Raw genomic sequence first — 115,343 nt, 5'->3', positions numbered from 1 at the left:
GCTGGGAGCGGAAGACGCCCTTCGCCTCGCGCTGATGGGCCCCGCCGGTCACCATCTGGACGGGGCCGGACTGCGCGAGAGGCTCTCCGGCGGCATGTTGCCCGAGACGGTCACCGCCGCGTTCCGCGTCCAGGTTTTCCGCCGCCGCTGACCCGGCCGGCCAACATACGCCTCCGGGGTGACGAACCCCGGCGGCGCCATCGGGCAAGATGGTAGGTACCGAGGGCCACCCGGGCCCTCCACAGTGAAACCCGGTGGACCAATGTTCGAGTGGATCGTCACCAACGGCTGGGTCTTCTGGCTGGCGCTCTTCCTGATCCTCGCCATCATCGAAATGATGTCGCTGGACCTGTACTTCATCATGCTCAGCGGAGGCGCGCTCGGCGCCGTGTTCGTGGCGCTGGCCGGGGGTCCCTTTTGGCTGCAGGCGCTGGTTTTCTGCGTCCTTGCGCTGGCCATGGTCTTCTTCCTGCGTCCCATTGCGCTCAAGCACCTGCGCAAGGGACCGCCCAGCCACCGGACAAACGTCGACCGCCTCCTCGGACAGGACGCGCTCGTGCTCGAACCCACGTCCCGCATGGCCGGCCGCGCCAAGATCGGCGGCGAGACCTGGAGCGCGCGCACGGACGACGACGCGCCGATGGACCCGGGCGTGTATGGAACCGTCGTGCGCATTTCGGGTGCGACCGCATACATCACCGCCCGGGCTCCCGAGCCCGCCGGCGAGTAGGGAACCAAGGGCCGGACGCTCCGGCCACCGCGCCCACGTGGCGCGCAACGAAGGGGGAACACATGTTTGACTCGCCGGGATCCGGCGTCGGAATCGTCCTGATAGTTCTGGCTGTTTTCGTCGTGATCGTCCTTTTGCGCTCGGTGCGCATCGTCCCGCAGGCGCGGGCCGGAATTGTGGAGCGTCTGGGGAAGTACCAGCGCACGCTGGGGCCCGGGCTGACCATCCTCATTCCCTTCGTGGATCGCCTCCTGCCGCTTCTGGACCTTCGGGAAAACGTGGTGAGCTTTCCGCCGCAGCCAGTGATCACGGAGGACAACCTCGTGGTCTCGATCGACACCGTGGTCTACTTCCAGATCACCGAGCCGCGCGCCGCCACGTACGAAATCGCCAACTACATCCAGGCGGTCGAACAGCTGACGACGACCACCCTTCGTAACGTCGTCGGTGGCCTGAATCTCGAGGAGGCGCTGACCTCGCGCGACCAGATCAATGGTCAACTGCGCGGCGTCCTCGACGAGGCGACCGGCAAGTGGGGCATCCGCGTGTCCCGCGTCGAGCTGAAGGCGATCGATCCGCCGCTGTCCATCCAGGACTCGATGGAGAAGCAGATGCGCGCCGAGCGCGACCGCCGCGCGGCCATCCTGACGGCCGAAGGCACGAAGCAGTCGCAGATCCTCACCGCCGAGGGACAGCGCCAGGCGGCGATCCTCGCCGCAGAAGGCGACGCGAAGGCCGCCATCCTCCGGGCCGACGGTGAGGCGCAGGCCATCGCCAAGGTCTTCGGTGCCATCCACGAGGGGAACCCGGACCAAAAACTGCTCGCCTACCAATACCTTCAGACGCTACCCAAGCTCGCCGAGGGTTCCTCGAACAAGCTGTGGATCATCCCCAGCGAGGTGGGCGAGGCCCTCAAAGGCATCGGCGGGGCTCTCGGCAACCTGCGTCCGGAATCGGACGACGACGCCGGTTCGCACCGCACGCCGTAGGCAAACCAATGGCGGCGGGCTCCGGTGCCCGCCGTCTTGGCGCGTATACTTGACTCTTCGAGACTTCCGTACCGCCGGGAATCATTGCACCGGCGGTGACGTTGAACATCAAAGCCGTTACCGTCAGCCGTTGTAACGCAGTAGGGAGAAATGATGAGCGATCGTAGTCTGCGCGGAATGCGCCTTGGGGCACAAAGCATGGAGACGGAGGCGGGCGTCGAGCCGGCGCCCCGCCAGCGTGTCGAGTACCGGTGCGAGGACGGCGAGCAGGTCTTCGTGACGTTCTCCTCCGAGGCCGAGATCCCGGCGACCTGGGTGTCCAAAACCGGCAAGGAAGCCCTGCTCGTCGACGGTGAGAAGCCGGTCGACTCCAACGAGAAGCCCGTTCGCACCCACTGGGACATGCTGCTGGAGCGACGTTCGGTCGACGAATTGGAGCAGATCCTGAAGGACCGGTTGGACAAGCTGCGCGTGGCGCGTGGCGAAAAGGTCTCCTAGCCGCCGGACCCGTGAGGCTTCACCCCCAGCCGGAGGACGCACTCCACGCAGAAGACCCGCACCGTTTTGGTGCGGGTCTTCTGCGTGGGAGGGGTGCGGGGCTGGCGGATTGTCAGCCGCCCAAGCCTCCCGTGAGCTTCTTCCAGCGTGAGCCCACGCCCCAGCGGGTCACGTTCCACATGGCCTCAACGACGATGTTCCCGCTCATCTTGGATACGCCCAACTCGCGCTCCACGAACGTGATCGGGACCTCGACGATGTTCTTGCCCAGTTGCGCGACCCGGAAGGTCATGTCCACCTGGAACCCGTAGCCGACGGACTCGACCGCGTCGAGATCCAACGCCTCGAGGGTCTCCCGGCGGAAGGCGCGGAAGCCGGCCGTGACGTCCTTGAGCCTCAGCCCCAGCATGGTGCGCGCGTAGAAGCTGCCGACGCGCGAGATCAGCTTTCGGTGCAGGGGCCAGTTCACGACGCCACCGCCTTTGACCCAACGAGAACCGATGACCAGGTCGGCACCCTTCGGAATCTCGGCCAGGAGGAGGGGCAATTGCTCGGGCTTGTGCGAGCCGTCGGCGTCCAGCTCGACGACGACGTCGTACCCGCGGTCCAGCGCCCACCGGAATCCGGCAAGATACGCGGCTCCGAGGCCGGCCTTGCCGGTCCGGTGCAAGACATGGATTCGCGGGTCGTCCGCGGCCATGCGGTCCACAAGATCCCCGGTTCCGTCCGGGCTGTTGTCGTCCACAACCAGGACGTCGGAGTCCGGAACGGCCGTCCGCAGGCGTCCCATGGTGATGGGAAGGGACTCGAGTTCGTTGTAGGTCGGAATGATGGTGACTACCCGCACGCGGTATTACCCCTCTTACACGATGATGCGAAGCCCGCGGCGCGGGTCCGTTTCTCGGCCGGGGCGACTCGCCCCTGCCCCACAGCGGACGAACCGCACGCGGGGAAGCCAGTGAACCAGTATACGGCCCGGCCGTCGGACGGCCGTTTCCCACTCCGGGAGGGCACGGAAAGACCCCGGGAACTTCGGACCAACATCGTCTCGCGCGGACGCGTGGGAAGTTGTTTTCTACTGCTCCCGGGGCCTAGTCCTGTGATGGTTGCCGTGATGCCGGCAGGGCGACCAAAGACCATCGAAGTCGCCGCTGAGAGACCAGCCTAGCCGTTGGTTACCCTGTGTCAACCATCTTCTGACAAGGTGGCTTGCGCGGAAACACTAGTCAGGTGTGCGAGTCGGCGGAGGGTCCTCTTGCGGCCCGCCGCACCGAATCATGCGTGTAGCTAGGCGCGTTCGAAAATGACCCGTCCCGCCCGAACGGTCCGCAGGCACGTCGGCAGTTCGGCCTCCAGGACGGGCAGCATCGGAGTACCCGCACGGGCATCCGTGCTCCAGGAGGATACCCGCGCGTCCGGCGTCTGTATCGCCAACTCCGATGCCGCCCACACCGCGAACGTCGCCTCCGACCCCGGCGCCAATTGTCCGGCAAGAGGGTTGGCCGCACCGACCGCACGATGTCCGGCACGTGTGTGAGCCAGGAATGCGGCACGCGCGGAAACCCTCGCCGCGGGAGTGTTGTGCTCCAGGCACGCCCGTACGGCGGCCCACGGGCTGGCCGCCGTCACGGGGGTGTCGGAACCGAGGCAGACGGGAACGCCCGCGGCAAGGAACCGCCCGACTTCGTTCATCCGCGCGCTGCGCTCCGGTCCGAGGCGCTGCTCGTACTGACCCGCGGGACCACCCCAGTAGGCATCGAACGCGGGCTGAAGGGAAACGGTGATGCCGAATTCCAGAAACGCGTCAACTGCCGGCTGGTCGACGATCTCGACGTGTTCCAGGCGGTGCCGTCCCGCCTGCACGGTGGAAAGCCCGACCCTGTCGGCCGCCAGCCGGAAACCCGCGACGGCGGTGTCGACGCCGGCGTCGCCGATCACATGGAACGCGGCCTGGATCCCGGCCTCCGAACAGGCCGCCACGTGGGCGGCGACGCCCTCCTCGTCCAGGAACAGCGTGCCGCGGTTACCGGCGTCGTCGGCATAGGGCTCGCGAAGGTACGCCGTGCGGGAGCCCAGCGACCCGTCGATGTTGAGGTCCCCGCCCAGGCCGCTCAACCGGCCCTGTCCGAATCCGTCGGCTAGCCGGCGCGCCTCGTCGGCCGTGGAGGCGGTTTCGGCCCAGTAGATGTGAACGGCGGGATGGTCCTGGCCCTCGTCGTCCAACAGGCCGGTCAGCACCTCGACGTCTCGCCGGGTTCCGATGTGGGGCGCGGCCATCTCCGCCACGCCGGCGTGCCCGGTCGAGGCCAGGTGCCGCAGCGCGCGCAGTTGGTGCTCCCGGCGCGCTGCGTCGCTGAAGTCCAACACGGCTTCGCGCACGCGCGCATGGGCCTCGCGCACGACAGTGCCGACGCCGTCCCAGCCGTCCACGCCGTCCAGCTCCAGCCGCCGGGCCAACGAGGCATTGACGAGCCCCGAATGGACGTCGATGCGTGTGAGGTAGACATCGCGTCCGCCCCCCGCGGCCTCGAGTTCGTCCGCGGACGGAACGCGTCCGTCGGGCCAGGCGCTCTGGTCCCACCCGGCCCCGGTGACGGCCCCCGTGGACTCGGCAGCCCGTCCCGACACCGCGTCCAGGACTTCGGCCACGGAACCGGCTCCCGTGAGATCCATTGAGGCCAAGGCCGCGCCGGTCTCCGTGAGGTGGACGTGCGAGTCGAAAAACGCGGGCGCCACCAGGGCCCCTTCGAGGTCGACCACTTCCATGGAGTCGTCCAAGAGGCCGGATGCGGCCGCTTCCTGCCCCACCCACGCCACGGTGTCGCCGTCGACCAACATGGCCGTGGCGAAGGGATCTGCGGGACTGTACACGGCCCCGTTGCGGTACATGACCAGCGAAGACATCAAAGTGGTTCCTTCCATGGTTCGTCCGGCCTGGGCCGGGGCGGCGTCAGTCGGCGACGCTAGAGTAGGCGACGACGCCGCGCCGGACCGCCGACACGGCGTCCCGGCAGGTGCGCGCCAAAGGCGTCGGCAGGTCCGGCACCTTGGCAAGCTGGTCAAGGGTGTCGATGACTTGTTTGGCCCATCGGACGAAGTCTCCGGCTGCCAGGTCCGTGCCCCGCAAGCAGTCCTTGAGATCCTTGCCGCGGGCCCAACCGTACATGGGCCAGACGAGTCCGGATTCCGGTTCCGCGGTTTCGGGAAGCCTGTTGGCCACCTCGAGGTCCGTCAGGTCGGACCACGCTCGGACTGACGTATCCCAGGCCCGTTCCATCGCCGGGCTGGGGAGCTTCGGATGCACTCCCCCGTCCTCGCGCTTTGCCTGGTAAACAAGGGTGGTGACGAATCCCGCCAGCTCGGCCGCGCCGAGACCGTCGAGCACGCCGGATTCCAGGACCAACGAGGTCAGCAGGTCCCGCTCCCCGTAGATGCGCCGCAGCCGGTTGCCCGAGGCGGTGGTGACCGGGACGTCCGATTCCCTTCCACCGGCGGCATCCCGTGGGACCGCCAGGTATCCGTACGCCTCAAGTACAGTGCAGACCCGGTCGAACGTCTTGGCGATCGTGTTGGTGCGTCCGCTGATTTGCCCGGACAGCCGATCAGTCTCCTGGCGCAGCTTCCACCACCGTTCGGCCCAGCGGGCGTGGTCCTCGCGCTCGCCGCATCCGTGGCAGGGATGCCGCTTGAGCGCACCGCGCAGCCTCGAGATTTTGGCGTCCTGATCGGCGGTCCCGGAGAAGTCGAAACCGGCCGCCTCGCGGCGTGGGGGCCGCCGCTCGTGCAGGGCGTTGCGCAGGGAGGCCGCCAGGTCCTTGCGCTCCTTCGGCGTCCGGCCAGTGAAACCCTTGGGGACGCGAATCCGGGAGACGACGTCGACCGGTCCATCAAGGTCCTGGACCCCGATGCGGCGGATCTGCCTATCCTCGGTCAGAACCGTGGGGCGCATGTCCCGGTGCGAATCGGAGAGCCCGATGACGACGCACCGGCCCAGGCGGCGCGGACCGCGGACGTCGACCACGTCTCCCGGCGTCAGCTGTCCCAGCGATTGCTCCGCCGCGGACCGGCGCGCCCTAGTGGCGGTCCGGGAGACGTCGCGTTCGGCGTCCCTGAGCTCCTGGCGCAGGCGCGCGTACTCGGAGAAGTCGCCGAGGTGGCAGGTCATGGCCTGCGCGTATCCGTCCAGCGACTCCTCGCGGCTTCGAACCTGGCGCGCGAGCCCCACGACGGAGCGGTCCGCCTGGAATTGCGCGAAGGACGACTCGAGGATGCGCCGCGCCTGGCCCCTGCCGAACTGCGAGGAGAGGTTCAGGCTCATGTTGTACGTGGGCCGGAAGCTGGAGTTCAGCGGGTAGGTCCGTCGCGAGGCCAGGCCAGCGACTGCCGCCGGGTCCGTTCCCGGTTGCCAGAGCACCACGGCATGGCCCTCGACATCGATCCCCCGGCGGCCCGCCCGGCCCGTCAGCTGGGTGTACTCGCCCGCAGTGACGGAGACGTGCTGCTCGCCATTGAACTTCTCGAGCTTCTCCAGAACCACGGACCGGGCGGGCATGTTCACGCCCAGCGCCAATGTCTCGGTCGCGAACACGGCCTTGACCAGATTCTGTGCAAAGAGCTTCTCCACGACTTCCTTGAAGATCGGCAGCAGCCCGGCATGGTGGGCCGCGAAACCACGAAGCAAACCCTCGCGCCAGGCCCAAAAGCCCAGGACCTCCAAGTCGTCGGGCGGAAGGTCGTAGGCCGCGAGGTCGACTGCGTGTTCGATGCGCAGGGCCTCTTCCTGGGTGGTCAGCCGCAATCCGGAACGCACGCATTGCGAGACCGCGGCGTCGCAGCCCTTCCGCGAGAAAATGAAGACGATTGCCGGCAACAACGCGGCGCGGTCCAGCGTGGCGATCATCTCCGGCCGCGACACCTGGTGTCTGACCACCGGCTCCGGCCGGCGTGGAGCGCCGTGGTCCCGACCCCGACCGCGACCGCGCCCCGAACCGGGGCGGAACGAGCGACGCTCGTCCCGCTGGGCAAGCTTCGTGAGTTCGGGGTTCACCGCAATCGACGTTTCGCCACCCGAAGCGCCCTCGGTGGCCGCCTGGTCGAACGAAAGCTCGCCGGCGAACAGGTCCAACAGCCGCCCGCCCGCCAGAACGTGTTGGTAGAGCGGTATCGGCCGGTGCTCCGAGACCACGATCTCCGTGTCCCCGCGTACAGTGTCCAGCCAGCCTCCGAACTCCTCCGCATTGGACACGGTTGCGCTCAGGGAGACCACTTGCACGTCAGAGGGCAGGTGGATGATCACCTCTTCCCAGACGGCGCCACGGAACTTGTCGGCGAGGTAGTGGACCTCGTCCATCACCACATAGGCCAGACCGGAGAGCGTCGAGGAGTCCGCGTACAGCATGTTGCGCAGCACCTCGGTGGTCATGACGACGACGTCGGCCTCGCCGTTGACGGTCGTGTCCCCCGTCAACAGCCCCACGCGGTCCGCGCCGTAGCGCGCCGCCAACTCCGCGAACTTCTGGTTGCTCAGTGCCTTGATCGGAGTGGTGTAGAACGCCTTGAGGCCTCGGCTCAGGGCCAGATGGACCGCAAACTCCCCGACCACGGTCTTGCCCGCCCCGGTTGGCGCGGCGACAAGGACTCCCTTGCCCGCCTCCACGGCGCGGCAGGCCTCGATCTGGAAGGGATCGAGTTCGAAGTTCATCGTCTGCCGGAATCCGTGGAGCTCGGTCTTCGACTCCTTGCCCCTTTCGCGTGCGGCTGCATACTGTTCAGCCGGAGACCCCATGGTGTCCGCCCTTCGGAATCGCTGTGTCGACAATGGACCTTGACTACAGCGTATCGATGTCCGGGGACGTTCCGATATCCGTGCCCTTGCCGTCCGCCGCGGCGGCGTTCTCCGCCTCCAGCGTCGCCAGGCGCTTGGCCTTGCGCTTGTCGTGGACCAGACAGAAGCCCGTGGCCGCGGCGAAGACCACCAGCAACGGACCCGCCAGCGCGAACATCGTTAGTGCGTCCCCGCCCGGTGCCGCCATGGCGGCGACCAGACAGATGATGAACACCGTGATGCGCCAGTTCTTCACGATCACGCGTCCCGGCAGGATCCCGATGAGGTTCAGGCCCACCATCAGCACCGGAATGATCAGTGCCACGCCGAACGCGAGCAGGAGCCGGATCACGAAGTTGAGGTAGACGTCCACCTCCACGATGTTCGTGGCCTGGTCCGGTGTGAGCCCCAGGAAGAACTTCAGGGCCGTCGGCAGGATCCAGTACGCCAGGCCGAGGCCGAGCAGGAACAGGGGAACCGCCGCCCCGATGAAGGCCAGCGCGGTGTGCTTTTCGGTCTTCTTCAAACCGGGAACGATGAAGGCCCACAGCTCGTAGAGCCAGACGGGGCTGGACATGATCAGTCCCAGGAAAACAGAGATCTTGATCATGTTGTCGAAGGGCGACACCACGGAAGCGAAGTTCACCTCGCCGCCCACGGCCTTGACCGGTTCAACGAGGAGCATCAACACCGGGTAGTACAGGAAAAACCCGCCGACCGTGGCGAGGAACAGCGCAATGAGCGCTATGAAGAGACGATTGCGCAACTCAACGAGGTGCTCCTTGAGGGCCATCCTCCCGTCCGGGTTGGATGAGCGCCCTACCTTTGCCGCCATCGAACTCTAGACGTTGCGGTCGCGGTGGTCCGGATCGACGATCTTGCCCTCGACGGGGCCGTCCGAGGCGTCCGGGTTTCTGGGGTCGTCGTCCTTCATCTGACGAACCTCGGATTTGAAGATGCGCAGCGACTGACCGATCGAGCGCGCCAGCCCCGGGAGTTTCGGTGCGCCGAAAAGCAGCAGCGCCAGCACAATGATGATGACCAGATGCCATCCCTGCAATCCACCCATGGCGTGTTCCTTTCGTCAGCCTCAAGTCTACGTCACGGTTGTAGGACGTCGCGTATTCGCTGGGGCTGGGATCGGACCCGTTTCCCCTCCACGCGCCGCACGCGGCGCCTTGCGCGACGGACGGATTTACCGGCGTCGTACTCCCGCATGGCCTCGGCCGGCGCGCGGAAGACCGCGGCCACCCCCACGCCGGGGCGTTCCGGATCGGACGAATCGGGCGCATGGCCGAAGTCGCCGAGCTGGAGCCGCTCCGTGGCGTCGCCGACCTCGTCCAGCAAGCGCATGGCACCGTGGTAAAGGCGAAGGGCACAGACAACGAAGAACAATGCGGTCGCCGCGACGAGGAACAGCCACAGCAACACCCAAACCCACCAGTCGATCACGTCGTTTCCTCTCCATAGCCCGCCATTGCTTCCCGCAACCACCCACGTGCCGCCTCCGCCAGTTCCGGCGGATCGACGACGGCCATGTCCCCGCCATGGCGCGCCACCAGGCCCGGCAACCTCAGGGGAGAAGCTATACGCACCTCGGCCAGCGTTCGTCCGTTTTCGCCGCGTGCCGTGCGGCTCGGCGCGAAATCCTCGAGCAGGTCCCCCTGACGCGACGCGAAGGACAAGACGACGACGGCGTCGTCGGCACCCGGTGTGAAGAGCCGCTCCTGCATGGCCGCGTGTCGTTCCGTGGAGGGTTCGAAGGTCTCGTCCGCCACTGCAATCGACTGGATCCTGTCGATCCGGAAGTTGCGGGGACCGGCGACCTTGCGGCACCACGCCTGCAGATACGCGCGCCCGCCGTCCTCGATGAGACGCACCGGCTCGACGTCGCGGTCCGCGATCTCGTCGCGGTCCGCGGTGTAATAGCCAAGCGTGACGACGCGGTGATCCCCGATCGCGTCCGCGAGGGCCGCCATGCGGTCGGTGTCCTCCGCCGACGCCAACCGTGCCGACACCAGTTCGCCGATGTCCCCGAATTCCCCGGCGGCCCCCTCCAACTTGGTCAAGGCCGAACGGGCGGCCTCGGGCCGGCGCAGTGTTGGCAGGTCCAGCATGGTGCGTAGACCGACAATCAGCGAGAACGCCTCGGTGAGGTTCAGCCGGATCGGTTCCGCCAGTCCCTCGGCGTTGCTGATGCTGACGGTGTCGCCCTCGTAGTCGACGTCGATGAGCTCGTCGTGGTAGCCGTTCGGGACGCCGCACATCTGGATCATGGCCAGGTCCCCGATCAAACGCTGCCGGGTCAGGCCGAACCGGGCGGCCGTCTCGTCGATCCGGGGCGCACCCTCACGAACCACGTACGCGATGATGTCCAGGGCCCGGGCGACGACGTCCGTGGCCGGTGGCCGTCCCGGGGCACGGCCGGAAGCGAGTGTGTAGGGGGCCACCTCCCGGGCTTGTTCAGCGGCGGCATCCCGCAGTCGCCGCAGGACCGCCTCGCGCAGTTGCGGGGGTGAGACGACCCGAGCGGCATGACCCAGTTCGGCGATCTCGGCCGACGTCGCCTCGGCGTCGTGAAACGCGATCCGCACGACGTCGTAGCCGTCAACGGTGGCGCCGCCGCTCTTCGTGGCAGCGGCCCGGAAGGCGAGCCCCCGTCCCGGTCGCAACTGCAACTCGGCCTCGACCGTCGACGTGACGGGGTCAAGCCCATCGAGCACCTCGGCGACACGGAAGTCGGACGGCCGCCGAACCACGCCGGACACGCGGGCAATTCCCGAAACGATCCGTGAGAGCCGGAAGATGCGCCGGTCGTTTCGGTCGTGGTCCCAGGCCACCAGATACCAGTTTCCGAACCTGCTCCCGATTCCCCACGGATCCACCCGCCGCAAGGATTCCCCGCCACCGACGCTCCTGTACGTAAACCTCACCGGCGATCGGTCCCACACCGCGCGCAGCAGATCGGGGAATACGGCGTCGCCGGCGTGCAGCCTGGGCTCGAACGTCTCGAAGTCGGCTTCCGCGTCTCTCCGCTCCCCCGCCGACAGCCGGCTGATGGCGCGCGCGGCAGCCGTCTCCACGGTGGGATTCTTCCAAATCCGCGCGGCCAGGCCGAGGGCGAGCCCCTCCTCCGCGTCGAAGGAGACCTCGGGAAGCCGGTACCGCTCGGGAAGGATGCGGTAGCGGCTGTCCTGGCGGTTGTTCTCGCTCAGCGGATCGCCGCCGAGTGTTTCGAGAGGCACGCCCAGCGCGCGGAGGTCCTCCTTGTCACGCTCGAACTTACGCTCGAACGCCTCGTCGCTCAATGCCTTGTAATCGTCCACACGCCGGCGCAGTTCGTCCTTGGTGTAGCCGCGCTTGTGGAACATCAGGGCATAGGTGAGGCTGACGAGCTTTTCCGTTCGCGAAGGAAGCACGCCATGGCGTTTGGTTGACACGGTTTCTACGTTACTACGCACCAAGGCGGCGCAGACCGCGGTAGTGCGGTCCGCGCCGCCCCGGCGGCAGTGCGTCTATCGGTCCGGTTAGCGGACGCCGACGAGGTCGACGACGAAGATCAGCGTCTCGTTGGGGCCGATGGCGGCGCCGGCACCCCGGTCGCCGTAGGCCATGTGCGGGGGGATCTCCAACCGGCGGCGTCCGCCGACCTTCATGCCCAGGAGTCCCTGGTCCCATCCCTGGATGACCTGGCCGACTCCCACCTTGAAGTCCAGCGGCTGGCCGCGGTTCCACGAGGAGTCGAACTCCTCGCCGGAAGACCAGGCGACGCCCACGTAGTGTGCGGAAACGGTGCTGCCGGCCGTGGCCTCCGTGCCGTCGCCGACGATGATGTCCTCGATCACAAGCTCCGTGGGGACGGCGTCGCCCGGGAACTCGATTTCGGGCTTGGTGCGGTCGTACTCGCGCTGTCCAAACGACATGGCGGTCCTTTCGTTGGGGGTGTGGATGTGCGGGTTCTAGGCTACTTGGCCGACTTGATGTCGACCACGAAGACGAGCGGACCCGCGGGCGTCCCCTCCGGTGCCTCCTTGCCGTAGGCCATCTCGGCTGGAATGCTCAGAAGCACCTTGGAGCCGACCTTCTGGCCCGTGAGACCTTCGGTCCAGCCCTGAATCACTTGGGTCAACCCGAACTCGGCGGGCTCGCCGCGTTCGTAACTCGAGTCGAAGACCTTGCCGTCTTCCCACCGGACGCCGGCATAGTCGGCGGTGATGGTGGATTCCGCGGTGAGCGTCTCGCCGTCGCCCTCCTCCAGCACGTGGACCGCGAGTCCATCTGGTGCTTCCTTGCCCTCGGGCAGGGAAATGGTGGGCTTGCCGTCCGCGTCGAACTCGACGGTGGGGAAGGACTTCGAGTCCACCAGTTCCTTGACCTCGGACTGCTCGAGCGTGCGCGGCGGCTCCGGGCGGTCCTCGGCGCCGACAATCTTCAGGATCAGGACCTCGCTCGCCGAGGCCGGCTCGTCCGGTGCAGTGCTCTCGCCCTCCGGGGCGGCCGCAGGCTCGGACGGACGGACGTACGCAACCCAGGAACCCACCCTGGATCCGAGCAGGATCTCGTAGATCTCCGCGTCGGCCGCCTTCATCTCCTCCGTCAGAGACAGGATCTGCGCGTCCTGCCCGAAGAGGTTGCCCAGTTCGCTCCCGTCCTCGGTGCTGTAGCCCGCGAGCTTGTAGGAGACGTCTTGGTTCTCCTTGATTTCCGGACCGTCACCCTCCTCGACAACCCGGGCTCCAGCGGCCGTGGCATCCAAGGGCGTGTCGAACTCGACCGACGGGGCGGTATTGTCATCCGCGCCGGGAGTGATTTCGATGGAAGAGAGAGGCTCTGCGTCCCCCACGGTCTTCGGGGAACCTGCCCCGCAACCGGCCAAGGCCAAGAGGGCCAGGGCCAGCACTACTGCGAAAAGCTTGCGCACGAATTCAACTTTCGTTGGGATCTTTGACCTACCGGCGCCCAGCGCGCCGGGCGGAACGAATCCCACCCAGTTTAGGTGCTTTTCCTGTGAGGTTTCCAAGCCCACGGCCCACGCGTCCCTGCCGCCCCAGCTGCTCGGATGGTCTACAGGAGGCCGAGAAGCTCCTCGACGCGCGGGTCAGAGTTCGCGAAGGGGTCCTTGCACAGCACGGTTTGCCCGGCATGGTCATTCAGTTTCAGGTGTACCCAATCGACCGTGAAGTCGCGCCCCGCGTCTTTCGCCGCACGCACGAAATCGCCCCGCAACTTTGCCCGCGTTGTCTGCGGCGGATGAGAACGCGCATCGTCCACGGCGTCCTGGTCCACCACGTTCGCGACGAGGCCCTTGGCTCGCAGCAGCTGGAACAATCCGCGAGTGGGGGAGATGTCGTGGTACGTCAAGTCGAGTTGGGCGATGCGGGGCGCCGAGAGGTCAAGCCCGTGCTTGTTTTGGTAGCCGCGGACGAGCTTGTGCTTGATGGCCCAGTCAATTTCCCTGTCGATACCGGAGGGGTCCTCGTTGGCGACTGCGTCGATCGAACGTCGCCAGAGGTCCATGATTCGAGGAACGTGCGGAGTATGGCCGCCCTCGCGGTCCAGGAACTCCGAGACCTTCGCGTGGAAGGCCTCCTGCAATTGCAACGCCGACATCTCACGGCCGTTGGCCAACCTGACGGGCGTGCGGCCAGTGAGGTCGTGGGAAATCTCCCGGATGCTCCGGATCGGGTTCTCCAGACGGAAATCCCCCATGATGGTGCCGGCTTCGATCATGCGCAGCATCAGGTCGGTGGCGCCGACCTTCACCAGCTGCGTCGTCTCGGACATGTTGGAGTCCCCGACAATCACGTGGAGCCTTCGGTAGTGTTCCGCATCCGCGTGGGGCTCGTCCCGCGTGTTGATGATGGGGCGGGAACGCGTCGTGGCCGACGACACGCCCTCCCACACGTGGTCCGCCCGCTGCGAAAAGGCAAAGCGGTGCTCTCCGTCGACCGGCAGGATCTTCCCCGCCCCGGCGAAGATCTGCCGCGTGACCAGGAAGGGGATCAGGATCTCGGCCAGCCTGGAGAACTCCAGGCGGCGGGGAATGAGGTAGTTCTCGTGGCACCCGTAGGAGTTGCCGGCGGAATCCGTGTTGTTCTTGAAGAGGTAGACGGAACCGGGGAAGCCGTCCTCCCGCATCCTCTCCTCCGCGGTTTGCACCAGGTCCTGGAGAATCGCTTCGCCGGCCCTGTCGTGGGCAATGAGTTGCGCGATGTCGTCGCACTCGGCCGTGGCGTACTCGGGATGCGATCCCACGTCCAAGTAGAGCCGGGAGCCGTTGGTGAGGAAGACGTTGGAGCTGCGTCCCCAAGCCACCACCTTGCGGAAAAGGTAGCGCGCGACCTCCTCGGGCGTCAACGGCCGCCCGCCGGGCGCCGAATACGCGATGCCGTATTCGGTTTCGATGCCGAAAATCCTGCGGTCCATGTCCTAGTCCTTCCCTCCTGCGCCCAATACGGAGGCCACCTCGGAGGCATCGAGCCGCCGGAAGGCGCGGCGTGTCCCATGGCGGGATACGGGGTCCCGATCGAGCACGGCAACTTCCAAGAGCCCCGCGCCGGCGGGACCCTCCGCGACACCGGGCAGCGCCGTCGCGGCGGCACGGATGGCTCCGGCCGTCCCGCCGTCGGTTCCGCCGTACCCGCCCCACGCGCCCTCCATGGCGGCCGCGACCGTTTCCGCATCCCCGCCCATGATGACGAGTCCAGGTTCATCGGAGATGGATCCGTCGAAGTTGACGCGGAAAAGACGGTCCTCCGCCGGCGCCCGCCCGACCTCCACGACCGCCAATTCAACCTCGAACGGCTTGCTTTCCGCCGTGAACACACCCCCGAGGCTCTGGGCGTAGACACTGGCCAGTCCGCGGCCCGTGACATCGTCGCGGTCGTAGGAATAGCCCCGGGTGTCCGCGTACCGGACACCGATCTGGCGCAGCGATTCGAACTCGTTGTATTTGCCGACGGCCGCGAAGGCGATCCTGTCGTAGATCTCGCCGACCTTCCGAAGCGAGGCGGACGGGTTTTCCGCCACCAGCGCGATGCCGTCGACGCAACTGGCCACGACCACCGACCTCCCCCGGGCGATGCCCTTGCGCGCGAAATCCGCGCGGTCCTTCATCAGTTGTTCCGGCGAGACGTAGAACTGGGCGGACATCTAGGCCTCCCTGCCTGCGATGGAACGGCGACGGACGATGTCCGTGGCAACGGCGGCCAACTCGTCGCCGGGGATGCGTCTGGTGCCGTCCCGGTCGACGGCGAAAACCACCGGCCACAGTTGGCGGACGAGGTCAGGGCCCCCGGTGGCCGAATCGTCGTCGGCGGCGTCGTACAGCGCCTCGACCGCCACCTCCACCGCCACCCCGGCGTCCATTCCCGGGCGCCATAGCTTCTTCAGGGCGCCGCGCGCGAAGACCGAGCCGGATCCGATGCTGTGGTGTTCCTGCTCCTCGTAGCGGCCCCCGGTGATATCGAACGAGAAGATCCGGCCCAGTTCGCGGCCGGGGTCGAATCCCGCGAACAGCGGGACCACCGACATGCCCTGCAGCGCCATGCCCAGGTTCGTACGAATCATGGCCGCAAGCCGGTTGGCCTTGCCGTCCAGGCTCAGCAGCGTTCCCTCGATTTTCTCGTAGTGCTCCAACTCGACCTGGAACAACCTCGCGATGTCCATGGCGACTCCTGCTGAACCCGCGATCCCCACGACCGAATACCGATCGGTCGCGAAGACCTTTTCCATGTGCCTGCTGGCGATGACGTTGCCGATCGTGGCCCTCCGGTCGCCGGCCATAACCACGCCGCCGTCGTAGGAAACCGCCACGATCGTCGTCGCGTGCCGCAGTGCCTCGACGGGCGCCGCGTCACGCGTCGGCAGCAGGTCGGGGCGCTCGCGCGCCAGGAACTCGAGGAACGACGGCCCCGCGGGGACATCCACCGCTACTGGCCGCCCTTCTGCACGAATCCGCGAACGAACTCCTCGGCGTTGCTCTCCAGCACGCCATCGATCTCATCCAGCAGGTCATCGACCCCCTGGGTCTGTGCCTGTTTTCCCGCGGAAGCGCCGGCTCCGGTCGGGGCTGGAGCCTCCTCGAGATCCTGCGTCTGCTGGGCAGGCTTCGCCTTGAACTGTTCCTGGGCCATGGCGTCCTCCTTGATTCACGTTGGGGCTGCTCCGCCGCCAACTCCCATCTTGCCACTGGATGCTCCGGGGTGGTGACGATGCGGGGAAGCACTTTGAGGCACCCCACTAGCGCCGATGCGATCCCCTAGCGCCGCCCCGACCTGAGCCTGTCCACGAATTCACCGATCTCGAGGCCCGCCTCGAAGAGGGGCCCGACCAGGTCGCGCGTCCCGCGCAGGGGTTCCAGCATCGATACGCGCTCCAGGCCTGCGCGACCCGGGACGCTGAAAATGACGGAATCCCAACTGGCCCCCACGACGTCGTCCGGGTAGTCGGCCAGCGACCGGCCGCGGAAGTAGGCACGCGTGTCCTCCGGCGGGGAACCCACCGCCGCCGCGATCCGCTCCTCCGTAAACAGGGTCTCCACGACGCCTCGGGCGGCCAAACGGTGGTAGAGGCCCTTCTCCGGACGGATGTCGGCCCACTGGAGGTCCATCAGCGTGATCCGCGGGTCGTCCCAGCCCAACGAATGCCGTTCCCGGTACTGCTCCATCAACCGGTACTTGGCGATCCAATCCACCTGCGCTGCCGCGGCCAGGACGTCGCTCCGCAGCGTGTCGATGGTCCACTGCCAGCGAGAGAGCACGTCGAGGGTCTGTCGGTCGTCCGCGCCAGTCTCCCCGCAGTGGAGCCGCGCGGCGTCGAGGTACCGCTCCTGCAGGTCCAATGCGGTCACCTTGGTGCCGTCCGCGAGTTCGACGACGGTCCGCAGTGTGGGGTCGTGGCTTATGCGTTGGACGGCGCCGACCGCGTCGCGCAATTCGATGGCGGGCGCACGGCCCGCTTCGATCAGCGCGAGCACCAACGACGTCGTGCCCACCCTGAGGTAGGTCGACACCTGCCCGAGATTGGCGTCTCCAAGGATAACGTGCAGCCGGCGGTACTTCTCCGAGGCGGCGTGGGGTTCGTCGCGGGTATTGACCAGGGGGCGGCGGATCGTCGTTTCCAAGCCGACCTCCGCCTCGAAGAAGTCGGCACGCTGGCTGACCTGGTATCCGACATCCTTGCCGGTGACACCCCTGCCCACGCGTCCGGAGCCGCACAGGACCTGTCTGGATGCGAAGAACGGGATGAGGCCCGCGGAGATCTCGCCGAACGGCGTCGCGCGCGGCATGAGATAGTTCTCGTGCGCGCCGTAGCTCACGCCCTTGTTGTCGGTGTTGTTCTTGTAGAGCAGCACCTCGGCGAACCCCGGAGTCTGTGCGATGTGCCGCGCGGCGGCCAGCGCCACGCGGTCGCCCGCCTGATCCCACAGGACGGCGTCGAGCGGGTTGGTCGTCTCCGGCGACGAGTACTCGGGGTGGGCGTGGTCCACGTAGAGGCGCGCGCCGTTGCCCAACACCATGTTCATCAGGACGTGGCCCGCGGCGTCCGGGGTGCCGTCCTCCGCGTAGAGGGTTTCCCCGATCCGCGTCTCTCCGCCGGCCAGAGCGATCTCCTCGGCGGTCAGTTCCCTGGGCTCGTCAGTCAGCTGGGACCGGTCCGCGTCGGCGCGTGGAACGGAGAATCCCCGCGCGTCGCTCAGCGGCGTCTCGTCCGCGTAGTCCCAACGCGTTCCGGCCAGGTGGCCGTATCCGTGCCGCACCGTGGCGGCGTACGCATTGACCACCTGGGCGGACAGGATGGTGGAGTTCGCCCCAGGTTGCGACGGCGCCAGGACGCCGTACTCGGTCTCCAGCCCGACGACGCGGCGGACCGTCACAGGTATTGTCCGGTATTGGAGTAGGTGCTGGCGCCTTCGTCCGCCAGGCTCCGTCCCACCTCCGAACCTCCCTTGTCCTGGATGATGGTGCGGATGTAGGTGATGCGCTCGCCCTTCTTCCCGGAGATCCTCGCCCAGTCGTCCGGGTTGGTGGTGTTCGGCATGTCCTCGTGTTCGTGGAACTCGTCGACGACGCCGCGCAGCAGGTGCTCGATGCGAAGGCCACGCACCCCGGTGGTGAGCAGCTCCTTGATCGCCGATTTCTTGGCGCGGTCCACCACATTGCGGATGACGGCGCCGGAGTTAAAGTCCTTGAAGTACAGGACCTCGGTCTCGCCATTGGCGTAGGTGACCTCCAGGAACTCGTTCTCCTTGTCCGTGGCGTACATCGCCTCGACGGTCTGCCGAATCATCTCCAGCACGGTGGCTTTCCGGTCGCCGCCGTGTACGGCGAGGTCGTCCGGGTGCAGCGGAAGATCCCGCGTGAGGTACTTGGCGAAGATTTCCGCCGCTCCCTCGGAATCGGGCCGCTTGACCTTGATCTTCACATCCAGGCGGCCGGGGCGGAGGATCGCCGGGTCGATCATGTCCTCCCGGTTGGACGCGCCGATGATGATGACGTTGTCCAGCTTCTCCACTCCGTCGATCTCGCTGAGCAGCTGTGGGACGATCGTCGTTTCGACGTCGGAGGACACTCCCGTGCCCCGGGTCCGGAACAGGGAATCCATCTCGTCGAAGAAGACCACCACCGGGTTGCCACCGGTCGCCTTTTCGCGGGCGCGTGCGAAGATCAGGCGGATGTGGCGTTCGGTCTCGCCCACGTACTTGTCCAGCAGCTCGGGGCCCTTGATGTTCAGGAAGTAGCTGCGTGCGGCCTCGCCGCTGCGCAACTCCGCGGTACGTTCCGCCAGCGAATGGGCCACCGCCTTGGCGATCAGCGTCTTTCCGCAACCGGGCGGGCCGTACAGCAGGATGCCCTTCGGGGCCTGCAGGCCGTGCTCGCGGTACAGGTCCGCGTGCAGGAACGGGAGCTCCACCGCATCCCGGATCTGCTCGATCTGCGGGCCGAGGCCGCCGATGTCCGCGTAGGAAATGTCGGGAACCTCTTCCAGCACCAGGGACTGCATGTCGGAGAGGTGCACCCGCTCGATCGCCAGTCCCGTGCGCGGATCGATCGCGAGGCTGTCGCCGACCCTGACCCGTTCCCGCAACAACGGGCCCCCGAGTCGCACGACCTTTTGGTCGTCGGCCCGGCCGACCGCCAGGACGCGGCCGTCGTCGAGCACCTCCTTGACGGCAACCAGTTCGCCCGAGGCCTCGAAGCCGAGTCCGGCGACCACCGTCAACGAGTCGTTCAGGAGCACCTCCTGCCCGACCTCCAGCGCCTCGAAATTGAGAAGCGGACTGACGGAGACGCGCAGTTTCCGCCCGCTCTGGACGATGTCGACGCTCTCGACCGCCGCGGAAGAGATCGATTTGCCGGCCTCGGCGTGGCGCTTCGGATTGATCTGGACGATGGTTCCGTGGCTGAACGGCGTGTCGCCGTCCTTCTCGAGGGCCGCCTTGAGCGTGACGATCTCGGAGCGCGTTCGTTCCAGCATCGCGACCATCCGCGAGTTGTTCTGCGTCGCGGTGCCGAGCTGGCGGTCGAGTTGGCGTGCTTTGTCGCGCAGCACGTTCAGCTGCCGTTCGGCCAGCGCCAGCTGGTTTTGGAGCCGGGCCTCGCGCTGTTCGGCCTCGGGCCCGGATCCGGGCTGCGGTTCCGTCGGCATGTGGCATCTCCTTCGCTGTCCGCCGCCCGGACGGGGCGGCTACTCCCCATGGTAGCCAGCCCGACAGGGCCGCCCTACAGTTCGTTGCGTTCGTTGCGTTCGTTGCGTTCGGCCTCGTCGGAACCGGAATCCGAAACGACGCCGGGCTCGTCTCCGTCGCGGAACGCACCGCGCTGGACCGAGGACGCCGCGTCCTTCGCGGCACGGCGCAACCGCTTGTCGGACACACCCCGCTCCCCCAGAGCCGGCGCTTCCCAAGCCTCCGGGTCGTGGCCGCGGGTCCAGGCGTTGACGTCCTCGGCGGCGAACTCCATGTTCTTCATGCGCTTCTGGCCCGGTATCCCCGCCGTTCCGTCGGCCAACCGGCGGACCGTCATCAGGAATCCCGTGTGCGCCACCATCCGGTGGTCGGGACGGACAGCCAATCCGTCGAGGTGCCAGCCGCGAACCATGGATTCCCACGCCTCGGGTTCGGTGAAGCGGCCATCCGCGCGGATGGCCTCCGCCGTCCGCGAGAGCTGGGTGACGGTGGCGACGTAGTTGACCCAGACCCCGCCGGGCGCCAGCACGGTGGCCACCGCGTCGACACACTCCCAGGGGGCGAGCATGTCCAGCACCACGCGGTCCACCGAACCCGGCTGCTCGGTTTCGAGCACCTTCTCCTGGAAGTCCCCGATCGTGATGTCCCACGCGGGGTGCGTTCCACCGAAAATCGTCTCCACGTTTCCGCGGGCGATGTCCGCGAACTCGGCGCGCCGCTCGAAGCTGTGCAGGTAACCCGCGTCGCCGACGGCGCGCAGCAGGGAGATCGAGAGCGCGCCGGATCCGACACCGGCCTCGACAACACGCGCGCCCGGAAAGATGTCGCCCATGGTCACGATCTGTGCGGCGTCCTTGGGGTAGACGACGGCGGCCCCGCGCGGCATGGAGAGGACGAAATCCTTCAGCAGCGGGCGGAGGGCCTGGTAGCGGTGCCCCGTGGTGTTCTCCACGACGACGCCTTCGGGCTGACCGATCAGCGCGTTGTGCGGAAGGACGCCCCTGTGGGTGTGGAAAGCCCCGTCCGGTGTGAGGGTAATCGTGTTCATGCGGCGTTTTTCGTCAGTCAGTTGCACCCGGTCGCCCGCGCGCAGCGGGCCGCGCCGCGCCGTCGCGCCGTGCGGACCGCCGTCGAGGTCGTCGTGGGGGGGCTGCTGGTCGTTGGACATGGTGTGGCTCGTTTCGGTGGGAATCTGTGATGTGCGTGGGCTAGCGGCCGCGGCCGGTGATGGCACCGACCACCGCGGATTGGACCAAGAGGCCAGTGACCTCGCCGTCGGAGTCGATCACGGCGTATTCGCTGCCGCTGAGGCTGGCCAGGAAGGCGATGAGCTCGCGGCCTGAACCGTCCTCGGCCACCACGGCCCCGTCCGCCAATGCCCTGGCCACCGTCCCGGCCCGGGTCGTGGCCCGGAGCTCGGGGGGCACCGAGGCCAGGGATGCCGAATCCACGACGGCTTCCGGCGTGCCGTCGTCCGCCATCAGGACCACGTGCCCGGGATGCCGGCGCAGCAAGGCATCGATGTCCGCCACGGTTGCGTCCGCGGCCAGCCCCTTGGCCGGTTCCATCAGTCCGCGCACGCTGACGTCCGGAAGACGCTGGCGCATCCGGGCGTCGCGGATGGCCTGCCCGGCACCGGTCCAGAGGAATCCGGCAACCAGCACGGCCACGAGGGTGAACTGAAGGTCGAGGGCTCGGCCCTGTGCCAGCGGCCACCCGACGAAATACGCGATCAGCGCGACGACGATCACACGGCCGGCCCAGCCGGCGGCCACCGTGCCGTGCTCCTGAGAACCCGTCGCGCGCCAGACCAGGGATTCGACGAGTCGTCCCCCATCGAGCGGCAGGCCAGGCAACACGTTGAAGAGCGCAACGAGGAAATTGGCCCACACAAGTGTCGTGGTGAGGAGACCGACGACGCCCGAGGGCTCGGCCGCGACGGAGAACGCATGGCCCAGACCGGCGAGCAGGAAGTTGGCGACCGGCCCGGCCAGCGCCACCAGGAGCGATTTGCCCGGTGTGGCATGGAAACTGCCGAACTGCGTGTGGCCGCCCCACAGTGTGAGGACAATCCGTGCCCCGGGCCAGCCGAAGGCCTTCGCGCTCACGGCATGCGCGAGTTCGTGGATCAGCACCGACAGCATCAGCAGCACGGCATAGGCGAACGCCACCACATAGGCGGCGACGCCGATCCCCGGGATTGCGCGCGCGACCTGCGGCCCGAACACCACCACCATGAACGCGGCGATGAGGAACCAGGACCATGCCAACGAGACCGGAACGCCGAGAACCCTGCCCAGCCGAATGCCTTCGGTGCGGCCTGGCTCCGCAGGCGTCACGGCGCCCCGCCGGCGCCTTGGCCGGCCGGCACGTCCCGCGGGGCGCGAACGAAGTCGTCCAACTCCCGGGCCGAGACACCGGCAAGGGATGGGAAGACGGTCCAGTCGCCCGAATCGGGCAGCGCGGTGATATGGGGAACCGCGATGGTCCGCGCGCCGCTCGCCGCGGCGGAGGCGACCCCGGGAACGGAGTCCTCCAGGGCCACGGTGCGCAGCGTATCCAGTCCCGGAACGATCCCGGCCATCGTCCGCAGCGCGTGGAGGTACGGCTCCGGATCCGGTTTTCCCTTGGAGACCATGTCGCCGGTGACGAGGAAACGGAAGGTGCCCTCCGGCAGCGCGTCCGCAACGAGCCCCGCCAAGGGCCCCTCGGACATCGTGACCAGGGCGCAGGGCACGCCGTGCCTCGCCAAATCCTCGAGGAGCTCCCGGGCGCCCGGACGCCACGGCACGTTCTTCGTCACTTCGTCGACCACCGAGCCCGTGAGGGTGTCGATGATGTCCCGGATGGGAAGGTCGACGCCCGCTTCCTGAAGCATCCGGGCGCTGTTCGGCAGGGCCTGGCCCACCAGCCGCAGCGCGTCCTCCTCCGTCCACGTTCCACCGTGGGCGTGCACGAGTTTGGTTTCGGCGGCGATCCAATACGGCTCGGTGTCGACGATGGTCCCGTCCATGTCCCACAACACCGCCTGGAGGCCGCTGCCGGCGTCGAAAGGGTTCGGGGGCACGGAAGCTGGCGGCGTGGTGGCGGGCATGTATCGATTCTAACGGCGGCGCACGCCGCCGCAGGTCGCTATGGCGTTAGGGTGAGACGGTGGCAGAGGATTTCCAGGAACGCAGCTCACTGACCGAGGTCGTGGCCGCCGGCGCCGAGCCCACCGACGGAAAGCGGCCCACCATCATGGTGGTCGCCTTCGAGGGCTGGAACGACGCCGGCGAGGCCGCGAGCGATTCCGTCCGCCTCCTTGCGCGGCTTTGGAAGGCCAAGAAGGTGGGACAAATTGGCGACGACGACTACTACGACTACCAGTTCTCGCGTCCCACGGTCCGGCGGAACGCCGCCGGCAAGCGAATCATCCACTGGCCGGCCACACGGCTGTACCGGGCCAGCATCCCGAACAGCGGCGTCGACGTGCTTCTGGTGCGCGGCGTGGAGCCGACCTACCGGTGGAAGGCTTTCACGGGGGAGCTGCTGACGCTCGCCGAGATGGAGAACGTCAAGGCCGTGGTGCTGGTGGGAGCCCTTCTTGCCGACGTCCCGCACACGCGGCCGATTCCCGCGACCATGACCAGTGAGGACGCCCACCTGCGGGAGGTGCTCTCGGCGGAACCGGCCACCTACGAGGGTCCCACCGGAATCCTTGGTGTCCTTGCGGAGACGGCGGATTCCGCTGGACTGCCCACGGTGTCCATTTGGGCGGCGGTGCCGCACTACGTCGGACAGTCCCCTTCACCCAAGGCCGCCCTCGCCTTGCTCCGGCAGTTGGAGGAGCTCCTACGGGTGAGTCTGGACGTGCATTCCGTCGCGGAGGACGCGGAGGCCTGGGAACGCGGGGTCAACGAATTGGCGGGAGAGGATCCGGAAATCGCGGCCTACGTCCACCAGTTGGAGGAGGCGCAGGACGCCACGGAGCTGCCAGAGGCGTCCGGGGAATCCATTGCCCGCGAATTCGAGCGCTACCTCAAACGCCGGGCCCGGGGCGGCCGCGATGGGCGCGACCGCGACGGCCGCGAAGGGTATGGCGGCAACTCCGGAGACGAATCGGACTAGCGCCCGGCGTTCGGCGCGGCGAGGCGCAGGCCCAAAAGGGCGTCGGCGGCTGCCGCCGCCAGCTCGGTTCCGGTTCCCGCGGCCGCTGGGTCACCGGTGGCGGCAGACCACGCGTCCAAGGCATCCAACGCGCCCGGCGCATCGAGGTCGTCCGCCAAGCGGGCGCGTATTGCACCCAGCAGGTCGATCGCCTCGGCCTCGGTGGCGGTCGGAAGCCGACGGCGCCAGGCGGCGACGCGGGCGTGCGCCTCCTCCAGCAGGGCATCCGTCCAGAACCAGTCGGTGCGGTAGTGCCGGCCAAGCAGCACGGCGCGCACGGCCACCGGGTCGACTCCGGCAGCGCGCAACTTCGAGACCAGCACCAGGTTGCCCCGGGATTTGCTCATCTTTTCGCCGTCAAGGCCGACCATCCCGGTGTGTACGTAGTGGCTCGCCAACGGCTTGCCGTCCGAGGCCGACGCATGGCCCGCCGAGAACTCGTGGTGCGGGAAGACCAGATCCGATCCTCCGCCCTGGACCGTGAAGGGTGCGGGCAGGAACCGCCGCGCGATGACGGAGCACTCGATGTGCCAGCCGGGCCGTCCGGAGCCGAGCGACGCGCCGTCCCATTCGGGTTCGCCATCGCGGCGCACGCGCCAGAGGAGCGGGTCGAGGCTGTCCCGTTTGCCGGGACGGTCCGGGTCTCCGCCCCGTTCGGCGAAGAATCCAAGCATGGTCTCACGGTCGTATCCACTGACGTCACCCAGGGTCCAGGCGGACGTGGCCGCGCCCCGGGCGTCGAAGTACACGTCGCCGTCGGGCTCGCCGCCGGTTCCGGGGACCCGGTAGGCGATGTCCCGGGCAAGAAGTTCCTCCACCACGGGCACGATCCAGTCGACGGACTCCACCGCCCCGATGTAGTGCCGCGGCGGAAGGACGTTCAGTGCTTCCATGTCGCCGCGGAACAGGTCGGTCTGCTCGCGTGCCAACTCGCGCCAGTCGACACCGGTGGCCGTGGCCCGCTCCAGCAGGGGATCGTCGACATCCGTGACGTTCTGGACGTACGTCACGTCCAAGCCGGCGTCGAGCCACGCGCGGTGAAGCAGGTCGAAGGCCACGTATGTGGCGGCGTGTCCCATATGGGTCGCGTCATACGGCGTGATGCCGCAGACGTAGAGCCCCGCGCCGTCGGCCGTGGTCGGGCTTTCGAGGCGCCCGCTGGAGGAGTCGTGGATGCGCGGCGACGGCGCGGTGTCGGGCAGTGCGGGGACGTGGGGCGCGGACCAGGCGTGCACGGACGGTCCTTTCGGGGGTGCCGGGAAAGATGGACGAAGGCTACGCGCTGATGACGTTGAGACCCAGCAGGAGGTAGATGGCGAGGCCAAGAAGCACGCGGTACCAGACGAAGAGCCGGTAGGTGTGGGTGGAGATGTACTTCAGGAGCCAGCCCACGATGACGAAACCGACCACGAAGGCAATAACCGTGGCCAGCAGGGTTTCGGCCATGCCGTACGGTCCGGTCATTCCCTCGGAGCCCAGGGCCTTGGCCAGTTTGTAGAAGCCGGAGGCGAAAACGGCGGGGATGGCCAGGAGGAACGAGTACCGCGTGGCCGCTTCGCGTGTGTAGCCCATGAGCATGCCGCCGGTGATGGTGCCTCCGGAGCGCGAAACTCCCGGGATGAGCGCCATGGCCTGCGCGAGGCCGTAAAGGATTCCGTGCTTGTAGGTGAGTTGGTTGATCGTGCGCTCCTGCTTGCCGATCGTGTCGGCCACCGCGAGGATCAGCCCGAAGACGATCAGCGTGGTCGCCACCAGCCAGAGGCTCCGGAACGTGGAGTCGATCTGTTCCTCGAACAGGAGACCGAGGACGCCGATCGGTACGCTGCCGAGGATGATCAGCCAACCCATGCGCGCGTCCGGATCCTTCCGGTCGACGCGTCCCGTGAGGGACCCGGCCCAGGCCTTGACGATCCGCACGATGTCGCGCCAGAAGAACAGCACGACGGCGGTCTCGGTACCCAGTTGGGTGATGGCGGTAAACGCGGCGCCGGGATCGCTGGCGTTGGGCAGGAATTCCCCGACGATGCGCAAGTGTGCGCTGGAGGAAATCGGAAGGAACTCGGTGAGCCCTTGTACAAGGCCCAAGAAGGCGGCTTCGAACCAATTCACAGGTGAGAGACTACTTGACGGTCTGCGCGTGACCCGATTCGGCACGCGTGAGACGCATCATGCGTCGATGGATGTTTCCCGGTCCTTCGATCCGTCACCGGCGCCGCCGGCGTCTTCCGTCTCGTCGTCCTCGTCGTCGTAGAGCTCCAGCGGCGTCACTTCGCCGTAGGACTCGTAGAGCGCGTCCTCGTACTCCTCGAAGGCATCCGAGATCCCGTAGAACGCGGTTTCCACGGCCGGGTCCGAATTGCCGCGTCGGGAGGAGACGGCGGACAGGTGCTCCTCGAATGCGGATACCAGGGCCTGCAACGCAATGCGTGGATCAGTGCTCATGGACTAGACGCTACCCGCTGAATGGGCACAATGGACAGGACATGATGGAAAAAACCACTGCGAACCCGGAACTGCATCGAGACCCCTCAGGGGGCTTCGAGTACCTCGTCATGACATTCCTTCCGGGGCAGAGCCTCTCCGAGGCCCGCCGCACCCTGACCGAGCACGCGGAATACGGCAAGTGGGAGTTGCGTCGGAGCCTCGTCTACGTCGGAGGCAGGCGACGCGTCTGGCTGCGACGCCGACTCATGCGGGTCGAGCGCACGCTTCCACCACTGCTGTAGCCTCCGGGCCAGTCGGGCGGCGCCATCCCGTTCCCTCGGTCCACGTCGGGCGTGCCCCTCCGCCTGCGCGCCTCCTAATACGTCGTGAGCAGACGGTGCAGAACGCGTGTGCCGAACTGCAGCGAATCGGTCGGGACCCGCTCGTCGACGCCATGGAACATTCCGGTGAAATCGAGATCGGCGGGGAGCCGCAGGGGGGCGAATCCGTACCCGGTGATGCCGAGCCTGGACAGGGACTTGTTGTCCGTCCCGCCGGAGAGCATGTAGGGCAGGACGACGGCGTCGGGATCCTCCGCCTTCAGCGAATCCACCATGTTGTCCACCAGGTTTCCGGCGAAAGGGACTTCGAGCGCCGTGTCCGTGTGGATCTTGGTGATGTCGATCCCCGAGCCCGCCAACTCGCGGAGGGTCTCCATGACCAGTTCATCGCGGCCGGGCAGCGTTCGGCAGTCGATCAGCGCCTCGGCACCGCCGGGGATCACGTTGTGCTTGTATCCGGCCTTCAGCATCGTGGGGTTGGAGGTGTTCCGCAAGGTGGCCCCCACGAATCGCGCGACGGTGCCCAATTCATCAAGCAATGCTTCGGGATCGTCCTCGGTGAATTCGACGCCGGTCAGCTCCGAGACACCCTCGAGGAACGCACGGGTCGTCTTCGTGTACTCGATCGGCCACTCGTGGCGGCCGATGCGGCCCACGGCCTCGGCCAGACGCGTCACGGCATTGTCGTCGTTCATCTGCGACCCGTGGCCGGCGCGCCCCGAGGCGGCCAGCTTGAGCCACGCGATCCCCTTCTCCGCCGTCTGGAGGAAGTACGCGCGCTGTCCACCGACCGTCGACGAGAAGCCCCCCACCTCGCTGATCGCTTCGGAGGCCCCCTCGAAGAGTTCGGGATGCTTGTCGACCAGCCACGAGGCCCCATAGTCCCCGCCGGCTTCTTCGTCGGCGAAGAACGCGAAGACCATATCGCGGCGCGGACGAGTCCCTTCCCGGTGCATCTGGCGTTGGACCGCCAGGATCATGGCGTCCATGTCCTTCATGTCAACCGCCCCGCGGCCCCAAATCATGCCGTCCTTGACCTCCGCGGCGAAGGGATCCACGCTCCAGTCCTCCTTGAGCGCGGGAACCACGTCGAGGTGGCCGTGGACCACCAACGCCGGAAGCGACGGATCCGTCCCGGCCATGCGGGCGACCACACTGGCACGGCCGGGCGAGGATTCGAAGATGCGCGGCTCCAATCCGCTCTCCCCCATGAGACCCGCGACATACTCGGCGGCATCGCGCTCGCCGCGGCTGTCGTTGCCGCCGAAGTTGGAGGTGTCGAAGCGGATGAGGTCGCGGCAAATGTCCACGACCTCATCGGACGCCCGTGCCCCTTGCGTGCCGTTCATCTGTTCTTCCGTCATGGCTGCACCTTCCGCTAGTACTAGTGCAACCAGACTATCGGGGCCGAGGGAAGGGCGGAATTGGGATTGGCACCCCGCCCGTGTTAGAGTCTTACTCGCCGCTTTCGCCGGTTGTGAAGCTCCCCGGAGCATCTGATCCAGGCGAAAGCTATCACCTGCGCGGGTGGCGGAATAGGCAGACGCGCTAGCTTGAGGTGCTAGTCCACGGATAGTGGGTGGGGGTTCAAGTCCCCCCTCGCGCACGATGAAGAGGCCCTGATCGGAGCAATCCGATCGGGGCCTTTTTGGCGTTCGCGCGCCCGATGCGGCCCCGACCCACAAATCCCAAGGTTAGTACATGGTTACACAACACCTTGGACTTGTGGGTGAATAGGGCCTTGACCGCGGACAAAGTGTCCTCGCGCAGACCCTAGACCGACTCCCCGGCCGCCTGTACCGTAAGGGCAACGCAGCTGTCATTCCGGCGGAAATGAATTTTGGGGACCGCCGGAAACTTAGGGGAACAAAATGACAAAGCAGGGGAGCCTGCGGCGAACTGGGGTTAGCCGCGGCAATGTTTTATTGACCTGGCGTTGGCTTGCCACAGCCACCGCCGCGGCACTGATCGTGGGGTCGACTCCGGCCGCCGGCGGATTGCCGGCAGTTCGTGGCCAAGCGATGGTCGCCGGCCAGGGGACCTCCTTGGCCGCCGCAGTGTCGGCCGTCGTCGTGGGCACATCCGCCATGCCCGGATACCTGCCGCCGGCGGGTGTCGTCGCACGGCAGTCAAGCGTCTGGGAACGGCCCAGCGGCCTGGAGGTCAACCGCGACGGCAGCGCGGCCGACGGCGAAAGCGTCGTACGGGCAGTGGATCGGCTGGCACTGGTTGGAGCCAACGCGGGGCTGCCCGGAAAACTCCAATTGGCCCACCCGGTGTCCAGCCGGAACATCACCAGTCCGTTCGGCTGGCGCAAAAACCCCACTGGCCCCGGCCACCAGATCCACATTGGGCAGGACTATGCCATCCCCTGCGGGATGCCCGTTCGTGCGGCGGAAGCCGGAACCGTGCTGCAGTCGGCATGGGCCGGCCACTCCGGATACAGAATCACCATCGACCACGGTTCAGGTGTCCAGACCGCCTACAGCCATAACTCGCTTTTGGTGGCCAGGGTGGGCGGCAAGGTCTCCCAAGGCTCACTCATCGCGCTCTCGGGCACCACCGGAAACTCCACCGGCTGCCACGTTCACTTCGAGGTGTACCTGAACGGCAAATGGACTGATCCCGCCCTCTATCTCCCGGTGGTACCGGGTCAGCCGCGACCGCTTTCCCCCGTCGAGCTGGGGGATATCCAGGCGGCCCAAAGACAACCCGACGCCATTGCGGCCGGTTCTACCCATCGTGCGTCGACGGATAAATCCACTCTGGCCCCGGCCAGCGATCGCCGACCCGTTGCTTCGGCGTCCCCGGCGACCGCCGGCCCCGCGCCTTCGGCAACCCAGTCGCCCGCCGGCACGTCCTCCCACGCGGATCCGAGCACACCGCGCGATCCCTCGCCCCGGACGTCCACGCCGCCGGCCACGCCCCAGGCAACGCCGAAGCCCACGCCGTCACCGAAGCCCACCCCCTCGCCGAGCAGCGAGCCCCCGACTCCCTCCTCGCCGGGCCCATCCTCCCCCGCGCCGGACAGCCCATCCTCGCCGCCTTCGACGGCCACCCCGGCCCAGTCCTCGCCGCCGGCGAATGCAACACCGGCGCCGACCCCAGCCTCACCACCGTCCACTCCGGCGCCCGACCCGTCTCCGTCGCCCCCCGTCCCCGACCCGTCTCCGATATCGAGCACGCCGCCGCCAACCAGTCCGACGCCGCTGCCCGTGACCGAATCGACAGCGCCCGCGGCATCGCCGATCCCAGTGGTGTCAGCGACCCCCTCGGTTTCCCTCCCGGCATCTCCCGAACCACCCTGCGAGCCCCCCGCGACTGAAGCCGACGCGGTAATCACGGCCGACCCCGTGGACTGCGGCCCCGTGGCAACGACGGAGTCCACGGGCGCAGCCGAACCGACCGGCGCCGCCGCTGCCGCCGTCCTCCCCTAGATCGCGCCAGGGTGAGGACGGTCAGAGGCGGGTTGCCACACGCGGAAGGGCCGCCACCACTGCCGGGTCTCCGGGACCACGTCTAGGTGCGCGTCCATGGCCTGACTGGCGGCTCCTGACGCGCGGGGCTAATCTTCTAGGGTCATGACCCGGCTACCGCCGGCCCGCCTCGAGGAAGCCCGTGTCCCATTGAGCACCCAGCGCCCGCACGACGCATCGGCCCGGGGTAAGCGCTCCGCACCGGGGAACGGCGCCGACGCCGCATTGCGCGTGGCTATGCTCTCGCTGCACACGTCCCCGTTGTCCCAGCCGGGCACGGGCGACGCCGGCGGAATGAACGTCTACGTCCGCCAGCTCTCGGCCGAGCTCTCCACCTATGGGGTACACGTGGATATCTTCACCCGCGCCGTGGACGGCACCGGCACGGTCCACCTAAGCGACGGCGTCACGGTCCACCACATCGCCGCCGGCCCCCGGGGCCCGCTGTCCAAGGAAAAACTTCCCCGCCATCTGCCGGAGATCGTCGCGGCCATCAACGATTGCTGTTCGGGTCGCTTCGATCTGTTGCACAGCCATTACTGGATGTCGGGATTGGCCGGGCTCGAACTGGCGCACGATTGGGGCGTCCCGCTGGTCCACACCATGCACACCATGGGAAAGGTCAAGCGCGAACACCACGCCGACGCGGACGAACCGGACCGGCGCGTCCAGGCGGAATCCCGCTTGGTGCTCGAGTCCAGGCGGTTGACCGCCAACACGCCCGCGGAAATGGGAGAACTCGTGTCACACTACGGCGCCGAAAGCGCCCGCATCGACATGGTGCCCCCGGGCGTCGACCTCGCCGTCTTCCGCCCGGACGGACCGTCCCGCTGGACCGGATTCGCCACGCCGGCCACCGGTGCGGGAACACCCCCGCTACGGCTGCTGTTTGCCGGCCGGATCCAGAAGCTCAAGGGCCCGCACATCCTGATCCGCGCCCTAGGGCTGTTGGCCCGCAGCCGACCCGACCTCTCCTTCGAACTCACTGTCCTGGGATCCCTTAGCGGCGTTACCGAACTTGATCTCCACCGTCTGGTCGCCGAGGAAGGCGTGCAGGGCAGCGTGCTCCTCCTGCCGCCCGTCCCCGCCGATGAGCTAGCCGCCTGGTTTCGCGGCGCCGACGTCGTCGCCGTCCCCTCGTATAGCGAGTCCTTCGGCCTGGTCGCCATGGAGGCACAAGCCTGCGGAACGCCCGTCCTGGCGCACGACGTCGGCGGCCTGCCGCACACGGTCCGCGACGGCGAAACGGGGCTCCTCGTCCGCGGCCTCGAGCCGCGACGGTGGGCCGATGCCCTGGAGCAGCTGGCGGAGCAGCCCAACCGTCTCGTGTGGTGGGGCGCCGCCGCCGCGCGGCACGCCGCGGGCTTCAGCTGGTCCCGGACCACCGAGGCCGCGCTCGCTTCCTACGCACGGGCGCTCGGAACCGCCTAGCCCCGCCCGCCTTACCCGCTTTCGCCGGCCCCTGCTCCGTGGTAGGGCCTGACCGAGCCCGAGAAGTGCCTGCGCGTGGAATCCGCCGTCCAACCCGCGAAACGCTTTTCGGCTCCTCTCGTTTCCACCCGAAGCCGGACGGTCCCAGGAAGGGACACGGGGGATTCGAACGCGACCGACCAGGCGTGCCCGCCGTCGTGCGGCGCCGTGGCGGCCAGCGCCCGCCCCGCCAGGTACATCCCGTGCGCGATGTGGCGCCGCATGCCCAGGGCCCGTGCCGGCGCCAAGCCCAGATGTATGGGGTTGTAGTCCCCCAGGACGCCAGCAAACCGACGTCCGGTGTCCGCGCCGAGCCGCCACACCCCCGTGGCCGGTCCCTCCGCGGCGGGGTCCTCCCGGGCCGGCCGCATCGGACGGGCTCCGTTCCAGATGCCCTTCGCCAAATACGTGGAAACCCCGCGCCACACAAGATCCTCGGAAACGGAAGCTTCGGACACCAGATCGACCATGGTCCCCGCATGGTGCGGACGAAGGTTCTCGGCCCAGGCACGGACGGCCAGCGTCTCGTCGGCACCGATGGCCCGCAGGTGCTCGGTCTCGTTGGCGAGATGGATCATGCCCAGCAGGGGTAGCGGAAAGGCACGGTCGGCGAGGACCGTCATCGCCACGGGAAACACCATGCCGTGCACAAAAACACTCGGCAACGCGTCCCGCAACGTGTCCCCCATCATCCTTTGGTAGGCGTGCAGACGCCGCGGATCCGCGCGGACGCCCTGGACCCCGTACTCCAGGTCCGGCAACCGCATCGGACCCTGCGCCCGTCCCGGCCGGACAACCGACCCGAGGTGGCTGGCCGCGGCGGAGGCATAGAGCCCGCCCAACCCGGGAACCGAATCCAGCGCTACCGTCCGGCGGCTCAAGCCCCCACCAGGCTTTGCCCGCAGACGCGAAGGGTCTGGCCGTTGATGCCGGCCGCGGAGTCGGAGGACAGGAACGCTACGGCTTCGGCGACGTCCACCGGGAGTCCGCCCTGCATCAGGGACGGCATCAGCAGACGTGCGACCGCCCGGGTTGCGACGGGTATCTTCGCCGTCATCTCGGTCTCGATGAATCCGGGTGCGACTGCGTTGATGCCTGCCGTCCCACCGGTCAGCAACGGAGCCGTGGCGGCCACCATCCCGATGACGCCGGCCTTGGACGCCGCGTAGTTCGTCTGGCCGCGGTTCCCCGCAATCCCGCTGGTGGAGGCCAACGACACGATCCGCAGTCCCGTCAAGCGAGCATCGAGGAAGCCCCGGTTCATGCGCAACTGGGACTCGATGTTCACGGCCAGGACGGATTCCCACTTTCCGCGGTCCATGTTGGCCAGCAGCTTGTCCCGCGTGATGCCCGCGTTGTGCACCACGATGTCCAGGCGCCCGTGTCGTCCGACGGCGTGGGACACGATGACCTCCGCCGCGTCGGACCGGGTGACATCGACCTGCAGTGCGGTGCCCCCCACTTCGTTGGCGACTCCGGCGAGTGCGTCTCCCGCCGCGGGGACATCGACCACGACCACTGTCGCTCCGTCGCGGCGCAGGGTGCGCGCGATAGCGGCGCCGATCCCTCGGGCCGCGCCCGTGACCACGGCGACCTTCCCCGCCAAGGGAACGTCCCACGATGCCGGCAGGGTTCCACGCGTGGAGTCGATGCGAAGGGATTGTCCATCGACGTAGGCGCTGCGCCCCGACAGGAGAAAGCGCAGGGCCGCCACGGCGGACGGAGCATCGGCGCCGAGGCCCTCCGCAAGCTGGATCCCGTTGGCGGTGGCCCCGCCGCGCAACTCGCGTCCGAGCGAACGCAGCAGGCCGGTCACGCCCTGCCGGGCCGCAGCCAGTTCCGGGGCATCGCCCACCGCCGGCGGGCGGGAGACGATGACCACCCGCCCGCCGGGCAGCAGGTGGCGCAATGCTCCCCCGGTCTCCAGCGCGGCCTCCGCCAAATCCGCGGGTTCCTCGACGGCGTCCAATGCGAGGACGATGGCTCCGATCCCATCGGACCCCGTGTCGTGGCGGCGGACGTCCAGTCCCCAACCGAGCATGGTTTCCGCGAGATGGAACGCTGCCTTGCCTGCACCGAGGAGCACCACGGGTCCCGGCACCAAGGGGGCGTCCGGCGTGTTGCGGCGAAGTGTGGCGGGACGGGGCAGGCCAAGCGCTTTGGCAAGCTCCTTGCTGAGTCCCGTGTTGACCAATTTCAAGTAGCTGTCCGCCATGGTCAGCGCGCCTCCAGGATTGCGACAACACCTTGGCCGCCGGCTGCGCACACGGAGATCAAACCCCGTCCGCTGCCTTTCTCGTGCAGGAGTTTCGCCAGTGTCGCGACGATCCTGCCGCCGGTCGCGGCGAACGGGTGGCCGGCGGCCAGCGAGGAGCCGTTGACGTTCAGCCGCGAGCGGTCGATGGCCCCCAGCGGCGCGTCGAGACCGAGCTTGTTGCGGCAGAAGTCCGGGTCCTCCCATGCGGCCAACGTGGAAAGCACGGTACCGGCGAACGCCTCGTGGATCTCATAGAAGTCGAAGTCCTGGAGCGTCAGTCCGTTGCGCTGAAGGAGCCGCGGTACGGCGTAGGCGGGGGCCATCAGCAACCCTTCCCCGCCGTGCACGAAGTCGACCGCCGCGGATTCGAAGTCCACGAAGTTGGCCAGCATGGGCAGGTCGTTCTCCCGCGCGAACTCCTCTGAACCGAGCAAGACGGTGGACGCGCCGTCGGTCAGGGGGGTGGAATTGCCCGCGGTCATGGTGGCGGCCTCCCCCAGGCCCCTGCCGAATGCAGGCTTGAGTGAGGCCAACTTTTCCGGCGTGGTGTCCGCGCGGAGGTTGTTGTCGCGGGCGACTCCCCTGAACGGCGTCACGAGGTCGTCGAAGAAGTGCCTGTCGTAGGCCGCGGCCAGGTTCCGGTGGCTAGCCAGCGCCAACGCGTCCTGTGCCTCGCGGGTGATTCCCCATGCCGCGGTCGTGCGCGACTGGTGATCGCCCATGGACAGGCCCGTCCGCGGCTCGCCTGTGCCCGGCGCGTTGGGCGCAAGGTCCCTCGGGCGTAGTTTCGCGACCGCGGCGAGGCGCCCCTGCAGGGTCTTGGCCCGCGACAGCTCCAGCAAGACCGAGCGCAGTCCCTCGCTGACGGCGATGGGCGCGTCCGAGGTCGTGTCCACCCCGCCGCCGATCGCGGATTCAAGCTGGCCAAGCCGGATCTTATTCGCCAGTGAGCCGATGGCCTCCATGCCGGTGGCGCAGGCCATCTGAACGTCGTAGGCCGGGGTGTGCGGAGACAGTGCGGTACCCATAACCGCTTCGCGCACCAGATTGAAGTCCTTCGAATGCTTGAGGACGGCGCCTGCCGCCACGGCGCCGACGCGTTGCCCCTGTAGTCCGAACCGGGCCACGAGTCCGTCGAGGGCCGCGGTGAGCATGTCCTGGTTTGATGCCAGCGCGTACTTTCCGTTCGATCGGGCAAACGGGATGCGGTTCCCGCCGATCACTACGGCGGGACGGACGGTTCCGGCATTGGCGCCGGGACTGGGGTTCGTTGCCATGGACTACTCCTGGATGTCGTGTGACGTGGGTTACCGATACCAAGCGTACCTGATACGCTCAGTATCGTGAACAATTCGACGCGTCCAATCGCAGACCCCGCGACGGCCCCCGGCGACGGCCGTTCCGCGCGGTGGGACGCCCACCGCGAGTCCCGGCGCCTCGAGTTGGTCAGCGTCGCCCGCCGGGCCATCCATCGGCTCGGAGCGGACGCCTCCATGGAGGACGTGGCCGCAGCCGCCGGAACCAGCAAGTCCGTTTTCTACCGGTACTTCGGGGACAAGAACGGCTTGCGCCGCGCCGTCGGCGAGGTGGTCATCAGCCAAATGCAATCGAAGATGATCGACGCCGCCCGCCGCGCCACCAACGAGGAAGAAAGCCTGCGGGCCATGGTCGGCGCCTATCTGCACATGGCGCAGACCTCTCCCAATGTCTACTTCTTTGTGACCTCCTCCACCGATTCACTGGGGGCACCGGAGTCCACCGGAACCGAACCCGGGCCGCTCCACCATTTCTTCGAGGACATCACCACCATGATGGGCGAACGGCTGCACGCCTACGCCGAAGACCGCGGATCCCCTGCCGAAGACAACGCGGCCCTGGATCTATGGCCACGCGCAGCCCTCGGAATGGTGCGGGCCGCAGGCGAGTCGTGGCTCACGTTGCCCGACGGCCCGTTGAAACCATCGCAGGAGGAAATCTCCGAAACCATCACCGGCTGGCTCGTCCGCGGCATCGCACGCCGCACCGAGGACGCGCCGGCTAGCACACCTTCAGTCCACAGCCACGAAAGGCCACCGCAGTGACTCAGGAAACACCAACCTCCACCACCGCCAATCCGGGGGTCGATGTCGCCGCGCTCGGCGAACAGCTCTTGGGCAAGTGGGCCGACATCCGCAGGCAGGCACGCGATCTGGCGGCCCGTCCGGAGTTCCAACGCGTCGAGGGACTCGGCATGGACCAGCACCGGGAACGGGTTTTGGGCCAGCTGCACCTCCTCGTCGAAGCCAATGCGGTCTCGCGGTCCCTGCCCAAGCGTCTCGGCGGCGAGGACAACCACGGCGGCAACGTCGCCAACTTCGAGGAGATGGTGGTCGCCGATCCCTCGCTGCAGATCAAAGCGGGCGTGCAGTGGGGCCTCTTCGGTTCCGCCGTTGTGCATCTGGGCACCGAGGAGCACCAGGACAGGTGGTTGCCGGGCATCATGTCCATGGATATCCCGGGTGCCTTCGCCATGACCGAGATCGGCCACGGTTCGGACGTCGCCAGCATCGCCACCACGGCCACGTACGACGAGACCGCCGGCGAGTTCGTCATCCACACCCCCTTCCGGGCCGCGTGGAAGGACTACCTCGGCAACGCGGCCCTCCACGGCCGCGCCGCAGTCGTGTTCGCGCAGCTGATCAGCTGCGGCGTCAACCGCGGAGTCCACGCCTTCTACGTTCCCATCCGGGACGACGACGGATTCCTGCCGGGCATCGGCGGGGAAGACGACGGGCTCAAGGGCGGCCTGAATGGCATCGACAACGGCCGGCTGCACTTCACGCACGTCCGCATTCCCCGCACGAACCTGCTCAACCGGTACGGTGACGTGGCGGAGGACGGGACCTACTCCTCCCCCATCGGCAGCCCCGGCCGCCGGTTCTTCACCATGCTGGGAACGCTCGTGCAGGGCCGCGTCTCCCTGGACGGCGCAGCCGTCGCGGCCAGCAAGGTGGCCCTGCAGATCGCCGTCGGGTACGGCAACGAACGCCGCCAGTTCAACGCCTCCTCCACGACCACGGAGGAGGTGCTGATGGACTACCAGCGCCACCAGCGGCGCCTGATCACCCGGATCGCCACGACGTACGCGATGTCGTTCGCACACGAGGAACTCCTGGAGAAATTCGACGACGTGTTCTCCGGCGCGAGCGACACGGACGCGGACCGCCAGGACCTGGAGACGCTGGCGGCGGCCCTCAAGCCGACGTCGACGTGGCACGCCCTGGACATCCTGCAGGAGTGCCGGGAGGCCTGCGGTGGGGCCGGGTTCCTGACGAAGAACCGCTTTACGTCGCTACGCGCCGACCTGGATGTGTATGCCACCTTCGAGGGCGACAACAACGTGCTCCTGCAGTTGGTCGCCAAACGCCTGCTGGCGGACTACGCCCAGGAATTCCGCCACCTCGACGCGGGCGTGCTGGCGCGCTATGTGGTGCGCCGGGCGGAGCACGTGGCACTCAACCGTTCCGGCCTGCGCCAGCTCGCGCAGACCTGGGCGGACACGGGATCCGAGAAGCGCTCGGCCAACTTCCTCAAGGATGCGGACACGCAGCGTGACCTGTTGACCGACCGCGTCCGCACCATGGTCGGGGAAGTCGCGGACCAGATGCGTGGCGCCGCCAAGCTGCCTCCGGAGGCCGCGGCCGCGGTTTTCAACGAACATCAGCACGAGGTGATCGAGGCCGCGAGGTCACACGCGGAGTTGCTGCTCTGGGAGGCCTTCACGCGCGGCGTGGAAAAGGTCGAGGATCCCGGCACGAAGTCCGTGCTGGTGTGGGTTCGGGACCTGTTCGGGCTTGGCCTGATCGAATCCAACCTGTCGTGGTACCTAATGCATGGACGCCTCTCCAACCAACGCGCCCGGACCCTCGGCCCCTACATCAACCGCCTCCTGGCCCGGCTGCGCCCACACGCCCAGGACCTGGTGGACGCGTTCGGATACCGGCCGGAGCACCTCCGGGCCGAGATCGCCACCGGTATCGAGGGCGAGCGCCAGGCCGAGGCCATGGAGCACAAACGCCGCGAACGCGCCTCCTCCGACGCGCCGATGGACGAGAAGGTCCTGGTGGCTCGGCAAAAGGCGGAGGGGAAGGCCGCCCGGGCGGCTGCGGGGAACATCGCCGTCGGATAGCCCCGTGCCGGATCGCGCCACCCGCCGGTTCGGTGGCGCGATCCGCCCGTCAGCGGCCCGCTACGGCAGCCCGGTAAACCTCGAGGGTCTTCTCCGCGATGGCCTCCCAGCTGAAATGCTCCGCCGCGCGCTCGCGGCCGGCCAGCCCCATGGCGCGCGCCCGCGCGGGATCCTCCAATGCGCGGTTCAACGCGTCCGCGAACGAACGCACGAACCCCTCGGGGTCCAGCGGCGTACCCGTGCCATCGGTGACCTGCTCCAGCGGCACCAGGTAGCCGGTTTCACCGTCGACGACGACCTCCGGAATCCCTCCGGTTGCGCTTGCCACCACGGCGGTACCGCAGGCCATGGCCTCCAGGTTGACGATGCCGAGCGGTTCGTAGACCGACGGGCACGCGAACACGGTCGCGTGCGCCAGGACCTGGGTCAGTTCGGCGCGGGGCAGCATGCGTTCGATGACCACGACGCCGGTGCGGGTCGCCCTCAGCCCCTCGATCAGCTCGGCGACCTCCGCCGCGAGCTCGGGCGTGTCCGCCGCGCCCGCGCAGAGGACCAGTTGGACTTCCTCCGGCAGGTGCGCAGCCGCGCGCAACAGATAGGGGACGCCCTTTTGCCGCGTGATGCGCCCGACGAACGTCACCGACCGTCGATCGGGATCTATTCCCAGGCCGGCCAGCGCATCGGTTCCGGGGTCCGTGTTCCAGGTCTCGACATCGATCCCGTTGTGCACCACGTGCACACGTGCTGGATCCACCTCCGGGTAGGAACGGAGAATATCCTGGCGCATCCCGTCGGACACCGCGATGATCGCGGCGGCGGAGTGGTAGGCGGTGGATTCGGCCCAGGAGCTCAGCGCGTAGCCGCCACCGAGCTGCTCGGCCTTCCACGGCCGCAGGGGCTCCAGGGAATGCGCGCTGACGACATGCGGCACACCGTGCAACAACGAACCCAGATGGCCGGCCATGTTCGCGTACCAGGTGTGCGAATGCACCACATCGGCGCCGGCGAGGTTCTCGACGATGCCCAGGTCCGTGCCCAGCGTCTGGACGGCAGGGTTGGCATCGGCCAATTCCGCCGGGGCGGCGTAGCTGGAGACCGTGGCGCCGTGGTAGTCCGCGGGCCGCGGCTCCCCGAACGCGTGGATGCGCAGATCAACCATGGGAGCCAGGACACGGCCGAGTTCGGCTACGTGGACTCCGGCGCCCCCGTAGATGGTCGGGGGGAATTCTTTGGTAATAATGTCGATTCTCACTCTGCCAACGTAGTCCCTGCGGCGGCCGTCACATAGTGTGACACTGTAGTGATATCGCGGCCGGGCGGTATGGCCCGGCAACAAACCCGAGGGAGCCTGCATGCCGACGAAGAAGGTCCTAGCCGTTGTTCTGGCCGGTGGGGAAGGCAAGCGACTGATGCCCCTCACCGCGGATCGAGCCAAGCCCGCCGTTCCGTTCGCCGGAAGCTACCGGCTCATCGATTTCGCCCTGTCGAATGTCGTGAACTCCGGGTACCGCAAGGTCGTGGTGCTGACGCAGTACAAATCGCACAGCCTCGACCGGCACATCTCGGAAACCTGGCGCATGTCCGTGCTGCTCGACAACTACGTTGCTTCCGTCCCCGCCCAGCAGCGGCTCGGCAAGGACTGGTTCCTGGGGTCGGCCAATGCCATCTACCAGTCCCTCAACCTGATCCACGACGCAAAGCCGGACTACGTCGTGGTCGTGGGCGCCGACCACGTCTACCGCATGGACTTCTCCGACATGCTGGAGGCACACATCAAGGCCGGCGTTTCAGCATCCGTGGCCGCTGTCCGCCAGCCCCTGGAGCTCGCCAACCAGTTCGGCGTCATCGAGGTCGACCCCACGCGTCCGGACCGTATCGGCGCCTTCGTCGAGAAGCCCGCCACCACACCCGGCCTGCCGGACGACCCGGGCAACTTCCTGGCGTCCATGGGCAACTACATCTTCAACACCGACGCGCTCATCGCGGCTCTCGAGGAAGACCACTCGCGCCAGGACACCAAGCACGACATGGGCGGGGACATCGTTCCGCATTTCGTGGAGCGGGGCGACTGCGGCGTCTACGACTTTTCGGCCAATCCCGTTCCCGGCGAGGACCACGGGGCGGGACGCTACTGGCGCGACGTGGGGACCCTGGACTCCTACTACGACGCGCACATGGATCTCATCGCGCCGATACCTCAGTTCAACCTGTACAACAAGGACTGGCCGCTGTTCACCCGGCAGACCACCTCGCCGCCGGCGAAGCTGGTGCGGGCCGCGGACGGGAGCCACGGCGAAGCCCACGATTCCATCCTCGCCGCGGGTGTCCTGATTTCCGGCGCCCGGGTCGAAAACTCCGTGCTGTCCACGGATGTCCGGCTGGGCAACGGCGCCCACGTCAGCGGCTCCGTGCTCCTGGACAACGTGGTGGTCGGCGAGGGTGCGCGCATCGACCGGGCGATCATCGACAAGAACGTGGTGGTACCGGACGGGGCGGAGATCGGCGTCGATCCGGCCCGCGACCGGGAACGGGGATTCACCGTGACCGAGTCCGGCATCACGGTCCTGAGCAAGGGCCAAGTCGTCATGCCATAGTCCGGCGCGCCTGGCGGTAGAGTTCTCGGGTCATGACTGATGCCCAGAACACCTTCTCCACGGAGGACCTGCAGGCCTGCCTGCGCGTCCTCGCCGCCGTCCATGTCCTGCCGGACGACGACGAGCGTTTCGTCGCCGTCCGGCACGCCACGGGCAAGATGTTCAAGGCGGTGAAGAAGCACCGCCGGACCACGGCACGGCTCGAGGAACTGGAGGCCGACCGTCTGACGATGGAGCGGACCGCCACGGGCGCCGCGGACCGGTTGGACGACGAAACCGAAGGGCTGCCCTTGGCCTCTTCGGCCGAGGGGGCAACGGCCGGCGAATACCGCCAACCGCGCAAGTGCTACGTCTGCAAGCAGGCTTTCACCCGGGTGGACGCGTTCCACCATCTGCTTTGTCCCGACTGCGCCGCGGATGGCCGGCACTGGCGCGAGGCGCGGGCCGATCTGACGGGCCGGACAGCGCTGCTGACCGGGGGCAGGGCAAAGATCGGCATGCACATCGCGCTTCGGCTCCTGCGCGACGGGGCACACACCACCATCACCACCAGGTTCCCCCGGGACGCCGCCCGCAGGTTCGCGGCGCTGCCCGATAGCGGCGACTGGCTGCACCGCCTGCGGATCGTCGGGATCGATCTCCGGGACCCGTCGCAGGTGGTCTCTCTGGCCGAGCGGATGGTCGCGGAGGGGCCGCTCGACATCCTGATCAACAACGCCGCCCAGACCGTCCGGCGCTCGGGCAACGCATACCGGCACCTGATCGAGGCCGAGTCGGTTCCGTTGTCCGAGTCGCTGAACCCCTCGCGTGGCGGACCCCAGGTCTGGGGCGCCGGCCATGCCCCCGAGGCGCATCCCCAGGCGTTGGCCGCCGCCTTCGACCTGGCGTCCGGAACCATGGACACGTCGCGGTCCGTGGATCCGGCGAGGCTCGCCGAACTTGCGATGACGGCCGGCTCGGCCTCGCTGGAGCGTATCGCCGCCGGCACCGCCATCGATGCCGGCGGACTCGTTCCGGACCTCGTGAGTGAAAACAGCTGGACCCAGACACTCGGAGAGGTGGAGGCGCTCGAGCTCCTGGAGGTCCAGCTGTGCAACGTCACGGCCCCCTTCCTGCTCGCCAGTCGGCTGAGGCCCGCCCTGGCCGCCGCGCGGTCGCGCCGCAAGTACGTGGTCAACGTGTCCGCCATGGAGGGCCAGTTCTCCCGCCGGTACAAGGGCGCCGGACACCCGCACACCAACATGGCGAAGGCATCCCTGAACATGCTCACGCGGACTTCGGCCGAGGAGCTCTTCCAGACTGACGGCATCCTCATGACGGCCGTGGACACCGGTTGGATCACCGACGAGCGCCCGCACGACTCCAAGATCCGGCACGCCGCGGAGGGCTGGCACGCGCCCTTGGATCTCGTCGACGGCGCGGCGCGCGTCTACCAGCCCATCGTCGAGGGCGAGCGCGGGGTGGACCTCTACGGCTGCTTCATCAAGGACTACCGGCCCTCCGAATGGTAGCTAGGCGACCCGCGTGACCAGCACGCTCACGGTCAGGGTGGCGTCGCCCCCGCCAGCCTGGATGCCCTGCAGCGGGCTGACGTCGCGATAGTCCCTGCCGCGCGCCACGGAAACGTGGAGGTCCCCGGCGGGCTTGTGGTTCGTGGGATCCCACGAGCGCCATTCCCCGTCCCACCATTCGATCCACGCGTGCGACTGTCCGGCAATCGTCTCCCCGATCGCGGCATCGGGCCGGGGATGGATGTATCCGGACACGTAGCGGGCCGGGATCCCCAGTGCGCGCAACGCGCCGAGGGCCAGATGCGCCAGGTCCTGGCAAACTCCGCGCCGCTCGCGCCACGCGTCCTCCGCGTTGAAGTGCACGCCGGTGACTCCCGGCACGTATTCCATGGTGCCGCGGATCCAGGCCAACACGGCCTGCGCGGCCTCGTGCGGCGTCCTCAGGTCGCGGAAGCCGGCCACGGCGTCCCGAACCTCGCTGCCGGGCTCGCTGAGCCTGGACTGCGGAAGCCAGTCTGCGTAGTCGTCCATGGCGTCCTGATCGTCGACGACGTCCCACGAGACGATCGCGTCGGGTCCGGACGGGCGCTCGGTGCGGTGCACCTCGACCGTTGCCTCGGCGTCGACCTGGAGATAGTCGTGGGTGCTGGCCATGTCGAAGGACGTGACGCGCGTTCCCCAGTAGTCCCGGTGGTTCGCGGGAACGGCCACCGACGGCAGGACCGAGACGGTACTCTCCAGCACCACCTGCTGCGCGTCCGTCAGCGGAGACATGCGCGCCTCGTTGTAGGACAGCGCGACCCGACCGGAGTAGTCGTAGCGGGTGCGGTGGTGGATCTTGAGTCGTGTCATGACATCTCTCCTACCCATGCGGTGTCTACGGCCCGCGAAAAGTACTTGCGGCTGATGGCGTCCGAGGTCTGGGCGCAGGCCTTCTGCACGCGTTCCATGTGCTCCGGCAATTCCAGCAGCAGGTCCTCGGACTGGTGGAACTCGAGGAACGACCGTGCCTGGCCGACAATCCGGCGCGCATCGCTGTGGAACCCCATGCGCTGGCTGGAGGGATCCAGCCGTTTCAGGCACTCCTCGGCCTCGGTCAGGGAGTAGACGATGGAGCGCGGAAACAGGCGGTCCAGAAGGAGGAACTCGGCGGCGGACTTTTCGCCGAAGGCCGCGCGCTCGGTCCGCAGGAACGACTCATAGGCACCCGCGCACCGGAGCATGTTCACCCACGACAGCCCGGAAGCCTGGGCGTCTGCGGTGGAGAGCATCCGCGCGGTCATGTCGGCCTTCTCCAGCGAGCGGCCCAGCATCAGGAAGTTCCACGACTCGTCCTTGCTCATGGTCGTGTCGGCCGAGCCGCGCACCATGGCCGTGCGCTCGAGCACCCAGTGGCAGAACCGGAAGGTCCCGACGACGTCCTTGCGGTGCTGGCCCAGTCCGTACCAGGTGGCGTTCAACGTCTCCCAGAGTGCCGACGAGACGGTCTCTCGCGCGCGGCGCGCGTTTTCCCGCGCCGCGCCAAGGGCGCCGGCGATCGACGCCGCGTTGGCCCGGTCGTAGGCCATGTGGTGGAGCAGGTCGGCCAGGTCGAAGTCCTCGCCGTCGGAGCGCACGCCCATGACCGCAAGCAGTTCCTGCGAGGCGGTGCGCTGCTCGGCGAGCGGCATCTGGTTCAGCCGCTCCAGGTGGACGTCGAGGATGCGCGCGGTTCCGTCTGCGCGCTCTATGTAGCGACCGATCCAGAAGAGTGATTCCGCGATGCGGCTCAGCATGCTGGTCTCCCGTTCATGACGCGGTGGATGGATGTTCCGTACGTGGCGGTCACTGCTGCTCCTGCTGCTCTCCCGGGGCGGCGTCGCGCTTGCCCACCTCGATCGGCCAGACGTTCCTGCGGCGCCGCGAGGCCGCCGCCTCCGGCGACGCCGCCGGTCGCTTTGCGGGCGAGGACTCGTCAACGACCCAAGTATCCTTCGATCCTCCGCCCTGGGACGAGTTGACGATCAGGGAACCCTCCTTGAGCGCCACCCGGGTCAGGCCGCCGGGCAGGACCCAGACGTCCTCGCCGTCGTTCACCGCGAAGGGGCGCAGGTCCACGTGCCGGGGGCTGAAGCGGTCGCCCGCCATGGTCGGCACCGTGGACAGCTGCAGCACGGGCTGCGCGATCCAACCCCGCGGATCATTGAGCACCCGCACACGCAGCGCGTCGAGTTCCTCGCGGCTCGCGTCCGGACCGATGACCAGACCCTTGCCGCCGGAGCCGTCCACGGGCTTGACCACCAGTTCCTCCAAGCGGTCCAGAACCTCCTCGCGGGCCTCCTTTTCCTCTAGCCGGAAGGTGTCCACGTTCGGGATGATCGGGTCCTCGTGCAAGTAGTAGCGGATCAGGTCCGGAACGTAGCTGTAGACCAGCTTGTCGTCGGCGACGCCGTTGCCCACCGCGTTCGCGATGGTCACGTTCCCGGCGCGCGCGGCGTTGACGATGCCGGGACAACCGAGCACCGAGTCGGCGCGGAACTGCTGCGGATCCAGGAACTCGTCGTCGATCCGCTTGTAGATGACGTCGACGCGCTGCTCGCCCTCGGTCGTGCGCATGTACACGCGGTTCCCGCGGCACACGAGGTCGCGTCCCTCGACGAGTTCCACTCCCATGAAGCCCGCCAGCAGAGTGTGCTCGAAGTACGCGCTGTTGAAGACACCAGGGGTGAGGACCACCACGTTCGGATCGTCGACGCCGCCGGGCGCGGTCTTGTGCAGCGCGGAGAGGAGGCGCCGCGGATACTCGTCGACGCCGCGGATGTTCTGCTGGCCGAAGGCCTCGGGAAGGCCCTTGGCCATGGCCCGCCGGTTCTCCATGACGTAGGAGACGCCGGAGGGGACGCGGACGTTGTCCTCGAGGACGCGGAAGGTCCCTTCCTGGTCCCGGACGACGTCGATGCCGGAGACGTGGACGCGGACTCCGCCGTCCGGCCGGAAGCCGTGGACCTGGCGGTGGAAGTGGGCGCTGGAGGTGACAAGCCGCCGCGGGATGACCCCGTCGGCCACCACGTTCATCTTGTCGTAGACGTCGTCGAGGAACGCCTCCAGCGCCAGGACGCGTTGCTTCACCCCGCGCTCGAGGATGTCCCAGTCCGCGCCGGAGATCACCCGCGGGACGATGTCCAGCGGAAACGGCCGCTCCTCCCCCGCGAAGTCGAACGTGACACCGCGGTCCAGGAAGGTGCTGGCCATGGAGTCGGCGCGCGCCGCGACGTCGGACGGCGTGAGGCGGCCCAGCGCGGCCGACACCTGCCCGTATACCTCGCGCACACCGTGGTCGCGGCGGAACATCTCGTCGAACGCCGCGGAGCGGCCCTGCGCCGCCGCGTAGTCCTCAAATAGATCTGACATAGGCTCAACCTTGTCATGCCACGGGCACCCGGCGCATCCAAAGACGGTCAATTCGGATGAGGCATTGTGCCTGCCGCCCGCACCACCCACCTCGGAAAGTCCAGAATGCCGTCCACTCCCCGCCCGTCCCGGCCCGGCCGGCGGCCCCTCGCGGCCGTCGCACCCGGCATCTTGGCCGCGGGTGTCGCCGTAACCCTGGCTTTCCTCGCACACGGCGTTTTCCCGTGGATGCCGGCGCTCACGGTGTGCGTTGCGCTGGGGGTGCTGGCCTCGAACGTTCCCCTGCCGGCCGGGGGCCGAGTCCTGCGGCGCGGGCTCGCTCCCGGAATGGGATTCGCCGCGCAGCGGCTGATGCGCGCCGGGATCGTGCTGCTGGGCCTGCAACTGGTGGTGTCTGACGTTGCGGCCCTCGGGTGGGGCGGGGTGGCCGCGGTACTGGGGGTCGTCGTCGCCGCCTTCGCCGGCACCTGGGCGATGGCCCGCCTCTTCCGCCTGCCGGGCGACCAGCCCGTCCTCCTCGCCGCCGGCTTCTCGATCTGCGGCGCCAGCGCGATCGGCGCCATGGCCCACGCGCGAGGGACGCAGCGCGATGCCGCTGTCCCGCTGGCCCTGGTCACCCTCTGCGGCACCCTGGCCATCCCGCTGCTTCCCGCCCTGAACTCGCTCTTGTTGCTCGGCCCGGTGGAGTTCGGCCACTGGGTCGGCGCATCGGTGCACGACGTCGGTCAGGTGGTCGCCACGGCACAGACGGCCGGGTCGGCGGCCCTGGGCGCCGCCGTCGTCGTCAAGCTGGTCCGGGTCCTGGCCCTGGCGCCCGTGACGCTCTGCGGCGGCCTGGCGGCGCGTCGGTCCGGGGAGGTGCCCGGAGGCGAGCGCGTACCGCTGGTGCCGCTGTTCGTGGTGGGCTTCGCGGCCATGGTCGCCCTCCGTTCGACGGGCTGGGCGCCCGAGGGCCTGCTGGATGCGGCGCGCGCGGCGCAGGAGGCCCTGCTCGGCGCCGCCCTCGTCGGGCTCGGCTACGCGATCAACCTCCGGGTCTTGTTCCGCAACGCCGGGCGCGCGACGGCAGCCGCCCTCTCCGCCTGGTTCATCGTCGGGGCCGCAGGCCTGGCGGCCGCTCTACTTCTCGCCGATTGAGGCGGCCCCCGTACCGGATTCCCCCAACTGTGATCTAAAACACTCATTTCATGCTTTAATGGGCGGGTGGAAGACGAACTTGGGGGACATGTTCAAACCAGCAACCAAAACCTCGGACGCGAGGAGGCCGCCACGCGCGCGCGCATCGTCTCCGTGCTGGCCTACGACGTCGAACTGAACCTCGCCGACGCCCGCGACCCCTCCGTCTCCGGCTACCGTTCCCAGACGACGGTGCGTTTCACTGCGGAGCCCGGCGCCTCCACATTCCTTGACTTCATCCACGACGGCGTCGAAAGCGTGGTCCTGAACGGACGCGAGCTGGCCCCGACCGACGCCGTCGTCGGTTCCCGCGTGCTCCTCGACTCGCTGGCGGCCGAGAACACCGCCGTCGTCCTCGGCACGGCGCTCTACAGCACCAGCGGCGAGGGCATGCACCGCTACGTCGACCCGGCCGACGGGGAGACATACCTCTACACGCAGTACGAGCCGGCGGACGCGCGCCGGGTCTTCGCGAACTTCGAACAGCCCGACCTCAAGGCGGAGTTCACGTTCTCGGTGACCGCGCCGGCCGCATGGCACGTGGCGTCCAACTCGCGGGTGGCGCGGAGGGACGACCACGGCGACGGCACGGCGACGTGGCGATTCGTTCCGACGGCACGCATGTCCACCTACATCACGGCGCTTATGGCCGGCCCCTACCATTACGTCTCCGACCACTGGACCGGGCGCACCTCCGACGGAACGGTGGTGGAGGTCCCCCTCGGGTTGGCCTGCCGGGCCTCCCTCGCGCCGCACTTCGATGCCGACGCCCTCTTCGGCACCACCAAACGCGGGTTGGACTTCTTCCACGAGATGTTCGACTACCCGTATCCCTGGGGCAAATACGACCAGGCCTTTGTGCCGGAGTACAACCTGGGCGCCATGGAAAACCCCGGACTGGTCACGTTCACCGAGTCCTACGTCTTCACCTCCCGCGCCACGGAAGCCCAGTTCGAGGCGCGCGCCAACACGCTGATGCACGAGATGGCCCACATGTGGTTCGGCGACCTCGTCACCATGCGCTGGTGGGACGACCTGTGGCTGAAGGAATCCTTCGCGGACTACATGGGCACCCTCGCCGTGGACGAGGCAACGGCCCACGAGACCGCATGGGTGACCTTCGCGAACCGTCGGAAGGCCTGGGCGTACGTGCAGGACCAGCTTCCCACCACGCACCCGATCGTCGCGGACATCCCCGACCTCGAGGCCGCGAGGCAGAACTTCGACGGCATCACGTACGCCAAGGGCGCCTCCGTGCTCAAGCAACTGGTGGCCTACGTGGGCCGCGCGGATTTCACCGCGGCGGTGCGCTCCTACTTCCGCCGGCACGCCTTCGGGAACACGACCCTGGCCGACTTCCTCGACGAGTTGGAAGCCGCGTCCGGCCATGACATGCGGGCCTGGTCCGCGGCCTGGCTGGAGAGCGCGGGAGTGCCCGAACTCGCCGTCGAGCTGGTTCAGGACGACGCCGGGACGGTCACGTCCGCATTTCTGACCCAGGCGTCCGAGGACCCGGCCACCGGACGTCAGACGATGCGGCCCCACGTGATGCGGCTCGGGGTTTTCGACCTGCGAGGGGGCGCGCTCCTCCGGACGGAGTCCTTCAACGTGGAGGTCGCCGGCGCCCGCACGGAGCTGCAGCAGCTGGTGGGCGGCCGCCGCCCGGCGCTGGTCCTTCCCAACGACGCGGACCTCACCTACGCCAAGGTTCGCTTCGACGACGTCTCACTCGCCACCCTCCTCGGCCACCTGGACACCCTCGACGAGCCGCTCGCGCGCGCGACGGCATGGGCTTCCCTGTGGAACATGGTCCGCGACGGCGTCCTGCCCGCACCCCGGTTCCTGGACGCCGTCCGGAGAATGGCTCATTCGGTGCGTGAGGCGGGTGTCCTGCAACTGCTGCTGGACCAAATGCGCGCGGCGGTGCTCGACTACTGCGCCCCCAGCCTGCGCGGCCGGGAACACGCGCTCACGGTCGCGCGCATCCAGGAGCTGGTCGTGGCGGCGGAACCGGGCTCGGACGCGCAGGTCGCCTTCGCGCGGTGCCTGGCCGCGCTGGCCCGCGACGGAGGCGCGGATTCCCTGGTGGCCGGCCTGCTTGACGGGTCGCGCACGGTTCACGGACTGGCAGTCGACGAGGAACTGCGCTGGGCCCTGCTGCAGGCCGGCGCGGCCCGCGGGTTCGTGGACGCGGCCACCCTCGACGGCGAATTGACGCAGGCGCCCACGGCCGTCGCGTCCGTCGGCCATGCCCTGGCCCGCGCGGCCCGGCCCGTTGCCTCCGTGAAGCGAGAGGCCTGGAACACCGCGCTGAGCGGAGTGGGTGCCGACGGGTTCGCCCTGTCCAACGACGCGCTGACCGCTACCGTCCAAGGGTTCCGCATCGGCGGGCACGAACTGCTCGACGGATACTACGCCGGGTATTGGCCGGCCCTGGACGGCATCTGGTCCTCCATGAGCATCGGCCAGGCAACGCGCGTGGTCCAGGGCCTCTTCCCGTCCCATCAGGACCACCTCGGCGGAGACCCGGCGATGCACCCCGTGGTGCTGGAGGCGGACGAGTGGCTGGGAGACCATCCCGGAGCCCCGCGGGCCCTGCGCCGCATCGTGGTGGAACAGCGCGACCACCTGGCGCGCTCCCTGCGCGCCCAGGCGGTGTCGGTGACGGCTACCGCGGACTAGTCCGGCGGCCGCCACCGACCGTCGGCGCGCGTCCAAGCGGGCGGCACGGGGGAATCCCTCCCCTGGGGCCAACATCCGCCCCAACAACAAAGGGACCCCCGAAGGGGTCCCTTTGTGGCATGTGCCTGAAGACTACTTCTTGCCGCCGAAGTTCTTGAAGCGTGCGTTGAAGCGCTCGACGCGGCCGGCGGAGTCCATGATGCGCTGCTTGCCCGTGTAGAACGGGTGCGAGGCGGCGGAGATCTCGACGTCGATGACCGGGTAGGTGTTGCCGTCCTCCCACTCGATCGTCTTCTGGGACGTCGCCGTGGAACGGGTCAGGTACTTCTCGCCGGAAGCCAGATCGTGGAACACGATCGGCGCGTACTTCGGGTGTGTATCAGCCTTCATGCGTAAACCTTTGTTCGAGCCACTGGATTTTGCCAGCCGCCATTCGGAATAAGACGCTCCGTTCGACACGGAAGCGACTTTCCACTATAGCCCACGGAACTGCCGCGTCCCAAGTCGCCGCAGCGGCCACCGCCCTACCGGGCGCGCAATTCCCAGAACGCGACGGCGGAGGCCGCGGCCACGTTCAGGGAGTCGACTCCGGGGCGCATGGGAATCATGACGGTGCGCGCCGCCGAACCCAGAACGGCCCCGGAGACGCCGGCCCCCTCGGTGCCCAGAACGAGGGCCAGCCTGTCGATATCCTCATCGGCGACGGCGTCGATGGTCGAGGCGTCTTCCGCGAGTTCCAGCGCCGCGATCGTGAACCCTGCGTCCGCGAGAAGTTCGAGGCCGCCGGGCCACGACTCGAGCCTGGCCCACGGAACCTGGAAGACGGCTCCCATGCTCACGCGGATGGACCGCCGGTAGAGCGGATCAGCGCACAGCGGGGTGATGAGCACCGCATCGATCCCCAGGGCGGCCGCCGACCTGAAGATGGCCCCCAGGTTCGTGTGGTCAACGATGTCCTCCAACACGGCCACCCGGCGGGCACCGCGCAGGAGGTCCGCGACGCCTAGCGGGGCGGGACGGTTCATGGCCGCCAACGCGCCGCGGTGCAGGTGGAAGCCGGTGATCTCCTCGAGGACGCCGGGGGCGCCAACGAAGGCGGGCACCTCCGGATGCGCGTCGAGGATGTCGGAGAGGCCCTCGACCCATTTCGGCGCCAGGAAAAAGGACCGGGGGACGTGACCGGCGGCCAGCGCCCGCCTGAGTACCTTGGAGCTCTCCGCAATGTACAGCCCGCGCTGCGGGTCCGTCCGCTGGCGCAGCGCCGCGTCGCTCAGTCGCACGTAGTCGGCCACCCGGGGATCCTCGGAGGACTCCAGCTCGACGATCGGCATCAGCCGTTGACCAGCTTCCCGATCATGGTGGCCAGCGCGACGAGGCCGAGGACCACGATCACGCCGCGCAGCCAGACCGGCGACAGCCGGCGTCCGATCCGTGCCCCAAGCAGGCCGCCGACCATGGAACCGACGGCGATCAGCAGAACCACCAGCCAGTCGATCCGGCCGAACGCGAAGAGCAGGTAGGAGCACGCGGCAATCAGGTTAACGGCCAGGGACAAGACGACCTTGATGGCATTGGACTGCTGCAGGGAGCCGTGGAAGAAGACGCCGAGCACACCCATCAGCAGGACTCCCTGGGCCGCCGTGAAATAGCCCCCGTAGATGCCAATCAAGAACACCAGCACGAACAGCACCGGTGGCAGTCGCTGCGCGTCGGCGTCGTGCGGGTCCACGTGCTCCAGCGCCTGCCGGCGCTTGGCCCACAGCGACAGCTTGGGCTGGAACACCACCAGCAACACCGCCACCAGAATGAGGGCCGGCGCCACGTAGCCGAAGACCTCTTCCGGCAGATGGAGCAGGAGGAACGCGCCCGCCAGGCCGCCCACCAGCGAGACCGGCAGGAGCTTGAGCAGCGTGCGCGGAACGCTTGCCGCCTCGCGGCGGTAGCCCCAGGCCCCGGAGAACCCTCCGGCCACGAGACCCATGGCGTTGGAAATGATCGCATTCACCGGCGCGTAGCCCAGCGCCACGAGCACCGGGAAGGTCACCAGGGATCCGGATCCCACAATGGTGTTGATTGTTCCGGCCCACAGGCCGGCCATGAGAATGAGCGCCTCGCGCCAGAACTCCACGGCTGCTACGCGTCAGCCGCGGGGGCGCGCGACGGCGCTGTAGCGTCCACCCTCGGAGGCCACCTTCAGCGGCACGTCGAAGGCGGCGCCGAGGTTTTCCTCGGTGAGGGTCTCGTCGATCGGGCCTGCCGCGACCACGGCTCCCTCGCGCAGCAGCAGCGCGTGCGTGAACCCCGGGGGCACCTCCTCCAAGTGGTGCGTCACCAGGACGATGGCGGGCGCGTCGCCATCCGCCGCGAGTTCACCGAGGCGCGCGACGAGGTCCTCGCGCCCGGCGAGGTCGAGACCGGCTCCGGGCTCGTCCAAAATCAGGAGTTCCGGATCCGTCATCAGGGCGCGGGCGATCTGGACACGCTTGCGCTCGCCTTCGCTTAGGGACGCGAACGGCCGGTTGATCATGGTGGACATCCCCCAGTCGTGGAGGAGGGAGAAAGCGCGGCGCTCGTCGACCTGCTCGTATTCCTCGCGCCATCGGCCGGTGGTGCCATAGGAGGCGGTGACGACGACGTTGAGCACCGTTTCGTGCTCGGGGATGTGGTTGGCCAGGGCCGCGGAGGACAGCCCGATCCGCGGGCGGAGTTCGAAGACATCCACCGCCCCGAGGACCTCCCCCAGGATCCCGGCCAGCCCGGACGTCGGGTGCATCCGCGTCGCCGCGATTTGCATCAGCGTGGTCTTGCCGGCGCCGTTTGGACCGAGGACCACCCAGCGTTCGCCGTCCCTGACCTGCCAGTCGACGTCCTTCAACAGCCTCTTGCGCCCACGGACCACGTTGACGCCGGCGAAACCCAGCACTTCACTCATGGGGAAAACACTAAGCCAGTGGCCGCCGAAACAACCAAACGCCGGGCCGGAGGGGCGCTGGTTTCGGCCGTCACGATTCGCGTAGCCGTCCCGGCAGGCGGGAGAATCTCCACATGCACAGATCAGCGTTCGTCGTCCACTACGCCCCCCGGGAAACCCAGGCGGCCCACTCCGGCCCCGACGGCGTGGAACCCGCCGGCCTCGCGGAGGCCATCGCACGCGCCGGATTCACGATCTCCAGCCACGAACCGTTCTCTGACGCCGGCTCCAGTGGCGCCCGCCTCGGCGTCGACGGGGCCGACGTCACGGCCCTGCGGGCCTCCGTCTCCGCCGCGGCCCCGACCTTCCCTATTGGCGCGGGTGTGGCCGTGGTTCCCGCCGCCCTGTCCGGCGCGCCCAAACTCCTGCTGGTCATGGATGTGGACTCGACCCTCATCCAGCAGGAGGTCATCGAACTGCTCGCGGCGCACGCCGGGCGGGAGGCCGAGGTTGCGGCCGTGACGGAGGCGGCCATGCGCGGGGAACTCGACTTCGCGCAGAGCCTGCACGCCCGCGTCGCAACCCTCAAGGGGCTCGACGCCGGTGTGATCGACGCCGTCCGCGCCGCCGTCGTGCTCTCCCCCGGCGCGCGCGAACTCGTGGATGCGTTCCACGCGGCCGGCCACGCCGTGGGGGTCGTATCCGGCGGCTTCATTCAGGTCCTGGCTCCGATCGCCGAGGACCTGGGCCTCGATTTCGCCACCGCGAACGACCTCGGGGTCCAAGACGGGCGCCTGACGGGCACGGTCCGCGGGGAAGTCGTGGATCGCGCGGCGAAGGAGGCCCGGCTCCGCGAGTGGTCCGCCGCACTGGGGATTCCCCTGGAGCACACCATCGCCGTGGGCGACGGCGCCAACGACCTGGACATGGTCCTGGCGGCCGGGCTTGGCGTCGCCTACAACGCCAAACCCGCATTGCGGGACAGCGCCGGCGCCGCCATCGACTTCCCCCGCCTGGACGTCGTCCGGCACCTCGTCGGGATCTGATTCGCAACGATCCCGCAACGGCCGCGCCGGCACGGGGTTCGCCGCCGCTTTCCGGCGCGCCGGGCGGGCTATTCTTGATGCCGTGGCTTGTGCCTGGCAGGGCACTGGCGTGGACGGAACGGAATGACACAGTGGTGAAGGCGCGGGGAACGAAGCGCGGCGGTCGCGGCACGGGATGGATCGTGGGCGGCTCCGCCGTCGTGCTTCTCGCCGCCGCGTACGCCGGCGGCGCGTGGTTTTTGGGTGGCCAGGTTCCCGCGGGCACCAGCGTCCACGGCGTGGACATCGGCGGTCTGGACGCCGATCGCGCCGCCCAAGCGCTGCGGGAGGAACTCGTCCCGATCGCGGAGCGGGACATCGCCGTCACGGCCGGTGGGCGTTCGGCCACGATCGACCCGCAGTCGGCAGGCTTGGTCCTCGACATCCCCGCGACCCTCGCGGAACAGACCGGTTTCAGCTTGGATCCCGAGGTGCTATGGCACCGCGTCACCGGCGGCGGACCGCTGGCCCCGGTCCTGACCGTCGACGAATCCGCGCTGCGAACCGCGGTCCAGTCGGCCGCGACGAGACTCGACAGCGACCCGATCGAGGGAGAGATCGCCTTCAAGGGCGCCAAGCCAGAGGTCACGGAGCCCGAACCCGGGTCGACCGTCGATACCGATGGTGCCGCGGATGCGGTGTCCGCCGCCTGGTTCGATGCCAGCAACCCCATCGCCCTAACGGCCGAAACCACGGAGCCGGCGATCCCTGCGGAGGCATACGCGGCGGTCCTGAAGGACCAGGCACGGCCGCTCGTTGCCGGCCCCGTCACCATCAGGGCCGGCAACCTACGTGCGGCGTTGGCGCCGGCGGACCTGGCGGCCGCCGCGTCCTTCACGGCCGCCGATGGCACTGTCACCATGAAACTGGACAACGCCGAGCTCGGCGACGCCCTGCTCAAGGCGAATCCGGACATGAGATCCACGGCGAAGGACGCGCGCATCGTCTTGTCCGGGGGACGGCCTGCGGTGGTGCCTGCGGTTCCGGGGCGGGGGGTCGACACGTCCGACCTCGCCGCCAAGATCCTGACGGCCGCCTCGACCGCCAGCCGCACCGCGAGCTTGGAACTCAGCGTCACCCAACCTGAACTCACCACCGCCGAGGCAAAGGCACTGGGCGTCAAGGACAGCCTTGTCCACTTCACGTCGCCGTATCCGAAGTACGACTCCGTGCGCACGAAGAACCTGCGTGTGGGGTCCGCACGGGTCAACGGGGTGCTGGTCCTGCCCGGAGAGACGTTCTCGCTCTCCGAGACGCTGGGTCCCATCACCACGGCCAACGGCTACTTCAACTCCGGCGTGGTCGTGGACGGGTTCTCCTCGGAGGCGGTCGGCGGCGGCCTTTCCCAGATCTCCACCCAGACTTTCAACGCCGGCTTCCTCGCCGGGATGGACGACGTCGAACACCAGCCGCACAGCCGTTGGTTCGACCGCTACCCGGCGGGCCGGGAGGCGACCATCTGGGAGGGCGTCATCGACATGAAATGGCGCAATAACACGGACCACGCCGTGATGATCCAAGCCTGGGTCGACGACCGTGTCCACACCCGCCTCTGGGGCACCAAGAAGTGGGACGTCAAGACCACGACGTCGGAGCACTACGACCTGAAGAACCCGACGACGGTTTACAACGAAGCCGAGGACTGCGCCGAGGAATCCGGTGGACAGAAGGGCTTCACCGTCACCGTCACGCGCGAACGCACCTCGGCGGCGGCGAGTCTCCCGAAGGAGACCCTGAAGTGGACCTACCGGCCGTGGAACAAGGTGGTCTGCGGCGCTAAGCCGTAGGCACGGCAAAAGCGGCCCCCACGCTATGGGGATCCTTCTGGATCTCCGTAGCGTGGGGGCCGCTGGAGCAAACGCCTACTTCTTGAGGAAGTCGCCGGCGCCGCCGACGTATTCGGTGTGTCCCGTCTCGACATCGGCCGTGGCCATGCGCGCGACCTCGGCGCCGAACTCCTCGACGCTGTACAGCTTGCCGGCCGCCTCCCGTCGCGCCTCGATGGCACCGGGCTCCGCGCGGTCCAACAGGGTCGCGGTGATCGTCCCCTCGATCATGTCCCCGGAGACAATCACCAGGGAGATGCCCTTTTCGGAAAGGGCCGGGATGTGATCACGCAGCGCAACCTCGCCGGCGCGCTTGGAGCGGGCCACCGGCTCGTAGGCGTCCATGGTGGCCACATCGTCGATGAAGTGGGCCTGGTGGCTGGTCACGAAGACCACGCGCGAACCCGCTGGCATCTTCGCGGCGGCCGCCTCGAGCATGTTGACTTGCGCGTCCCGGTTCAGGCGCAGGGCGTAGTCCTCCCCCATGCCGGATTCCATGCCCCCGGAGGCGTTGAGAACCAGGATGTCCAGGCCGCCGAAGTTCTCCGTGGCCGCTTCCACCAGGGCGCCGGCGCCCTCCGCGGTGGTCAAGTCGGCGCCGACGGCCACGGCCCGGCCGCCCGCCTCCACGATGCCCTGTACCACCTTGTTTGCGCGCGGGGCCTTCTGGCGGTAGTTGATGACGACTCCCGCGCCTTGCGCGGCCAGCGTCTTGGCGACCTCCGCGCCGATACCGCGGGAGGAACCGGTTACGACGGCCGATTTGCCGGCGAGCTCTGTCATCAAACACTCCTAAGTGTTGTGCGGCGGGGTACGCCGTTGTGGGGATGCTTCAATTGCGCCCACACGGAACGGACGCCTAGGACCATCTTGCCAGCCCCCGAGTCGGTCGCGGTTGTAGGAATCCTCTAAGGAATTCCGGGTACCCGGAGGGGCTAGTGCCCCATGCCGAGCCCGCCGTCGACCGGAATCACCGCGCCGGAGATGTATGCGGCCTCGTCCGAGGAGATCCAGCGCACGACGTTGGCAACCTCCTCCGGTTCCGCGAATCGACCGGCAGGGATGCCCGCAAGGTAGTTTTTCTGCGTCTCGTCCGGCAGCGCCGCGGTCATGTCCGTGTTGATGAAGCCGGGAGCGACGACATTGGCGGTGATTCCCCGCGATCCCAGCTCGCGCGTCAGCGACCGGGCGATGCCCACCAAGCCTGCCTTGGACGCGGCGTAGTTGATCTGCCCCGGTGACCCGTAGAGGCCGACCACCGAGGAAATCAGCACCACGCGGCCCTTGCGCAACCGGATCATGCCCTTCGACGCGCGCTTGATCACGCGGAAGGCACCGGTCAGGTTGGTGTCGATGACGGACGTGAAGTCATCCTCGTTCATGCGCAGCAAAAGCATGTCCCGCGTGACGCCGGCATTGGCGACGACGACCTCCACGGGGCCGTGCTCCTGCTCGACGGCCGTGAACGCGGCATCGATCGATGCCGTATCCGTGACGTCCGCCTTCACTCCGAACAGGCCCTCGGGCACCTCGCCGCTGCGGTAGGTGATGGCCACCTTGTCGCCGTTGGCCAGGAACGCACGGGCGATGGCCAGGCCGATTCCGCGGTTCCCTCCCGTGATCAAGACGCTGCGCGGGGCGGAAGGGGTCTGCGGCATGGGTTTCCTCCGAAAGGGGTATGGCTGGATTCTGAGCCATCCTACCGCCGGGCGCCCTCGGCCGGTTCGTCCCCCGCCGGGCCCGGGTGAGACAATTGGGGCACAGCCGACGGAAGAGCCATGACCAACCCACCGCACATGCAGCACCGACGCCACGATCCGGACGAACCCGTGTTCAGCATCACGGACGCCACCGAGTCGCATTCCTCCGAGATGCGCACCCGCATGGTGAAATACACCATTTCCATGAGCATCCGGCTGGTCTGCTTCATCGCGGCGTTCTTCACGTCTGGGCCCCTGCAGTGGGTTTTCCTCGCCGGAGCCATCTTCCTGCCCTGGTTCGCCGTGGTCGTGGCCAACGGCGGCGCCGACCGGACACGGCAAACCAAGAGCACCTCGCTTCTGGACGCGGCTCCGGCCGCGGCTTTGGACGGCCGGGCCGCCGGGTCCCCGCACCACGCCGACGGGTCGAACGACGGCGGCGCCGACCCAACCGGGTACGCCGAGGACACGCCGGACGACGACACCACTGTGACCCTCGAGGGCGAGTTTGTCGAAGACGATCCGCGCCACCGATCCGAAGGAGACGCCGCATGAGCCTGTTCGACCAGTTGGCGGGAGCGACCGGTCCGGAGACGCCGACCTGCTCGCGGAAGGCCTGCGGGCTGCCGGCCACTCGGCAACTCCTGTGGAACAACCCGCGGATCCACACGCCAGAACGGCGGAAAATCTGGCTGGCCTGCGACGGTCACGCCGAATGGTTGCGCAGCTACCTTTCGGAGCGGGGGCTCTATAGGGAGTCGTTGCCGCTCGATCCGCCCGCCCCAGCCCAGGAGTCCTAGCCCGTGTACCGTTTCCTCGCCAGCACCCGGTGGCTCGGTTGGTTCCTCATGGTCTGCGTTTTCGCGGCGGCCTGCGCGGGACTGGGCAACTGGCAGTTGAACCGCCTGGACGAGGCCCGTGCGGACAACGGGCTGGTCGAAGCCAACTACGACGCCGTACCCATTCCGTTCTCCGACACGGCCGGATCCTTTGAAACGCTCGACGAGGCGGACACGTGGCTTCCCGTCGCGCTGCGCGGCGAATACCTGACCGCGGACACCACGATCGTGCGCAATCGTCCCCTGTCCGGCGCGCCCGGCTACGAGGTGTTGGTCCCCTTCCGCACCGAATCCGGCGCGATCGTGGCCATCAACCGCGGCTGGCTGCCCATCGGAAACGAAACGGCCGGAAGGCCGGACACCGTCCCCGCTCCCCCGCGGGGCACGGTGGACGTCGTCGCGCGCCTTAAGGCCGGGGAGCCGGACGTCCAGCGGACGGCCCCCGAGGGCCAATTGGCTTCGATCGAACTGCCCGAGCTCGAGCGGGTCCTGGGCTACGACATCGCCAAGGGCGCGTTCGGCGTGCTCGCCGCGGAGGAACCGGCACCGGCCGATGCCCCGACGGCCCTTCCCCGGCCCGAGGTGGACGAGGGAAACCACCTGTCCTACTCCCTGCAGTGGTTCGCGTTCGCCGTCCTGGGCTTCATCGGCCTCGGGTACGCGGCGAAGCAGCAGGCACGGATCAACCGCGAGGACCGCGAGACGGAAGCCGAGGCGGCCGCCGCCGGCCTCGAGGTCCTGCATTCGGCCTACCGGGCACCCCGCCGCCGGCAGACCAGGCGCCGCGACGGCCAGCCCACGGACGAGGAGCTCGAGGACGCCTACGTGGACGCCCTCGAGAGCGGACGCGAGCGGTAGCCTCCCGCACTCGGGCAGGAGGCTGCTCCAGTCGCGTTGCTAGGCCAGGGTAACGAGGTCGAGGTAGCTATCGTTCCAGAGGTCCTCGTCGCCGTCGGGAAGCAGCACGACGCGTTCGGGGTTCAGCGCCGCCACCGCGCCCTCGTCGTGGCTAACCATGACGACGGCGCCCGGGTAGTTGCTAAGCGCATTGAGGATCTCCGCACGGCTCGCCGGGTCGAGGTTGTTGGTGGGCTCGTCCAACAGCAGGATATTCGCGCTGGATGCCACGATGGTGGCCAGTGCGAGGCGCGTCTTCTCGCCGCCGGACAGCACGCCGGCGGGCTTGTTGACGTCGTCGCCGCTGAACATGAACGAACCGAGGATGCCACGCACCTCCGCGTCGCCCAACGACGGCGGGGCAGCCGAACGCATGTTCTCCAACACGCTCCGCTCCGTATCCAGCGTCTCGTGCTCCTGCGCGTAGTAGCCGACCTTGAGGCCGTGACCTGGGATGATCCGTCCCGTGTCCGGTTCGGCCACCCCGGCGAGCATGCGCAACAAGGTGGTCTTGCCGGCGCCGTTGAGGCCCAGGATGACCACCTTGGAGCCGCGGTCGATGGCCAGGTCGACGTTGGTGAAGATCTCCAGGGATCCGTAGGACTTGCTCAACCCCTCGGCCATCATGGGGGTCTTGCCGCACGGTGCCGGATCCGGGAAGCGCAGCGCTGCCACGCGGTCCTGCGCACGGACCTCTTCGAGCCCCCCCATCAGGCGGTCCACTCGCTTGAGCATGCTCTGCGCCGCGGAGGCGCCCGAGGCGCGCGCCTTCATCTTATTGGCCTGGGCCAGGAGCGTGCCGGCTTTCTTTTCGGTGTTGGCGCGCTCGCGCTTGCGGGCCCGCTCGTCGGTTTCACGCTGTTCGAGGTAGCGCTTCCACCCGAGGTTGTAGATGTCGATCGTCGCGCGGTTGGCGTCCAGGTGCAGGACCTTGTTCACCGTCGCCTCCAGCAAGTCGGTGTCGTGCGAAATCACGATCAGGCCGCCCTGGTGCGCCCTCAGGAACTCGCGCAGCCACGCGATGGAGTCCGCGTCGAGGTGGTTGGTCGGTTCGTCGAGTAGGAGCGTCTCCGCGTCCGCGTACAGGATGCGCGCGAGCTCGACGCGCCGGCGCTGTCCACCGGACAGCGTGCGCAGCGGCTGGTTCAACAGTCGCTCCGGAAGCGACAGGTTGTTGGAGATCGCCGCGGCCTCGGACTCCGCCGCGTAGCCGCCGTTCGCCATGAACTCGGCCTCGATCCGGTCGTACCGGTTCATGGCCTTGTCGCGGATCTGCGGATCGTCGCTGCCCATCTCGTCCTGGCACTTCTTGAGCTTGCCGACGACGACGTCCAGCCCGCGCGCGGAGAGGATGCGGTCGCGCGCCAGCTGTTCCATGTCGGGGGTGCGGGGATCCTGCGGGAGGTAGCCGACGCTCCCGGTCGAGGTGACCGTGCCGCCGGCGGGAAGGCTTTCCCCCGCCAACACGCGCGTCATCGTGGTCTTGCCGGCCCCGTTGCGGCCCACCAGCCCGATCTTGTCGCCCTTGTCGATCCGGAAGGACACGCCGTCCATCAGGAGGCGGGCTCCGGCGCGGAGCTCCAGGTCGGCAACGGAAATCACGGGGGAACCTTTCGGGTGGGGGTGCAGCGCGTACAACGCAACTACCCATTGTACGCGCGCGGACCGCCTACCCGGTCCAGTGACCCCAATCACGGTCCCGGGAGTAGTCTCTTGCCATGAGTTTCAACGACGACGCGCGTCTGGATTCCTCCCGTGTCCGCGACTCCCGCGGCAGGGGCGGCCGGGGCGGGAAGATCGCCGTGGGCGGTGGCGGGATCCTGGTTCTGCTCATCGCCAGCCTCCTGGGGATCAATCCCGCCGTTCTCGAGGAACTCGGCCTCGGCGGCGGGCAGACGCAGGAACAACCCACCGGGCCGGCCGCCATCGACGAGTGCGAGACGGGTGCCGACGCGAATGCGCGCATCGACTGCCGCATCCTGGCGACCACCGCCAGCCTGGACGCGTTTTGGGTGCCCTACCTCCAGCAATACGACGAAGAGGTGGAACAGCCCGGCGTGGAACTGTTCTCCGAAAGCGTCTCGACGGGATGCGGCACGGCGACGAGCGCCGTCGGGCCGTTCTATTGCCCGGCCGACCGCTCGGCCTACTTCGACACCGGGTTCTTCGACGATCTCGAAACGCGGTTCGGTGCCGACGGTGGATTCCTGGCCGAGGAGTACGTCGTGGCGCACGAGTACGGGCACCACATCCAGAACCACATCGGCACGCTGGCCGCCTCGCAGCAGGGCGGCACGGGACCGACGTCCGGAGCCGTCCGCGTGGAGTTGCAGGCGGACTGCTTCGCCGGGCTCTGGGCGGCCCACGCGGCGGAAACGACAGATGCAGCAGGCCAGCCGCTGATGGACCCCTTCACGCAGGAGGACCTGCGATCCGCGCTGTCGGCGGCGGAGGCCGTGGGCGACGACCGCATCCAGGAGTCCGCCACGGGCCAGGTCAACCCCGAGAGCTGGACCCACGGCTCCAGCGCCCAGCGTCAGACGTGGTTCATGCACGGCTACCGCACGGGGGACATCAACGAATGCAACACCCTCGAGTCCAACGACCTGGACCATCCCTAGCGAGGGCCCCGGGAGCCGACGCAAGCAGCCGGCCCACGGGGTGGACCGGCTGCTTGAGTCGTTTGGATTTTCCGCAGGTGGCGTTAGATGTTGAAGCCGAGCGCCCGCATCTGGTCGCGGCCGTCGTCGGTGATCCGTTCCGGACCCCACGGCGGCATCCATACCCAGTTCAGGCGGTATTCGTCCACGACACCGCTGACCGACTGGCTGACCTGCTCCTCGATGACGTCCGTCAGGGGGCACGCCGCCGTCGTTAGCGTCATATCGATGAGCAGCGCACCGTCCTCGGCGTACTTGAGACCGTAGAGCAGGCCAAGGTCGACCACGTTGACCCCGAGCTCGGGGTCGATGACGTCCTTGAGCGCCTCTTCGACATCCTCGAGCGGCGCCTGGGCGGCGCCCTGTGCAACGTTGTTCTCCGCGGTCATGGCTAGGCCTTCACAGCCATGAAGCGGTCGTAGCCCTCGTCCTCGAGACGGTCGGCAAGCTCCGGGCCGCCCTGCTCGGCGATGGCGCCGTCGACGAAAACGTGCACGAAGTCCGGCTTGATGTAGCGCAGGATGCGGGTGTAGTGCGTGATGAGCAGCGTGCCCATCTCGTTGTTCTCCGCGGCGCGGTTGACGCCCTCGGAAACGACCTTCAGTGCGTCGACGTCGAGACCGGAATCCGTCTCGTCGAGGATGGCGAACCGCGGCTTGAAGAGTTCCAGCTGGAGGATCTCCACGCGCTTCTTCTCGCCGCCGGAGAAGCCCTCGTTGACGTTGCGGCTGGCGAAGTCCGCGTCGATCTTCAGGTCGGCCATGGCAGCCTTGACGTCCTTGGTCCAGTGGCGCAGGCTCGGTGCGGTGCCGTCGATCGCCGTCTTCGCGGTGCGCAGGAAGTTCGTCATGGTCACGCCCGGCACCTCGACCGGGTACTGCATGGCCAAGAACAACCCCGCGCGGGCACGCTCGTCGACGCTCATCGAGAGCACGTCCTCGCCGTCGAGCAGGATCTCGCCGGAGGTGACCTTGTATCGCGGGTGGCCCGCGATGGTGGAGGCCAGCGTGGACTTGCCGGACCCGTTGGGGCCCATGATGGCGTGCGTTTCGCCGGTCTTGATCGTCAAGGTGACGCCCTTGAGGATCTCCTTGGTGCCCTGCTCCGTGTCGATCGAGACGTGCAGGTCCTTGATTTCCAGAGTAGACATTGGTGTCCGTTCTCTCCTGTGCCGGCCGCGCCGGCGTGGTGGGATGGGGGGTGCGGCGCGGGGCCTAGTGTTCGGTGGCGGCGAGCTCGCGCTCGACCGTTTCGTTGATGCGTTCCTCGAGCTCGGGGACGCCGATCTGCTGGATGATCTCGTTCAGGAAGCCCCGAACCACCAGGCGGCGTGCCGTCTTCTCGTCGATGCCGCGGGACATCAGGTAGAAGAGGTGGGCGTCGTCGAAGCGGCCGGTGGTGCTGGCGTGGCCGGCACCCTTGATGAGTCCGGTCTCGATCTCCAGGTTCGGCACCGAGTCGGCCCGGGCGCCGTCCGTCAGGACCAGGTTGCGGTTGGCCTCGTACGAGTCCGTTTCCTCGGCCGCCTTGCGGATGAGAACGTCGCCCACCCAAACGGTGTGCGCGTCCTTGCCCTGCAGCGCTCCCTTGTACAGCACGTTCGACGTGCAGCGCGGGACCGCGTGGTCCACGAAGAGCCGGTGCTCAAGGTGCTGGCCGGCGTCGGCGAAGTACAGTCCGAACATCTCCGCCGTGGCGCCGGGAGCGGCAAACCGAACGGACGGCGTCACCCGAACGACGTTTCCGCCGAAGGAGACGACAACGTGCTTGAGCGACGCGCCCTTGCCGATCTTGGCCTGCTGCGAGCTGGCGTGAACCGAATCATCGTCCCAGGCCTGCAGGGAGACGACTGTCAGCCGGGCACCCTCGCGGACATCGATTTCGATGTTCTCCGCGACGACCGCGCTCCCGACGTGGTCCAGGACCACGACGGCGCTGGAGTTGGGCTCAGCGACCAGCACGATGTGCTGGGCGGAGGCAGCGGCACCGTTGCCGGTGAGCGTCAACGTCGCCCGGGCTTCTTCGGTGTTCGCGGGGACCGTCAGCACCGTTGCCTCGGAGACGGCGTTCCAGGCGTTGGCCGAGACCCGGTCGTCCGGGATGCCGACCGAACCGACGCGAGAATCGTCGGCGGAGACGGTCTCTACGCGGATCGCTTCGCCGGCCTCGACCGAGATGGACGGCGCGACCCCGTCGAGCGTGTTCTTGTGCAGGCCACCGAGGCGCTTCAACGGCGTGAAGCGCCAATCCTCCTCGCGGCCGGTCAGGGCGGCGAAGTCCTCGAGGTTGTAGCTCGTCAGCCGTCCGGCGCGGGAGGAGTCGGGCACGCCGGCGCCCTGCCCGTGGCTGTGGGCCTTGCTGCTGTCGCCGCCGAGCGGGGAGATGGCCTCGTTGACGGGAGACAGGTTCTCACCCTCCTCGGTGAAGCCGGAAATCGACGGGGCGCCGATGCGCGCCTTTTCGTCCGTGAGTGCGGTTGCGGTATCAGTCATGACTAACCGACGGATCCTTCCATCTGAAGTTCAATGAGGCGGTTCAGCTCGAGCGCGTACTCCATGGGAAGTTCGCGCGCGATGGGCTCGATGAAGCCGCGCACAATCATCGCCATGGCCTCGTCCTCTGCCAGGCCGCGGGACATCAGGTAGAACAGCTGTTCCTCGCTGACGCGCGACACGGTCGCCTCGTGGCCCATGGTCACGTCGTCCTCGCGGACGTCGATGTACGGGTACGTGTCCGAGCGGGAGATGGTATCCACCAGCAGGGCGTCGCAGACCACGGAGTTGCGCGATCCCTTGGCACCCTCGCGGACCTGCACGAGGCCGCGGTAGGCCGAGCGGCCACCGTTGCGGGCCACCGACTTAGCCACGATGGAGCTGGACGTGTTCGGAGCGATGTGGACCATCTTGGACCCGGTGTCCTGGTGCTGTCCCTCGCCGGCGAAGGCGATGGAAAGCGTCTCTCCCTTGGCGTGCTCGCCAACCAGGTAGACGGCGGGGTACTTCATGGTGACCTTGGAGCCGATGTTTCCGTCGACCCACTCCATGGTGGCGCCCTCTTCGCAGACCGCGCGCTTGGTGACCAGGTTGTAGACGTTGTTCGACCAGTTCTGGATGGTCGTGTAGCGGACGCGGGCGCCCTTCTTCACGATGATTTCCACGACGGCCGAGTGCAGCGAGTCCGACTGGTAGATCGGGGCCGTGCAGCCCTCGATGTAGTGGACGTAGGAGTCCTCGTCGGCAATGATCAGGGTCCGCTCGAACTGCCCCATATTCTCGGTGTTGATGCGGAAGTACGCCTGCAGCGGGATGTCGACGTGCACGCCCTTGGGGACGTAGACGAAGGAACCGCCGGACCACACCGAGGTGTTCAACGAGGCGAACTTGTTGTCTCCCACGGGGATGACGGAGCCGAAGTACTCCTTGAAGATGTCCTCGTGTTCCTTCAGCCCGGTGTCGGTGTCCAGGAAGATGACGCCCTGGGCCTCCAGATCCTCGCGGAGCTGGTGGTAGACGACCTCGGACTCGTACTGCGCGGCCACGCCGGAGACGAGGCGCTGCTTCTCGGCCTCCGGGATGCCCAGCTTGTCGTACGTGTTCTTGATGTCTTCGGGCAGGTCCTCCCAACTGGTGGCCTGCTTCTCCGTGGAGCGCACGAAGTACTTGATGTTGTCGAAGTCGATCCCGCTGAGGTCGGCGCCCCAGGTCGGCATCGGCTTGCGGTCGAAGTACTTCAACCCCTTCAGGCGCAGGTCGAGCATCCACTCGGGCTCGTCCTTCTTGGCCGAAATGTCCCGGACGACATCGTCGTTGATCCCGCGGCGCGCGTTGGCGCCGGCGTCGTTCTTGTCCGACCAGCCGTATTCGTAGGTGCCGATTCCTTGGAGCTCGGGATTTCTCTCCAGGATGTCGGAAATCACGCCTGGGTCAGCGGTCTCCTGTGCAATCTGATCCGTCATCGCGGCCTCTCCTGCCTTGTGATCTTGACTCGAGTTCTCTTCTCAGTGTGCTGAGGAGTTTGTTGGCGACCCACCGGTATGTGGGTCGTGCAGACATGGCCGCCTCCGGCCAACGTCGATAGGCGCCGCACGTCGACGCCCAGCAAGCGGGAAAACGCCTTGGTTTCCTCGTCGCAGAAGACGGGAAACTCGCGCGCCAGGTCTTGGATAGGGCAGTGCCCTTGGCAAAGCTGGACGCTCACCATGGTAGCCGTGGGCTGGTTCAGTCCGACATCGCGGGTCGAACCGACGAAACCGTCGGCAGTGAGCGCCTCGGACAGCGCCGCAGCGCGGCCGGACAGCGAGTCCCCGGCGGCCTCGACGGCGGGCCGGTAGCGGTCCTCGAGGGCGGCGAAACGCTTGGCGGCGAAGGCGTTGACGGCCTCTGGCCCGGCCGCGCGCCCCAACTCGGCCAGGGCGTCCCCGGCGATGTCCAGGTAGTCGTTGCCGAGTTTCCGCTGTCCGCGGTGGCTGAGCACGTAGCGGCGGGCGGGCCGTCCCGCACCGGCAGCCTGGTTGGCCACCAGCTTGACCTCGACAAGCCCCTGCTTGCTGAGGGAGTCCAGATGCCGCCGGACGGCCGCGGGCGTGAATCCCAGCTGCTCGCCGAGTTCGGCGGCGCTGACCGGCCCCTGTTGGAGCACCGCGTGGAGCACGCGGTCCCGAGTGCGCTCCTCGGTTTCCGGCGCGCCGGTGGCGGAACGCGTCGCGGGGACCGTTTCCTGCTCAATGGACTGGGAAGAATACACAACACAATCATGACCTAATGAGTCGACTCCCGCCAGCAAGGCAGTCCTTAGTTAACTCCGCGGACCAGCGGGGACCGGACTCTACGTGGCGTAGAATGATCCGGTGCCAGAACCCGAACCCCGCCTCGTCGTCGACAGCCTACGCAAGGACTTCGGTCCCGTTGCCGCCCTTGACGGCCGCATGGTCCGGGTCCTGAACGGCATCAGCCTCACCGCCCGCGCGGGTTCGGTCACCACTTTGCTCGGTTCCAACGGTGCTGGCAAGTCCACCACCCTGGCCTGCGCGCAGGGACTGCTCAAGCCCGACGGCGGCACCGTGCGGCTCCTCGGCGAGGACCCGTCGAACGCGTCCGCCTCATTGCGTTCGCGCGTGGGCGTCATGCTGCAGGATGGAGGTCTACCGCCCGCGTCGCGGCCCCTCCAGCTACTGAACCATGTGGCGTCGATGTACGCCCAACCGGCCGACGTTCCTGCGCTGGCCGATCGGTTGGGGCTGAACGAGTTCTCCCACACCACCATCCGCCGGTTGTCCGGCGGCCAGAAACAGCGCGTCGCCCTGGCGGCCGCTCTCGTCGGGGATCCCGAGGTCGTTTTCCTGGACGAACCCAGCGCGGGTCTGGATCCGCAATCGAGGCGAGCGGTTTTCGACCTCATCAAGGAGCTTCGCGAGCGCGGATTGTGCATCGTGCTCACCACGCACCTCATGGAGGACGCGCAGCGGCTGTCCGACTACGTGTACATCATCGACGGCGGAGCGAACGTCGCTGAAGGCACCGTCCCCGAACTCACGGCGCGGGCAACGGCGGACGCCGACTCGCGGTCGCTGGACTTCTCCGCGCGGCCGGGACTGGTGGCCGGCGGTACCGCACCGCGGCTGGAATGCGGAGAACCGATTCTGGAGATAGAACCCGGCCGGTACCGGGTCCGCGCCCTCCGCTCCCCCACCGACCTGGCCGCCGTCGCGGCCTGGTGGTCGGCCGAAGGAGTCTTCCCCACCGCCATCAGCATGGAACCGCGCAGCCTCGAAGACGTGTTCCTCGAAATCGCCCAGGGAGGCCCCCGTGGCTAACACCGCGCGCGTCGCGCCAGGCAACGCGGCTCCCCAGCTCACCCGCATTCTGCGCCAGGGCCGCTACGAGGCCGCAACGATGCTGCGCAACGGCGAGCAATTGGTGCTGGCTGTCGTGCTGCCGCTGCTGGCCCTCTTCGGACTGACGTTCACCGCGATTCTGGACGGCGTGGCCGTCAACCGTATCGACGCCGCTGCCCCCGGCGTCCTGGCCCTGTGCGTCATGTCGACGGCGTTCACCGGACAGGGCATCGCGACGGGTTTCGACCGGCGCTACGGCGTGCTGCGGTTCCTGTCCACCACTCCGCTCGGACGCGCCGGTTTGGTTTTCGGGAAGTCGATGGCGGTGTTGGCCGTCTTGGCCATCCAGATCGTGTTGATCGGTGGAGCCGCGCTTCTCCTGGGGTGGCGTCCGGCACCGTGGGGGCTGGCCCTCGCCGCCGTGCTGCTGGCCCTCGGCGCGGCCGCGTTCACGTCCCTGGGACTTCTCGTCGCCGGGACCGTCCGCCCCGAGGCCACCCTGGCGATCACGAACCTCGTGTGGATCCTCTTCGCCGCCGTGGGCGGCATCATGATCCCGGTGGAGAACCTGCCCGGGATACTGCAGCCCCTGCTGGAGGCGCTCCCGTCCGCGGCTCTCGGCGACGCCCTGCGGGCGGCCTTCATGCATGGCGCGTTCGACGGCGGAGCCTTCCTCGTCCTGCTGGTGTGGACCGTGCTCGCCGGCTTCGCCGCGACGCGCTGGTTCAAGTGGAACTAGCGCCCCGCCTCTCCCGACCGTTCCGATTGGAGCCGCCCGCATGACAACCCCGGTTACCAAGGCGAAGTGGACCGACCGCCTTCCCACCTCTGTGGGACGCGGCGTCCACGCGCTGGCCATCGCTTCCCTCGCCTCTCAGATCGGCATCATCGTCACGGGCGGCGCCGTCCGGTTGACCCAGTCCGGCCTGGGATGCTCCGAATGGCCCAACTGCGTCCCGGGTTCGATGACCCCCACGCCGGAAATGGGCATCCATGGGCTGATCGAGTTCGGCAATCGGACACTGACCTTCATCCTGACGATCGTCGCAGTCGCCATGATCGTCGCCGTTTGGCGTATGCGCGCGACCCACCGGACCGTTTTCCGGCTCGCGGTGGCGCTCCTGTGCGTCATTCCGGTCCAGGCGCTCATCGGCGGCATCACCGTGTGGACCAACCTGAACCCGTGGGTGGTGAGCCTGCACTTCCTGGCCTCGGCGGCCCTGGTGGCGACGGCAATGCTGCTGGTCAACCGGACGGGAATGCTCCTGCGGCGCGAGTGGACGGTCGCCGTGCCGCCGTTGAGCGGAACCATGCGCGCCCTTGGCTGGACGATCGCCGGGACGTCGACGGCCGCCGTCGTGCTGGGAACGATCGTCACGGGGACCGGTCCCCACGCGGGCGACGCCGGTTCACCGCGCCATGCCTTCAACGCGGACCTCGTCACGCGCATCCATGTGGCACCCGTGTATCTCCTCGTCGCGGCGACCGCTCTGGCCCTTTTCGTGGCCTACCGTTGGCGGGCGGCGCCCGGTTTGCGCAGGGCGCTCGTTCTCCTGGGCGTGGTACTGGTTGCCCAAGCCGCCATCGGGTACACGCAGCATTTCACGGGCCTACCGGTTGGCCTGGTCCTACTGCACATGCTGGGCTCGTCGCTGCTGACCGCGGCGGCGACCAACGTGTGGGACCGCAGCACGGCAGCGTTCCCCCTCTAAGGGAAGCAGGCGGCGACACCGGCCGCATCGCCGGCCGGACAATAAATCAACGTCCCTCCGTCTAGACAACGAAACGTTGACAACGAAACGCCCCGTCCTCGGAGAGGACGGGGCGTTTCGTCGCGGGACATCTTCCGGCGCTAGCCGAACAGGGGATTACCGACGAACGGATCGATGGCCAGTGCCACGAAAACCAGGGTCAGGTACGTGATGGAGATGTGGAAGACCTTCATGGCCTTGCGGTTCATGTCCTGGGGTTCGTGGTTCCGACGGGCCTCGCGGTACAGCACGTGGCACTCGTAGACGAACCAGCCGCCGGTCACCGCGGCGATCACCGTATAGACGATTCCCGCGTATCCCATGGGCACCAGCAACAGCGAGCACACGACGGTCGCCCATGCGTAGAGGACCACCTGCACCGAAACGCGCTGGGCGCTGGCGATGGCCCCCAGCATGGGAACACTGGCCGCGTTGTAGTCGTCCGCGTATTTCATGGACAGCGGCCAGTAGTGCGGGGGCGTCCACAGGAAAATGATCAGGAACAGGATGACCGCCGGCCACGCCAGGGTGTTGGTCACGGCGGCCCAGGCGATCAGGACCGGCATGCATCCGGCGATACCGCCCCACACGATGTTCTGCGCTGTGCGCCGCTTCAGGATGAGGGTGTAGAGCACCACATAGAACAGGATGGCCGCGAGCCCCAGGGCGGCCGTCAGCGGATTGGTTCCGAACCACAGGACGAGAAGGGAGGCCACCGCGAGCGTCCAGGAGAAGACCAGGGCCTCCCGGGGCGTCACGTCGCCGGTGACCAGCGGCCGGTCCTTGGTCCGGTTCATGACCTTGTCCATGTCGCGGTCGATGTAGCAGTTGAAGGCACCGGACGCTCCGGCGGCCATGGCGCCGCCGAACAGCGTCGCCAGAACCAGGCCCACCTGGGGGAATCCGCCGTGCGCGAAGATCATGGTCGGCAGCGTGGTGACCAGCAACAACTCGACGACGCGCGGCTTCGTCAGGGCGAGGTACGACCGCGCTTTGCGGCCCGCGAAAGCGCCCGGGGACTCCGCTGGCTGGCGGGAGGCACGCGGGGTCGGCGCAGAGTCGGTCGGGACAAACTTCACGGACATGCCACTCAGTTCTGCAGGGGATTCGGACAGACCAAGCCATCATACCCTTTTACGGCTCGTAGAAGTCATTCCGCCGGGCGGCGGACAATTGCCCCGTCGGCGAAAGCCGCGTCAATCTTTGGCCATAAACGGGCACAGCCGCCCGCCCCCGGGATAGGGTTGGGGCGAAGTGCCAGCGGCGGCATAACCGGTTCGGCTACGGGTGCGTGGGCTTCGCTCCGCCCTCTCGGTCCGGCCTTCCCGCCCTCACGACCCGCCCGACCACAGAGAGGGACCACACCGTGGCGCCACAGACAGAAGTTAGCGAACTCACTTGGACGAAGCTCGACGAGCGAGCCGTGGACACCGTCCGCGTGCTGGCCGCCGATGCCGTGGAGAAGGTCGGCAACGGCCACCCGGGAACCGCCATGAGCCTCGCCCCCGCTGCCTACCTCATCTTCCAGCGGCACCTGCGCCACGACCCCTCGGACCCGTCCTGGGTCGGCCGCGACCGGTTCGTGCTCTCCCCCGGTCACACCTCGCTGACGCTGTACCTGCAGCTTTTCCTCTCCGGATACGGCCTGGAGCTGAACGACCTCCAGGAGCTGCGCACCTGGGGCTCCAAGACCCCCGGCCACCCAGAGGTCGGACACACGCCCGGCGTGGAGATCACCACCGGTCCGTTGGGCCAGGGCCTCGCCTCCGCCGTCGGATTCGCCTACGGCCAGCGCCGGATGCGCGGGCTGCTGGACGCGGAGGCGCCCGAGGGCGAGAGCCCGTTCGACCACACCGTCTGGGTCATCGCCTCGGACGGCGACCTGCAGGAGGGTGTCACCAGCGAGGCCAGCTCGCTCGCCGGGCACCAGGAACTCGGCAACCTCGTGGTGGTCTACGACGAGAACCACATCTCGATCGAGGACGACACCGACGTCTCCTTCACCGAGGACGTCCTTGCCCGCTACGCCGCGTACGGCTGGCACACGCAGCGCGTCGACTGGACCGAGACCGGCGAGTACGTCGAGGACGTCGCCGCACTGGACGCCGCCCTGTCCGCCGCCAGGGCGGAGACCGGCCGACCCTCGATCATTTCGCTGCGGACCGTCATCGGCTGGCCGTCCCCCGGTAAGAAGGACACGGGCGCCATCCACGGTTCCGCCCTGGGCAAGGACGAGGTGTCCGGGCTGAAGGAACTCCTGGGCTTCGACTCCTCCGCGTCCTTCCAGATCGACGACGACGTTCTCGCCCACGCCCGCGGCGTCGTTGACCGCGGCGCCGCGGCGCGCGCGGACTGGGACGAGGCGTTCAACGCCTGGAGGCAGCGCTCCCCCGAGGCAGCCAGCCTGCTCGAGCGCATCGAGGCCGGCAAACTGCCCGAAGGCTGGGAATCGCACCTGCCCACGTTCCACGCCGGCAAGGACGTCTCCACGCGCGCGGCGTCCGGCAAGGTCATCAACGCCATCGCCGCCGAGCTCCCCGAGCTCTGGGGCGGCTCCGCGGACCTCGCCGGCTCCAACAACACCACGATCGAAGGCTCCCCGTCGTTCATCCCGGAGTCGCGCCAGACGGACTCGTGGAAGGGCAACCCGTACGGTCGCGTGCTGCACTTCGGCATCCGCGAGCACGCGGCGGCCTCCATCGTCAACGGGATCGTGCTCTCCAGCAAGACCCGCGCCTACTCCGGCACCTTCCTGATCTTCTCCGACTACCAGCGTCCCGCGATCCGCCTGTCCGCCCTCATGGGCGTCCCGTCGATCTACGTGTGGACGCACGATTCGATCGGCCTCGGCGAGGACGGCCCGACGCACCAGCCCGTGGAACAGCTGGCCAGCCTGCGCGCCATCCCGAACCTCGACGTCGTCCGTCCCGCGGACGCCAACGAGACCGCCTGGGCTTGGAAGACCATCCTGGAGAACAACTCCAACCCGGCGGGCATCGTCCTGACGCGCCAGAACGTCCCTGTCTACGACCGCTCGCCCGAGGGCGGATTCGCCGACGTCTCCGGCGTCGCACGCGGCGGCTACGTGCTGGCCGAGGCGTCCGACGCCGGCCAACCGGCCGAGGCGCAGGTGCTGCTGCTGGCCACCGGCTCGGAGGTCCAGCTTGCGGTGGAGGCTCGCGAGACTCTACAGGCGGAGGGGATTCCCACGCGTGTGGTGTCCCTGCCGTGCATCGAGTGGTTCAACCAGCAGGACGCCGCCTACCGCGAGTCCGTGCTGCCGGCCGCGGTGCGCGCACGCGTGTCCGTCGAGGCCGGTGTGGCCATGGGCTGGCGCGAGTTTGTCGGCGACGCCGGCCGGATCGTCTCGCTGGACCACTTCGGCGCATCGGCCGACTACAAGACCCTGTACCGCGAGTTCGGCATCACGTCGGAGGCGGTGGCGGAAGCGGCACGCGAGTCGCTCGCCGCCACCCGCTAGCCTCGACACCGCCAGCCCCATTGACGATCCACGGAAGGAAACAACCATGAGCAACCCCAACACCGAGGCCCTTTCGGCCGCCGGAGTCTCCATCTGGCTCGACGACCTGTCCCGCGACCGGCTCGAGTCGGGTTCGCTGCGCAAGTTGATCGAGGAGAAGAACGTCGTCGGTGTGACGACCAACCCGTCGATCTTCGCCGCCGCGCTGAAGAACGGCGACGCGTCCTACGCCGCGCAGGTCGCCGAGCTCGCGGCCGCGGGCGCCGACGTCGAGCGCGCCGTCTTCGAGATCACCACGTCCGATGTCGCCGAAGCGTGCGACCTCTTCTTGCCCGTCGCCACGGCAACCGACGGCGTCGACGGCCGCGTCTCCCTTGAGGTCGATCCCCGGATCTCCGCCGACACCGCCGCGACCGCGGCCGAGGCCCAGAAGCTCCACGACAAGGTCGGCCGCGAAAACGTCCTGATCAAGATCCCCGCGACCCTCGAAGGCCTCTCGGCCATTACGGCCACCCTGGCCGAGGGCATCAGCGTCAACGTGACGCTGATCTTCTCGCTGGAGCGCTACCGCGCCGTGGTCAACGCGTTCATGCAGGGACTCGAGGAGGCCAAGGAGAACGGCCACGATCTGTCCAAGCTCCACTCCGTGGCTTCCTTCTTCGTCTCCCGCGTGGACGCCGAGGTCGACAAGCGGCTGGACGCCGTCGGCACCGAAGAGGCCCTGTCGCTTCGTGGCAAGGCCGGACTGGCCAACGCGCGGCTGGCCTACCAGGTCTACGAGGAGCTCTTCTCCTCGGAGCGCTGGGCCGTTCTGGCCGCCGCGGGCGCGCGCCCGCAGCGCCCGTTGTGGGCATCCACCGGCGTCAAGGACCCGGCGTACCAGGACACGATGTACGTGACTGGGCTGGTCGCGCCCCACGTCGTGAACACCATGCCGGAAAAGACGCTCGATGCGACCGCCGACCACGCCGAGGTCACCGGCGACACCGTCACCGGAACCTATGCGGACTCGAACGCCGTCCTGGACGCCCTCGCTGCGCAGGGCATCGACTACAACGACGTCGTTGGCCTGCTGGAGCGGGAGGGTGTCGAAAAGTTCGAGGCCTCCTGGGCCGAACTGCTCGAGGACGTCCGCATTGCCTTGGACTCCGCCAAGGCCGGTGCCTAGGTGAGCGCCCTCGGGTTCCAGGCGACGGGGGCCGCGCTGGCCGCCATCGAGGCCCACGTGCCGCGCCTGGTCGAAGACAGGGTCGCCTCGCGCATCGCGGGGAAGGACCACACCCTCTGGGGACCGGAGGCCGAATCCGAAGCGGCGGTGCGGCTGGGCTGGGTCGATCTCGGCGAGACGTCCCGTCCGCTCGTGGAACAAATCCTGCGGCTGCGCGACGAGCTCCGCGCCGAGGGCGTGGACCGCGTGGTCCTGGCGGGGATGGGTGGTTCCTCCCTCGCACCCGAGGTGATCGCCGCGACGGCCGACGTCGAGCTGGTCGTCCTGGATAGCACGGATCCGGAGATGGTCGGCAACGCCCTAGCCGACCGGTTGTCCACCTCCGTGCTGGTCGTCTCCTCCAAGTCGGGTTCGACGGTGGAGACCGATTCGGCGCGTCGCGTGTTCGAGCAGGCCTTCGGCGACGCGGGGCTGGACCCCGCGAGCCGCATCGTGGTGGTCACGGACCCCGGATCCCCCATGGACAAGGCTTCGCGCGAGGCCGGGTACCGTGCGGTCTTCAACGCCGACCCCAACGTCGGCGGCCGCTACTCCGCGCTCACGGCCTTCGGACTCGTTCCCACCGGCCTGGCCGGTGTCGACATCGGGTCTCTGCTGGACGAGGCCGAGGAGGCCGCGGAATTCCTGGCCGAGGACGACGCCGACAACATCGGCCTGTGCCTCGGGGCTGCCCTGGCCGGGACGTCGCCGTTGCGCGACAAGATCGTGTTCGTGGACGAGGGCTCCGGAATCGTGGGCTTCGCCGACTGGGCGGAGCAGCTCATCGCCGAGTCGACCGGCAAGCACGGCACGGGAGTGCTGCCCGTCGTCGCCGAGCCCGGCGCGCCCGAGACCGTGACCCAGGCCGACGATGTCCTCCTGGTGCGGCTCGTCACCGATTCCGACGACGCCGCGGCTCCCCTGGGCGACCAGGTGTGCGTCTCGGGGTCCCTCGGAAGCCAGCTGATGCTCTGGGAGTACGCGACGGTCGTCGCAGGGCACCTGCTCGGCATCAACCCGTTCGACCAGCCGGACGTCGAGGCCGCCAAGAACGCCGCCCGCGGGCTTCTGGACGCAACGCCGGAACCGCAGCCCTCGGAAGCGGTCGACGGGGACATCGAACTCCGCGCGACACCGGGGCTGCTGGACGGCGTCGAGACCGTGGCGGATGCCCTGCGGCGGCTGCTGGATGTGGTCCCCGCCAACGGCTACGTCAGCATCCAGGCCTACCTGGACCGGGTGGGTCAGGCGGGCCTCGCGGACCTACGGGACGACTTCGCCGCGCTGGCGGGGCGTCCGACCACGTTCGGCTGGGGCCCGCGCTTCCTGCACTCCACGGGTCAGTTCCACAAGGGAGGACCCAAGGTCGGCGTGTACCTGCTGATCACCGCTGACTCCGCGTTGGACATCTCCATCCCGGAGCGGCCCTTCACGTTCGGCCAGCTCATCTCGGCCCAGGCGGCCGGGGACGGGCAGGTCCTCGCCGACCTCGGGCGTCCGGTGTTGAGGCTCCACCTCAACGACCGCGTGGGCGGCATCGCCCAGCTGCGGGAGGCCGTCGCCTCGCTGGTGACCACCTCGGAGGGCTAATCCGCCCCAGCAGTCCCCCGAAATCCCCTCATGAAAGAAACCCATGCCAGACACCACCTCGCGCAATCCCCTGCGTGACAGGAGGGACCGGCGGCTGAACCGCATCGCCGGTCCCTCGGCCCTGGTCTTCTTCGGCATCACCGGAGACCTCGCCCGCAAGAAGCTGATGCCCGCCGTGTACGACCTGGCCAACCGGGGCCTGCTGCCGCCGAGCTTCGCGGTGGTGGGTTTCGGCCGCCGTGATTGGTCGCGGGAGGACTTCGTGTCCGAGGTCCGTGGCTGGGTACGCGACAACGCGCGCACCCCGTTCAACGAGACCGTGTGGGAACAGCTGGCCGGCGGTTTCCGCTTCGTCAACGGCGGTTTCGGCGACGACGAGGCCTTTGTCCGGCTCCGAGAGACATTGGACGAGTTGTCCGCGTCCCGGGGAACCCGCGGAAACCATGCGTTCTACCTCTCCATCCCGCCGAACTCGTTCGAGCAGGTGTGCGAGCAGCTGTCCAGGCACGGACTGGCCCAGCCAGAGGCGGACAACGCGACGGAGATGCCGTGGCGGCGCGTGGTGATCGAGAAGCCCTTCGGGCACGACCTCGCCTCCGCCCGTGAACTCAATGAGATCGTCGAGTCGGTTTTCCCACCCGACGCCGTGTTCAGGATCGACCACTACCTCGGCAAGGAGACGGTCCAGAACCTGCTGGCACTGCGCTTCGCCAACCAGCTCTTCGAACCGCTGTGGAACGCAAACCACGTGGACCACGTGCAGATCACCATGGCGGAGGACATCGGGATCGGCGGGCGCGCCGGATACTATGACGGCGTCGGCGCCGCCCGCGACGTCATCCAGAACCACCTGCTCCAGCTGCTCGCCCTGACCGCCATGGAGGAGCCCATTTCCTTCGACGCCGACCACCTCCGCGCGGAAAAGGAAAAAGTGCTCGGCGCGGTCCGTCTGCCGGAAGACCTCTCCACGCACTCGGCGCGGGGACAGTACTCCGGCGGCTGGCAGGGCGGCGAGAAGGTCACCGGCTTCCTCGAGGAGGAGGGGTTCAACCCCGATTCCACCACTGAAACCTTTGCGGCGATCCGCGTGGACATCAACACGCGACGTTGGGCCGGGGTTCCCTTCTACCTTCGCGCCGGCAAGCGGCTGGGACGAAGGGTGACGGAGATCGCCGTCGTCTTCAAACGCGCCCCCAACCTCCTGTTCCGGGACAACGCGAGCGACGACTTCGGCCAGAACGCCGTGGTGATCCGCGTCCAGCCCGACGAGGGTGCCACCATCCGCTTCGGATCCAAGGTACCGGGTACCCAGATGGAGGTCCGCGACGTCACCATGGACTTCGGCTACGGGCATTCGTTCACGGAGTCCAGTCCGGAGGCCTACGAGCGGCTGATCCTCGACGTGCTGCTTGGCGAACCTCCGCTGTTTCCCCGCCACGCCGAGGTGGAACTCTCCTGGAAGATCCTCGACCCCTTCGAGGAGTATTGGGCCAGCCTGGACGGGCAGCCCGAACCCTATGCGCCCGGAAGCTGGGGACCGGCTTCCGCCGACGAGCTCCTCGCGCGCGATGGAAGGATGTGGCGGCGCCCATGATCGTGGACCAGCCCGGAACCACGGCCTCGAAACTGGCCAAGGAACTGATGAATCTCCGCGAAACGGGCGGCGTGGTGGCACTCAGCCGCGTGCTCACCCTGGTCGTGGTCACGCGCGACGGCTTCGAGGAGGACGCGATTGCCGCCGCCAACCTCGCCAGCCGCGAACACCCGTGCCGGATCATCGTGGTCGTCGAGGGGAACAAGGACGCGCCCACCGCCCTGAACGGACAGATTCGGGTCGGAGGGGACGCGGGGGCCTCCGAGGTCGTGGTGCTGCATGTGCACGGAGAACTCAGCCACGCCGACGAGTCCCTCGTGGCGGCACTGCTGCTCCCCGATGCGCCCATCGTGGCGTGGTGGCCCCACGGGGCGCCGGAGAAGGCGTCGGCAACGGGAATCGGCCGCATCGCGCACCGGCGCATCACGGATTCGGGAAGCGAGGACGATCCGCGACGGGCCCTCTTCGCATTGGCCGATGCCTACGTGGCCGGCGACACCGATCTCGCGTGGACGCGACTGACGCTGTGGCGAGCCCAGCTGGCGGCAGTGCTCGACCAGCTGGATCCCGCCGAGGTCCAAGCAATGACGGTGAAGGGGGCGGCCGACTCCCCCAGCACGGTCCTGCTGGCGGCTTGGCTGACCCTCTTCCTCCACGTGCCAGTGACCATCGCCTCCTCGGCGGCCGGCACGGGGGTGCGCAGCGTCCGCTTCGCCCGCGCCGACGGCGACGTGGTGCTCACGCGCCCGGACAACGACGTCGCCGAGCTCTATCAGCCCGGGCAACAGGTGCAGCGCATCTCGCTTCCGCGGCGCCACCTCTCCGAGTGCCTGTCCGAGGAACTGCGGCGGCTGGACCCCGACGAGGTGTTCGGGGAGGTCCTTCGCGAGGGGCTGCCTCGCACGAACCTGCGCAGCGTGACGGCCAGCGAACGCTAAGCTGCGGGTTCCGCCGCCGCTCAACGCGGCGGAACAAAAAGGATGGCGGCTTCCGGTGTGGAAGCCGCCATCCTTATCTGTTCTTACAACTGTGCTTTATGCCCCGTGCGCTAGGACTCCGCCGAGAAGCGCATGACCAGCCCGAGCGCGATGATGACGGCACCCCAAGCCAGCCCGAGCACCACGGTGATGCGGTTCAGGTTCCGTTCGGCGACACCGGATGACCCGAGGTTGCTTGTCACGCCGCCGCCGAACATGTCCGACATGCCGCCGCCGCGCCCCTTGTGCAGGAGGATCAGCATGGTCAGCAGGAGGCTGGTGATGCCGAGCACCACCTGCAGGACAATCTTAAGTGCGTCCACTACGGCCTTTCGGTCAACGACGGCTTGTCAGCCGGCTAGTCGGTCACCAGATGGTGCTCGAACCTGACAATGCTAGCAAACTCCGCGGGGTCCAGGCTGGCACCCCCGACAAGCAGTCCGTCCACGTCGCGTTCCCGGAGGATCGCGGCGGCATTCGCGGCCTTGACGGATCCGCCGTACAGCAGCCGGATCCCGGCCGCCGTCCGCGCGTCGTAGAGATCCGTCAGCTCCGTGCGGATCGCGGCGCACATTTCCTGCGCGTCCTGCGGACCCGCCACCTCGCCCGTGCCGATGGCCCAGACCGGCTCGTAGGCAACCACGAGGTTGGCTGCCTGTTCGGCCGGGAGCGACTGGAGGTTGGCGCGCAGCTGCGCCAACGTGTGCTCGACGTGCTCCCCCGCCTGCCTGACCTCGAGCCCCTCTCCGACGCAGAGAATCGGAACCAGCGAATGGCGGTAGGCCGCCTCCACCTTGGCCCGAAGCGTCTCGTCCGATTCGCCGTGGATAGTCCGGCGCTCGCTGTGTCCGACCAGCACGTAGCTGCAACCGAGCTTGGAGAGGAACTGCCCGGAGATGTCGCCGGTGTACGCCCCGGAGTCGTGGGGCGAAAGGTCCTGGCCCCCGTAGACGACCGGAAGGTCGTCGCCGGCCACGAGCGTCTGCACGCCGCGCAAATCCGTGAACGGAGGGAAGACCGCAACCTCCACCCGGCCGAAATCGTGCTTTGCGTCGTCGAGGGTCCACGCCAGTTTTTGGAGCAGGGTGATGCCCTGCGCGTGGTCCATGTTCATCTTCCAGTTGCCGGCAATCAGCGGCGTGCGGTCGAACTTTCCGTTCGTGGATGTCGTCATGTGGTTATTTGCCTTCCAATGCTGTCAGGCCCGGCAGTTCCTTGCCCTCGAGGTACTCGAGGCTGGCACCGCCGCCCGTGGAGATATGGCTGAAGTCGTCGTCGCGGAACCCTAGCGTGCGGACGGCCGCGGCGGAGTCTCCGCCCCCGACCACGCTGAACGCCTCGGAGTCGGCCAGCGCCTGGGCAACCGCCCGCGTGCCTCCCGAGAACGCGTCGATTTCGAACACTCCCATGGGACCGTTCCAGAAGACCGTGTTGGCGGAGCGGATGTAGCTCGCGAAGGCATCCCCGGACGCCGGTCCGATGTCCAGCCCGAGCCCGGTGGCGCCGAACGATCCGCCCTCGATGTCGTCGGCGGCCAGCACCTCATGCTCCGCGTCCGCGCCGAACTTCGAGGCAACCACGATGTCCGTGGGCAGGATGATGTCGCAGCCGATCTCCTTGGCGCGCGCGAGGTAGCCGCGCACCGAGTCCAGCTGGTCGGACTCCAACAGGCTGGCGCCGACACCGTGGCCCTGCGCCCGCAGGAAAGTGAAGGCCATTCCGCCGCCGATGAGCAGCTGGTCCGCACGGCCGAGCAGCTTGTCGATGACGGCGAGCTTGTCCGAGACCTTGGACCCGCCCAGCACGACGACGAACGGCCGCTTGGGGCTTTCGGTGAGGGTCTTGAGGACCTCCACCTCCGTGCGGACCAGTTCGCCCTGGTAGGACGGCAGGACTGCGGCGATGTCGAACACCGAGGCGTGCTTGCGGTGGACGGCGCCGAACGCGTCGTCCACGTAGGCGCCGTTCCCGCCGGTCAGGGCCTTGAGCTCGCCTGCCAGGGCGGCGCGTTCGGCGTCGTCCTTGCTGGTTTCGCGGGCGTCGAACCGGATGTTTTCGAGGAGCAGCACTTCTCCGTCCGCCAGGGAGGCTGCACCAGCGCGCGCGCTGTCGCCAACGACGTCCCCGGCGATGGCCACGGGAAAGTCCGCGAGTTCGCGGAGACGTTCGCCCGCCGGGGCGATCGAGTACTTGGGGTCCGGGGAGCCCTTGGGCCGCCCGAGGTGGGCCATCACGATGACGCGGGCGCCGGCGTCGACCAGTTTGGAGAGGACCGGGAGGGACGCGCGTACGCGTCCGTCGTCCGTGACGGTGGAACCGTCGAGCGGCACGTTCAGGTCGCTACGGACCAGAACGCGCCGCCCACGGACGCCGTCGGCGAGCAGATCGTCGAGAGTGCGAGAAGTCATGCGCTTAGGCTATCCGAATCCCGTACCTACGCCAGCTTGCCGCCGACATACTCCGTCAGGTCCACCAGCCGGGAGCTGTAGCCCCACTCGTTGTCGTACCAGGCCAGCACCTTCACGGTGCTGCCGATGACCTTGGTCAGGGGCGCGTCGAAGATGGCCGACGACGGATCCGTCACGATGTCCGTGGAGACGATGGGGTCCTCGTTGTACTTCAGGAAGCCCTTGAGCGGTCCCTCCGCGGCGGCCTTCTTGAACGCGGCGTTGATCTCTTCCGCCGTGGTCTCGCGGGCCAGTGTCACCGTGAGGTCCGTGGCGGACCCGGTCGGGACCGGCACGCGCATGGCGTATCCGTCGAGCTTGCCCTTGAGCTCCGGCAGGACCAGTCCAATGGCCTTGGCGGCACCGGTGGACGTCGGAACCATGTTCAGCGCGGCGGCGCGGGCACGGCGGGGATCCTTGTGCGGCGCGTCCTGCAGGTTCTGGTCGGCGGTGTATGCGTGGATCGTGGTCATGAGTCCATCGACGATCCCGAACTGGTCGTTCAGGACCTTGGCCACGGGGCCCAGGCAGTTCGTGGTGCACGACGCGTTGGAGATGATGTGGTGCTTGTCGGCGTCGTACTTGTCGTGGTTGACGCCCATGACGATGGTGAGGTCCTCGTCGGTGGCGGGCGCGGAGATGATGACCTTCTTGGCCCCGGCGGTGATGTGGCCTTGGGCGTCGGCGGCCTTGGTGAAGAAGCCGGTCGATTCGATGACGACGTCGACGCCGAGCTCGCCCCAGCCGAGGTCCGCCGGGTTGCGCTGCGATAGGACCTTGATGCGCTGTTCACCGACGACGAGGTGGTCGGAGTCGACGACGACCTCGCGGTCGAGGCGTCCAAGGACGGAATCGTACTTCAGCAGCATCGCCAGGTCGTCGATCGAGCCGAGGTCGTTGACGGCGACGATTTCAATGTCCGCCGTCTGGGCGAGGCTGGCGCGCAGGAAGTTGCGTCCGATGCGTCCGAAGCCATTAATGCCAACACGAGTAGTCACGTGGTTATTCTCCTTGCCGGAATGTAGGCCGCCGCGGTGGCCCCCGGAAGGGGTGTTGCGCGGAGTGGCCATGGGAAAAGTTGGACACTCCGTTGTGTCGTCGACTGACTGCCGACCGGATCCACGGACTCCCGTCCCGGGGATAGCCGGGAGCGGGGTCCGCGGGATCCGTTGTGCTTATCCTACGTCATGTGACGCGGATATGTGATGCGCATTACGCGCCGGGAACGACCAGTGCCGTTGCGCCCGTGCGGGCTGCCTCGAAGCGCTTGGCGACGTCGGCCCAGTTCACGATGTTCCAGAACGCCTTGACGTAGTCGGCCTTGACGTTGACATAGTCGAGGTAGAAGGCGTGCTCCCACATGTCCAGCATCAGCAATGGAACGGTGCCCACGGGGACGTTGCCCTGCTGGTCGTACAGCTGCTCGATCACCAGGTTGCCGCCGAGCGGCTCGTAGGCCAGCAGTGCCCAGCCTGAGCCCTGCAGGCTCAATGCGGCCGCTCCGAAGTGGCCACGGAACGCGTCGAAGGAGCCGAAGTACTCGTCGATGGCCGCGGCCAGCTCGCCCTCGGGCTTGTCCCCGCCCTCGGGCGAGAGGTTCTGCCAGAAGATCGAGTGGTTGGTGTGTCCACCCAGGTGGAACGCCAAGTCCTTGGAAAGCTTGGGGACGTTGCCGAACTCGCCCTTCTCGCGGGCTTCGGCCAGCTGCTCGAGGGCGGTGTTGGCGCCGGCGACGTAGGCCGCGTGGTGCTTGCTGTGGTGAAGTTCCATGATGCGGGCGGAAATGTTCGGTTCCAGGGCTGCGTAGTCGTACGGCAGCTCCGGGAGGGTGTACTTCGACATGTGTCTCCTCCATTCGTTGTGCACCCCCCTCGAAGGGAGTGCCTTCTGGTTTTGCATCCCGAGCCCCCAGGGCGTCGGAAACCTACACCGCCAGACTATCCGTCCAGCATGTCTGCCGTAACACTGTCCTCGGTGCTCGGTATTCCCATCTCGATGGCCTTCTTGTCCGCCATGGCCAGGAGCCGGCGGATGCGCCCGGCGATGGCGTCCTTGGTCATGGGCGGATCCGCCAACCGTCCCAGCTCGTCCAGGCTGGCCTGCTTGTGGGCGACGCGGAGCGCCCCGGCGTACTGCAGATGGTCCGGGACGTCGTCGCCGAGGATCTCAAGGGCGCGCTCGACACGCGCTCCGGCCGCGACGGCGGCCTGCGCGGAGCGACGCAGGTTGGCGTCGTCGAAGTTCGCGAGTCTGTTCGCCGTCGCCCGCACCTCCTTGCGCATGCGCCGCTCCTCCCACACCATGAGTGCGTCGTGGGCACCCATGCGGGTCAGGAGCGCAGCGATGCTGTCGCCGTCGCGTATCACGACGCGGTCGACGCCGCGGACTTCGCGGGCCTTGGCGACCAGCCCCAGCCGCCGCGCGGCCCCCACCAACGCCAGCGCGGCCTCGGGCCCGGGGCACGTGACCTCCATGGCGGAGGAGCGTCCCGGTTCGGTCAGCGACCCGTGTGCGAGGAAGGCCCCGCGCCAGACCGCCTCGGCATCGGCCGTCGAGCCGTTCACGATGGCGGAAGGCAGTCCGCGCACCGGCCGGCCCCTGCCATCGAGCAATCCGGTCTGCCGGGCCAGCGATTCTCCGTCGCGCACCACTCGCACCACGTAGCGGTTTCCGCGGCGCAGGCCGCCGCCGGAGACGACGATGATTTCGGCGGTGTGGCCATACACCTCGGCAATGGACTTCCGCAGCCTGCGCGCCGTCGACGCGAGGTCGACCTCCGCCTCGATGACAATGCGGCCGGAAATGATGTGCAGTCCACCGGCGAACCGCAGCGTCGCGGAGACCTCCGCCTTTCGCTCCGAGGACTTCTTGACGTCAAGCCGGGACAGCTCGTCCTTGACCGAGGCTGTCAGTGCCATGTCTTGTGTTCCTCACTGCTGGGGTCGTTGGGATCGAAAGACGTGAAGACGTCCTGATAGGCCGTGGCCAGCCGCAACGGGTCGTGAACCGCACGTCCCGCCGCGACGCCTACTTTACCGAAGAAGCACCTGGCGCCGAGCCGGGCGGCGGCATCGCGGAACCTTTCGACCCCTTCGATGGACGATGGATCGGCGACGACGGCGTCGATCCGCAGGTCGGGGGCGTACCGCGAAATCACGTTCAAATGGTCGGCGGCGTCCATGCCCACGGTTTCCTTGGTCTCCGTGGCCAGGTTCATGGTCAGCAGGCGCCGGGCAGGGGTTGCCCGGAGCGCGTCCAGCATCTGCGGCAGGAGCAGGTGCGGCAGGACGGACGTGTACCACGATCCCGGTCCCAGAACGACCCAGTCGGCCAGCTCTATGGCGGACAGGGCCTCGGGGCACGCCGGAGCGTCCACGGGTTCGAGTTGGACGTTGCTGACGATCCCGGTGTTGCCAGCGACCGCCAATTGGGCCTGTCCGACCACTCGACGGCGCACCAGGGAGTCGCCGGCGCCCTGACCCAGGACCTCCCCGGAGATCGTCAGCGGGACGGTGCTCATGGGGAGCACCTGACCGCGGGCGCCAAGGAGCGCACCAGCCCAGCGCAGTCCGGCCACGGGATCCTCAAGCAACTCCCAGAGGGTGACGATCAGCAGGTTGCCGAGCGCGTGGTTGTCCAGCGTCCCGGCGGACCCCTCCTTCGATACGAAACGGTGCTGCATCACGTCGCGCCACGTGCGGCCCCAGTCGGTGTCGTCGCACAGCGCGGCCAGCGCCATGCGCAGATCCCCGGGCGGCAGGACGTCCAGTTCCTCGCGCAGGCGCCCGGAGGAGCCGCCGTCGTCGGCCACAGTGACGATGGCGGTGATGTCGCTGGTGAGCCTGCGTAGCGCGGCCAGCGAGGCCGCGAGTCCGTGACCGCCGCCCAGCGCGGCGACGCGCGCCGGCCCACGGCCCGCGCCGGCCGGTTTCGGCGGGACAAGGGGCATCTGCCCGGAAAGGAAGGCCATCTCGTCCTACTCCCGGCCCAGGTCGCGGTGGTTGACCGTGACGTTGACCCGCGGGAGCTGGCGCAGCCTGCGGGCGAGCTCCTCGCTGACCGCGACCGACCGGTGCTTGCCGCCCGTGCAACCGACGGCGAGGGTCGCGTAGTGCTTGTTCTCGCGCCGGTAGCCGTCCATGACCGGTTCCAGGGCCTCGATGTAGCGGTCCACGAACTCGGCGGCGCCCTCGGCCTCCAAAACGTAGTCGCTGACCACGGCTTCCACGCCGGTGTGCGGGCGGAGTTCCGGAACCCAGTGCGGGTTCGGGATGAACCGCACGTCGGCCACGAAGTTGGCGTCCGCCGGGAGGCCGTACTTGAAGCCGAAACTCATGACATTCAGGCGCAGGACGATCGGGCCCGACTCGGAAAAGAGTTCCGTGATGGCGGTGGCCAGGGCGTGGACGTTCATGGGGGTGGTGTCGACCACGAGTTCCGCCGACTCCTTGAGTTCCCGCAGGACCTCTCGCTCGGCCGCTATGCCGTCCAGGATCCGCCCGCTGCCCTGCAACGGGTGGGGACGCCGCCCCTGTTCGAAGCGGCGCACGAGCAGGTCGTCGCTGGCCTCGAGGAACAGCACGCGGTAGTTGATCCCCGCGGCGCGCAGCTGCGCGAGATTCTCCCGCAGGGCCGGGAAGAGGGACTTGCTGCGCACGTCCATGACGACGGCCAGCTTGGGAATGGACCCGGGGACGCGCGCCACGAGCTCGGTGAGCGTCCCCAGCATCTGGGGGGGCAGGTTCTCCACCACGTACCAGCCGTGGTCCTCGAGCGCGTGGGCCGCCGTCGTGCGCCCCGCACCCGACATGCCGGTAACGATCAGCAGTTCGGATTCGACGGGTTTGACCGGTGCCAGCTCGCTACTCATGTCTCCCAGTCTAGGGGAGGCACGGCCCCGTTTCGGGTGCCTGGACTAGTCCAGCAGTTCTCCGGTGGCGGTGTTCACCGCGGGTTCGGACGGATCCGTCGTGGCCTCCGTCCGGCCGGTGTCCGTCGCGAGCGCCGCGGCCAGCTGCCTGGCCATGGCCGGTCCGATGCCGGGCACGTTGAGGAAGTCGGCCTCGGCCGCCGCACGCATGCGCCGCACGGAGCCGAAGTGCTTCAGGACGGCCTTGCGTTTGGCCGGTCCGAGCCCGGGGACGCCGTCGAGCACGGAGACGACCATCGCCGTCGAACGCTTCTGGCGGTGGAAGCTGATGGCGAAGCGGTGCGCCTCGTCGCGGATCCGCTGGAGCAGATACAGTCCGTGGGAAGCCCGCGGCAGCACCACCGGGAACTCGTCGTCGGGGAGCCACAGTTCCTCGAGGCGCTTCGCCAGCCCCACGACGTACACGTCGTCGATGCCGAGGTCCTCGAGCGCCTGCGAGGCAGCCGCCACCTGCGGCGGACCGCCGTCGACCACCACCAACGACGGCGGGTACGCGAACTTGCGGAGCGGCGCCTTGGCGGCGTCCTCCTCGATATCGATCTGACCGGTGATGGCCGGGGCGTTGTGGGTCTGGTCGTCGAGGTAGTGCCGGAAACGTCGGGTGAGGACGTCGTACATGGCAGAGGTGTCGTCGCGCGCGGCCTCACCCGTGACGGAGAACTTCCGGTAGTCGGATTTCTTGGGTAGTCCGTCCTCCACCACGACCATGGACGCGACGACGTTCGTGCCTTGGACGTGGGAGATGTCGTAGCACTCGATGCGCAGGAGCGGCACCGGGAGGCCGAGCGCCTCCTGCAACTCCTGGAGCGCGGTGCTTCGGGTGCTGATGTCCCCGGCGCGTCGGGACTTGTGCAGGCGCAGCGACTGTTCGGCGTTCTCCCGCACGGTCTCCATCAGCACCGCCTTTTCCCCCCGGCGTGGAACCCGCAGGCTCACGGCCGCGCCGCGCAACCCGCGAAGCCATTCGGCGACCTGTGCCGAATCCTCGGGCTCCACCGGGACCAGCACCTCGCGCGGCAGCCGGTCCGCGTCCGTGTTCTCCCCATAGACCTGCTGGAGCAGGTGCTCCACGAACTCCGCGGGCGTTGTGTCCTCGACCTTTTCCACCACCCAGCCACGCTGTCCGCGGATGCGGCCGTTGCGGACGTGGAACACCTGCACGGCCGCCTCGAGCTCGTCCTCGGCGATGGCGAAAATGTCTGCCTCCGTGTCTTCGGACAGGACCACGGCGTTGCGCTCGAAGACGCGCCGCAGCGCGGCGATGTCGTCCCGTAGGCGCGCGGCCTTCTCGTATTCGAGTTCCGCGACGGCGCCGGCCATCTCCCGTTCCAGCTGACGGATGAAGCGGGTGCCCTCGCCCCCCATGAACTGGCAGAGCTCGTCGGCGAGTTTACGGTGGTCCTCGGCGCTGATGCGCCCGACACAGGGTGCCGAGCACTTGTCGATGTAGCCCAGGAGGCACGGGCGTCCGGACTGCTGCGCCCGTCGCAGGACGCCGGCGCTGCAGGTCCGCACCGGAAAAACACGCAGGAGCGTGTCAAGCGTTTCGCGGATGGCCTTGGCCGGGTAGAACGGACCGAAGTACTTGACGTCCTTCCGCCGGTCCCCCCGCATGACCTGTGCCCGCGGGAACTTCTCCCCGAGCGTCACCGCCAGATAGGGATAGGACTTGTCGTCCCGGAAGACGATGTTGAAGCGCGGCGCGAATTCCTTGATCCATGTGTATTCGAGTTGCAGCGCCTCCAACTCGCTGCCGACGACGGTCCATTCGACGCTCGCGGCGGCGAAGACCATGGCACGCGTCTTGGGCAGCAGTCCGGAGGGATTCGCGAAGTAGGAGTTCAGCCGCGAGCGGAGGTTCTTGGCCTTGCCGACGTAGACGACGCGTCCGTGTGGATCGCGGAACCTGTAGACGCCGGGATTCGTGGGGATCTCGCCGGCGCGGGGCCGGTAGGTGGAGGGGTCGGCCATGGTTCGACGCTACCCCGCGGCCGGAGCCTGGTTGTAGCCGTCGCAGCGCTCTTGGCCGGTGAGTTCCGCGACCGCGTCGACGATTCGGTCCGTGGCATGGCGGCGCGCCGGCAGCGGGTGCTTGGGACCGATGTGGTCGAACTGCAACGGTTCGCCGACCTTCAGCGTGAAGTGGTGCGGCGTGATCGCGTTGCGCCCGGCCGGCTGGAGCCGTTCCGTGCCGATGAGGCCGACCGGAACCACCGGCGCACCGGTGGACAGCGCCAGCCATCCGACGCCGGTCCGGCCGCGGTAGAGGCGCCCGTCGCGGGATCGGGTTCCCTCGGGGTAGATCCCGACGCCGCCGTCCGCTTCAAGGATCTCGACCAGGGAGTCCAGGGCGGCGACGGACGCGGCCTGTTCCCCGCGCTGCACCGGTATGGACCCGACAGACTGGAAAAACGCCTTCATCAGGCGTCCCTTCACGCCCGGCGTCGTGAAGTACTCGGCCTTCGCGAAAAAGGCCACGGGACGCGGCATCAGGGCTTGGATGATGATGCTGTCGAGGAAGGACAGGTGGTTGGAGGCCACGATGAAGGGCCCCTCGTCCGGGACGTGCTCCAGTCCGGTGACGGTGGGCCGACAGGTGGCGCCGATCGTTCCCCGGAAGGTGGCGCGAACGCCGTCGTAGAATCCCATCTAGGCGACCGACCCCTCCGGAACGGCATCCGCCGGCGCGCTTCCGGTGGTCGAGTCCGTGGATTCGAGACCGAGTTTGGCGCCCAGCTCCGCGGCCGAACCGACGACGGCGGCGGCACCGGCCGCGGCGAGCTCGCCCTGCGGTGCGTACCCCCATGAGACCCCGATGCATTCGAGTCCGTTGGCCGCGGCGCCGGTGACGTCGTAGTGGCGGTCTCCGACCATGACGGTCTCCCCCGGCGCCGTGCCCAGCGCGGCAAGGGCCGCCGCAACGATGTCTTCCTTGCCGTGCCCGGCGCGCGGGGCCGTTTCGTTGGCGACGGCGCCGTGGATGGCATCGAACTTGCCCGCCAGGCCCTGTACCTCGAGGAGCCGCCGTGCGATGTCGATGGGCTTGGACGTCGCCACCGCGAGGCGGACGCCGGAGGAACGCAGGCCGTCAAGCAACTCGGCCATGCCCGGGTAGACGCGGCTGGCGGCCATGCCGTGGGCGGCATACTCCGCACGGTAGTCGGCGATGACGGAGGGCAGGAGCTCGGCGGTCATGCCGGGAAGCTCCATGAGGCTCAGCGCGAGCGGCGGCCCGACCATGGTGTCGAGGCGCTCCGTGCCGGGATCCGCGAGGCCGTGCCGGAGCACCGCCGCGCGGATGCCCTCGGTGATGGCACCGGCGGGGTCCACCAAGGTGCCGTCGAGGTCGAACAAGACGGCGCGCACACGATTTATCACCGGGTCATTGTTGCACGAACCCGGTGTTGGGCCGGGTGTCCATGACCACCGGGGAATACTTCCCGGCCGTGGCGCGTGCTGCGCCACCCCCGTGCGCGGGTCCCCGGGGCGTTAGCCGAGCAGGTCGGCGAGGAACCGGCCGGTGTGGCTCTCGGGCACCTTGGCGACCTGTTCCGGCGTGCCGGTGGCGATGAGCTGCCCGCCGCCGGATCCCCCTTCGGGGCCGAGGTCCAGGAGCCAGTCCGCGCTCTTGATGACGTCGAGGTTGTGTTCGATCGTGATGACGGTGTTGCCCTTGTCTACCAGGCTCTGGAGGACCTTCAGGAGTTTCCTGATGTCCTCGAAGTGCAGGCCCGTTGTGGGCTCGTCCAGCACGTACACGCTCCGGCCGTTGGAGCGCTTTTGGAGCTCGGAGGCGAGCTTCACGCGCTGGGCCTCGCCCCCGGAGAGGGTCGTTGCAGGCTGGCCGAGCCGGACGTAGCCCAGGCCGACGTCGACCAGCGTGTTCAGGTGCCGCGCAATCGGCGAGAACGCGGCGAAGAACTCGGCGCCCTCCTCGATGGGCATGTTGAGCACGTCGGCGATGGTCTTGCCCTTGTAGTGGACCTCGAGCGTCTCGCGGTTGTACCTCGCCCCGTGGCAGACCTCGCAGGGCACGTAGACGTCGGGAAGGAAGTTCATCTCGATCTTCAGCGTGCCGTCGCCGGAGCACGCCTCGCAGCGCCCGCCCTTGACGTTGAACGAGAAGCGCCCGGGCAGGTAGCCGCGGACCTTTGCCTCGTTGGTCTCCGCGAACAGCTTCCGGACGTGGTCGAACACGCCCGTGTATGTCGCGGGGTTGGACCGAGGCGTCCGCCCGATGGGGCTCTGGTCTACGTGGATGACCTTGTCCAGCTGTTCCAGGCCCTCGACGCGCGTGTGCCGGCCGGCGACCTGCTTGGCGCCGTTCAGCTTGTTGGCGAGGACCTTGTAGAGAATGTCGTTGATCAGGGTCGATTTTCCCGAGCCGCTGACGCCCGTGACGGCGGTCATGACGCCCAGGGGAATGTGCGTGGTGAGGTCGCGCAGGTTGTTCTCGCGCGCCCCGACGATCTTCAGCTGCCGCTTCTTGTCGATCTTGCGGCGCTTTGCGGGTATCTCGATGGAACGGCGTCCGGCGAGGTAGTCGCCGGTCATCGACTCGGTGTTGGCGAGCAGCCCCTCCAGGGATCCCGAGTGGACGACCTGCCCGCCGTGCTCCCCGGCGCCCGGGCCGATGTCCACGATCCAGTCCGCCTGGTGGATGGTGTCCTCGTCGTGCTCGACGACGATCAGCGTGTTGCCGAGGTCCCGGAGACGGTTGAGGGTTTCAATGAGCCGGCGGTTGTCCCGCTGGTGCAGGCCGATAGACGGCTCGTCCAACACGTAGAGGACACCGACCAGCCCGGAACCGATCTGGGTCGCCAGACGGATGCGCTGGGCCTCCCCGCCGGACAGCGTGCCGGCGGCACGCTCAAGGTTGAGGTATTCGAGGCCGACATCCAAGAGGAAGCGGAGCCGTGCCTGGATCTCGATCAGGACCTGGTGCGCGATCTGCGCCTCGCGACCGGAGAGCACGAGGTCGTTGAGGAACTCGGAGCATTCGCGCATCGGCATGGCGGCCACCGCGGAAATCGACTTTCCGTTGATCAGCACGGAGAGCGACGCGGGGTTGAGCCGCGCGCCGTTGCACTCCGGGCATGGCACCTGCCGCATGTATTCCTCGTATCGGTCCCGGGCGTTGTCCGACTCCGTTTCCTGGTGCTTCCGGTGAATGTACTGGAACACGCCCTCGAAGCCCGTGCTGTACTTCCGCTCGCGGCCGAACCGGTTCCTGTACTGCACGACGACCTTGTGGTCCTTGCCGTGGAGGACGGACTCCCTGACGTCTTCGGCGAGCTTCTCCCACGGCGTCGTCATCGAGAACTTCATGTCCTTCGCCAGCCCCGCCAGCAGCCGGTTCCAATACTCCGTAGTGGCCGTTCCGAGGGACCACGGGGCGATCGCGCCCTCCTGAAGCGACTTGGAGGGGTCGGGAATGACCAGCTCGCCGTCCACCTCCAGCCGCGTGCCGATGCCCGTGCATGCCGAGCAGGCGCCGAACGGGTTGTTGAAGGAGAAGGACCGCGGTTCGATCTCGTCGATGGCCAGCGGGTGTTCATTGGGGCACGCCAGGTTCTCCGAGAACGCGCGCACGCGGCCGTCGTCGTCCGCGTCGAGGTCCACGAAGTCCGCGAGCACGCGGCCGTCCGCGATGCCCAAGGCGGTCTCGACCGAATCGCTGAGCCGCTGGCGGATGCCGTCCTTGCTGACCAGGCGGTCGACAACGACCTCGATGGTGTGCTTGAACTGCTTGCCGAGCTTCGGCGGGTCGGAAAGCTGGATGTTCTCGCCGTCCACCCGCGCCCGCGAGTAGCCCTTCGCCGTGAGTTCCTTGAAGAGGTCGACGAATTCGCCCTTGCGTCCGCGCACCACCGGGGCCAGCACCTGGAAGCGGGTCCCCTCCTCCAGCTCGAGCAGCTGGTCCACGATCTGCTGCGGCGTCTGGCGCATGACAGGTTCACCGCAGACCGGGCAGTGTGGACGCCCCACGCGCGCCCAGAGCAGGCGCATGTAGTCGTAGATCTCCGTGATGGTGCCGACGGTGGACCGTGGGTTCTTGCTGGTGGACTTCTGGTCGATGGAGACCGCGGGCGAAAGACCCTCGATGAAGTCGACGTCCGGCTTGTCCACCTGGCCCAGGAACTGCCGAGCGTACGCCGACAGCGACTCCACGTAGCGGCGCTGGCCCTCGGCGAAGATCGTGTCGAAGGCGAGGGAGGACTTGCCGGATCCGGACAGGCCCGTGAAGACGATCATCGCGTCACGGGGCAGATCCAGGTCCACGTTGCGCAGGTTGTGCTCCCGCGCGCCCTTGACGACTAGCCGCGACTGGTCGAGCGGGGGCTTGGCTGCGGAACCGGACGGCGAAACAACGGTGCTCTCAGAAATGGCCACCATCAAATAGTAGTCGAAAACGTCTTCGAATTCTCGTTCGAATAGACGCCTTGCGCTCAGGGCGCACGACCGCGCCTAGTGTGCGTTGAAGGCAGCCCTGACGAAGCCGAGCGCCTGTTCCTCGCCCAACCCCCAACGCTTGGCTTCGTCCACGAAGACCTCCGCCGCGGCGCCAACGTGGCGTCCGGCGTCGTCCGCCGCGGCCTCGATCACGGTGCCGTTGCGGCCCCGCGTGGAGACGGCCCCGGCCCGCTCCAGCTCGCGGTAGGCGCGGGCCACGGTGTTGACCGCCACCCCGAGCCGGTCGGCGAGCGCGCGGACCGAGGGCAGCCGGGTCCCTGGAACCAGACGCCCCTGGGCGACCGCGTCGAGGATTTGTCGGCGGATCTGTTCGTAGGGGTTCGAGGGATCCCCGGGATCCACGGTGATGAAGCCGAGTACGTCGTCGTCCATGGTTCCCTTCGCGGGGCGCCCCTCGCCCCATGCCGCCAGCGTACCCGTCCGGCCAAGCGGGTTAGACCGCCCCTCGGTGCCCTCGTAGGCTGTCCCCATGGACAACGACACGAGCCTGCTCCACGACCTTCGCCATGTCACCATCCGCCGCGCCTCGGTCTCGGAGATGGACAACAACGTGTACCTGATCACGTCCAAGGACACCGGCGCGCAGGTGCTCATCGACGCCGCGGACGACGTCGATGCTATCCGCGCGTTGCTGGCCGACGCGGCCGGCGATTCGCGGGGCGAAAACCGGCTGGTCCTGATCGCGACGACCCATCGCCATTGGGACCACGTCCGGGCCCTGCGGCAGCTGGCCTTCGAGACGGGGGCGCCGACCGCCGCCGGCGCCGACGACGCCGAGGCGATCACGGCGGACACGGGCGTGGGCATCAAGGTGGTCCTGAACCACGGGGACGTGAGGGTTTTCGACGGCTTCCGGCTCACGGCCGTGCACCTGCGCGGGCACACCCCGGGCTCGGTCGCCCTGGTCTACGAGGATCCGGAGGGTCCGGCGCATATCTTCAGTGGGGATTCCCTCTTTCCAGGCGGGGTCGGAAACACCCAGCAGGATCCGGAGCGTTTCCGTTCGCTGCTCGCCGACGTCGAGCAGCGGCTTTTCGACGCGTACGACGGCGCGGCGCTGGTGCACCCGGGTCATGGCGGCGGCACGACGCTGGGGCGCGAACGCCCCGAACTGCCCCTCTGGCGCGACCGCGGCTGGTAGCAGCGCGCGGATGGTCGGGCCCGCGCCGCTTCGCGCTCCGCCCGCATCACCAACCGGATCCCCCCTCGGCGGTCGCCCTCACCTCAGGGGGCTTCTTCGTGCCCTTCGGCGAATTCTCCCGACGGCGTTTCCCAAAACGCGAACGCTTCCCCGCGTCCTCCGACACGCAACCTCCCAGTCGTTCGCCGCCGTCCGCGCGACGAACTGTCGGCATTTGTCGCCTTGCAGGTCCTTCGAGGACGCGGCGAGGATCTGCGCCTGCGGGTAGATCTGCAACCACTCGCGGGCGAACTGGTCCAGCATGTGGTTCGGCACCACCACCGCCGGCTTGTTCGTCATGCCCAGCCGGCCCAGCTCCATGGCGCCCATGACCATCTCGGCGGTCTTGCCCGCCCCAACCTCGTGGAACAGCCCGACGGAGGGTTCGGAAATCATGCGTGCCACAGCCGCGCGCTGGTGCGGGCGCGGGGAGAAGTTCTTCACCAGTCCCGGAAGTGTCAGCCGCTCCCCCTCGATCGTGTAGTCGCGCAGCACCAGGGAGTTGAGCCGCCGGTTGTACTCGTCGGTCAGCGCGACTGTGCGTGCCGGGTCCTCCCACACCCATTCGCTGAACCGGTCCTTGATCATCTGCGCCTTTTCCTGCGCGGCCGTGGTTTCGGTCGGGTTCAGGATGCGCCGGTTGCTTTCCGGGTTGTCAGGGTCCGGGTCGGTGACCTGGACGCGGCGCTGCTCCAACAGGTTCTTGAAGATGTCCCCGGCGGGCATCCGTTCGGTGCCCCAGTCGTTGCGTGCCAGGAACACGTGTCGGTTGGCCTTGACGTCCCAGTTGGCCCCGCTGGCGCGGTCCACGTGGGCACGCGGATCCTTGACCAGTTCCCGCAGGAACCGGGCGTGGATGTCCGGTGAGATCCACACCGACCCGATCTTCGCCTCGATTTCGTCCGCGCCCAGCGGCCGCGGCATCACCGCTTGCAGGTCGGTGACGTTGCGCCGGTACATGGGATCGTCCGCTGCCGCCTCGGTGGCGGCGTCGAGCTTTTCGCGGATGTTCCCGCTGAGGTATTCGGCCCGGGTTTCCATCGCGCCCGGCTCTCCCGGAACGTCGTAGACCAGGTCCCCGAGCGCCTCGCGGGCATCCGCCGGGTCGGTGCCAAGCAGCAAGGCGATCTCGTCCAGGTCGACCTCGCCCTTGGTGTCCAGGGTGACGGCCAGGGCCTCGGCCGGGGTGTCCACACCGCGCACGGGCCTGCGGGGCTGGACCTGCCGCTCCCTGAGCAACGCGGCCGGGGCGGCGGCCTGGGTGCCCTCGTCGAAGTATTCCAGCGCCGGCACCAGCGGTCCGTAGGGATCCTTGCGCAGCACGGCCATGACGCGGGGCTGGGTGCGGGCCAGGATGTCCTGGCCGTTCTCGTCCGTGCGGCCGGTGCGGCGTTCGCTGAACCGGTTGATCGGCCCGTACCGCTCCACGTACCGGGCGTAGTCCCCGGCCAGTTGTCCACGGGCCGCTGCCAGCTCGTCGGTGTCCTCGACGTTGGACGCCTCCAGGGTCAGCACGGTGCGCGCACCGTCGCGCAGGCCCAACAGGGCGCGCAGCTCGGCCTGCTGCGTGCGCGGGACCTCCAGCTCGACGGCCACGCGGTCGAGGTTGACCTGGGTGAAGGTGCCGTCCGGTTCCGCCCTGAGGTGGCCGACCTGTTCATTGGCTGGCGTCTGCGGAAGACTGGCCGCCGCTTGGGCCTCCAGTGAGCGCTGGTCGCGCGCCATTCCCCGGCCTGCGGCCACGGCGCTGGTGGCGATGTCCTGCAGCTGTCCGTGCAGGAGCTCGGGCACCGTCTGCAGGTTCTGTGCCCGTACGGTGACGGTCGCGTTCCCGTACATGCCGTTGCCGACCTCGAGGGTTCCCAGCACGCGGTCGGGGTTTTGTGCGAAGTAGTTGTTGATGCGCGCCTCGTCGCCGGCAGCGGTGCCCAGCGGGCGGGACTCCAACCAGGAGCGGTCTCCCGGTTCCTCCCCGGGCAGCCTGCGACGGAAGATGAGCACGTCGGTCAGCGCGTCGGTGCCGGCGGCCCGGCGGTGTGCGCCGTTGGGCAGGCGCACCGCACCCAGCAGGTCGGCCGTGTCGAACATTTCGCGCCGGGCGGCCGGGTTCTGCGCGTCCAGCGTGAAGGCCGAGGACACGACGCCCACCAGTCCCCCGGGCCGGGTCAGGGCGAGGGACTTGATGATGAAGTGGTTGTGCATCGAGTGCCGACCCTGGTTGTGGGTCGGATCGTGCAGCCTCGTGCGGGCGAAGGGAACGTTGCCCACGGTGGCGTCGAACCGTCCTCCCCCGAACCGGGACTCGGCGAAGGACTCGGCACGGATCGTGGCCTGCGGATAGAGCGCCCGGGAGATCCCGGCGGTCACGGGGTCCAACTCCACACCCGTCATGCTCGTCCCCGTCGGCGCGAGGCCGATGAAGGTGCCGGCCCCGGATCCGGGTTCCAACACCTGCCCGCCGTCGAAGCCCAAAGTCTGGAGGGTCTGCCAGAGTTCCGTGGCGATGGCCGGGTCGGTGTAGTGGGCGTTGATGACCGTTCGGCTGGCAGCCCGGTATTCGTCCTCGGTCAGCAGCCCGCGCAGCTCGGCACGGTCCGCGGCGAACTCGGGACGCGTCTCATCGAAGATTTCCGCGACCCCGGACGCGCCCCAGCTGCCCCACCTGGCCAGTGTTTCCCGTTCTGGGCCCGTCGCCTCGCGAGTATTTTCCTGCAGCTCGCGCAAGGTGCGCAGGGCCTCAAGGTTGGCGCGGAAGCGCGCCCTGGCGCCCGAGGGGGCCAGGGCGTCCTGGTGCGCTGGGATGAACCGTGCGGGCGCGCTTGGCGCGGCTACCGGTTCAGGTCGCGCTCCATTTCCTCCCGGTTGAGCTCCTCGGTCATCTCCAGTCGGATCTGGTTCGTTTCCTTCAGGTGTGCCAGGGCGATGGACACTGTGCTCGCCTCGTCCTCGTCTGGTTCGTCCTTCTCGGCTTCCTCCACCGTCTCCGGTGTCAGCATCTCGGCTCGGACGATTTCCTCGGCCTGCATCTTCGCCGCGTTCAGGCGTCCGACCTTCTCCAGGTACGTTTCGCCCTGCGGGTCCGGTCCGGCGATCTGCACCGACAGCTCCCCCACGCTGTCCTCCGCTTCCTCCCCCAGCTTCTGGAACCAGGCCTCCGGGTCCGGGATCAGCGCGTACTGGGTCGGAGCCAACATCTTCCAGGTGTCCTGCGCGAACTTGCCGTACTTGTTCATTGCGAACCTCCTCGGGTTCTGGAAAGAGGAAATCATCGAGGGATGCCTGGCCGTCAATCTGGTGTCGTTTGCGCGCTACGGCCATCGATGGACTCCTGGAGTGAGGTGGCTGGTTTCCTCCCAGCGTATCCAGCACCGGCGAGCCCATCCTGACGAAGCGCCCGAATGACCGTTGACCGGCTGACTTGGAACTTCACGGCGATACGGTCTAGCGGCCACTGCTCCGTCTCGCGGAGCCGGCGGGCCTCGCGCACATCATGGGGCTGCAGGCGCGGAGGCCGGCCGCCCTTCCCGGCGGCCCCGGCCAGCCCGGCCCCGGTGCGTTCCCGGATCAGCTCGCGCTCCATCTCGGCCACCATGGTGATGGTGTTGAACATCAGCCGCCCATGCGGGGTGGTGGTGTCGATCCCCTCGGACAGGGACCGGAACGCCACCCCCCGCTCCTGGAGCGAATCCAGGAGCTCCACCAGCCCGCGCACGGTTCTGCCCAGTCGGTCCAGCTTCGTCACCACGAGGGTGTTGCCCGGCTGCAGGGCGCGCAGGCACGCCTCCAGTCCGGGGCGCACCATCGTCGCCCCGGACTTCCCCCGGTCCGCGTACACGTCGTAACAGCCGGCGGTCATCAGCTCCCGGCGCTGGTCCTCCAAGTCCTGGTCCACGGTCGATACCCGGGCATAGCCCAGGGACACCCCGTCGGGAACCATGATCGGTTCCTCCACGCCTTCCAGGCGCTCCGGCCTGTCCATGCCACTCCCCCGCCGGGTCAAAAATCCGTTTCAAGCTCGTGGCACGAGCATACATGTTTCGTACTTGGTTTGTGACCTCAGCCAAGGTGGCATTTAGCGCCTCGCCGGTGGACCGTACGCTGTTCGCGCAACCACGGATGCAAAGCCAACTCCAGGGCCGCGGCCACCGTCGCCCCGTGAGCCATGCCGGGCGGCCGTTGGCGCTCGTCCACGAACGCCACCAGCCGCCGGCTCCAACGATTCCACTCCGCACCGCTGGTTCCCTTCACATGGCAGGGCAAGGACGGCTCCGAATGCGTCATCAATCGCCTGTGCCACAGCGACGGGTTGGCCTCAGGGGCTGCTGCGGTACGACCGGGCGATCGGTTCCGGCTCCACACCCTTCCGCTACATCGGAAACCTCTCACCACGATGCCCCTCCCTCGCCGCCGCTACGCTCCACCATTCAGGTCCACGGTCATCCCACGATCCGATACTGGGCACGGTGGCGGACCCACCGAGACCGGGGTTCCCGCGGTCGTGCCCCTCTCTTTGGGCCCCGCGGGAGCTTGAGTGGAACCCCCAGACACGTTCCCGGTGAATGTGTGCGGGCACTGTGAATGTTCTGGGTATTGCCTGTGCGCAGTTTGTGGTGTATTTGTTATTCCATTCATTCGAAAAGTCCCCTGCCGAGTGCTGGGGGCTTTCTCTTTTCTGGGGGTAGCGGTGCCTGTTGCCGTGTCTGTTTCCGTGCGCCGTTTCCTTGCCGTAACAGCGACTGTGTGTTCGTTCGCGCTGGTGGGATCGGGCTTGGCTCCGGTGGCGGCCCAGCCTCTGGACCAGGCGCCCGCAGCGGCCGATGCGGGCCAGACCGATACCCGGCCGGATGCGATGTCGGCGCAGGTCACCGCGCGGGCGACGGGGCACCGGGTGGAGGACACCTCCCAGCGCACCGAGACGTCCCAGGTGTTCTCCAACCCGGACGGGACGTGGACGTCGGAGTCCTTCACCCTGCCGAAGTTCCGTGCGGGGAAGGACAGGACCATGGAACCGATTCCGGAGACCGGGGTGTTCTCGGACGCCGGCCGGGCGTTCACCGCCACCGGCGCCCGGCTCGAGGTCTCCGACGGCGAGGGGCTCGGGTCCAAGGCGGCGGTGCCGCTGGTGGAGATGACGGGCACCGGCGAGGCCGCCGACCACACCCTCGTCCTGGGGTGGGAGGGAACGCTGCCGGCACCGGAGCTCGCCGACGGCCAGGCCGTCTACGAGACCGGTGTCGAGGTGCCCGTCGTGTCCCCGGAGCCCGTGGTCCCGGAGGAGCCGGGTGGATCCGGCCCCGCACCCGCCGCGCCGACGGCCGAGCCGGCCGGCACGGCGGATGCCCGGGTCGTGGTCGAACCGACCCGGACCGGTTTCCAGCACAACGTCGTCCTGGACCAGGCACCGGAGGGCGACGTCGTCCTCCGGTTCCCGCTCACCTTTTCCGAAGGCCTGGTGGCGTCCCTGGACCCCGAGGACTCCGAGATCCGCGTCGTCGACCCCGACGGGGAGCTCGTCTTCCACGCGCCCACCCCGTTGATGTGGGACGCGGAAATCGACGCGGCATCCGGTCTGCCCGCCGCGGAAACACCCGTGGACACGCAGCTCGTGGACGAAGACGGCGTCCAGGTCCTGATCCTGACCGCTCACGCCGACTGGCTCCAGGCCGCGGAGCGGGTCTATCCGGTGACGATCGACCCGGCGTGGTCGGGCAATGCGGGCGCTGACACGTGGGTGCAGTCGGGATCGACTATCGGTCACGGCGGGTCCACCGAGCTGCGCGTGGGAACGTTCGACGGCGGGACCACGCGGGCCCGCACGTACATGAAATTCAGTCCGCAGACGCTCACGGGCAAGAAGATCGTCAAAGCCGAGCTGCGTCTGAACAACTACTATTCCTATTCGTGCGCGTCCTCGGAGATCCGCCTGCAGCGCGTTCTCGAGGACTGGAACTCGACCTCGCTGGTGTGGACGGGGCAGCCGGCCGCGACGATCACGGGACAGGGCACGAGCTCCGCGTCCAAGGGCTATTCCTCGTCCGTCTGCCCGGGCGGGTCGGTGCTCTTCCCGGCGACCGCCATCGTCCAGCACTGGGCGGACAACCCCACCCAGGTCTTCGGGATGCGGCTCGTTGCCACGGACGAAACGAACTCGAACACCTGGAAGCGCTACCGGTCCTCGGACTACTACGCCGACACGGTGAACTCGGTGGAACCGCATCTGGTGGTGACCTACAACTCCTACCCGAACACGGCCAGTGCCCCCACGTTCGGCACGGGCCAGTCCACGCTCTACACCTCCGGCTCCACCACGACCCGGTATGTGAAGACGCTCAAACCGGATTTCCGGTCCGTGGTCTCGGACCCGGACAAGGGCAACGTGAACGCCCAGTTCGACATCGTGGACGCCGCCGGGTCCGCGATCTGGACCAAGGTCAACGGCTCCACCGTGACCTCGGGAGCGACGTCGGTCCTCGCGGGCTACGCCTCATCGCTGATCAACGGGAAAACGTACAAGGTGACGGCATGGGCCCACGACGGGACGCTGCGTTCAAAGACCGTGAGCGCGGCCACCACGTTCACCGTGGACACGACCGCTCCGGCGACACCGTCGGTGACGAGCCCGAACTACCAGAACAACGGATGGCGGGCCACCGCCCCGAGCTCCAACACGTTCACGTTCTCCACCGCATCCACGGACGCCGCCAAGTTCCAATACGCCAAGGACGCAGGAGCCTGGACCGACCTGGCCGCCGCCGGCACCAGCCCGCGCACGGCTACCCTGTCGTGGAACCCCACCGGGTCCCACAAGCTCCAGGTCCGGGCAGTGGACAAGGCCGGACACGTCTCGGGCACCACCACGTTCTCCTTCATGAACGGACTGGCCGCGCTCACCTCCCCCACGGCGGGGTCCACGACGTCGGATGCGTTCCGCGTCGCCGCCAGCGCCCCGTCCTCCTCGACCGGGACGGTCACCCCGACCGTGTACTGGCGCCTTGCCGACACCTCCACGGAGGACAACACCACCTACGGCTCCACCGCCCAGGGCTGGCTCGCCGCCCAAACCCTGCCCTCCATCGCGGCCAACACCACGGTGAAGGTCGACACCACGCTGGATGTCGCCGCCTCCCCCGCCAACGCGCTGAAGGACCTCGGCAAGGAACGCATCGCCGCCCTGGTCGAGATCCAGGTCTGCTTCGCCTACGCCGGCCAAACCGCACCGCAAAACGTGCAGTGCTCGACCAACACCACCCACGGCGCGACGGCGGTCACCCGGCTTCCCCACGCCTTCGGCAACGCGTTCCCCACCACCGCCGCCGGGGACGGGCAGGCCGCCCTGACCACCGGCGAGCTGAACCTCACCGCCACCGACGTGTCCGTCGACGCCGGCAACACCGGCCTGTCGATCTCCCGCACCCACTCCTCCTACTCCGGGCTCGGCGCCAACTCCGCGATCCTCGGCGCCGGCTGGCGCGCCAACATCGACGGTCCCGACGAGGGACTGGCCGGGATGCTCGTGGCCGAGGCCACCGCCGTGGACGGCACCATCACCCTGATCGACACCGACGAAACCACGATGGTCTTCCGCCAACCCGGCAACACCAAAACCGCGATGAAGGTCGGCCCCTACGCCCCGGCCAACGAGGACGCCACCGCCTCCGGCTTGAAGGTCGAGCTCACCGGAACCGGAACCACCGCCCGCATCAAGGCCACCGAACCCGACGGAACCAGGACCGAGTTCATCAAGGGAGCCCCGCTGGAGGCCGGCGCCGCGATCAACGAATGGACCCCGGACACCGTCACCGGCACCGCCGCGACCGGCACCACCAAGTTCACCCGCGACACCGCGGGGAAAATCACGCGGATCACCGCCGGCACCGAAACCGCGATCGACTGCACCGCCGCGGTTCCGACGAACGCCGCCAAGGGCTGCCGGATCCTGGACCTGGCCTACGAAACCGGATCCAACCGGCTCTCCACGGTGAAATACACCGCCTGGGACCCCGCGGCCAACAACGGGGCCGGGGCCATGGCCACCGAGGAACAGGCCCACTACACCTACCGGGCCGAGGGCACGCAAACCGTCCTGGCCACGGTGAAGGACTCCCGCACCGGGAACACCACACTCTACGACTACGGCCCGGTGACCCAGGCCGGCGTTCCCGCGGTCACCGGCATCACCGAGACCACCTCGACCGGGGCCCCTCTTTCCGCCCCCGTGTATTACGGGTACGGCACCGGGCCCACCCCTGGCGGGCGGCCCGACTGGCTGGAGACCGTGCACCAAGGCGACGCCGCCACCGGAGCCGGGAAGATCCAGACCGCGCGCATCGTCTACGGCGTGCCCGCCAACGGCGACGGCACCAACCTGCCCACACTCGACGCCGGAACCACCGGTCTGTGGGAACAGGAAGCCCCCGCCGGCGGTGCCGCGGTCTTCGGAATGGGCAAAACCATCAACACCTCCCACGCCGACACCCTCGGACTCGCGTCCGCCAACTGGAAACGCGCCGAAATCACCTATTGGGACGCCATCAACCGCACCACCAACACCGCCACCTACAGCGCCGGGGCCTGGCAGTACGACGCGACCGCCTACAACCAGGACAACCTCCCCGTGCGCGCCTACACCCCCTCGGCGATCGAACAGATCCATGGCGGGTCCCAAGACCCCGACACCCTCAGCGACGGCATCTTCACCTCGCATTGGGACTTCGCCACCATCACCGCCTACCCCAGCGCCGAAGACCTCACAGGCCTTCCCGACGGGCACGCCGCGCACGTGCGCGGCTTCCCCACCGACAGCTGGGGACCGGTCTCCCCCACCCAGGACGGAACGGACACCCGCGTCCACACCACCACCACCTACACGCCCCACACCGACGTCGACGCCGCCGGCATGCCCCGCATGCTCCCGTTGACCACCACCACGACCGAGGCCGCCGGCGGGCAAGGCGAACCCCCCACCGCCGCCCACATCCAGACCGCGGGAGCACCCGCGGAACCCGTGATCGGACGCGTCGTCAACACCTACAACGCCTGGGAGACCGACAGTGCCGGCCGCACCACCACGGACAAGGCCAACCTCCGCTCCGGATGGGTCCACGGGACACCGACCCTGTCCAAACAGGACGTCGGCGACGGGACCACCATCGACACCCGGACCTGGCTCGACGAGAAGGGCCGGGTAGTGAAGTCGCTGCAGCCGGCATCGACCGGCGCCGACGCCGGCACCACGCCGACCGTCTACTACACCGCCGGCGCGGGCACCGATGCCGCCTGCGCCAACAAACCCGAATACGCCGGAAACCTGTGCAAAACCCTCCCGCAGGGCACCGGGTCCGTCACCGAACACCAAACCGTCTTCAACGTCTACGGCCAGGTGACCGAAACCCGCGAATACGCCTCCGGCACCACCACGGTCCTGCGCACCACCACCCAGACCTACCGCCCCGACGGCCAGGACCTCCAAACCACCATCGCCACGACCGGCGTGGCCGGCTCCACCGCCGTCCAGCCCACCGAGAAGCTCTACGACGGTGCCGGCCGGCACGCCGGAACCCGCGCCGTGGCCGCCCACGGCCGCCCGCAGGCCGACACCACCTGGACCCTGGACCTCTGGGGCCGCACCACCAGCTACACCAACTCCCTGAACGAGACCACCACCACCACCTACAACGCCATCGGCGAGGTCGGGAAAACCACCACCCCGCTCTCGACCAGCACCTACTGGTACGGGGCCCTCGGCGGGCACGGAACCACCGAATACCGGTCCCTGCCCACCAAGATGACCCTCACCGACCACGGCGCCGCCGGCACCACCGCCGAATACACCGCCGCCTACAACACCGACGGAAACATCACCACCCAAGGCATGCCCGCCGGAATGTCCCAAACCCAGGACTACGACACCGCCGGACGACCCACCACCCTCACCTACCAGGGCCCGGTCACCCACGAGGACGGAACCACCGGCACCGGAACCTGGATCGCCTGGACCCAGGCACGCAACACCGCCGGCCAGATCACCGCCGAAACCACCCCCGACGGGATCCTCCTCGCAGGCGCCGCGGACACCGGAGACCCCGCCGCGGCCTACGAACGCCAATACGCCTACGACCAGGCCTCCCGCCTCACCCACGTCATCGACCGCACCGCACCGGCCGGGGAAACCATCAACACCGACCCCGCCGAAGGCACCCTGACGCCCACCACCACACGCGCCTACACCTTCGACAAGAACGGCAACCGCACCAAGCTCGCCACCAGCATCGACGGCGGCACTCCCACCACCAGAACCTGGACCTACGACGCCGCCGACCGCATCGGCCACAACCAGGGATACGTCTACGACGGGCTCGGACGCCAAACCACCCTCCCCGCCGCCGACGCCCCAGGAACCGGCACCCAAACCGCCGGGACCGGCAACATCGCCCTCGGCTACTACGCCGACGACACCGCCCACACCATTACCCGCGGCACACACACCACCACCATCGGCACCGACCCCGACGGCCGCCGCCTCACCCTCGACAGCACAACCAATGGCATCCACACCAAGCACTACACCGACACCAGCGACAACCCCGCCTGGACCAGCCAAACCATCGGCACCACCACCACAATCACCCGCTACGAAACCACCCTCGGCGGCGACCTCGCCCTCACCATCGAAAACAACCAAGCAAAACTCGCGATCAACAACCCCCACGGCGACACCGTCGCTACCACCACCTTGCCCGCCACGGGAACGGCGACCGGGATCGACTCTTGGGCGCAATACGACGAATACGGCAACCAGCAAACCAACCCCATCGACACCGGCACCACCACCTACGGCTGGCACGGAGCCGACCAACGCGCCCTCGAAACCAGCGGCCTCATCCTCATGGGAGCCCGCCTCTACAACAGCATTAGCGGACACTTCACCACCCGCGACCCCATCACCGGCGGCAACTCAACCAGCTACACCTATCCCCAGAACCCAATTGGTATGCAGGACACTTCTGGCGAAAAGGGATGGCTCAAGAAAACGTGGAACAATCCGTGGTTCCAAGTCGGACTCACTGTCGCCCTAGCTTTTGTTCCTGGCGGACTTCTTATCCGCGGAGCAATGACTCTCTATAAGGGTTACAAGCTATACCGTGGGATCAAGGCTGGCGCCTCAGGCTTGAAGGCCACGAGGGGGCAACTTCGAGTAGCCAGCCGCATGTGGACAGGCCGAGCGAAAAAACATTCCTATTCGTATGGCGACTACAAAACGCCCGGCTACCGAATGATGGGAAAGAACGGACGCCAGTACCGCTCCCCGTCGTACAAGACGAATAGGAACCATTTTGGCGCGTATGCCAACTTTGACCACAAGGCAAAGAAGATGAATGTCCATGTGAGGCTCAAGGGGGCGCACAGAAAGGGAGGACGTCCATGGTGACTGGAGAAAATCTTAAGAGGCCCACACGCGAGGCGCTAGAGGCAGGCCAGCGGACCTTCGGAGGAAGAGTGCGCTCGGGGCACTGGCTGGGGTACGACGTGATCGTCGCTGTCTATGAAGAGCGAAGACTGTTCAGGGAACCGAAACCCTCAGGGTTCCTAGTTCAGTTTCTCCTGCGGGGTGGTATCGAGGGGCACGATCCGGAAGAGTGGGGCGATGCCGACTACACAGTGGAGTCAATACAGGAGCTTGAGGAGAGCCTCAGAAACTCCGAGATCGACTGGATCCCCAAAGGTGATTTGAACTTGTTTCTTAGGAAGAATCACTCGGAGATTTTGGGTCGCCTTCTCGAGTAGGGGAGCCGCAGAGTCTTCCTTAGGTCTTCGGCGTACACCTTCGACAAGAACGGCAACCGCACCAGGCTCGCCACCACCGTCGGCACCGCAACACCCACCACCAAAACCTGGACCTACGACGCCGCCGACCGCATCGGCCACAACCAGGGATACGTCTACGACGGGACCGATGATCCGAAAAAAGGCGGCGAAAAGCCCCCCCCTTAGGAAGTTCCTTTTATATATCCTCCTCGGTTCGTGCCTCTTGATTGGGTTGTCGCTCCTTTCATTCGCCCTTAGCGGGTTGGCGGGACTGGTTCTACAAATGAACGTCTGGATAGGTCTGGGCTTGCTCGTGACGGGCGTATTTTTCACGAGAATAGATATTTCGCATACTGAGTTTCCGGGGGAGGCCGAGCTGGACTTGCCGCCTGGAGCTTTCGGAACGTGGACGATTTTGTCCGGGACTGTCCTACTTGGCATGGCGCTAATTGTGGCGATCGTGCACTCTGACAACGGTTGCCCTCATTCCTTCTTGATGCCCGCGTGGGTGTGCCCATAGTCGCGAGATCGGTTCTGGGGTCTCTATCAGTAATTCGTCGTAGCTCCTGGTTGCACCGAAGCGTGTTGGTGCAGCTGAACATTTATGTCTACGACCCAGACGATGACTAAGCGGATTCGCAGAAGTCCCCCTGACGATGGACGCGTGAGTCCTACCGGGAACTCCAGGGCAGCACAACGCCTACGAAGGCGTCTCGCAACCGGCGGGTATCGAGGCGCTTTGACGGACAGCTGCGGCTCCTAAGCCGAACCGCGCTCTTTAAGGTCGCTCATCGTCGACCGGCAGCTTAACGGCAGGCCATGGTTCGAACCGCAGCCCCGATATGCTCAAGCCAATCGCGAGTAGGCCTGACACCTCACCGCATGGCCCACGGAAATTCGCGCTCATCAGACAAGCTGGGAGCAGAAAGGCATTTCATGCCCTGGGAAGTAAAAGGCTTTGCAGGCCTGATTTAGACGACGACCTCTCTCAGACGGAAGCCGAACGGCTCGGACCACCCTTGCTGCTCGAAACATTCGTCGCACCCATTGGCTCCGACAACATCCATCAGCAAATCCAGACAATCGTCACGACTCCGGCTGAGTTGGCCAAGCGGCTCGCTTCCCTTTCAAGCAGCATCGGCCACGGGCTGATCATCCAAGAGCAAATAAATCTCGCCCAAGCAGAGTCCCTAATGTCAGAGCTCGTGGAGCAAGAAACTCACGGCGTCACCGACGAAGTCGCTGGCCATAGATTAGGACGCCTTGGGGAAGTCGAGGAATGGGATGAGGTCGGGGGCTACTGGCGTCGGTCCGCATATGCCTCGGAGTGACAATTTTCGCAACGCTAATGTGGCGCGAATCGCAGGGTGCAATGACGGCCATCCCGAGTGGGTTCATGTAGGGAACGGAGTTATCATGGCGCGCAATACGGGCGAACCGGCAAGATCAAGACCATGCACTGATCGAAGTGAGAACACGCGCACTCTCCTTCTCCTTGAACGCCTGGACGACCTCTTTGAGACGGCGGAAGTCGGGGACATACCACCGCCGTCCTGGGATCGGACATCATAGGCCTTGGCAGAGAGGATGGTAATGAGGTTCGTGATGATTGAGGACGATGGGTACTTTCAGCAGTTTCCGTCTCAGGACAGCCTTTGCCAAGCCATCGAATATAGCGATGAAGTTTCTATGGTTTTCGATGAGGCGGGCAAAGTCTATACCGTCGTCGGGCAGCCAGGCATGTCTATCTCTCTCGAAGCGACTCCTCAGGCACTGGACACCGACCAGCTAGCCATCCAGTGGGTCGAGCACGTGGACAAACGCGGATTCGATGTTCAATTTAGACGCAAGCTCAGTAGAGGTCCCCAACTGGTGGCAGACATCTTCGAAGTCCTCTCGTTCCCGGACGGGCCTTCCCAACCCGGTAGCTGGGTTGTGGAGTCAAGGACGAGAACACATTCCTTTGGGGACTCCAAGAGTGTGGACGAATTCTGTAGCAAATTGACTCCAGGAGATCGCCAAGACACACAGGTCATCGATCCATATGGCCACCGATACCGTCCGATCGGTTCCCCAACGGGGCATAGACGGAAGGCGCACTTTCTGCTGTATCAAGAAATTTGACGTGAGCGCCCGCGCGATGGGGCTATACGGGCCCAAACTATCGTCTTGCAACCGGCCGGTTGCAAGACAACGCGTCGAGACACTTTGCCCCCCCGGAAACGCGCTGAATCTTGTGTCTTGCTACCATGTCTCGCACGCAAGTGCCCGGATTCGGGTACGCAACCACCGTTGCGAGACAGTATTTATGGCGGAACATGGGCAAGCTCATCGGATGTGAATCCCAGCGATATTTGGCGTTGTTCTGTCAGCGGTAAATGGCGGGGTCCGTTTGGGGATCCCTCAGCGGGCACGTTAGGGAATCAGCGTGCTGGGGACTCGCAGAGGCGGTCGAATAGAGACCAGCCCTCCTTTAGGAGAAGATGAACAGCCACAAATGGTTCGGCGATATGTGACAGGTCCCCGCCGGACTCGCTAACTCCGAGGCCAGAGCGACGGTCCGAAGTCACGACACTCCCGCGCTGAAACAAGGACCACCCTAAGACGTGCGCGTCTGCGCTCATTTGCCGCCAGAGCAATCTCCCCGCGCTGCGTCGTTGATCGTCTGGGAAGCGATGGTTCAGGGCCCACTTGATGATGTCGGTTTGATTGAGCTTTGATTTCGTTTTGCGGATTTCCTTGACTTGTAGCCGCCGCTTCTCAGACCAGTTGACCTGGCCCCTGAGGTCTGTTCGTTCTTCCGCTGTCAAGTGAGAGGTCGCAAGCTCCCTGTAGTAAGTCTGCAATTGCAGATACATCTCATCAATCACTGTGAGTCCGCGTTCTTGACGGTCTGCCGATTCTTCCGCTGCCAGGATCCATACCGCTTGCGCTGCCCCCACCAGAGCGCCTCGAAGCACAGTGAAGTGGGCGCTGGGATAGACCTGGCGAGCCTCGATCGCGGTTCGTGCTAGTCGCAGATGCTCGCCCGATGTCATCAAAGAAAGTCGGGCTGCCTCGCTAATGGCGTGCCATGGGTAGATGGAGTCGTCCATTGCGAGTCGGCTGCCGCGCTCAGGTTGCTCAGGCGGCATTCGTCGAGCTCGCTCATGCCAGCCGTCTAGATCGGCGTACGTCGCGCGTATTGATCGAAGTGAGGTTTCGATAGTTATACGGTAGATCATCGCTTTCACGTCTGATCCCCTCGGTATCAGCGTGCGAGATTTGCGTGTCCGTAAGCCGGTCGCTCATCGCGAAGGCAAACTCCAAACGTTCACCATCTCAGTGCCGAGCCTCGGCCGCCCGTATACCCCGCCCGATTAGATGCCCGGTGACGGTGCCCCAATTGCAACTCCTGGCGTCTCACAACCGGCGGCGGGTATCGAGACGGTTTGTCGAGACACTCCCGCTTCTCGGAGAGGAATGGCACATCACTCCCCTGGGTTCCATACGTCCGCTCCCCCGGGCCATACCGCTTCCCCTCCAACAGCAACAATGCCCCAGCACGCGTTTGCTGCGGACACTCTGTGCGTCCGCAGCAAACGCGTGCTGTGTGGATCAGTTGTTTGTGACGGTGACGTTGCCCGCGTCCGTGCGGCAGATGGTCTGGCCCTGGCCGGAACGGTCTACGGCAATCGCCCGTGCCAGCACGGCGATCTGGTTGACAGCAACGTCTGCGACGTCGCATGCGGTCACTGCAGCTAGAACTGCGGCGTTGACGTCCACGGCATCCTCAATGGTGATGTCGCCGACGTTCACATTCACGAGACCGTCCTGGACGGTCGGTGCGGCCATGGCCGGGGCCATTCCGCCGGTGAAAAGCAAGGATCCTGCGAACGCTGTGCCTACTGCAGCTTTCGTGAAGAGACGCATGATTAGCTCCTTGTTGATAGTGTGGATTGGATCACGCCAAGGTAACGATCCGCATGCTTTCGGTCAAGACATAGCGTTGACTCAGCGGTGCAGGCACTCTCGAAGGCGTTTGGATTGCTAGAAAAGCCCGGCAATGCCTCGATGGCCTTTGTCCTCATTTCGCCATGCCTGGCTCAGCCAAAGGACATACATGGCGCCTCCCCGCATTCACAACACAATGCGCAAAACACGGTCTACAACGAGTATGGCTGAGAGGGGTGCGCCGCCATCGTTCGCGGAATAGCTGCCAGTGGACATATGGCACGAGGCGGACGGCGAGCCCATGGGTTCAGTGATACTCGGCCTGGGCCGCGATGTGACGACGCAGGTACTGGTACACCGTTTCCCGGCTGAGACCGTACTCCCGGGCCAGATCGGACTTTGGCACGCCGGCGGCCGCGCGGCGGACGAGTTCGGCGACCTGTTCCGCGTCCAGGGTTCGCTTGCGTCCCCGGTAGGCGCCGCGCTGCTTGGCCAGGGTAATCCCTTCGCGCTGGCGTTCCCGGATTAGGGAGCGCTCGAACTCCGCGAACGCGCCCATCACCGAGAGCATCAGGTTCGCCATCGGGGAATCCTCCCCGGTGAACACCAGACCCTCCTTCAGGAACTCGACGCGCACGCCCTTGCCGGTGAGCGCCCGGACCACCGAGCGCAGGTCATCCAGGTTCCTCGCCAGGCGGTCCATGCTGTGCACGACGACCGCGTCCCCCTCGCGCGCGAACCGGACCATCTCCCCCAGCTGCGGACGCTCGGCGTCCTTGCCCGAGGCCTTATCCGTGAAGACCCTGTCCAGGACCTCGCCCTCGAGCTGCCGCTGCTCGTTCTGGTCCAGCGTGCTCACCCGCACGTACCCAATCCGCTGACTCAGTGCCTGTCCCCCAGCTTTCCTGCGATCCATCCCGACTGTCAGGATAAACTCTAAGACCCTGCACAGATTGTGTCCAGAGAAGCGAAAAATGATCCTAACCTGACACGATTCAGAGGCGTCCCTGACGTCAGGCTGGGGTGTAGCCCACCTAGACAGCTATGGGCGGTGGGGCGACACTCTTCCAGGTCATAGGTGTAGTAAAAGGTAATCGCAATGAGTTCCCAAACCTCAATGATGGGCAGCAAGTCTTCCGCATCGCGACCCGCACTCCGGAGGGCCTCGATCTCGGGCTGCGTCCAACCGGCCACCCACCGCGCATGGAAAACGAAATCCTGCCCCCGTCAGCTCAGTCAGCAACGGGACGGACGCGGTTCGCCTTGCCGAGAATGTCCCACTGGCGCGGCATCGGAGCGACGGCGCAGCCGGCAGTGGATCAAAAAGAGTTCGCATCCGAGATGTGGGGACCACGTTATGGGTTCGGACCGTGACCCGAGCTCGAACCCACCCTGCGTGTCAGAACTTGCCGGGTCAGAATCGGTCGATTGTCGACCGACCCATTCGCTTCAGGACTTGTGTCCCACCATGAAGATCCTGCGGAGGGGAACAGCGTCAAGGGCCTGCCGCCCGGACCCGGGAACGCCGGGTAGGCGGCGCGGACGAGACGGCCGTATTCGCACTGGAAGTCGGAGGCCGCGTCGTCGTCGAGTGCCGCCAACACAGGCCGCAGGGCGGTGCCGCGTACCCATTCGAGTACCGGGTCCTCCCCCGGCAGGACCTGCTGGTAGGTGGTTTCCCACACGTCGGCGATGAAGCCGTTGCGGAGCAGGAGCCGCAGATACTCGGACGGTTCGGCGACCGTGTCCGGCCCACGCAGCACGCCGCCCAGCACCCCGACCCATCGGGGGGAAGCGGCGAGGTCGCGCATGATGCGGTGCGAGGGCGCATCGAAGTTCCCCGGCACCTGCGCGGCGAACCACGCCCCGCGTTCCAGGGCGTCCAGTCAGCCGGCGAGTACGTCCATGTGGTCGGGCACCCATTGGAGCATCGCATTGGAGACCAACACGTCGACGTCGCTTCCGGGCGTCCAGCCCGTGGCCTCCACGCGTCGGAACGCCAGGTTGGCGCCCCGGTGGGCGCCGCGAGCCGCATCCACCATCCGCAGGGAGGCGTCCAGCCCGACGACGCTTGCCGACGGCCAGCGTTCGGCGAGCGCCGCGGTGAGGTTCCCCGGTCCGCAGCCCATGTCGACGACGGTCCTCGGGCGGTCCGCCCGGATTCGTTGCGTCAGGTCGAAAAAGGGGCGATTGCGGTCGTCGGCGAACTCCGTGTACTTGGCGGGATCCCATTCCATGGCCCCAGCCTAGGGCCGGGCGGCGTTCGTGGGGCGTGTCCGCCGGGCGGCTAGGCTTAGCAGCACCATGAGACTCACCGAACTGCTGCCCGATGCCCCGCCGCGCGGGGCCACCGCCGATTCCACCTATGCCGCGTTCATCCAGTGGGTGGAGGACCGTGGGATCGGCCTGTACCCGGCGCAGGACGAGGCCGTCATGGAGATCGTCGAGGGAAACAACGTCGTCCTGGCCACCCCGACGGGATCCGGCAAGTCGCTCGTGGCCGTCGCGGCGCACTTCCACGCACTGGCCCGCGGCGAGCGCAGCTACTACACGGCGCCGATCAAGGCGCTGGTCTCCGAGAAGTTCTTCGCGCTGTGCGAGATCTTCGGCGCCGAAAACGTCGGCATGGTCACCGGCGACTCGTCCGTCAACCCGGACGCCCCCATCATCTGTTGCACCGCCGAGATCCTGGCCAACATCGCGCTCCGGCAGGGATCCGCCGCGGATCTCGGCCCGGTGGTCATGGACGAGTTCCACTTCTACTCGGACCCGCAGCGCGGATGGGCGTGGCAGGTCCCGCTGCTCGAGCTGCCGCAGGCGCAGTTCCTGCTGATGTCCGCCACCCTGGGCGACGTCACCCGTTTCGAGGACGAGCTCACCCTGCGCACCGGCCGCCACACCACCACGGTTTCGCATGCGGAGCGTCCCATTCCGCTGCACTACTACTATTCCCAGGACCCCGTGCAGGAGGCCATGGAGGAACTCGTCTCCACGAAGCAGACACCGGTCTACGTGGTGCACTTCAGCCAGATCGAGGCGATCGACCGCGCCCAGAGCCTCACCAGCATCAACGTCTGCACCCGCGAGGAAAAGGACCGGATCGCCGACCTGATCGCCGGCTTCCGGTTCTCGCCCGGTTTCGGCAAGACGCTCAACCGCCTGGTCCGGCACGGCATCGGCGTCCACCACGCCGGGATGTTGCCGAAATACCGGCGCCTCGTGGAGCAGCTCGCACAGGCCGGGCTCCTCAAGGTCATCTGCGGCACCGACACGCTCGGGGTCGGCATCAACGTCCCGATCCGCACCGTCATGCTAACGGCCCTGTCCAAGTACGACGGCGTCCGCACCCGTCCGCTGAACGCCCGGGAGTTCCACCAGATCGCAGGGCGGGCGGGCCGCGCCGGATTCGACACCTCGGGCACCGTCGTCGTGCAGGCCCCCGAGTTCTCGATTGAGAACAAGAAGTCGATGGACAAGGCGCTCGCGAAGTTCGGCGACGACCAGAAGAAGCTCCGGCAGGTCGTGAAGAAGAAGCCGCCGCAGGGCTTCGTGTCCTGGAGCGAGAAGACGTTCGACAAGATGGTCGCGAGCGTTCCCGACCCGTTGACGTCGAGCTTCGCGGTGACGCACTCGATGCTGCTGAACCTGCTCGAGCGGCCCGGGGACAGCTTCGCCGCCGCGCGCCGGCTGCTCACGGAGAACCACGAGCCGCCCACCCGCCAGCGCGACCTGATGCGCCGCGCGCTGGGCATCCTGCGGGAACTGCTGGCCACCGGCGTCGTCGAACGCCTCGACGCTCCCGACGAGCACGGCAACCGGCTGCGGCTCACCATCCACCTGCAGCAGAACTTTGCCCTGAACCAACCCCTCTCCCCCTTCGCCATGGCCAGCCTGGAGCTGTTGGACCGGGAGTCCCCGACCTACGCCCTCGACGTCGTCTCCGTGATCGAGGCGACGCTGGAGAAGCCGCGGCAGGTGCTCTCCGGCCAGCTGAAGAAGGTCCGCGGCGAGGCGGTGGCCGCGATGAAGGCCGAGGGCATGGAGTACGAGGCGCGCATGGCCGCATTGGACGAGGTTACCTACGCCCAGCCCCTCGCGGAGCTCCTCGGGGAGGCCTTCGAAACGTATCGCCGCGGCGCACCCTGGCTCGGGGACTTCGAACTCGCCCCGAAGTCGGTGGTGCGGGACATGTACGAGCGCGCCATGTCCTTCGGGGAGTACGTGCAGTTCTACTCGCTGGCCCGCAGCGAGGGCATCCTGCTGCGCTACCTGACCGACGCCTACAAGGCGTTGCGGCAGACGGTCCCCCAGGATCTGTTGCGCGAGGACCTGCAGGACCTCATCGTGTGGCTGGGCGAGATGGTCCGCCAGGTCGATTCGAGCCTGTTGGACGAATGGGAGAAGCTGGCCAACGGCGAGGCCCCGCGGGACGTCTCCGAGGACATCCTGCCCCCGCAGCCGGACCGCCTGACCTCCAACGAACGCGCGTTCCGCGTGATGGTGCGCAACGAGATGTTCCGCCGCGTCAAGCTCTTCGCCAACGAGCAGGACGTCGCCCTGGGGGAACTGGACGGACACGACGGCTTCGACGCGGACGCGTGGGCCGGGGCCATGGACGACTACTTCGGCGAACACGACGACATCGACGACGGGCCCGAGGCCCGCGGGCCGCAGCTACTGATCATCAAGCCCGCGCAGGGCCGCTGGAACGTCCGGCAGATCTTCAAGGACCCGGCGGGTCACAACGACTGGGGCATCGACGCCCACGTCGACCTGGCCGCCTCGGACGAGGCAGGATCCGCCGTCGTCACGGTGACGAGCGTGGGGCGCCTCGGCTAGCGCCGCTCCCGCCGTCTCACAGGACCCGGGCGCCGGCGACGCAGAGTCCGGCGAGCGCGTAGCCAGCCACGGGAACGGACAGCATCCATTCGCGCAGCGAGCCGGCGTTGCCGATCAGCGGCACGGCGATGTTTCCGTTGGCCCGCCAGACGTGGCGGAGCACGGGCACCCGGGCCAGCTTCCGCGGGCGGCGGACGCGCAGCGGCCACGTCAGGGCGACTCCCCCGGTGGTGATGAGGTCCCCCGCGACGTGCACGGCGGCCCCGAGTCCCACGGCGGCGGCGAACCACCGCGGGTCCTCCGGCGCGTAGAGCGCCACGGATGCCCCGGCCGCCAGGCCGACCAGCCACGGGAACCTGCGCATTGAGTCCGGGATGAACCGCAACGCCTTCGCGGCGAAGGCGGCGAGCAGGACGGTCGCGAGTCCGGCTCCCGGATAGACGGTCCCGAAGCGCTGCGTCTCCCACGTCGACATCCCCACCAAGGCCGAAAGCACGACGGCGGCGACGAGCCCGAACAGCGAATGGGTCCCCTTGCGGTGTCCTCCCATGGCGCGTCCCAGACCGGCGCACAGGGCATTGGACACGGGCGGCAGGGCCTGGGCGATGGTGGCGCTGCGGTGGTCCGCATCCGGGAGCAGGGCCGCCCCCGCGCACACCAGGGCTCCGGTCAGCACGCCGGCGGGCCCGGCCTCGATCGCACCGAAGCCCACGGTCACGGCGTCGGGCAGGGCTTCGGCGACCGCACCGGGCATCGCCGGAAGCCGGGTGGCCCATCCGGCGACGGGGACCTCGTAACGGGTGGTCGCCGCCACCCAAGCCGCCGCGCCGCACGCGGCGTGGTTTCCGCCCATCATGGTCAAGCGCCCCCTGTGCCTCGGAGAGGCGCCGCCCGGCGCGGAGCCCCCTCAACGCTAGGTTCGCATCCGGCCCGGCACACGCAGCGACACCGGTACGCTGGGTCACATGAGCGACATCCGCGACGCGCGACCCGACGACGTCCCCGCGATCCTCGGCCTCATCCGTGATCTGGCCGCCTATGAGCGGGAACCGGACGCGGTCAGGAACACCGAGGACCGACTCCACCTCAGCCTGTTCGGCGACCAGCCACGCGTGTTCGCGCATGTCGTCGAGGACACCCTGCCCGGCGGGACGGACCTGTGCGTGGTCGGAACCGCCATCTGGTTCCTCAACTACTCCACGTGGGAGGGCACCCACGGCATCCACCTCGAGGACCTGTACGTCCATCCCGGCGTCCGCGGAGCCGGCCACGGCAAACGGCTCCTGCGCAACCTGGCCCGCATCGCCGTCGAACGCGGCTATTCCCGCCTCGAATGGAGCGTGCTGGACTGGAACGAACCCGCGATCGGCTTCTACGACGCCCTCGGAGCGGGCTCGATGGACGGCTGGACGGTGCGCCGACTGGACGGCCAGGCCCTCGCGGACGCGGGATCCCGGCCATGACGCTCCACGAGGCGCACCGGGTCGCCGCCGTCCATGAATTCCGCGGCATGCGCGCCACCGAGCACTATTTCACCGTCCCGTTGGACCACGCGGCGCCCGGGCGGGAGACCATCACGGTCTTCGCCCGGGAGGTCGTGTCCCTGGAGCACGCGGATCCGGAGTCCCTGCCGTGGCTGCTCTACCTGCAGGGCGGCCCCGGCGGACAGTCCCCGCGCATCTCCTCGCTGTCCGGCTGGATGGCCGAGGCCGCAAAGGCTTTCCGCATCCTCCTTCTCGACCAGCGCGGGACCGGCCTCAGCACCCCCGCCAACCGCCAGACGCTGCCGTTGCGGGGCGACTCCGCGGCCGAGGCGTACTACCTGACCCACTTCCGCGCCGACTCGATCGTCCGCGACGCCGAGGCCATCCGCGGGATCCTGGGGGCCGGGCCGTGGACCACGTTCGGGCAGAGCTACGGCGGATTCTGCACCCTGAGCTACCTCTCGCACGCTCCGCGCGGGCTGGCACGCTGCCTGATCACGGGGGGCCTGGGCCCCGTCCGCGGCGACGCCGA

99 protein-coding genes, 1 tRNA gene and 1 pseudogene (2 of these 101 cut by a window edge) are annotated in these 115,343 nt (G+C 67.7%); 36 read left to right on the top strand and 65 right to left on the bottom strand.

Going from position 1 to position 115,343, the window contains the following annotated elements; translation table 11 throughout:
- The 4 genes from ACHAAJ_RS01795 to ACHAAJ_RS01780 form a co-directional block, all read left to right on the top strand.
- Positions 1-151, top strand: the final stretch of a protein-coding gene (locus tag ACHAAJ_RS01795) for a putative RNA methyltransferase (RefSeq protein WP_435726135.1). It extends 716 nt beyond the left edge of the window; the window shows 151 of its 867 coding nt (coding positions 717-867); the start codon falls outside the window, past its left edge; the stop codon is at positions 149-151.
- Positions 152-262: 111 nt separating this feature from the next.
- Positions 263-730, top strand: coding sequence for an NfeD family protein (locus ACHAAJ_RS01790; protein WP_435726134.1), 468 nt, complete (start codon positions 263-265; stop codon positions 728-730).
- Between the two features lie 62 nt (positions 731-792).
- Entirely contained in the window at positions 793-1,719 is a 927-nt protein-coding gene (locus ACHAAJ_RS01785) for an SPFH domain-containing protein (RefSeq protein WP_435726133.1), read from the top strand.
- A gap of 153 nt (positions 1,720-1,872) precedes the next feature.
- A complete protein-coding gene (locus tag ACHAAJ_RS01780; protein WP_435726132.1) occupies positions 1,873-2,217 on the top strand; it encodes an RNA polymerase-binding protein RbpA in 345 nt (114 codons plus the stop codon).
- 112 nt (positions 2,218-2,329) lie between these two features.
- On the opposite strand, the gene ACHAAJ_RS01775 is transcribed toward ACHAAJ_RS01780, so the two are convergent.
- The 18 genes from ACHAAJ_RS01775 to ACHAAJ_RS01690 form a co-directional block, all read right to left on the bottom strand.
- Positions 2,330-3,064 (bottom strand): polyprenol monophosphomannose synthase, encoded by a 735-nt coding sequence (locus tag ACHAAJ_RS01775; protein WP_435726131.1) that lies wholly within the window; start codon positions 3,062-3,064, stop codon positions 2,330-2,332.
- A gap of 440 nt (positions 3,065-3,504) precedes the next feature.
- Complete coding sequence (locus ACHAAJ_RS01770; RefSeq protein ID WP_435726130.1) at positions 3,505-5,121, bottom strand: amidohydrolase; 1,617 nt, start codon at positions 5,119-5,121, stop codon at positions 3,505-3,507.
- 46 nt (positions 5,122-5,167) lie between these two features.
- Positions 5,168-8,002 carry a DEAD/DEAH box helicase gene (locus ACHAAJ_RS01765; protein WP_435726129.1) on the bottom strand — a complete coding sequence of 945 codons (2,835 nt, stop codon included), beginning with the start codon at positions 8,000-8,002 and terminating at the stop codon, positions 5,168-5,170.
- 43 nt (positions 8,003-8,045) lie between these two features.
- The gene (gene tatC / locus ACHAAJ_RS01760) at positions 8,046-8,876 is read right to left on the bottom strand and encodes a twin-arginine translocase subunit TatC (RefSeq protein ID WP_435726128.1); all 831 of its coding nucleotides are present in this window, start codon (positions 8,874-8,876) and stop codon (positions 8,046-8,048) included.
- Between the two features lie 6 nt (positions 8,877-8,882).
- Positions 8,883-9,110, bottom strand: coding sequence for a Sec-independent protein translocase subunit TatA (gene tatA, locus ACHAAJ_RS01755; RefSeq protein ID WP_435726127.1), 228 nt, complete (start codon positions 9,108-9,110; stop codon positions 8,883-8,885).
- A 32-nt stretch (positions 9,111-9,142) separates the two neighbouring features.
- Positions 9,143-9,493 carry a hypothetical protein gene (locus ACHAAJ_RS01750; protein ID WP_435726126.1) on the bottom strand — a complete coding sequence of 117 codons (351 nt, stop codon included), beginning with the start codon at positions 9,491-9,493 and terminating at the stop codon, positions 9,143-9,145.
- Entirely contained in the window at positions 9,490-11,481 is a 1,992-nt protein-coding gene (locus tag ACHAAJ_RS01745) for a helix-turn-helix transcriptional regulator (RefSeq protein WP_435726125.1), read from the bottom strand. Before ACHAAJ_RS01745 ends, ACHAAJ_RS01750 begins: the two co-directional genes overlap by 4 nt.
- A gap of 87 nt (positions 11,482-11,568) precedes the next feature.
- Positions 11,569-11,964, bottom strand: coding sequence for an FKBP-type peptidyl-prolyl cis-trans isomerase (locus tag ACHAAJ_RS01740; RefSeq protein WP_435726124.1), 396 nt, complete (start codon positions 11,962-11,964; stop codon positions 11,569-11,571).
- A 41-nt stretch (positions 11,965-12,005) separates the two neighbouring features.
- A complete protein-coding gene (locus ACHAAJ_RS01735) occupies positions 12,006-12,962 on the bottom strand; it encodes an FKBP-type peptidyl-prolyl cis-trans isomerase (RefSeq protein WP_435726123.1) in 957 nt (318 codons plus the stop codon).
- A gap of 143 nt (positions 12,963-13,105) precedes the next feature.
- Positions 13,106-14,467 carry a Pup--protein ligase gene (gene pafA, locus ACHAAJ_RS01730; RefSeq protein ID WP_435726122.1) on the bottom strand — a complete coding sequence of 454 codons (1,362 nt, stop codon included), beginning with the start codon at positions 14,465-14,467 and terminating at the stop codon, positions 13,106-13,108.
- A gap of 3 nt (positions 14,468-14,470) precedes the next feature.
- On the bottom strand, positions 14,471-15,193 hold the full coding sequence (prcA, locus tag ACHAAJ_RS01725) for a proteasome subunit alpha (protein WP_435726121.1): 723 nt from the start codon (positions 15,191-15,193) through the stop codon (positions 14,471-14,473).
- Positions 15,194-15,970 carry a proteasome subunit beta gene (prcB, locus tag ACHAAJ_RS01720; protein ID WP_435726120.1) on the bottom strand — a complete coding sequence of 259 codons (777 nt, stop codon included), beginning with the start codon at positions 15,968-15,970 and terminating at the stop codon, positions 15,194-15,196. It lies immediately after the preceding gene.
- Between the two features lie 2 nt (positions 15,971-15,972).
- Positions 15,973-16,176, bottom strand: coding sequence for a ubiquitin-like protein Pup (locus ACHAAJ_RS01715; protein ID WP_435726119.1), 204 nt, complete (start codon positions 16,174-16,176; stop codon positions 15,973-15,975).
- A gap of 125 nt (positions 16,177-16,301) precedes the next feature.
- The gene (gene dop, locus ACHAAJ_RS01710; RefSeq protein WP_435726118.1) at positions 16,302-17,918 is read right to left on the bottom strand and encodes a depupylase/deamidase Dop; all 1,617 of its coding nucleotides are present in this window, start codon (positions 17,916-17,918) and stop codon (positions 16,302-16,304) included.
- Positions 17,915-19,690 carry a proteasome ATPase gene (gene arc, locus ACHAAJ_RS01705; protein ID WP_435726117.1) on the bottom strand — a complete coding sequence of 592 codons (1,776 nt, stop codon included), beginning with the start codon at positions 19,688-19,690 and terminating at the stop codon, positions 17,915-17,917. Before arc ends, dop begins: the two co-directional genes overlap by 4 nt.
- 74 nt (positions 19,691-19,764) lie before the next feature.
- On the bottom strand, positions 19,765-20,898 hold the full coding sequence (locus ACHAAJ_RS01700) for a tRNA (adenine-N1)-methyltransferase (protein ID WP_435726116.1): 1,134 nt from the start codon (positions 20,896-20,898) through the stop codon (positions 19,765-19,767).
- 40 nt (positions 20,899-20,938) lie between these two features.
- Positions 20,939-22,069 carry a site-2 protease family protein gene (locus ACHAAJ_RS01695; RefSeq protein WP_435726115.1) on the bottom strand — a complete coding sequence of 377 codons (1,131 nt, stop codon included), beginning with the start codon at positions 22,067-22,069 and terminating at the stop codon, positions 20,939-20,941.
- Positions 22,066-22,824 carry an HAD family hydrolase gene (locus ACHAAJ_RS01690; RefSeq protein WP_435726114.1) on the bottom strand — a complete coding sequence of 253 codons (759 nt, stop codon included), beginning with the start codon at positions 22,822-22,824 and terminating at the stop codon, positions 22,066-22,068. Before ACHAAJ_RS01690 ends, ACHAAJ_RS01695 begins: the two co-directional genes overlap by 4 nt.
- A gap of 146 nt (positions 22,825-22,970) precedes the next feature.
- Between ACHAAJ_RS01690 and ACHAAJ_RS01685 the strand changes: the two genes are divergently transcribed.
- On the top strand, positions 22,971-23,840 hold the full coding sequence (locus tag ACHAAJ_RS01685; RefSeq protein ID WP_435726225.1) for a PAC2 family protein: 870 nt from the start codon (positions 22,971-22,973) through the stop codon (positions 23,838-23,840).
- Here ACHAAJ_RS01685 and mshC read toward each other — a convergent pair.
- Genes mshC through ACHAAJ_RS01670 form a run of 3 tightly spaced genes read right to left on the bottom strand, consistent with a single transcriptional unit; the run spans position 23,837 to position 26,321 of the window.
- Positions 23,837-25,114, bottom strand: a complete 1,278-nt coding sequence (gene mshC / locus ACHAAJ_RS01680) for a cysteine--1-D-myo-inosityl 2-amino-2-deoxy-alpha-D-glucopyranoside ligase (RefSeq protein ID WP_435726113.1) — start codon at positions 25,112-25,114, stop codon at positions 23,837-23,839. The two genes, ACHAAJ_RS01685 and mshC, sit on opposite strands and share 4 nt — an antisense overlap.
- Positions 25,115-25,154: 40 nt before the next feature.
- Entirely contained in the window at positions 25,155-25,988 is an 834-nt protein-coding gene (locus tag ACHAAJ_RS01675) for an undecaprenyl-diphosphate phosphatase (RefSeq protein WP_435726112.1), read from the bottom strand.
- A gap of 57 nt (positions 25,989-26,045) precedes the next feature.
- Positions 26,046-26,321, bottom strand: coding sequence for a hypothetical protein (locus ACHAAJ_RS01670; protein ID WP_435726111.1), 276 nt, complete (start codon positions 26,319-26,321; stop codon positions 26,046-26,048).
- A gap of 41 nt (positions 26,322-26,362) precedes the next feature.
- Between ACHAAJ_RS01670 and ACHAAJ_RS01665 the strand changes: the two genes are divergently transcribed.
- Complete coding sequence (locus tag ACHAAJ_RS01665) at positions 26,363-26,605, top strand: DUF5703 family protein (protein ID WP_435726110.1); 243 nt, start codon at positions 26,363-26,365, stop codon at positions 26,603-26,605.
- 74 nt (positions 26,606-26,679) lie between these two features.
- Here ACHAAJ_RS01665 and ACHAAJ_RS01660 read toward each other — a convergent pair whose 3' ends face one another.
- On the bottom strand, positions 26,680-28,008 hold the full coding sequence (locus ACHAAJ_RS01660) for a M20/M25/M40 family metallo-hydrolase (protein ID WP_435726109.1): 1,329 nt from the start codon (positions 28,006-28,008) through the stop codon (positions 26,680-26,682).
- A 157-nt stretch (positions 28,009-28,165) separates the two neighbouring features.
- Between ACHAAJ_RS01660 and ACHAAJ_RS01655 the strand changes: the two genes are divergently transcribed.
- Both ACHAAJ_RS01655 and ACHAAJ_RS01650 read left to right on the top strand, forming a co-directional pair.
- A tRNA-Leu gene (locus ACHAAJ_RS01655) sits at positions 28,166-28,250 on the top strand.
- Positions 28,251-28,515: 265 nt separating this feature from the next.
- A pseudogene (locus tag ACHAAJ_RS01650) lies at positions 28,516-29,259 on the top strand (M23 family metallopeptidase); the annotation flags it as partial.
- 38 nt (positions 29,260-29,297) lie between these two features.
- Here ACHAAJ_RS01650 and ACHAAJ_RS01645 read toward each other — a convergent pair.
- Positions 29,298-30,032, bottom strand: coding sequence for a hypothetical protein (locus ACHAAJ_RS01645; protein ID WP_435726227.1), 735 nt, complete (start codon positions 30,030-30,032; stop codon positions 29,298-29,300).
- A gap of 238 nt (positions 30,033-30,270) precedes the next feature.
- On the opposite strand from ACHAAJ_RS01645, the gene ACHAAJ_RS01640 reads away from it, so the two are divergent.
- Positions 30,271-31,551 carry a glycosyltransferase gene (locus ACHAAJ_RS01640; protein ID WP_435726108.1) on the top strand — a complete coding sequence of 427 codons (1,281 nt, stop codon included), beginning with the start codon at positions 30,271-30,273 and terminating at the stop codon, positions 31,549-31,551.
- 11 nt (positions 31,552-31,562) lie between these two features.
- Here ACHAAJ_RS01640 and ACHAAJ_RS01635 read toward each other — a convergent pair whose 3' ends face one another.
- The 3 genes from ACHAAJ_RS01635 to ACHAAJ_RS01625 are packed head-to-tail and all read right to left on the bottom strand — an operon-like array spanning position 31,563 to position 35,124.
- Positions 31,563-32,471: a MaoC family dehydratase gene (locus ACHAAJ_RS01635; protein ID WP_435726107.1), complete on the bottom strand. Its 909-nt coding sequence runs from the start codon at positions 32,469-32,471 to the stop codon at positions 31,563-31,565.
- Positions 32,468-33,805, bottom strand: coding sequence for a 3-oxoacyl-ACP reductase (locus tag ACHAAJ_RS01630; protein WP_435726106.1), 1,338 nt, complete (start codon positions 33,803-33,805; stop codon positions 32,468-32,470). The genes ACHAAJ_RS01635 and ACHAAJ_RS01630 overlap by 4 nt, the downstream gene beginning before the upstream one ends.
- A gap of 2 nt (positions 33,806-33,807) precedes the next feature.
- Entirely contained in the window at positions 33,808-35,124 is a 1,317-nt protein-coding gene (locus tag ACHAAJ_RS01625; RefSeq protein ID WP_435726105.1) for an acetyl-CoA C-acetyltransferase, read from the bottom strand.
- 66 nt (positions 35,125-35,190) lie between these two features.
- Between ACHAAJ_RS01625 and ACHAAJ_RS01620 the strand changes: the two genes are divergently transcribed.
- Both ACHAAJ_RS01620 and ACHAAJ_RS01615 read left to right on the top strand, forming a co-directional pair.
- Complete coding sequence (locus ACHAAJ_RS01620; protein ID WP_435726104.1) at positions 35,191-35,928, top strand: TetR/AcrR family transcriptional regulator; 738 nt, start codon at positions 35,191-35,193, stop codon at positions 35,926-35,928.
- Positions 35,925-38,015 carry an acyl-CoA dehydrogenase family protein gene (locus ACHAAJ_RS01615; RefSeq protein WP_435726103.1) on the top strand — a complete coding sequence of 697 codons (2,091 nt, stop codon included), beginning with the start codon at positions 35,925-35,927 and terminating at the stop codon, positions 38,013-38,015. The genes ACHAAJ_RS01620 and ACHAAJ_RS01615 overlap by 4 nt, the downstream gene beginning before the upstream one ends.
- 49 nt (positions 38,016-38,064) lie before the next feature.
- Here the strand turns inward: ACHAAJ_RS01615 and glgA are convergent, their stop codons facing one another.
- Entirely contained in the window at positions 38,065-39,267 is a 1,203-nt protein-coding gene (glgA, locus tag ACHAAJ_RS01610; RefSeq protein ID WP_435726102.1) for a glycogen synthase, read from the bottom strand.
- A gap of 100 nt (positions 39,268-39,367) precedes the next feature.
- Between glgA and glgC the strand changes: the two genes are divergently transcribed.
- Positions 39,368-40,609: a glucose-1-phosphate adenylyltransferase gene (glgC, locus tag ACHAAJ_RS01605; protein ID WP_435726101.1), complete on the top strand. Its 1,242-nt coding sequence runs from the start codon at positions 39,368-39,370 to the stop codon at positions 40,607-40,609.
- 32 nt (positions 40,610-40,641) lie between these two features.
- On the top strand, positions 40,642-42,120 hold the full coding sequence (locus ACHAAJ_RS01600; protein WP_435726100.1) for an SDR family NAD(P)-dependent oxidoreductase: 1,479 nt from the start codon (positions 40,642-40,644) through the stop codon (positions 42,118-42,120).
- On the opposite strand, the gene ACHAAJ_RS01595 is transcribed toward ACHAAJ_RS01600, so the two are convergent.
- From ACHAAJ_RS01595 to ACHAAJ_RS01585, 3 genes are read right to left on the bottom strand one after another with little or no spacing between them, the layout of a single operon-like run.
- Complete coding sequence (locus ACHAAJ_RS01595; RefSeq protein WP_435726099.1) at positions 42,121-42,972, bottom strand: transglutaminase family protein; 852 nt, start codon at positions 42,970-42,972, stop codon at positions 42,121-42,123.
- Positions 42,969-43,895 carry an alpha-E domain-containing protein gene (locus tag ACHAAJ_RS01590; RefSeq protein WP_435726098.1) on the bottom strand — a complete coding sequence of 309 codons (927 nt, stop codon included), beginning with the start codon at positions 43,893-43,895 and terminating at the stop codon, positions 42,969-42,971. The genes ACHAAJ_RS01595 and ACHAAJ_RS01590 overlap by 4 nt, the downstream gene beginning before the upstream one ends.
- 49 nt (positions 43,896-43,944) lie before the next feature.
- A complete protein-coding gene (locus tag ACHAAJ_RS01585) occupies positions 43,945-45,510 on the bottom strand; it encodes a circularly permuted type 2 ATP-grasp protein (RefSeq protein WP_435726097.1) in 1,566 nt (521 codons plus the stop codon).
- 105 nt (positions 45,511-45,615) lie between these two features.
- On the opposite strand from ACHAAJ_RS01585, the gene ACHAAJ_RS01580 reads away from it, so the two are divergent.
- Together ACHAAJ_RS01580 and pepN are read left to right on the top strand one after the other, a co-directional pair.
- Positions 45,616-46,647: a YeiH family protein gene (locus ACHAAJ_RS01580; RefSeq protein ID WP_435726096.1), complete on the top strand. Its 1,032-nt coding sequence runs from the start codon at positions 45,616-45,618 to the stop codon at positions 46,645-46,647.
- A 66-nt stretch (positions 46,648-46,713) separates the two neighbouring features.
- Positions 46,714-49,368 carry an aminopeptidase N gene (pepN, locus tag ACHAAJ_RS01575; RefSeq protein ID WP_435726095.1) on the top strand — a complete coding sequence of 885 codons (2,655 nt, stop codon included), beginning with the start codon at positions 46,714-46,716 and terminating at the stop codon, positions 49,366-49,368.
- Between the two features lie 132 nt (positions 49,369-49,500).
- Here the strand turns inward: pepN and ACHAAJ_RS01570 are convergent, their stop codons facing one another.
- The 4 genes from ACHAAJ_RS01570 to ACHAAJ_RS01555 form a co-directional block, all read right to left on the bottom strand.
- Positions 49,501-49,758: a type B 50S ribosomal protein L31 gene (locus ACHAAJ_RS01570; RefSeq protein WP_435726094.1), complete on the bottom strand. Its 258-nt coding sequence runs from the start codon at positions 49,756-49,758 to the stop codon at positions 49,501-49,503.
- Positions 49,759-49,892: 134 nt separating this feature from the next.
- On the bottom strand, positions 49,893-50,699 hold the full coding sequence (locus ACHAAJ_RS01565) for a TrmH family RNA methyltransferase (protein ID WP_435726093.1): 807 nt from the start codon (positions 50,697-50,699) through the stop codon (positions 49,893-49,895).
- Positions 50,699-51,466, bottom strand: coding sequence for a sulfite exporter TauE/SafE family protein (locus ACHAAJ_RS01560; protein WP_435726224.1), 768 nt, complete (start codon positions 51,464-51,466; stop codon positions 50,699-50,701). The genes ACHAAJ_RS01565 and ACHAAJ_RS01560 overlap by 1 nt, the downstream gene beginning before the upstream one ends.
- A gap of 42 nt (positions 51,467-51,508) precedes the next feature.
- Positions 51,509-52,300, bottom strand: a complete 792-nt coding sequence (locus tag ACHAAJ_RS01555; protein ID WP_435726092.1) for an ABC transporter ATP-binding protein — start codon at positions 52,298-52,300, stop codon at positions 51,509-51,511.
- Positions 52,301-52,413: 113 nt separating this feature from the next.
- On the opposite strand from ACHAAJ_RS01555, the gene serB reads away from it, so the two are divergent.
- Entirely contained in the window at positions 52,414-53,325 is a 912-nt protein-coding gene (gene serB / locus ACHAAJ_RS01550) for a phosphoserine phosphatase SerB (protein ID WP_435726091.1), read from the top strand.
- Between the two features lie 131 nt (positions 53,326-53,456).
- The gene (locus ACHAAJ_RS01545) at positions 53,457-55,151 is read left to right on the top strand and encodes a VanW family protein (RefSeq protein ID WP_435726090.1); all 1,695 of its coding nucleotides are present in this window, start codon (positions 53,457-53,459) and stop codon (positions 55,149-55,151) included.
- Between the two features lie 75 nt (positions 55,152-55,226).
- On the opposite strand, the gene ACHAAJ_RS01540 is transcribed toward ACHAAJ_RS01545, so the two are convergent.
- Positions 55,227-55,973, bottom strand: a complete 747-nt coding sequence (locus ACHAAJ_RS01540; protein WP_435726089.1) for an SDR family oxidoreductase — start codon at positions 55,971-55,973, stop codon at positions 55,227-55,229.
- Positions 55,974-56,125: 152 nt separating this feature from the next.
- The gene (locus ACHAAJ_RS01535; RefSeq protein ID WP_435726088.1) at positions 56,126-56,848 is read right to left on the bottom strand and encodes a beta-ketoacyl-ACP reductase; all 723 of its coding nucleotides are present in this window, start codon (positions 56,846-56,848) and stop codon (positions 56,126-56,128) included.
- Positions 56,849-56,968: 120 nt separating this feature from the next.
- Here ACHAAJ_RS01535 and ACHAAJ_RS01530 point away from each other — a divergent pair, with 120 nt between their 5' ends.
- From ACHAAJ_RS01530 to ACHAAJ_RS01520, 3 genes are read left to right on the top strand one after another with little or no spacing between them, the layout of a single operon-like run.
- Positions 56,969-57,445 carry a DUF3099 domain-containing protein gene (locus ACHAAJ_RS01530; protein ID WP_435726087.1) on the top strand — a complete coding sequence of 159 codons (477 nt, stop codon included), beginning with the start codon at positions 56,969-56,971 and terminating at the stop codon, positions 57,443-57,445.
- Positions 57,442-57,690, top strand: coding sequence for a hypothetical protein (locus ACHAAJ_RS01525; RefSeq protein ID WP_435726086.1), 249 nt, complete (start codon positions 57,442-57,444; stop codon positions 57,688-57,690). The genes ACHAAJ_RS01530 and ACHAAJ_RS01525 overlap by 4 nt, the downstream gene beginning before the upstream one ends.
- A gap of 3 nt (positions 57,691-57,693) precedes the next feature.
- Positions 57,694-58,587: an SURF1 family cytochrome oxidase biogenesis protein gene (locus ACHAAJ_RS01520; protein ID WP_435726085.1), complete on the top strand. Its 894-nt coding sequence runs from the start codon at positions 57,694-57,696 to the stop codon at positions 58,585-58,587.
- Positions 58,588-58,626: 39 nt separating this feature from the next.
- Here ACHAAJ_RS01520 and ACHAAJ_RS01515 read toward each other — a convergent pair whose 3' ends face one another.
- Positions 58,627-60,228, bottom strand: a complete 1,602-nt coding sequence (locus ACHAAJ_RS01515; protein ID WP_435726084.1) for an ABC-F family ATP-binding cassette domain-containing protein — start codon at positions 60,226-60,228, stop codon at positions 58,627-58,629.
- A gap of 116 nt (positions 60,229-60,344) precedes the next feature.
- Between ACHAAJ_RS01515 and ypfJ the strand changes: the two genes are divergently transcribed.
- Entirely contained in the window at positions 60,345-61,247 is a 903-nt protein-coding gene (ypfJ, locus tag ACHAAJ_RS01510; protein ID WP_435726083.1) for a KPN_02809 family neutral zinc metallopeptidase, read from the top strand.
- 83 nt (positions 61,248-61,330) lie between these two features.
- Here the strand turns inward: ypfJ and ACHAAJ_RS01505 are convergent, their stop codons facing one another.
- From ACHAAJ_RS01505 to ACHAAJ_RS01485, 5 genes are all read right to left on the bottom strand, one after another.
- The gene (locus ACHAAJ_RS01505; protein WP_435726082.1) at positions 61,331-61,675 is read right to left on the bottom strand and encodes a metal-sulfur cluster assembly factor; all 345 of its coding nucleotides are present in this window, start codon (positions 61,673-61,675) and stop codon (positions 61,331-61,333) included.
- 2 nt (positions 61,676-61,677) lie between these two features.
- A complete protein-coding gene (sufC, locus tag ACHAAJ_RS01500; protein WP_435726081.1) occupies positions 61,678-62,436 on the bottom strand; it encodes a Fe-S cluster assembly ATPase SufC in 759 nt (252 codons plus the stop codon).
- Positions 62,437-62,500: 64 nt separating this feature from the next.
- Positions 62,501-63,778, bottom strand: a complete 1,278-nt coding sequence (gene sufD / locus ACHAAJ_RS01495; RefSeq protein ID WP_435726080.1) for a Fe-S cluster assembly protein SufD — start codon at positions 63,776-63,778, stop codon at positions 62,501-62,503.
- 2 nt (positions 63,779-63,780) lie between these two features.
- Positions 63,781-65,241, bottom strand: a complete 1,461-nt coding sequence (gene sufB, locus ACHAAJ_RS01490) for a Fe-S cluster assembly protein SufB (protein ID WP_435726079.1) — start codon at positions 65,239-65,241, stop codon at positions 63,781-63,783.
- Complete coding sequence (locus tag ACHAAJ_RS01485; protein WP_435726078.1) at positions 65,238-66,029, bottom strand: helix-turn-helix transcriptional regulator; 792 nt, start codon at positions 66,027-66,029, stop codon at positions 65,238-65,240. The genes sufB and ACHAAJ_RS01485 overlap by 4 nt, the downstream gene beginning before the upstream one ends.
- 103 nt (positions 66,030-66,132) lie before the next feature.
- On the opposite strand from ACHAAJ_RS01485, the gene ACHAAJ_RS01480 reads away from it, so the two are divergent.
- Genes ACHAAJ_RS01480 through ACHAAJ_RS01470 form a run of 3 tightly spaced genes read left to right on the top strand, consistent with a single transcriptional unit; the run spans position 66,133 to position 68,831 of the window.
- A complete protein-coding gene (locus ACHAAJ_RS01480; protein ID WP_435726077.1) occupies positions 66,133-67,098 on the top strand; it encodes an ABC transporter ATP-binding protein in 966 nt (321 codons plus the stop codon).
- Positions 67,091-67,858, top strand: coding sequence for an ABC transporter permease (locus ACHAAJ_RS01475; RefSeq protein ID WP_435726076.1), 768 nt, complete (start codon positions 67,091-67,093; stop codon positions 67,856-67,858). The genes ACHAAJ_RS01480 and ACHAAJ_RS01475 overlap by 8 nt, the downstream gene beginning before the upstream one ends.
- 40 nt (positions 67,859-67,898) lie before the next feature.
- Entirely contained in the window at positions 67,899-68,831 is a 933-nt protein-coding gene (locus ACHAAJ_RS01470) for a COX15/CtaA family protein (protein WP_435726075.1), read from the top strand.
- Between the two features lie 140 nt (positions 68,832-68,971).
- Here the strand turns inward: ACHAAJ_RS01470 and ACHAAJ_RS01465 are convergent, their stop codons facing one another.
- Complete coding sequence (locus tag ACHAAJ_RS01465; protein WP_435726074.1) at positions 68,972-69,955, bottom strand: heme o synthase; 984 nt, start codon at positions 69,953-69,955, stop codon at positions 68,972-68,974.
- A 281-nt stretch (positions 69,956-70,236) separates the two neighbouring features.
- On the opposite strand from ACHAAJ_RS01465, the gene tkt reads away from it, so the two are divergent.
- The 5 genes from tkt to ACHAAJ_RS01440 are packed head-to-tail and all read left to right on the top strand — an operon-like array spanning position 70,237 to position 77,680.
- On the top strand, positions 70,237-72,351 hold the full coding sequence (gene tkt, locus ACHAAJ_RS01460; RefSeq protein ID WP_435726073.1) for a transketolase: 2,115 nt from the start codon (positions 70,237-70,239) through the stop codon (positions 72,349-72,351).
- A 46-nt stretch (positions 72,352-72,397) separates the two neighbouring features.
- On the top strand, positions 72,398-73,519 hold the full coding sequence (gene tal, locus ACHAAJ_RS01455) for a transaldolase (RefSeq protein WP_435726072.1): 1,122 nt from the start codon (positions 72,398-72,400) through the stop codon (positions 73,517-73,519).
- Entirely contained in the window at positions 73,520-75,148 is a 1,629-nt protein-coding gene (locus ACHAAJ_RS01450; protein WP_435726071.1) for a glucose-6-phosphate isomerase, read from the top strand.
- Positions 75,149-75,191: 43 nt separating this feature from the next.
- Positions 75,192-76,742 (top strand): glucose-6-phosphate dehydrogenase, encoded by a 1,551-nt coding sequence (gene zwf / locus ACHAAJ_RS01445; protein WP_435726070.1) that lies wholly within the window; start codon positions 75,192-75,194, stop codon positions 76,740-76,742.
- On the top strand, positions 76,739-77,680 hold the full coding sequence (locus ACHAAJ_RS01440) for a glucose-6-phosphate dehydrogenase assembly protein OpcA (protein ID WP_435726069.1): 942 nt from the start codon (positions 76,739-76,741) through the stop codon (positions 77,678-77,680). The genes zwf and ACHAAJ_RS01440 overlap by 4 nt, the downstream gene beginning before the upstream one ends.
- A 110-nt stretch (positions 77,681-77,790) precedes the next feature.
- Here ACHAAJ_RS01440 and secG read toward each other — a convergent pair whose 3' ends face one another.
- From secG to ACHAAJ_RS01375, 13 genes are all read right to left on the bottom strand, one after another.
- Entirely contained in the window at positions 77,791-78,042 is a 252-nt protein-coding gene (secG, locus tag ACHAAJ_RS01435) for a preprotein translocase subunit SecG (protein ID WP_435726068.1), read from the bottom strand.
- 35 nt (positions 78,043-78,077) lie between these two features.
- Entirely contained in the window at positions 78,078-78,893 is an 816-nt protein-coding gene (gene tpiA, locus ACHAAJ_RS01430; RefSeq protein ID WP_435726067.1) for a triose-phosphate isomerase, read from the bottom strand.
- Between the two features lie 4 nt (positions 78,894-78,897).
- A complete protein-coding gene (locus ACHAAJ_RS01425) occupies positions 78,898-80,127 on the bottom strand; it encodes a phosphoglycerate kinase (protein ID WP_435726066.1) in 1,230 nt (409 codons plus the stop codon).
- 26 nt (positions 80,128-80,153) lie between these two features.
- Positions 80,154-81,164 carry a type I glyceraldehyde-3-phosphate dehydrogenase gene (gene gap / locus ACHAAJ_RS01420; protein ID WP_435726065.1) on the bottom strand — a complete coding sequence of 337 codons (1,011 nt, stop codon included), beginning with the start codon at positions 81,162-81,164 and terminating at the stop codon, positions 80,154-80,156.
- A 214-nt stretch (positions 81,165-81,378) separates the two neighbouring features.
- Positions 81,379-82,008 carry a superoxide dismutase gene (locus tag ACHAAJ_RS01415; RefSeq protein WP_435726064.1) on the bottom strand — a complete coding sequence of 210 codons (630 nt, stop codon included), beginning with the start codon at positions 82,006-82,008 and terminating at the stop codon, positions 81,379-81,381.
- 95 nt (positions 82,009-82,103) lie between these two features.
- Positions 82,104-83,084, bottom strand: a complete 981-nt coding sequence (gene whiA, locus ACHAAJ_RS01410) for a DNA-binding protein WhiA (protein WP_435726063.1) — start codon at positions 83,082-83,084, stop codon at positions 82,104-82,106.
- Complete coding sequence (locus ACHAAJ_RS01405; protein WP_435726062.1) at positions 83,075-84,136, bottom strand: gluconeogenesis factor YvcK family protein; 1,062 nt, start codon at positions 84,134-84,136, stop codon at positions 83,075-83,077. Before ACHAAJ_RS01405 ends, whiA begins: the two co-directional genes overlap by 10 nt.
- A gap of 6 nt (positions 84,137-84,142) precedes the next feature.
- Complete coding sequence (gene rapZ, locus ACHAAJ_RS01400; protein WP_435726061.1) at positions 84,143-85,036, bottom strand: RNase adapter RapZ; 894 nt, start codon at positions 85,034-85,036, stop codon at positions 84,143-84,145.
- Between the two features lie 45 nt (positions 85,037-85,081).
- Positions 85,082-87,067 (bottom strand): excinuclease ABC subunit UvrC, encoded by a 1,986-nt coding sequence (uvrC, locus tag ACHAAJ_RS01395; RefSeq protein ID WP_435726060.1) that lies wholly within the window; start codon positions 87,065-87,067, stop codon positions 85,082-85,084.
- A 9-nt stretch (positions 87,068-87,076) separates the two neighbouring features.
- Positions 87,077-87,745: a lysophospholipid acyltransferase family protein gene (locus ACHAAJ_RS01390; protein ID WP_435726059.1), complete on the bottom strand. Its 669-nt coding sequence runs from the start codon at positions 87,743-87,745 to the stop codon at positions 87,077-87,079.
- Positions 87,746-88,474, bottom strand: a complete 729-nt coding sequence (locus tag ACHAAJ_RS01385; protein WP_435726058.1) for an HAD hydrolase-like protein — start codon at positions 88,472-88,474, stop codon at positions 87,746-87,748.
- 111 nt (positions 88,475-88,585) lie between these two features.
- A complete protein-coding gene (gene uvrA / locus ACHAAJ_RS01380; RefSeq protein WP_435726057.1) occupies positions 88,586-91,492 on the bottom strand; it encodes an excinuclease ABC subunit UvrA in 2,907 nt (968 codons plus the stop codon).
- 72 nt (positions 91,493-91,564) lie between these two features.
- Positions 91,565-92,041, bottom strand: a complete 477-nt coding sequence (locus ACHAAJ_RS01375; protein WP_435726056.1) for a GntR family transcriptional regulator — start codon at positions 92,039-92,041, stop codon at positions 91,565-91,567.
- Between ACHAAJ_RS01375 and ACHAAJ_RS01370 the strand changes: the two genes are divergently transcribed.
- Positions 92,040-92,711 carry an MBL fold metallo-hydrolase gene (locus ACHAAJ_RS01370; RefSeq protein ID WP_435726055.1) on the top strand — a complete coding sequence of 224 codons (672 nt, stop codon included), beginning with the start codon at positions 92,040-92,042 and terminating at the stop codon, positions 92,709-92,711. The genes ACHAAJ_RS01375 and ACHAAJ_RS01370 overlap by 2 nt on opposite strands.
- Before the next feature lie 78 nt (positions 92,712-92,789).
- On the opposite strand, the gene ACHAAJ_RS01365 is transcribed toward ACHAAJ_RS01370, so the two are convergent.
- The 3 genes from ACHAAJ_RS01365 to ACHAAJ_RS01355 form a co-directional block, all read right to left on the bottom strand.
- The gene (locus tag ACHAAJ_RS01365; protein WP_435726054.1) at positions 92,790-95,474 is read right to left on the bottom strand and encodes a DUF8437 domain-containing protein; all 2,685 of its coding nucleotides are present in this window, start codon (positions 95,472-95,474) and stop codon (positions 92,790-92,792) included.
- A 104-nt stretch (positions 95,475-95,578) separates the two neighbouring features.
- Positions 95,579-95,983 carry a TnpV protein gene (locus ACHAAJ_RS01360; protein WP_435726053.1) on the bottom strand — a complete coding sequence of 135 codons (405 nt, stop codon included), beginning with the start codon at positions 95,981-95,983 and terminating at the stop codon, positions 95,579-95,581.
- A gap of 53 nt (positions 95,984-96,036) precedes the next feature.
- Positions 96,037-96,729: a recombinase family protein gene (locus ACHAAJ_RS01355; RefSeq protein WP_435726052.1), complete on the bottom strand. Its 693-nt coding sequence runs from the start codon at positions 96,727-96,729 to the stop codon at positions 96,037-96,039.
- Between the two features lie 798 nt (positions 96,730-97,527).
- Between ACHAAJ_RS01355 and ACHAAJ_RS01350 the strand changes: the two genes are divergently transcribed.
- The 3 genes from ACHAAJ_RS01350 to ACHAAJ_RS01340 all read left to right on the top strand — a co-directional run bounded on the left by ACHAAJ_RS01350 (position 97,528) and on the right by ACHAAJ_RS01340 (position 106,679).
- On the top strand, positions 97,528-104,178 hold the full coding sequence (locus tag ACHAAJ_RS01350) for a DNRLRE domain-containing protein (RefSeq protein ID WP_435726051.1): 6,651 nt from the start codon (positions 97,528-97,530) through the stop codon (positions 104,176-104,178).
- Entirely contained in the window at positions 104,172-104,534 is a 363-nt protein-coding gene (locus tag ACHAAJ_RS01345) for a hypothetical protein (RefSeq protein WP_435726050.1), read from the top strand. Before ACHAAJ_RS01350 ends, ACHAAJ_RS01345 begins: the two co-directional genes overlap by 7 nt.
- 1,626 nt (positions 104,535-106,160) lie before the next feature.
- A complete protein-coding gene (locus ACHAAJ_RS01340; protein WP_435726049.1) occupies positions 106,161-106,679 on the top strand; it encodes a hypothetical protein in 519 nt (172 codons plus the stop codon).
- A 299-nt stretch (positions 106,680-106,978) separates the two neighbouring features.
- Here the strand turns inward: ACHAAJ_RS01340 and ACHAAJ_RS01335 are convergent, their stop codons facing one another.
- The 5 genes from ACHAAJ_RS01335 to ACHAAJ_RS01315 form a co-directional block, all read right to left on the bottom strand.
- Positions 106,979-107,788 carry a hypothetical protein gene (locus ACHAAJ_RS01335; RefSeq protein ID WP_435726048.1) on the bottom strand — a complete coding sequence of 270 codons (810 nt, stop codon included), beginning with the start codon at positions 107,786-107,788 and terminating at the stop codon, positions 106,979-106,981.
- 364 nt (positions 107,789-108,152) lie between these two features.
- Positions 108,153-108,467, bottom strand: coding sequence for a hypothetical protein (locus tag ACHAAJ_RS01330; protein ID WP_435726047.1), 315 nt, complete (start codon positions 108,465-108,467; stop codon positions 108,153-108,155).
- 328 nt (positions 108,468-108,795) lie between these two features.
- Complete coding sequence (locus tag ACHAAJ_RS01325; RefSeq protein WP_435726046.1) at positions 108,796-109,404, bottom strand: recombinase family protein; 609 nt, start codon at positions 109,402-109,404, stop codon at positions 108,796-108,798.
- Between the two features lie 439 nt (positions 109,405-109,843).
- Positions 109,844-110,335, bottom strand: a complete 492-nt coding sequence (locus tag ACHAAJ_RS01320) for a class I SAM-dependent methyltransferase (RefSeq protein WP_435726045.1) — start codon at positions 110,333-110,335, stop codon at positions 109,844-109,846.
- A gap of 39 nt (positions 110,336-110,374) precedes the next feature.
- Positions 110,375-110,725 (bottom strand): methyltransferase domain-containing protein, encoded by a 351-nt coding sequence (locus ACHAAJ_RS01315; RefSeq protein ID WP_435726044.1) that lies wholly within the window; start codon positions 110,723-110,725, stop codon positions 110,375-110,377.
- Positions 110,726-110,792: 67 nt separating this feature from the next.
- On the opposite strand from ACHAAJ_RS01315, the gene ACHAAJ_RS01310 reads away from it, so the two are divergent.
- On the top strand, positions 110,793-113,327 hold the full coding sequence (locus tag ACHAAJ_RS01310; RefSeq protein ID WP_435726043.1) for a DEAD/DEAH box helicase: 2,535 nt from the start codon (positions 110,793-110,795) through the stop codon (positions 113,325-113,327).
- A gap of 16 nt (positions 113,328-113,343) precedes the next feature.
- On the opposite strand, the gene ACHAAJ_RS01305 is transcribed toward ACHAAJ_RS01310, so the two are convergent.
- Positions 113,344-114,183, bottom strand: a complete 840-nt coding sequence (locus ACHAAJ_RS01305) for a metal-dependent hydrolase (RefSeq protein WP_435726042.1) — start codon at positions 114,181-114,183, stop codon at positions 113,344-113,346.
- Between the two features lie 109 nt (positions 114,184-114,292).
- On the opposite strand from ACHAAJ_RS01305, the gene ACHAAJ_RS01300 reads away from it, so the two are divergent.
- Both ACHAAJ_RS01300 and ACHAAJ_RS01295 read left to right on the top strand, forming a co-directional pair.
- Positions 114,293-114,790, top strand: coding sequence for a GNAT family N-acetyltransferase (locus tag ACHAAJ_RS01300; protein WP_435726041.1), 498 nt, complete (start codon positions 114,293-114,295; stop codon positions 114,788-114,790).
- A protein-coding gene (locus ACHAAJ_RS01295; protein ID WP_435726040.1) for an alpha/beta fold hydrolase crosses the window boundary here: on the top strand, positions 114,787-115,343 show its 5' end (the start). The gene runs 808 nt beyond the window's last position; 557 of the gene's 1,365 nt are visible here — the first part of the coding sequence; its start codon is at positions 114,787-114,789; its stop codon lies beyond the right edge, outside the window. The genes ACHAAJ_RS01300 and ACHAAJ_RS01295 overlap by 4 nt, the downstream gene beginning before the upstream one ends.

This window comes from Arthrobacter arnarulunnguaqae (assembly GCF_051262515.1).
Taxonomy (GTDB): Bacteria; Actinomycetota; Actinomycetes; order Actinomycetales; family Micrococcaceae; genus Arthrobacter_N.
The sequence above is the reverse complement of the archived record's forward strand: the minus strand, read 5'-3'. Positions and strand labels throughout refer to the sequence as shown.

Excerpts from the sequence above, each read along its gene's own strand:
- ACHAAJ_RS01790 (WP_435726134.1), top strand. The coding sequence starts at position 263 with ATGTTCGAGTGGATCGTCACCAACGGCTGGGTCTTCTGGCTGGCGCTC.
- ACHAAJ_RS01785 (WP_435726133.1), top strand. The coding sequence starts at position 793 with ATGTTTGACTCGCCGGGATCCGGCGTCGGAATCGTCCTGATAGTTCTG.
- ACHAAJ_RS01780 (WP_435726132.1), top strand. The coding sequence starts at position 1,873 with ATGAGCGATCGTAGTCTGCGCGGAATGCGCCTTGGGGCACAAAGCATG.
- ACHAAJ_RS01770 (WP_435726130.1), bottom strand. The coding sequence starts at position 5,121 with ATGTCTTCGCTGGTCATGTACCGCAACGGGGCCGTGTACAGTCCCGCA.
- ACHAAJ_RS01765 (WP_435726129.1), bottom strand. The coding sequence starts at position 8,002 with ATGGGGTCTCCGGCTGAACAGTATGCAGCCGCACGCGAAAGGGGCAAG.
- tatC (WP_435726128.1), bottom strand. The coding sequence starts at position 8,876 with ATGGCGGCAAAGGTAGGGCGCTCATCCAACCCGGACGGGAGGATGGCC.
- tatA (WP_435726127.1), bottom strand. The coding sequence starts at position 9,110 with ATGGGTGGATTGCAGGGATGGCATCTGGTCATCATCATTGTGCTGGCG.
- ACHAAJ_RS01740 (WP_435726124.1), bottom strand. The coding sequence starts at position 11,964 with ATGTCGTTTGGACAGCGCGAGTACGACCGCACCAAGCCCGAAATCGAG.
- pafA (WP_435726122.1), bottom strand. The coding sequence starts at position 14,467 with ATGGACCGCAGGATTTTCGGCATCGAAACCGAATACGGCATCGCGTAT.
- prcA (WP_435726121.1), bottom strand. The coding sequence starts at position 15,193 with ATGTCCGCCCAGTTCTACGTCTCGCCGGAACAACTGATGAAGGACCGC.
- ACHAAJ_RS01715 (WP_435726119.1), bottom strand. The coding sequence starts at position 16,176 with ATGGCCCAGGAACAGTTCAAGGCGAAGCCTGCCCAGCAGACGCAGGAT.
- arc (WP_435726117.1), bottom strand. The coding sequence starts at position 19,690 with ATGCCGACGGAACCGCAGCCCGGATCCGGGCCCGAGGCCGAACAGCGC.
- ACHAAJ_RS01700 (WP_435726116.1), bottom strand. The coding sequence starts at position 20,898 with ATGTCCAACGACCAGCAGCCCCCCCACGACGACCTCGACGGCGGTCCG.
- ACHAAJ_RS01690 (WP_435726114.1), bottom strand. The coding sequence starts at position 22,824 with ATGCCCGCCACCACGCCGCCAGCTTCCGTGCCCCCGAACCCTTTCGAC.
- ACHAAJ_RS01685 (WP_435726225.1), top strand. The coding sequence starts at position 22,971 with ATGGTGGTCGCCTTCGAGGGCTGGAACGACGCCGGCGAGGCCGCGAGC.
- ACHAAJ_RS01670 (WP_435726111.1), bottom strand. The coding sequence starts at position 26,321 with ATGAGCACTGATCCACGCATTGCGTTGCAGGCCCTGGTATCCGCATTC.
- ACHAAJ_RS01665 (WP_435726110.1), top strand. The coding sequence starts at position 26,363 with ATGATGGAAAAAACCACTGCGAACCCGGAACTGCATCGAGACCCCTCA.
- ACHAAJ_RS01660 (WP_435726109.1), bottom strand. The coding sequence starts at position 28,008 with ATGACGGAAGAACAGATGAACGGCACGCAAGGGGCACGGGCGTCCGAT.
- ACHAAJ_RS01630 (WP_435726106.1), bottom strand. The coding sequence starts at position 33,805 with ATGGCGGACAGCTACTTGAAATTGGTCAACACGGGACTCAGCAAGGAG.
- ACHAAJ_RS01625 (WP_435726105.1), bottom strand. The coding sequence starts at position 35,124 with ATGGCAACGAACCCCAGTCCCGGCGCCAATGCCGGAACCGTCCGTCCC.
- glgC (WP_435726101.1), top strand. The coding sequence starts at position 39,368 with ATGCCGACGAAGAAGGTCCTAGCCGTTGTTCTGGCCGGTGGGGAAGGC.
- ACHAAJ_RS01600 (WP_435726100.1), top strand. The coding sequence starts at position 40,642 with ATGACTGATGCCCAGAACACCTTCTCCACGGAGGACCTGCAGGCCTGC.
- ACHAAJ_RS01595 (WP_435726099.1), bottom strand. The coding sequence starts at position 42,972 with ATGACACGACTCAAGATCCACCACCGCACCCGCTACGACTACTCCGGT.
- ACHAAJ_RS01590 (WP_435726098.1), bottom strand. The coding sequence starts at position 43,895 with ATGCTGAGCCGCATCGCGGAATCACTCTTCTGGATCGGTCGCTACATA.
- ACHAAJ_RS01585 (WP_435726097.1), bottom strand. The coding sequence starts at position 45,510 with ATGTCAGATCTATTTGAGGACTACGCGGCGGCGCAGGGCCGCTCCGCG.
- ACHAAJ_RS01580 (WP_435726096.1), top strand. The coding sequence starts at position 45,616 with ATGCCGTCCACTCCCCGCCCGTCCCGGCCCGGCCGGCGGCCCCTCGCG.
- ACHAAJ_RS01570 (WP_435726094.1), bottom strand. The coding sequence starts at position 49,758 with ATGAAGGCTGATACACACCCGAAGTACGCGCCGATCGTGTTCCACGAT.
- ACHAAJ_RS01565 (WP_435726093.1), bottom strand. The coding sequence starts at position 50,699 with ATGCCGATCGTCGAGCTGGAGTCCTCCGAGGATCCCCGGGTGGCCGAC.
- ACHAAJ_RS01560 (WP_435726224.1), bottom strand. The coding sequence starts at position 51,466 with ATGGCCGGCCTGTGGGCCGGAACAATCAACACCATTGTGGGATCCGGA.
- ACHAAJ_RS01555 (WP_435726092.1), bottom strand. The coding sequence starts at position 52,300 with ATGAGTGAAGTGCTGGGTTTCGCCGGCGTCAACGTGGTCCGTGGGCGC.
- serB (WP_435726091.1), top strand. The coding sequence starts at position 52,414 with ATGCACAGATCAGCGTTCGTCGTCCACTACGCCCCCCGGGAAACCCAG.
- ACHAAJ_RS01540 (WP_435726089.1), bottom strand. The coding sequence starts at position 55,973 with ATGACAGAGCTCGCCGGCAAATCGGCCGTCGTAACCGGTTCCTCCCGC.
- ACHAAJ_RS01535 (WP_435726088.1), bottom strand. The coding sequence starts at position 56,848 with ATGCCGCAGACCCCTTCCGCCCCGCGCAGCGTCTTGATCACGGGAGGG.
- ACHAAJ_RS01530 (WP_435726087.1), top strand. The coding sequence starts at position 56,969 with ATGACCAACCCACCGCACATGCAGCACCGACGCCACGATCCGGACGAA.
- ACHAAJ_RS01525 (WP_435726086.1), top strand. The coding sequence starts at position 57,442 with ATGAGCCTGTTCGACCAGTTGGCGGGAGCGACCGGTCCGGAGACGCCG.
- ypfJ (WP_435726083.1), top strand. The coding sequence starts at position 60,345 with ATGAGTTTCAACGACGACGCGCGTCTGGATTCCTCCCGTGTCCGCGAC.
- ACHAAJ_RS01505 (WP_435726082.1), bottom strand. The coding sequence starts at position 61,675 with ATGACCGCGGAGAACAACGTTGCACAGGGCGCCGCCCAGGCGCCGCTC.
- sufC (WP_435726081.1), bottom strand. The coding sequence starts at position 62,436 with ATGTCTACTCTGGAAATCAAGGACCTGCACGTCTCGATCGACACGGAG.
- sufD (WP_435726080.1), bottom strand. The coding sequence starts at position 63,778 with ATGACTGATACCGCAACCGCACTCACGGACGAAAAGGCGCGCATCGGC.
- sufB (WP_435726079.1), bottom strand. The coding sequence starts at position 65,241 with ATGACGGATCAGATTGCACAGGAGACCGCTGACCCAGGCGTGATTTCC.
- ACHAAJ_RS01470 (WP_435726075.1), top strand. The coding sequence starts at position 67,899 with ATGACAACCCCGGTTACCAAGGCGAAGTGGACCGACCGCCTTCCCACC.
- ACHAAJ_RS01465 (WP_435726074.1), bottom strand. The coding sequence starts at position 69,955 with ATGTCCGTGAAGTTTGTCCCGACCGACTCTGCGCCGACCCCGCGTGCC.
- tal (WP_435726072.1), top strand. The coding sequence starts at position 72,398 with ATGAGCAACCCCAACACCGAGGCCCTTTCGGCCGCCGGAGTCTCCATC.
- zwf (WP_435726070.1), top strand. The coding sequence starts at position 75,192 with ATGCCAGACACCACCTCGCGCAATCCCCTGCGTGACAGGAGGGACCGG.
- ACHAAJ_RS01440 (WP_435726069.1), top strand. The coding sequence starts at position 76,739 with ATGATCGTGGACCAGCCCGGAACCACGGCCTCGAAACTGGCCAAGGAA.
- tpiA (WP_435726067.1), bottom strand. The coding sequence starts at position 78,893 with ATGACGACATCCACGAACGGAAAGTTCGACCGCACGCCGCTGATTGCC.
- ACHAAJ_RS01425 (WP_435726066.1), bottom strand. The coding sequence starts at position 80,127 with ATGACTTCTCGCACTCTCGACGATCTGCTCGCCGACGGCGTCCGTGGG.
- ACHAAJ_RS01415 (WP_435726064.1), bottom strand. The coding sequence starts at position 82,008 with ATGTCGAAGTACACCCTCCCGGAGCTGCCGTACGACTACGCAGCCCTG.
- whiA (WP_435726063.1), bottom strand. The coding sequence starts at position 83,084 with ATGGCACTGACAGCCTCGGTCAAGGACGAGCTGTCCCGGCTTGACGTC.
- ACHAAJ_RS01405 (WP_435726062.1), bottom strand. The coding sequence starts at position 84,136 with ATGGCCTTCCTTTCCGGGCAGATGCCCCTTGTCCCGCCGAAACCGGCC.
- rapZ (WP_435726061.1), bottom strand. The coding sequence starts at position 85,036 with ATGAGTAGCGAGCTGGCACCGGTCAAACCCGTCGAATCCGAACTGCTG.
- uvrC (WP_435726060.1), bottom strand. The coding sequence starts at position 87,067 with ATGGCCGACCCCTCCACCTACCGGCCCCGCGCCGGCGAGATCCCCACG.
- ACHAAJ_RS01390 (WP_435726059.1), bottom strand. The coding sequence starts at position 87,745 with ATGGGATTCTACGACGGCGTTCGCGCCACCTTCCGGGGAACGATCGGC.
- uvrA (WP_435726057.1), bottom strand. The coding sequence starts at position 91,492 with ATGGTGGCCATTTCTGAGAGCACCGTTGTTTCGCCGTCCGGTTCCGCA.
- ACHAAJ_RS01370 (WP_435726055.1), top strand. The coding sequence starts at position 92,040 with ATGGACAACGACACGAGCCTGCTCCACGACCTTCGCCATGTCACCATC.
- ACHAAJ_RS01375 (WP_435726056.1), bottom strand. The coding sequence starts at position 92,041 with ATGGGGACAGCCTACGAGGGCACCGAGGGGCGGTCTAACCCGCTTGGC.
- ACHAAJ_RS01360 (WP_435726053.1), bottom strand. The coding sequence starts at position 95,983 with ATGAACAAGTACGGCAAGTTCGCGCAGGACACCTGGAAGATGTTGGCT.
- ACHAAJ_RS01355 (WP_435726052.1), bottom strand. The coding sequence starts at position 96,729 with ATGGACAGGCCGGAGCGCCTGGAAGGCGTGGAGGAACCGATCATGGTT.
- ACHAAJ_RS01345 (WP_435726050.1), top strand. The coding sequence starts at position 104,172 with ATGGTGACTGGAGAAAATCTTAAGAGGCCCACACGCGAGGCGCTAGAG.
- ACHAAJ_RS01340 (WP_435726049.1), top strand. The coding sequence starts at position 106,161 with ATGATTGAGGACGATGGGTACTTTCAGCAGTTTCCGTCTCAGGACAGC.
- ACHAAJ_RS01330 (WP_435726047.1), bottom strand. The coding sequence starts at position 108,467 with ATGCGTCTCTTCACGAAAGCTGCAGTAGGCACAGCGTTCGCAGGATCC.
- ACHAAJ_RS01325 (WP_435726046.1), bottom strand. The coding sequence starts at position 109,404 with ATGGATCGCAGGAAAGCTGGGGGACAGGCACTGAGTCAGCGGATTGGG.
- ACHAAJ_RS01315 (WP_435726044.1), bottom strand. The coding sequence starts at position 110,725 with ATGGAATGGGATCCCGCCAAGTACACGGAGTTCGCCGACGACCGCAAT.
- ACHAAJ_RS01310 (WP_435726043.1), top strand. The coding sequence starts at position 110,793 with ATGAGACTCACCGAACTGCTGCCCGATGCCCCGCCGCGCGGGGCCACC.
- ACHAAJ_RS01305 (WP_435726042.1), bottom strand. The coding sequence starts at position 114,183 with ATGATGGGCGGAAACCACGCCGCGTGCGGCGCGGCGGCTTGGGTGGCG.
- ACHAAJ_RS01300 (WP_435726041.1), top strand. The coding sequence starts at position 114,293 with ATGAGCGACATCCGCGACGCGCGACCCGACGACGTCCCCGCGATCCTC.